An 83,508-nucleotide genomic window follows, 5' to 3' on the forward strand; every position below is an offset into this window, starting at 1 on the left:
GCCAGACCACCATCCACAGCCACACCCGCCGAAACACCCGCCGACACCTGACCCCCCGCAAGCGCACGCAAAGCATCAACCGCCTCGGCAGTGGTGCCTGCCACGGCGCTCGCCCGGTGTTCGAGGTGGGCGCGGTGGTGTGCGGCGGTGTAGGCGATGTCGAGGAGTTCCGATTCGGGGCGGCTTTCGAGGTGGTCGGCGAGCCGGGCGGCGTTGTCGGCCAGCGCCTCCTCCGTCTTGCCCGACACGGTGAGGACGACGGACGCTGTGAGCGCGGGCCGGTCGGGGCGGCCGTGAACGGCCGTCCAGTCGATGTCGTGGCCCTCGCACCAGAGCCGGGCGGCCACGTCCTCAAGGCTCTGGCGGGCGGGCCGGTCGCGCCGGCAGGACGCGAGGGCGGCGGAGCGGGTGTCGTCGAGGGCGGCGAGTGTCCGCTCGAAGGAGTGCTGGGCGATGGGGTGCGGGGCGATCTCGACGATGCGCAGTCCGCGGGCGGCGGCCGGTTCGCTCTGCGCGAGCGCGGTGACCGCCTCGGTCAGCAGCATGGGTTGGCACATGTTGCGTGCCCAGTAGTCGGCGTCGAGGGCGGTGCCGTCGATGAAGTCGTCGATGACGGTCGACCGGAAGGGAATGGACGCGACGCTCGTGCGCAGTGTGCCGAGGCGGCGTACGAGTTCGGGTGCGAGGTCTTCGAGTTGTGTGCTGTGGGACGCGTAGTCGATGTTGACGCGCGCGGTGCGGACGCCGCTTTCGGACAGTTCCCGTTCCAGGGCGGCGATGGCGTCGGTCGTGCCGGAAAGGCAGACCTGGTCCGGTGCGAGGTGTCCGGCGACGGAGAGCCCGCGGTCGTCCCGGGTGGCGAGCCGGGTGGCCTCGTCGGCCGTGAGGTCGCAGACGATGAGGGTGCCGCGTCCCGAGGCGCGTTCGGCGATCAGGCCCGACCAGGTGGTGATGAGCCGGGCGCCTTCGTCCAGGGGGAGAGCCCCCGCGACGACGGCCGCGGCGACTTCTCCGATGCTCTGGCCGAAGACGGTGTCGGGCTCCATGCCCCAGGCTGCGAGGGTACGGGCGAGAGCGACCTGAACGGAGAAGAGCACGGGCTGGACGATGTCGGTGCGCTCGAGCCGTGAGCGGCTTGCGTCGGCCACGAGTTCGCGGGTCACCGACCAGCCGGTGAACTGGCCGACCGCTCGGTCGCAGGCGTCGAGGGCGGCGCGGAAGGTGGGTTCGGCGAGCAGGTCGCGGCCCATGCCGATCCACTGTGCGCCGTGGCCGGAGAAGAAGAAGGCGAGCGGGGGGCGCTGCGCGGACCGTCCCGGGCGGGCGACGAGTTCGGCACGGCCGGCGGGAGTCAGGGTGGCGACGGCACGGTGGGTTCCGGCGTCGTGGGCCGGGATCTGTGCGGGTACGGTGCCTTCCTGTGCGCCGAGCGCGGTGATGACGTCGTGCAGCGCTTCCTCGCTCCGCGCGGCGAGGGGGAGGAGGTCACGGCGGCGGTAGGGAGCCTCTTCGAGGGCGACATGGGCGTTGGTGCCGCCGAAGCCGAATCCGCTGACGCCCGCGTAGCGGCGGCGGACGGCGGGCCAGGGCTGGCGTTCGGTGACGACCTGGAGTTTGTTGCCGTCGAAGTCGATGTGCGGGTTGGGTACTTCGAAGTGCAGGCTGGCGGGCAGTTCGCCGTGGTAAAGGGACAGGGCGGTCTTGAGCAGTCCGGTGACGCCGGCCGCGGGCTCCAGGTGGCCGAAGTTCGTCTTGGCCGAGCCCAGGCGCAGCGGTTGTTCCCGGCCTTCGGCGAATACGGTGCCGAGCGCCTCGGCCTCGATGGGGTCGCCGAGGAGGGTGCCGGTACCGTGTGCCTCCACGTAGGAGACGTCCTTGGGGTCGATGTCCGCGTCCTGCCAGGCTGTGCGTACCACGTCGACCTGGGCCTGCGGGTTGGGGGCGGTGAGTCCGTTGGAGGCGCCGTCGTTGTTGACGGCGGTGCCGCGGATCACCGCGTACACGCGGTCGCCGGCGGCCAGGGCGTCGGAGAGCCTGCGCAGGACGACGACGCCGCATCCCTCGCCTCGTACGTAGCCGTTGGCGCCCGCGTCGAAGGCGCGGCACTGGCCGTCCGGGTTCATGCCGCCGAACTTGGTCATGGCGACGGTGGTGTTGGGGTGCAGCATGACGTTGACGCCGCCGGCCAGGGCGAGGTCGGTCTCGCCACGGCGCAGGCTCTGCACGGCGAGGTGGGTGGCGGTGAGGGAGGAGCTGCAGGCGGTCGCGACGGCCATGGCGGGGCCGTGGAGGCCGAGGGTGTAGGCGATGCGTGCCGGGATGATGGAGTTGTCCCAGCCGGCGGCGGAGTGTGTCTCGATGGCGTCGGCGTCGGCGCCGGTGGCCAGGTGGTATTCCTGCGCCATCGTGCCGAAGTAGATGCCCGTGCGCGTACCGGAGAGGTCCGAGGGGGCGATGCGGGCGTCTTCGAAGGCGGCCCATGCGACTTCGAGGGCCATGCGCTGCTGGGGGTCCATGTGCTTGGCCTCGGCGGGCGAGATCCGGAACAGTTCGGCGTCGAACTCGGCGATGTCGTCGAGGAAGCCTCCCCAGCGGGTGTTCATCGTGCCGGGTGCGCGGGGGTCGGGGTCGAGCCAGTCGTGGGCGTTCCAGCGGTCGGCCGGGACCTCGCGGATCGCGTCGGTCCCCGCGCACAGGCTCTCCCACAGCGCCTCGGGGGTCTCGATGCCGCCGGGCAGGCGGCAGCCGAGGCCGACGATGGCGATGGCCTCGTCCGCGGCCGTGTGTCCCCGGCCGGCCAGGGGTGCGGCGACGGCGGGGGGCGTGCCGTGACCCGTCAGGTGGGCGGAGAGTTGGGCGATGGTGGGGTACTGCCACACCGTCCAGCTGGGTACGGGGCGTTCGAGGTGCTGGGAGAGCGTGGCCACGAGCGACGTGATCTGCGCGGAGGTCAGTCCGAGGTCGCGCAGCGGCCGGTCCTGGCCGACCGACTCCGGCCGCGTGTCCAGCAGTTCGGCGACGGCTGTCCGTATGAAGGCCGCGATGTTCTCGGCGCTCGCCGGGGTCCGGTCGCCGCCGCTGTTCACCTGGGCATAGCTCATCTGCTCATCCTCGAAGCTCGTTGAAGCGAACCACTGGCGCACGGCGGCGGGGCGGGCCGTTGTAGCAGGGGCCCGTCCGCGCTCACCGGCCGTCCTGGAGAGGTGCTGGAGCCTGGCTTCGTCGCCGGCCCGCTGCTCCGGTACGGGTCGGGTGGGGAATCGCTTCCCCTGGTTGTGCGGCAGGGCCGGTCCGGGCGGCGGACCGTCCCTGCCGCGGTGGGCCGCTCACGGCCGGCTGTCGTGTGTCCTTCTCGGCGTCACGGCTGTGGCGGGTGTCTGTGTGGGCGTGCCGCTGCCCGGTTCGGGGGTGAGCGGGCCGCTGCCGCCGTAGGTGGCGCGGACGGCGGGCGAGAGTGTGCGGGATCCGGCGATGGCCGAGTAGACCGTCGCGGCCTCCGTCGGGGTGCGTTTCATCGTGGTGCGGTCGACCGCGTACAGGCCGAAGCGGGCTCCGTAGCCTTGCAGCCACTCGAAGTTGTCCATCAGGCTCCAGTGGTAGTAGCCGCGGACGTCCACGCCCTGGCTGCGCACTCGGTCGATCTGCTCCAGTGCCCGTACCGTGAACTCGGTGCGGCGTTTTCCGGAAGTGGTGGCGATGCCGGACTCGCTGACGATCAGGGGCAGATGGCGGTAGCGGGCGCCGAAGTCCTTGAGTACGGGGTAGAGGCCTGCGGGGTCCGACTCGTATCCCATCGCCGGGATGAAGTAGGTGGAGTCGAGGAGCGGCAGGCACGGCGGGGCACCGCACACGTCGACGTTGATGGCGGGCAGGGTGTTGGGGCCGGGCGTGGGGCCGGGGTCGGAGACCCCGGTGCGGTCGTAGAGCTGGATGCCGAGCCAGTCGAGTGTGCCCTTCCACTCCGGGTGGGTCTCATCCGCGGTGCCGTCGAAGTCGGTGTCGAAGCTGCCCTTCCACAGCGAGTCGAGGATGTTCAGCTCGAAGAAGCGGCGGAAGCGGTCGCGGGCGGCGATGTCGCGGGCCTCGGTGCTGATTTTCCCGTCGCGTACGGCGACGTACTGCTTGATGCTCGCGGTCAGGCCGACGGCGGAATTGAGGCCGTCGTGGTCGGCGTCGTGCTGGTCGTAGCGTTTGACGGCCTTGTACATGGCGGCGTGGACGTTGATGTACTGGCGGATGGCCGGCACGAATTTGGTGGAGAAGGCGGCGGACAGGTTCGCCTTGCCGGGCGGGCCGGCGCCGAAGGCGTGCGAGAACAGCATGTAGACCATCGGCTCGTTGAGCGTGGCCCATTCGTCGACGCGGTCGCCGAACCGCTCGGCCAGCAGCTTGGCGTGCTCGGCCATCTCCTTGACCACCAGGGGGCCGCCGGCCGGGTGGTCGAGCCCGCACAGGTTGGTGTCGGAGGGGCCGTTCGCGCAGCCGGTGTCCTCGGGGTTGTCCACCCAGACGGGATTGGTGAAGTGGTGGATGACGATCATCGGGCGGATGCCGCGGGCGATGAGTGCGTCGATCTGCTTGCTGTAGTGGTCGAGTGCCTTCTCGTCGATCTGGTTGCGGCGTGGCTCGACGCGGGCCCATTCAATGCTGAACCGGTAGGAGTCGACGTTCAGGTCCTCGAGCAGCCCGATGTCTTCGATGGCCTTGGAGTAGCCCTGGACGCCCTCGCCGACGAAGGGGCTCCTGCCCAGGCCCTCGGGGGCGGGCTGGCTCCACTTGTACCAGTCGGTGGTGGTGTTCTGGTCCTCGATCTGGGTGGCGGAGCTGGACACGCCGAAGCGGAAACTGCCCTTGCCCGAGGGGGCGGCCGGGGATCCGATCGTGGAAAAGGAAGCGGTGTGGTGTGCTGCCGCGGTCCCGGTCTCCTCGTCGGCCGCGGCGACGGGTGCCACCAGGCCCAGGGCGAGGACAGCGGCCGCGATCTTGAGAAGTCGCTTCACGGTGCCTTCCAGTTGGTAGACGGTCGGGGACGGGTTGCACCGCATGAGGGCAGTCCCCCGCGTCCTCACGATGGGCGGCGCTGCTCGAAGTCGGCTTGAGTACGCGTGCACCTGGTCGGTGAGGCGGCGCTTGAGGAGTCCGCGAAGAGCGCTCGATCCACCGGGCGGACAGTGGTCCCCACCGAGGGGGCGCCGCCAACGGCGCGGAACGGTCGCAGGACCGGCCGGGCGCGCCGCGGGACGACCATGCCGATCCGGATGAGACGAGATGACGGAGTGTGCGATGAGCCCTGTGCAGAAGGCGGTAGTGATCACCGGAGGGGGTACGGGCATCGGGCGTGCCACCGCTCGCGCGTTCGCCGACGCAGGTGCTCATGTGCTGGTGGTCGGGCGTACCGAGGCCACGTTGGAGGAGGCGGTCGGGGGGCGGGACCGCATCACGGCTCTGGCGGTGGACATTGATGACGAGGATGCGCCGGATGCCGTGGTCTGCGCGGCGCTGAACGCGTTCGGACGTATCGATGTGCTGGTGAACAACGCCGCGCAGGCGGGGTTCGCCGCGCTGGGCACGCTCGATCGGGCGGTGGTGTCGGCTCAGCTGGGCACCAATCTCCTGGCCCCTGTCTTCCTGACTCAGCGGGCGCTCGACGCCTTGGAGGCGACCGGGGGAACGGTGGTCAATGTCAGTTCGTCCGGATCGCTGGGACGGCGGGCGTGGCCGCAGAATGCCGTCTATGGGCTGACGAAGGCGGCGCTGGACTTCCTCACCCGTACCTGGGCGGTGGAGCTGGCCCCACGCGGTATCCGCTGTGTAGGGATCGCTCCGGGGGTCGTCGACACCGGTTTCGCGGTCCGCTCGGGTATACCGGAGGACGGTTATGAGGAGTTCCTGGCGTCGGTGGCCGGGCATGTGCCGTCGGGGAGGGTGGGCCGTCCCGAGGACGTGGCGTGGTGGATCGTGCAGCTGTGCCGCCCGGAGGGGGCGTACGCGAACGGCACGGTGCTGGCGGTGGACGGTGCGCTGTCGGTGACCTGAGGGGCGATGCTCCGCGGGAGCGGCGTGAGGATGACGCCGTGGGGTGGTCCGGGCCCCGCTTCGCCCCGTCGAGTTGTCGCTCGGCGGGGCGAAAGCCGTACGGCGCGGGTGGTGCGGGTGCGGGTGTGCCGGCCTGCTCCGAGGCGGCCGGTGAGGTGGGGCTCCTCAGGCTTCGAAAAGCGCGCTGGCCCAGCTCATGCCGCGGCCCACGGCGGCGAGCGCGACGTGGTCGCCGCGCCGCAGCGAGCCGGCCTCGGTCTCACGGGCGAGGGCGAACAGCGGGTCGGCGGCGCCCAGATGCCCGAAGTCCTCGGCGAGGGCGAGGTTGGTGCGCTCGGGCGGAAAGTCCAGAGCGGTGATCAGGCCGCTCATGGCCGGCTGGTTGTCGAAGGGCAGAAGGAGCCGGGCCAGGTCGAAGAAGCCGATCCCGGCCCGTTTGCAGGCACGCTCCACCACCAGCCGGTACTGGTCCCTGGTGTGCGCGCCGAAGGCCGAGATCTTCGCGTGGTCGTTGGCGAAGTAGGCCTTGACGTCTTCGATGCCGCCCACCCGGGGCGGGGCGGCGGCGGCCTCGGGGGTGCCGAAGGGGGCCGCGGCTCCCCCGGCTTCCAGCCGGAAGAAGTCGACGTGGGTGCCGTCCGTGGTGATCTCACCGGCGCGCCAGCGCAGTTCGTCGTGGCCGCGCTGGAGGACCGCGGCCACGGCTCCGTCGGAGAAACAGCCGGCACCCGTCTCCAGCCGGTTCCAGTAGGGCTCGGCGACGCGGCTGGCTGCCACGACGACCGCGGTGCGGTACTCGGGGTGCGTGGCGAACTTTCCGGCCACCACATCGAACGCGGCGACTCCGGAGGAACACGCCTGGGTCAGCAGGACCGCCTCCGCGCCGTCGGCGCCCAGCCGGTGCAACAGGGCGGCCGCCGCGTCCCAGTACAGGTACTCGGTGAGGTCGGTGACCGCCAGGACGAGCAGGTCGATCCGCGGTGTCTCCAGCCCCGCCTTGTCCAGCGCCTTGCGGGCCGCCTCGAGTGACAGGTCCGTCAGGCCCACGCCGGGCGCGCTGCGGTGCATGTACCGGCTCGCGTACGTACGTACCCGGTCCATGTCGTCCGTGTACTGCGCGGCCACGTCCAGAACGGGGATCTCCTCGCCCAGTTCGTAGCCGAGCGCGCTCACTCCGAAACTCATGTGCTCTCCTCGCCGTGGGGAATCGGGGCCCGCCGTGGTGGCCGGTTCACCAGGTGACCGGCAGATGGTGTACGCCGTAGATCGCCATGTCGCTGCGCAGTGGTACGTCCTCGGGCGGTACGGCGAGCCGCAGTCCGGGAAAGCGGCGCAGGAGTGCCGAGTACGCGATCTTAAGTTCGACGCGCGCCAGTTGGTGCCCCAGACACTGGTGTACGCCGTGGCCGAAGGTCAGGTGGCCGGTGGACTTACGGCGCAGGTCGACACGGTCCGGGTCGCCGTCGAAGCGCAGGGGGTCGCGGTTGGCCGCCGACAGCTGGAGCACCAGGCAGTCGCCGGCCTTGATCTGCCGGCCCTCGAGTTCGACGTCCTCCAGCGCGGTGCGCATCAGGCCCGACCTGAACAGCGGCAGGTAGCGCAGCATCTCCTCGACCGCGTTCTCGGTCAGGGACGGGTCCTCGCGCAGTGCCGCCAGTTGCTCGGGGTTGCTCAGCAGGGCGAAGGCTCCGAGGCCGAGCATGTTGGCGGTGGTCTCGTGGCCGGCGATAAGGACCACGACAGAGGCGACGGTGATCTCCTCGTCGGAGAGTTCGTTGCTCTCGATGAGGGTGCTGAGCAGGCCATCACCGGGTTCGGCCCGCGTCCGCGGGATGAGGCCGGCCAGGTAGCTGAGCATGTTGGCGTAGGCGGCGTGGGCATCTTCCTGGGTGGAGTCGAGGCGGAAGAAGGTCGCCGCGTCGTGGCGGAACAGGTCGCGCTCTGCGTACGGGACGCCGAGCAGCTCGCAGATCATCAGGGTCGGAATCGGGACCGCGAATTCCTCCACGAGGTCGGCGCCGCGGCCCGCGGCCTCCAGCGCGTCGAGCCTGGCTTCGACGACGTTCTCGATCCGTGGGATCAGCTGCTTCACCCTGTGCCCGGTGAACTGCCGGGTGAGCAGTTTGCGGTAGCGCGTATGGTCCGGCGGGTCCATGCCGATGAAGAAGCCGGGTTCGGCGGGGGCGATCCGCTCCTGCCCGAAGGGGTGGTCGTAGGGCGCGTGGTGGTGCAGTTCCTGCCGGGCGCTGAAGCGGGAGTCGCCCAGGATCTGGCGGGACGTGGCGTAGTTGGTGACGAGCCAGCCGATGTGCCCGTCCGGGAATGCCAGGGGTGTGACGGGGGTGTCGCGGCGCAGTTGCCCGAGCTCGGCCGGAGGATCGAAGGTCGAGGGGCGTTGTGTGGGCAGTTTGATCGGGTCGGACAGTGCGTGGGGCACGACTTGCTCCGTCTCTCCTGGGCCGTGGCATGACTGGGGGAACTCCGCGTGTCCACTGTCGTGACGGGGTCTGGAGGGACGCTCGAGTGAACCTGATGCCCCGGACGCGCGAAGGGCCCGTGTCCTCGGCTGTGGCCGGGGAACACGGGCCTTTCCGGTGCGCACGGGGCAGGTCTTTGCCGGGTGCGGTGCCACCGCCCGTGGGCGGCGGTCTGCTCCTGCAGGATCACTGCGGGCAGGTTGTCGTGCGTGGCTCGGACAGGGGGAGCCACGGGCACGGACATACGGACGCTGATGCGGTGTGACCGCTCAGCTGAGGCTCTGGAGGTACGCGTCGACGGCACCGGCGGCCACGCGGGGGCCGTCGACGCCGCGGATGGAGTCCCGCATCCGCCCGACGTTCGCGGCCACCTCCTGGCTTCCGGCCAGGTCCGCGACGGTCCGGCGCAAGCTGTCGACGGTGGTGTCGGCAGGGGCGAGGTGGCGGCCGAGACCGAGCTCCTCGACCCGCATGCCGTTGGCCTTCTGCTCGTTCATCTGCGGGATCACCACCATGGGGACGCCGTAGTACAGCGACTCCATCGTGCTGTTCATGCCGCCGTGCGTGACGAAGAGCGCCGCGTGCTGGAGGACGTCGAGCTGGGGAACGTGCCGGTTCACGGAGAAGTTGGCGGGTACGGTGCCCAGTTCGGCGCTGTCGATGTGGTCGCCGACGGCCATGACCACGTCCCATTCGGAGTCGCCGAACGCGTCGATCGCGGTCTTGAAGAATTCGGGCCATCCGGTCGCGGCCGTGCCGAGCGAGATGAGCAGGACCGGGCGGTCCGGGGAGGCCGGCTGCCACGTTCCCTGGTAGGCACTGCGGTCCGCCAGGCAGGGGCCCGCGAACACGAACCGCTCGTCGAAGCTGTCGCCCTCGTAGTGGAAGTCGCGGGGAAGGAAGACGATGTTGTGCTGGGCGACGTCCTGGAAGAAGGCCATGGGGTCGGCCGGCAGACCGAAGGAGGGCAGAACCTCGGTGAGCTTGCCGAGCATTTCCACGACCTTTGCGTCCGTGAATCCTGCCAGCGGGAACCTCTCCTGGATGGAGAACTTCTCATGGACTCCGTATGTCGGGTAAAGACGAATGGTCGGGATGTTGTGCCGGCTCGCGTAGAACCGGGCTCCCCACGCCATGAAGTCATGAATGATGAGGTCGGGCTTTTCGTCCCGGTAGAAGGCGTCGATCTGGTCGACGAGCGACGTGGCCTCTTCGAGACACCGCAGCCCCTCCCCCTCGATCGCTTCGGCGGTGAAGGGGCTGCGGTAGAAATCCCCGAACACGGACTGATAGCGCACCGCTTCGGCTCCGGCGGCCTCGACCGCCGGCACGAAGTGGTCCGTCGCTGTACTGGTCACCCGGTGTCCCCGTCGGACCAGTTCCTCCAGCAGCCCGAGTGTCGGGTTGACGTGGCCGATCGCGGGGAAGTTGAAGAATGCGATGTGAGCCATGAACTCTCCTTGAAATAGGCCCTGTTTACGCAGATCGAGACGTTCCACATTATCTTGAATAGAACTTCCCCGTCCACTCGATCGATTCAGTCAGAGCATTTTCAGCCGCTATTCTGCGTCCTCTCCTTGATAGCTGTAGAAGCCCCTTCCGCTCTTTTTCCCGAAGAGTCCGCTGTCGACCATGCGGGACAGCAGCGCGGGGGCGGAGTACAGCGGTTCCTTTGTCTCCTCGTACAGCCCGGCCGCCACCGCGGCCAGCGTGTCGAGGCCGATCAGGTCCCCCAGCCGGAGCGGTCCCATCGGGTGGGCGCACCCCAGGGTCATTCCCTTGTCGATGTCCGCTGCCGTGGCATGGCCGGATTCCACCATCCTGATCGCGGTCAGCAGATAGGGCACGAGCAGGGCGTTGACCACGAACCCGGCCCGGTCCTTGGACCGTATGACGTCCTTGCCCAGCACGTCCCTGACGAAGAGTTCGGCCCGCGCCAGCGTCCGCTCCTCGCTGAGCAGTGAACCGGTGATCTCCACCAGCGGGAGGACCGGAACCGGGTTGAAGAAGTGCATTCCGATGACCTGGCCCGGCCGTTGGGTGGCCATGGCCAGCTTGGCGACGGGCAGCGACGAGGTGTTCGACGCCAGGACCACGTCGGGTTCCTGGAGGATCGCGTCGAGCTGGGAGAACAGCTTCAGCTTCGTCGGCTCGTCCTCGGAGACGGCCTCGATGACGAGCTGGCGGTCGGCGAGGTCCTTGACGTCCTGGGTGAAGGTGATGCGGCCGAGAATGGCTTCGCGCTGTCCCCCGGTGAGCTTCCCCTTGGCGACGGCCCGGTCCAGGGAACCGGTCAGCCGCGCCTGCCCCGCGGCCTGCGCCCGGTCCGAGGAGACGGCGACGAGGACGTCCCTGCCGGGCTTGGCACACACTTCCGCCAGGCCCGATCCCATCAGTCCGCAGCCCACCACGCCGACGCGGCTGACGGGCACCGGTTCGGCGCACACACTCATGAGCCGCCCTCCTCATACCAGCGCACCAGGCTGTTGCCCACCGCCATGCCACCGCCGAACCCGGACAGCAGCACCAGATCGCCGTCGCGCAGCTCACCCGCCCGGGCCGCGTGGTCAAGGGTCACCGGCAGGGACGCGGTCCCGGAGTTGCCGAACCGCTCCAAGGTGGTGTGGACGCGGGCGTTCTCCAGGCCCATGTCGTTCGCGAGCTTGCCGAGCAGGACACCGTTGGCCTGGTGGGGCACGAAGTGCGCGATGTCCTGCGGCCGTACGCCGGCCCGGCCGAGGAGTTCCTTGGCGGAGGCGGGGACCTGGCCGAGGACGAATTCGGTGACACCGCGGCCGTTCATGCGCAGATAGTGCTGACGGGCGTTCACGGTCTCGTGAGAGGCCGGGAGTGCGCTGCCGCCTGCCTCGATGACGAGCAGATCCGCCTTGTCCCCGTGACCGATCAGGTCGGATTCCAGGATTCCGTAGGGCTCGGGCACCGGTCCCAGCACGGCCGCGCCGGCGCCGTCGGCGAGCAGAACGGCTGTGCTGCGGTCCTGCGGGTCGGTGAAGCGTGACCACACCTCGGCCCCCACCACCAGGGCGTACGCCCGCGGGCGGGCGGACAGCAGGGCGTGGGCCACGGCGAGGCCGTGGACGAAACCGCTGCACCCTATGTTGATGTCGAAGCAGGCCGCCCTGCGGGCGCCCAGGCCGGCCTGGACCAGGCAGGAGACCGGGGGCAGGGGGCTGTCACCGGTGGTGGTGGTCACGATGAGGAAGTCGATCCGGTCGGCGGACACGCCGGCCCGCTCCAGGGCATGGGAGGCGGCCCGCAGCGCGAGAGCGGACGGTGTCTCGCCCTCGGCCGCGTAACGGCGCGACAGGATCCGGGTCTTGCGCTCGATCCATTCGGTCGTGACGCCGAACCGCTCGGCGAGTTCGGCGTTGGTCACCTCTGTCTCGGGCACCTGGGACCCGGTGCCAAGGAGCCCGACGGAGCCCATCAGGCCCCCCTCAGCGGGTTCAGCCGGTCCTCGCCGATCCGCGAGCGCTTCTCGTGGTCGGTGACACCGAGGCCGGGCCCGGGAGCCAGGCACAGCACGCCCACCTTGCCGACGTGCGCGTTCTCCTGCACCAGACGGGCCGCTTCGCCGATCTCCTCCAGCGGATAGGTGCGGGAGAGCATCGGCATGATGCGGCCCATGTCGATGAGCCGGTTGCTCTCCCACTGCTCCTGGAGATTGGCGGCGTGGCTGCCGATCACACGCTTGAGCTTCATCCACAGGTACCGGTTGTCGTACTGGTGGTGGTAGCCCGTGCTGGACCCGCAGGTGACGACGGCGCCGCCCCGGCGCAGGACGAACATCGAGATGCCGAAGGTGGCCTGGCCGACATAGTCGAAGACGATGTGCGGGTCCTCGCCCGTTTCCCGCCGGATGATCTTTCCGAGCCGTTTGCCCGCCTCGATGACCCTGGCGGGGTCGGTGCCGTCGTCGTCGCCGATACCGAGTTCGGAGCGGTTGATCACGACGTCGCAGCCGATGCCGCGAAGCAGTTCGGCCTTCTCCTCGGATCCCACCACACCGACCGCGATACCGCCGCCGTGCTTGACCAGTTGTACGGCGTAGACACCGAGCCCGCCGGCCGCGCCCCAGATGAGCACGACGTCGCCCTGCTTCATGCGGGCGCCCCGGTCACTGACGAGCATGCGGTACGCGGTGCCCGCGCACGCTGTCGTGGACGCCGCCTCCTCCCAGGTCAGATGAGCCGGCTTGGGTACGAGCTGGCTGGCTCGCACGACCGCGTAGTGCGCCAGTCCGCCGAAGTTGGTCTCGTACCCCCAGGCCTTCTGCCCCTCACCGAGCATGCCGTCGTCGTGGGTGGCCGGTTCCTGGTCATCGACCTGGATGGGGCTGACCCCGACGTGGTCGCCGACCTTCCAGCGGCGTACACCGTCACCGGTGCGGACGATGACGCCCGCGGCGTCGGAGCCGAGCACGTGGTACGGCTGGTCGTGCCGCGCCTCCCAGCGTCCGCGCCTGCCGTACGCCTTGAGGAAGTCGAACGTCGGCAGGGGCTCGAAGGTCCCGGACCACACGGTGTTGTAGTTGATGCTGCTGGCCATGACGGCGACCAGCACCTCGTCCGGGGCGAGTTCGGGCATCGGTACGTTGCCGACGTGCAGCGACTTGCGCACGTCCTTGTCCTCCACGTCGCGGAACATGCCGATGTCCTCAACGCGGGTGTGCGCCGCCAGGTAGTCCTGCGGGATCGGCAAACTCGCCAGTTCCCCGGCGGGGGCACCCCGTTGGACAGCCTCGGATAGAACGTCCATGACACCATCCTTCGTCAACGCTGTGGGCGGTCAGACCGGGGACTCCATGCCGAGCGCCAGCCGCAGGTGCGCCATCTGGCCGGCGTGGAAGGAGTCGTGCATCTGTGTGAGGGCGAGTGCTTTGCCCAGCTTCGCGAACTGCTCGGCGTACTCCCCCATGTTCTCGTCGGGGAACAGCTCGGAGCGGTGGACGAAGTCCTCCGGGGCGAGTGTGCCGACGAAGTCGCGTATCCGCCGGTGGGCGGACGTGTAGATGTCGATCATCTCCGTGAGCGGCGGCACGTAGGTGAAGTCCGTGTCGACGCCGTCGGCGAAGTTGTCGGAGAACTCCTCGGTGACGGCCTTCTCGGTGCCCTGGTGCAGGGTGGAGAAGTAGTCCTTGGCGCAGGCGAGGTGGCCCAGGAACCAGACAAGGGGCTTGTGCCCGTCCGGCGCCCTGAGCGCGGTTTCGTCGTCGAAGCCCTCGGTGAGGGCGAGGACCAGGTCGTAGCCCACGTCGAGAGCCTGGACGAGATGCTCGCCGACCGCCTGCGGAACGGGAGTGAGGGTGGTCTGCGTCATGGTGCTGCTGGTCCCTTCTTCGATGGTCGTGCCTGGTCGGCGGTGCGGGTCCCGCGAAAGATCGCGGAAGGAACGGGGGTCAGCCGGGCGAGTGGAAGGCGCTCAGCCCGGAGGCCCGCGCCGTGTCGAGCCGCGCGCGGGCCTCGGCGAAGGTCGGCAGCTCCGTGGTGGACGTGCCGGTCCAGTTCACGCCTTCCCAGTCGTACATGAGGCCCTTGGTGCGCCGGGCCGCGGCCAGATGGGCCTCCGAGTACAGGAAGCCGTCGAGGGACTCCTTGTCGCGCCACAGGACCAGGTTGCGGGCGGCGTTCCACGACTTCTCCGAGATGGCGAGCGTGGCCGCGAGGAGACCCTCGCGCTTCCAGAGCTCATCCAGAATGGCCGCGTTCAGCTGTCCGCCGATCTCTTCGTGCCCCGGCTTGGGCCATCCGACGGAGGTGGCCACCAAGTAGGACTCGGGAAGCGGCTCGCGCAGCTGTCCTGTCGCGGGGTCGATGGCGGGTCCTGTCCAGGGGACGACGACCTGAAGGTCGGACTCGTCGCCGGCGGCGAACTCATGCAGGGATACGGGTAGCTTTGACACTTCATCTCCGCTTTCGCAGCAGTCGTCGGATTCACTTCTTGCGTCGCACGACCAGTCGCTTGATTTCAGCAACCTGCAGATGAAGAACGCTTGAGTCCGGGTCGCGTACGAGTTCCAGTTCGCTCAGCAGGGGAAGAACCGCCCGCAGCACGGCCCGCAGTTCCAGGCGGGCGAGGTGAGAACCGAGGCAGACGTGCTCGCCGTGACCGCCGAAGGCGATCTGCGCGTTGTTCTCCCGGGTGATGTCGAACTGGTAGGGGTGGTCGAAGACGTCCTCGTCCCGGTTGCCCGAGGGGTACCACAGGGCGACCGTCTCGCCTTTACGGATGCGCCGGCCCCGGATCTCGGTGTCCTTGGTGCAGGTGCGGACGAAGTGCAGGGCGATGGTGGTCCAGCGCAGGATCTCCTCCACCGCGCGGTCCAGCAGCGACGGGTCGTCGACGAGCCTGCGCAGCTGCTCGGGGTGGTTCAGCAGTGCCTGGATACCGCCGGTGGTGGCGTTGCGTGTGGTGCCGATGCCGGCGACAAGCAGGTTGAAGATGGTGTAGAGGATCTCGTGGAAGGCCAGCGGCCGGCCGTCGATACGGCCTGCCGCCAGCCGGCTGAGCACATCGGTGCCGGTGCCGTCGGCCGCCGCCATGCGCTGCTGGACCAGGTTGGCGACGTAACCGTTGAGGGCGGTGATGTTGCGCCGGAAGGCGGCCTCGGCGTCCTCGCCCTCCAGCCGGTACTCGGGGTCGGCCGCGGCGGTCGTGCCCTCGGTCCAGTCGAAGATGGAGTCCCAGTCCTCGACCGGGGCCCCGACGAGTTCACAGATGGCGGCGACCGGCAGGCGCGCGGAGAGATGGCGCGCGACGTCGGCACTGCCGTCCCGGTCGAGGCGCTCGGTGAACTCCTTGACGTAGGAGGCCGCGAGGCTCGCGAAACGCTGTTCCAGGGCGCTGACGGCCTTGGGGGTGAAGCACGGTGCCATCAGCTGGCGGAGGTGACGGTGGTGGGGGGAGTCCATGTAGGAAAGGGCGGGCGGGTCGGTGGGGCTGTGGGCGAACATCTGGGCCCGCTGCTCCAGCTCCGCCTCCAGCATCTCCACGGCGTCCGCCGTGTCGACGGTGACCCGCTGGGCGCTGGAGAAGAGCTTGGTGTTGCGGGAGACCCAGGCGATGTCCTCGTGCTTGGTCAGTACCCAGAACGGCTCGAAGCCCGGCCGCTCGTACCAGAACACGGGTGCTTCACGGCGGAGCAGGTCCCACTCCTGGTAGGGGTACCCCTTGTCGGCGTAGGACTTTTCGTCGGTGATGTCGAGTGTGTCGAGCGAGAGCATGATCGGCGTCTCCGTCAGCGTGGCGTGTGGGTGGTCAGGAAGGAGACGATGGTGCCGACCGTCTCCGCGCGCTTGCCCGCCGAGGCGAAGTCCGCGTCCAGCAGGGTCGCCTCGGGTGCCTCGTCGGCGATCCGCTTGGCGAGCAGCTCGGGATGCGCGCTGTCACTGCCCGGAAGGAGCAGCAGTGGTGCCGGGCATCGGGTCATCCACTCCTCGGGTACGGAGAAGTAGGCCGAGCCGGCGGGCCACAGGCCGTCGCGGAATCGCACGACGCGGACGATGTAGCGTTCCCGGCGCAGGGCCAGGACCTGCTCGCGGAACTCGGGATCGCTGTGCAGCCTGCCGGCGAAGGGACCCGCGGCGGGGTTGGCGGCGAATCGGCTGTCCCGCTGGGCGGCCGCGATCACCGACGTGAGTCCCTCGGCGCGGGGGAAGCGCATGGCCTCGTCGAACTGCCGCAGGTAGGTGCTGAGGCTGTTGACGGCCGGATCGATACCGACGGGCGTCTGGGCGACGATCGAGGACACCCGCTGCGGGGCGTCGTGTGCCAGCCGCCAGGCCTGTGCCGTGCCGCCGCCGGCGCTGACGATGTGTGCCTGGTCGATGCCGAGTTCATCGAGGACCGCCAGCTGGTCGGCCGCCCCCTGCTCGTAGGAGAACGGCTCCGCCGGTGCGGTGCTGCGGCCGGCGTACCGCTGGTCCATCGCGATCACGCGGAAGTGCCGGGACAGTTCGGTCACCGGGTGGTAGAAGTTCGACTCCCACATGCCGATGCGGCTGTCCGCTCCGCCGGGGGCCAGCAGCAGGACGGGAAACCCGTCACCGCTCACCTCGTAGTGAAGGCGTGCGCCGTCGGGGCGCTCGATCTCAGGCATGGTTCTCCTCCGCGGTGGTGGCGATCTGTGAGATCGCGTACAAGAGTTCGCCGGCCATGGCTTCGGCGTTGACGATCGGTGCCGCGTGCGTGCCGTCGATGCGCGACGGTGTGAAGGGCCCTGTGGACAGCTCGCGCCACACCTTCATCGAGCCCTCGGGCAGGACCGGGTCGCGGGTTCCCTCGACGGCGAAGACCGGCAGGCCGAGCGCGGGGCGGCACACGCCGTTCAGCGCGGCCCGGTGGCTGTCGGCGAGGACGGTGTCGGCCCGCAGCCGCTCGACGTAGCCGGCGAGCAGTTCCTCGCTGCGGAGGATCTCCTCGGGCAGCAGGCCGTCGAAGATCTCGGCGAACTCCTGCGGCGCGGCCGCGTCGAAGTCGCCGGTCAGCTCGGCGAGTCTGGTCAGCCCCGCCGTGGGTTCGGCGAGGGGCGGCAGAGCGCAGGCCACGACGAGAGCCACGGGGGGCACCCCCGGCCGGTGGGCCAGCCGGTGGGCGATCTCCCAGCACAGCCAGGCCCCCTGGCTGTGCCCGTAGAGCACGAAGGGGATGTCCATTCGGCCCGACAGCGCGGCCACGGCATGGTCGGCGAGGGCCATCATGTCGTCCGCGGCGGGCTCACCGGCCCGTGCCTCCCGGCCCGGAAGCTGGATCCCGACGAGTTCGATGTCGTCCGGGAGATGGCGGATGAGCGGCACGTTTCCGCCTGTCGTGCCTCCCATTCCGGCCACGCAGAAGATGCGCGCCCGGGGATTCTCGGCCCGCTTGAGGACACGGAGCAAGGGATCCGGGTCCTTCTCGCGCGGCTGGGCCGCCGTCCGCTCCGGCTCTGGCAGCAGTTCGTCCAGCAGATGGGCACCGATCCCCGCGCAGCTGGCACGGCGCAGGATCACCTCGGTGGTCACGGGCAGGCCCGTACGGCGCACCAGCTCCTTGCGGATGGTGACGGACATGAGCGAGTCGAGTCCCAGCTCCTGCAGGGGTTGCTGGTCCGGCACGTCCGGCGGGGCCAGGCCGAGTACGGTTGCCGCTTCCGACTTCACCAGGTCGGTCACAGTGCGCAGCCGCTGTTCGGCGCTCTGCGCGGCGAGTGCGCCGCGCAGTTCCCGGCCCGCCGACGGGTCACCGGCCGCGAGGCCGGTCTCGGGTGCGGGCCTGGCCTCCTCGATCTCCTCGATCAGGGGGCGGGGCCGGGCCGCCCGGTAGGCGGGGGCGAAGCGTGGCCAGTCGATGTCGGCCACGCCGAGGACCACGGTGTCCGTCCGCAGGGCGAGTTCGAGGGCGTCCAGCGCCACCGCGGGTGTCATGGAGCGCAGGCCGCGGGAGCGTGCCTTCCTCTCCGTGTCGGCGTCGACCATGCCGCCCTCGGCCCAGCCGCCCCAGTGCACGACGGTCGCGGTGAGTCCGGCGGCGCGGCGGTGCCGGGCCAGCGCCTCCAGGGCCGTGTTGGCGGCGCCGTAGACGGCCTGGCCGGCGCCGCCCCACAAGGACGCGCCGCTGCCGTACAGCACGAAGGCGTCCAAGGGGTGCTGGGCCAGTGCCTCGTGCAGGTGCTGGGCTCCGAGGACCTTCGCGGCGGCCTCTTCCGCCATGGCCTGCGGGGTGAGGGCACCGATGGGCGCCATCCGGGAGATGCCCGCCAGGTGGGCGACGAATGTCAGGGGGCTGTCGTCGTCCCTGATCCTCGCGATGAGCTCTTCGACCTGGGAGCGGTCACTGATGTCGCACGCTTCGACCGACAACCGCACGCCCTGGCCGGCGAGTTCGGCGCGCAGCGACTCGGTCTCGGGTGTCATGGCGGTGCGGCGCGAGGCCAGCACGATCCGCTCCGCGCCGCGGGCGGCGAGCCGTCGGGCCAGGTGCCTGCCGAGGGCGCCCTGGCCGCCGGTGATGAGCGCCGTGCCACGGGCCTGCCATGGTGCCCGGCCGACGCCCAAAGTGGTGTTCCGCAGTCGCCGCACGAACCGTCCGGCGGGGCGCAGCGCGATCTGATCCTCGTGGTCCGGGGCGAGGAGGGCCGCCACGAGCTGGGTCGCCCAGTCGTCGTGGGGCTCGGGGGGCAGATCGACGGTACCGCCCCAGCGCAGCGGATCCTCCAGCGCGGCGACCCGTCCCAGGCCCGTCACCAGGGCTTGTGAGGGGTGCGGGACGCCCTCGGTGCCGTCGATGTCCACGCCACCGCGGGTGATTGCCCACAGGGCGGGGGCCAGGCCGGTGTCGGCCGCGCCCTGGAGCAGGGCGAGTGTGGTGCGCAGTCCTTCGGTGACGCCTCCTTCGCCCGGGGTGTCGTCGAGCGAGCCGAAGGTGAGTACGCCCGCCGGCTCCTGCGGCAGCGCGGACAGGGCCGCGCGGACGGCAGCCCGGTCGTCCGTGGCGCGCATGCGGTGCACATCGGCTCCTGCGGCGCGCAGGGCCTGCTCGGCGGCGTCGGCCTGCGTGGTGTCCCGGTCCGTGCCGGCCACGACCCACAGTCCGGTGGCCGCCGCGGGGCTCGGCGGGGCGAGACGCCAGGTCTCCTCGTACAGCCAGCTGGTGAGCTTGGCGTCGGCCTCCTGACGGTGCCACCAATCAGTGATCAGCGGAAAGACTTTCTCGATGTCGTGCCGGAGCGCGTCGGGTGCGTCGAGGAGTTCGGCGAGACGTGTGCTCTGCCCGCCGCCCACCGCGTCCCAGAAGGAGCCGTCGACGGCCGCCGTGCCGGAGCGCGTCGTGTGGCGCGGCGGGTCGATCCAGTAGCTGCGGCGCTGGAAGGCGTAGCCGGGCAGGTCCACGACGGCGGCGGTGCCGTGCGCGGCCAGTGCGGTCGTCCAGTCGGCGCGGTGGCCGTGTACGTGCAGCAGCCCCAGGTTGCGCAGCAGTTGGGAGCGCCCTCCGCAGCCGCGCCGGAGACTGCCGACGACCACGGCCCGCTCCGAGTTCTCGTTGAGGGGCATGGCCAGGACGGGGTGGGGGCCGACCTCGACGAAGATGTCGTGGCCGGTGTCGAGGAGTTGCCGCTGCGCCTGGTCGAGCCGGACGGGCTCGCGCAGGTTGCGGCACCAGTAGCCCGCGCCGAGTTCGCTGCCGTCCAGTACGTCACCGGTCACCGTGGAGTAGAAGGGGACGCGTGCCGGCCGGGGGGCGAGAGCGGCGAGTTCCGCTTCGATGACGGGCAGAAGGGCGTCCATGTGGTGGCTGTGGGAAGCCACGGGGGCCTCCAGTCTGCCGCACACCACATCGTCGTCGTCGAGGCTGTACAGCAGGTCCTCGATGGCGTCGGCGTCTCCGGAGACCGCCACCGACCGCGGGGTGTTGACCGCGGCCACCGAGATCCGGCCGCCGTAGGGCGCGATCCGCTCCTGGACGGCCGCGAGCGGCAACTCGGCCACGGCCATGGAACCCACGCCGGCGACATCGTGCAGGGCGTGGCTGCGTACGGCGATGATCCGCGCGCCCTCTTCGAGGGTCAGGGCGCCCGCGACCACGGCGGCGGCGACCTCTCCCTGGCTGTGTCCCACGACGGCGTCCGGGCGCACGCCGAGTTCGTGCCACGCCGCGGACAGGGCCACGTACATGGTGAACATCAGCGGCTGGAGCACATCCAGCCGCTGAAGCGTGGCGTCGTCAACGGCCTCGTCCTGAAGCAGCCGCGTCACGGAGTGGCCGATGAGCGGCGCGAACGCGGCGTCGCAGGCCTGGACCGTCTCGGCGAACGCCGGTGAATCGGTCATCAGGGCGCGTCCCATGCCGAGCCATTGCGCTCCCTGGCCCGGGAAGACGAAGACCGTCCGTCCCCTGGGGGCCGCGGCGGACCGGGCCAGATCGGCGTGCGGGCGGTCCTCGGAGAGTGCGCGCAGGGCCTGGGCCGCCTGCTGTGCCGTGCCGGCGTGCACCATGGCCCGCTCGGTGAAGTGGGTGCGCCGCTGGGCGGCGGTGCGGGCGGTGTCCAGGACCGGGGTCCGCGGCTGTCGCTCCAGCCAGTCGGCCCAGCGGGCCGCCTGGTCGCGCAGGCTCGCGTCGTTCTTGCCCGAGAGCAGGATGGGCACCGGTCCGCTCGCCGGGAGGCCGTGCGGCGCGGGCCGCGTGGACGGCTGGGGCGCCTGGTCGATGACGACATGCGCGTTGGTGCCACCGATACCGAACGAGGAGACCCCGGCCCGGCGCGGTGCGTCGCTCTTCCAGGGCCTGAGCGTGGTGTTGACGTAGAAGAGGTCCGGGTCGAGTCCCATTTCGGGGTTGGGGTGTTCGTAGTTGAGGCTCGGGACGAGTTGTCCGTGGTAGACGCACAGGGTGGCTTTGATCAGGCCGGCGAGTCCCGCGGTGGCGTCGGCGTGCCCGATGTTGGTCTTCACCGAGCCGAGTGCGCAGGGCTCGGTCCGGTCGGCGCCGCCGAAGACCTTCTGCAGTGCCTGCACTTCGATGGGGTCGCCCAGCGGCGTCGCGGTTCCGTGCGCTTCGACGTAGCCGATGGCCGAGGCCCCGAAGCCCGCCGCTGCCTGTGCCTGGGCGATGGCGTATGCCTGGCCGTCGACGCTCGGTGCGGTGAAACCCGCTTTGCCGGCGCCGTCGTTGTTGACGGCACTGCCGCGGAGCACGGCGTAGACGCGGTCGCCGGAGGCTTCGGCGTCGGAGAGTCTGCGCAGTACCAGCGCACCGACTCCGCTGCCGAAGACCGTGCCGCCGCCCTTCTCGTCGAAGGCGCGGCACTTGCCGTCCGGCGAGACGACCAGGCCTTCCTGGTGGACGAAGCCCTGGACGAGGGGGATGGTCAGGGACGAGGCACCGACGAGGGCCACATCCGACTCGCCGCGCCGCAGGCTCTCGCAGGCCAGATGCGTGGCGACCAGTCCGGTGGAGCACGCGGTCTGCACCGTGAGTGCGGGGCCGCGCAGATTGAACCGGTGGGCGATGCGGGTGGCGAGGTAGTCGTTCTTGTTCCCGATCATCGTGCGGTAGAAGGACGACAGATCAGTCGTCTCGCCCTGCTGGTAGCCGCCGTAGCCGGAGCCCGCGAAGACGGACACCTTGCCCTTGACGTCCTGCGGGACGATCCCCGCGTTCTCGAAGGCCTGCCAGGACGTTTCCAGCAGCAGCCGGTGCTGCGGGTCCATGGACTCGGCCTCGGCGGGCGAGTAGTCGAAGAACGCGGCGTCGAAGAGGTCGGCCCCTTCCGTGACGGCGCGGGCCCGGACGTAGTCGGGGTGGGTGAGGTCCTCCCGCGGTACTCCCGCGGCGATGAGTTCCTCGTCGGTGAAGTAGGTGATGGATTCGACGCCGTTGCGCAGGTTGTCCCAGAAGGTGTCGACGTCGGGTGCGCCGGGCAGCTTGCACGCCATGCCGACGATGGCGACGGCGTCGTCCTGCGGGCGCGGCGCGTGCTCAGTGATGAGCGGCTCTTCCGCGGGTGCGGGCGCGCCCCGGAGGTAGCCGGTCAGCCGGCGGGCCGTCGGATAGCGGAAGAGCGCGGACAGGGGGAACTCCCGGTCCAGGGCCGTGCACATCAGTTTGTGGGCCTTGAGGGCCGCCATGGAATCGGCGCCCAGGTCGAAGATGCCCTTGTCGGGATCGATCACCGGCCGGCCCAGCACCTGCGCCCAGGCCTCGTTGACGGCACGTTCGATCTCGTCGCCCGTTTCCGCCGCCGCGCGCGCGGGCAGCGCGCGGGGGGCGGGGAGGAGGGAGATGGCCCCCTTGTCGATTTTCTTGTTCGGGGTGTGCGGCAGCTCGTCCAGTACGACGAAGTAGGAGGGCACCATGTAGGCGGGGAGCCGCTGGGCGAGCAGAGCCGGCAGTTCCGGGGCGCTCGGTTCCCGGCCCGGAGGCGGGGCCCAGTACAGGTGAAGCCTCGGCTCGTCGGTGGCGTCGGGGCGTATCACCGCGGCGCATTCGGCCACGGCCGGGTGCTCGGCCGCCACGGACTCGATCTCGCCCAGCTCGATGCGGTGTCCGTGCAGTTTGACCTGTGAGTCGGTACGGCCGCAGAACTCCACGGTGCCGTCGCCGCGGTACCGTACGACGTCTCCGGTGCGGTACATCCGGGCGTTCGGCCCGCCGGCGAACGGGTCGGGCAGGAAGCGTTCGGCGGTGAGTTCGGGGCGTTTGAGGTAGCCGCGTGTGACCGCCCGTCCGCCGATGTGGAGTTCGCCCCTGAAGCCCCGGGGCACGCGCCGGCCGGCGCGGTCGAGAACGTAGAGCCGGTTGCCGTGCAGCGGTTCTCCGAGGCTGATCTCGCCCGGCTCGACGCTCCAGGCCGAGGACCAGACGGTGGTCTCGGTCGGTCCGTACATGTTGGTCAGCTCGCCGTCGAGGAGCTCGGTGAGCTTTCGGGCCAGTGCCCGGTCGAGCGGTTCGCCGCCGACCAGCATGCGGTCCAGGTTGCGCACCAGGGCCCTGCCGTCGGTGTCCGCCAGCAGCATGCGGGCCAGCGAGGGGGTGCACTGCAGGTGCGTCGGTGCCCAGTGGGCGTAGCCGGACCAGTCGGCCACCGTGCCCTGGGCGATGACGACGCGGTAGCCGCGGGTCAGGGTCCACAGGAGTTCGAGTGTCGAGATGTCGAAGGACAGGCTGGTCACCGCGAGCCAGGTGTGTCCCGGTCCCCCGCCGACCCGCTCGTCCATGGCGCGGCAGAAGGTGGCGAACTGGTCGTGTTCGACCATGACGCCCTTGGGGCTGCCCGTCGAGCCCGAGGTGTAGATGACGTACGCGAGGTCGTCGGGCGCGAGGCCGGCGGGCGGCTGCGGGAGAGCGGTGGCGGTGGGGGTCCGGCCGTCGGGTATCAGGACGTCGACGCCGTGGCCGGACACGTCGGCGGCGCCCTGCGCGGTGGAGATCACGACGGTCAGGCCGCTGTCCTGTGCCACATGGTCCAGTCGCGCCTTGGGGTAGGCGGGGTCCAGCGGAAGGTAGGCGGCTCCGGTGAGCCACGTGGCCAGGACGGCGACGACCATGTCCGCCGAGCGCGGCAGGTGGATGCCGACGAGTGAGCGGGGTGTGACGCCCCGCTCGCGCATACGGTCGCTGAGGGCGCCGGCGCGCAGCAGCGTCTCCCGGTAGGTGAGCTGCTGTCCGGCGTCGGCCAGGGCCACGGCGTCGGGGGTGGTGCGGGCCTGGGCGAGGATGAGGTGGAGGGCGCTGTCGTGGTGGCTGCCGGCGGCTCGCACCGCGCGGTCCGTCAGCTGTTCGAACCAGGTGCGTTCTTCGTCACCGAGCAGCTCGAAGTGGCTGAGCGGGCGGGCGGGGTCGCGGACCAGGTCGGCGAGCAGGGTGCGGAAGTTCTCCGTCATCCGCCGGGCCGTGTCCGGGTCGAGTATCCGGGTCCGGTATTCCAGCTCGCCCACCAGGCCGGTTGCGCCGGGCGCGAGGGTCAGTCCGAGTTCGGATTTGGCCACGCCGTGCGGGGATCCGGAGACACTCGTGTCGGGCGACGGCACCCAGGCGTCCGGTCCGTCGCCGAGGGCGGGCAGCGTGGTCGCCCGGTAGTTGAACAGCACACGGAAGAGCGGGTTCTCCTCACCGGTGCGGGAGCCGGCGGCCACGCGCACGACCTCGGTGAGCGGCACGTCCTGATGCCCGGACAGCCGCTCGATCCGCGCGGCCATGGACGCGAGGAGTTCCTCGAACGTCGGATCGCCGGTCAGGTCACAGCGCAGCGGCAGGGTGTTCACCAGGAACCCGATCAGGTCTTCGGTGCCGGCCAGGTGACGGTTGGCCCAGATGGTGCCCAGGCCGAAGTCATAGCTGTCGGTGCTGCGGGCCAGCAGCAGCGCGAAGGCGCCGGCGTAGACGGTGTACGGAGTCACACCGCTTCGCGCCGCGAGTTCCTCCAGTGCCCGGCGCAGTTCCTCGGGCACGGTGAAATCGACCGTGCCGCTCTCCGCGGTGGCGGTGTGCTGCTGCTGCTGGAGGTCGATGCGGCTCATGCCGTCGAGTTCCGCCGCGAAGTACTCGAGCCCGGTCGCGAAGTGGTTCTCCCCCACGGCGCGCTGCTGCCAGCGCGCGTAGTCGCCGAGGTGGTGGGGGGCGGGCGCGGCGGCGGGATCGGTGCCGCGTGCCAGTTCCTCGTACAGCGTGTGGAGCTGGTCGAGTATCAGGGTCAGTGACCATCCGTCGCTGATGGCGTGATGCATCGTCAGGCACAGCAGCTGTTCGCCACCGGGGACGTCGAGCAGGAGGAGACGCAGCAGGGACTGGCCGGACAGGGCGAAGGGGGCGCGTTCCTCGGCACGGACCCGCTCGCGCACCGCTGCTCCCGCGGGGTCGCTGGCCGAGAGGTCCTCGTGGGTGAAGGGGGGCACGACGTTCTCGTGCACGATCTGGACGAGTTCGCCGTCGCGTACCTCCAGGCCCGTGCGCAGGGCCTCGTGTCCGCGCATGAGGTGGGTGAGGGCGCGGGAGAGCAGGCCGGGGTCGAGGGGCCGGGCCATGCGCAGGGAAACAGGGGCGTTGTACTGGGCGCTGCCGGGCTCCATCTGCTCCAGGAACCACAGGCGGCGCTGTCCTTCGGTGGCCGGGTGGATGGCGCGTTGCGCGGCGCGTTCCAGGGGCAGTGTGTCGTCCGCCGGCTCCAGGTCGCCGTGGATGATGCCGAGCAGGTGGGCCGCGATCTCGCGGGCCGTGGGGTGGGCGAAGGCGACGTTGGTGGGGAGGGTGAGGCGGGCCAGCCGTCCGAGCCGGTTGCGCAGCTGGAGGCCCATGATGGAGTCCAGCCCGAGTTCCCGCAGGCGGCGGTCGGCGGGGACGGGCTCGGCGACGCCGAGCAGTGCGGCGGCTTCCTCGCGTACGAGGTCGGTGAGCTGTGTCAGTGCCGTCTGTGCGGGCAGTGCGGCAAGCCGCCCGCGCAGGTCGTCGGGTGCCGCGTCGGCCGCCGTGTCGTGGAATCCGGCGGTGGCCTCGCGTCCGGCCGTGCCGTCCGGGGTGGCCCGGCGGGGGGCGCCGAACCAGAAGCGGTGTCCCTGGAACGCGTAGGTGGGCAGCTGCGGCAGGTGGCGCCGTTCGCCGGATCCCAGGACGCGCTCCCAGTCCACTTCGTGTCCTTGGGCGTGGAGGGCTCCCAGGGAACGCATGAACTCGGCGGTTCCGCCCTGGTCGCGGCGCAGGGTGCCCACCACGATGCCGCCGGAGTCGGCTGTGGCGCCGGTCAGGGGCATGCCGAGCACGGGGTGCGCGCTGATCTCGACGAAGACGCCGAAACCGTCGGCGACGAGCTTTCCGAGCGCGCGGTCCATGCGAACGGTCTCGCGCAGGTTGCGGCACCAGTACGCGCCGTCCAGCGCGGTGCCTTCGAGAACCCCGCCGGTCACCGTGGAGTAGAACGGAATTGCCCATTCTGTGGGGTGTATGCCGGCGAAGTCCTCGGCCAGGCCGGGCAGGATGGGATCGACGTGGGCGCAGTGTCCGGCGGCGTCGGCGCTGAGCCGGCGGCAGAACACGTCCCGGCCCTCCAGCCCGGCGAGCAGGGCGTCCACCGCTTCCGGGTCGCCGGAGACAACGGTGGAACCCGGCGTGTTGACGAGGGCCACGGACAGGGCGTCGCCGTAGGGGGTGATCAGTTCCTCCACCTCGGCCGCGGGCAGTTCCACCAGCGCCATGGCGCCCCGGCCGCTGCACTCGCGCAGGAGCGCCTGGCTGCGCAGCGCGACAATCTTCGCGGCGTCGTCCAGGGAGAGGGCGCCGGCGACGACGGCGGCCGGCACCTCGCCCTGGCTGCTGCCCACCACGGCGGCCGGTTCGAGGCCGAGCGTGCGCCACACCGCCGTCAGGCCCATCGCCATCGTGAAGAGCGCCGGCTGGAGAACGTCCAGGCGGTCGAAGGGCAGATCCGGCTGTTCCTCCACGGCGAGCAGGTCGCGCACCGACCAGTCCATCCAGGGCCCGAAGGCCCGGTCGCAGGCGTCGACGGTCTGTGCGAACACCTCCGAGTCGGCCAGCAGGCGGCGGCCCATCTCACGCCACTGGCTGCCGTGGCCGGGGAAGACGAAGACGACCTTGCCGCGCTCTTCGGCCTCCGCGTCGACCAGGTTCTCGTGCGGCAGGCCGTCGGCGAGAGCGCGCAGTGCGCTGTGTGCCTCCTCGCTGTCGTGGGCGAGGACGGCGGCGCGTGCGGTGAAATGGGTACGGCCCAGGGCGGCGGCGCGCGCGGTCGCGGGCATCGGCTGGGAGGGGTGCTCCGCGAACCAGTCGGCCCATCGGCGTGCCTGGGCGCGCAGGGCCTGGGGGTCGGGTGCGGACACGACGATCGGATACGCCTGGGTGAGCGGCCGCACGGGCTCGGGCGCCGCGTCCTCGTCGGGTGAGGGCTGGGGGGCCTCCTCCAGGATCAGATGGGCATTGGTGCCGCTGATGCCGAAGGACGAGGCGCCCGCTCTGCGCGGCCGTGCGCCGCGTTTCCAGGGGTACGCCTCGTCGAGCAGCCGCAGTCCGCTGTCCTCCCAGGCGATGTGCGGGCTGGGCTGCTCGGTGTGCAGGGACTTGGGGAGTTGCCCGTTGTGGAGCGCGAGGACCATCTTGATGACGCCGGCGACGCCTGCCGCGGCCTGTGTGTGGCCGATGTTCGACTTGGACGATCCCAGCAGCAGGGGCCGGTCCGCGGCACGCCCCGGCCCGAACACCTCGGCCAGGGCGCCTGCTTCGATCGGGTCACCGAGCGGGGTGCCGGTGCCGTGGGCGTCGACGGCGTCGATGTCCGCGGAGGTGAGCCGGGCGGCGGCCAGGGCGGCGCGGATGACCCGCTGCTGCGCGGGGCCGTTGGGTGCGGTCAGACCCTGGCTGCGGCCGTCCTGGTTGACCGCGGATCCCCGGATCACGGCCCAGATCCGGTCGCCGTCGCGCTGCGCGGCCGACAGGCGCTTGAGGACGAGCATGCCGCAGCCTTCGGACCAGCCGCCTCCGTCGGCCTGCGCCGAGAAGCTCTTGCAGCGCCCGTCGGGTGCCATCGCGCCCAGCCGGCTGGACTCGACGAACAGCGCGGGCGAGCTCATCACCGTGACGCCTCCGGCGAGAGCGGTGTCGCATTCCCCGGCGCGCAGGGCCGCGCAGGCCATGTGGATGGCCACGAGGGACGACGAGCAGGCTGTGTCCACCGTGACCGCGGGGCCCTGCAGGCCGAGCTGGTAGGACAGACGGCCGGAGACGACACTGCCGGAGATACCGGTGCCCTGGTAGCCGTCCAGGGATTCCAGGTCGCTCTGGCCGGTTCCGTAGTCGGAGCGCATGGCGCCCAGGTACACGCCGGTGCGGCTGCCGCTGAGGGCACCGGGGGGTATCGCGCCGCGTTCCAGCGCCTCCCAGGCTGTCTCCAGTACCAGCCGCTGCTGCGGGTCCATGGAAAGGGCTTCTCGGGGGGTGATGCCGAAGAAGTCCGCGTCGAAACGCTCCAGGTCGGTGAGGAAGCCGCCCTCGCGGGCGTAGCTCTTCCCGGGGGCGCCGGGGTCGGCGTCGTACAGGTCGAGGTCGTCCCACCGCTGTGGGAAGGGACCGATGGCGTCCTCGCCGCGGGCCAGCAGGCTCCAGTACTTCTCCGGGGTGTCGATGCCGCCCGGAAGCCGGCAGGCCATCGAGACGATCGCGACGGGCTCGGTCTGCCGGTTCTCCAGCTCCGCGTTGCGCTGCTGAAGCTGAAGGACGGCGGCCATCGCGCGCCGCAGCCGCTCCTCGCCCGCCGCGGTGTTGTTCTCAGCCATCTGCCTCGTGTCTCCTCAGTCCTCGACCGTGACGTCCATGTACGCCGGGAAGCCCTGCAGCCCGGTGCCGTCGTGCTCGAGGACGGACACGTCGCCGTTCTTGCCGACCTCGCGGAAGCCGGAGAACTTGTAAGTGATGAACATGGTCCGGTTGCGGCTGGTGGGCACGAACTCGGCGCGCAGCCTCACGCCCGCGTCGCGGGCGCCGCGGATCAGATGGTTGAGCAGTACGGAGCCGACGCCCCGCGACATGACCCGGCAGGACATGAGCAGCAGCTTCACGGTCCATGCGTCGTCGCCGCGTTCGACGAGGGCGAGGCCGATCCTGCCGTACGTGCCGTATCTGTCCTCCAGGCCGGCCACGAGCAGTTCGTGCCGGGGTGAGCGGCGGAAGGCGTCCAGTTCCTCGTAGGAGTAGGTGTAGCCGGTGGCGTTGAGCTGGTTGGTGCGCACGGTGAGTTCTTCGGCGCGCTGCAGGTCGCGCTCCTGGGCGGGCGCGATGGTGAAGCGCATACGGAGGGAGGCGAGGAAGTCCTCGTCGGTGCCCTGGTGGGCGTCCTGGGCCTGCTTGCGCCGCGCGTCGGCGCGGTAGAGGTGGCGGCGTTCACGGGAGTCGGCGGTGACGAAGCGGGGCCGCATCTCGGGCAGGCCGGGGATGCGTTCGGCGTCGAGGGCGTCGATGCACAGGACCTGCGCGTGGGCGAAGGCGACCTCGTCGCGCTCGAAGGGCTGGTCGTCGACGAAGGCCAGGGTGTCGATACCGATGTTGATCGCCTCGGCGACGGCCTTGACGGAGTCGGACTTGTTGCCCCAGTTGATCTGCGGGTGGAGGAAGTACTCGGCGATGCCGAACTCCTCCAGCTTCGCGAGGGCCGCGTCGTGGTCGTTGCGGCTGGCGATCGAGTGCAGGATGCCGCGTTCGTCGAGTGTGCGGATCACCTCCACGACGGCGGGGCGCAGTGTGACGTCACCGTCCTCGAGCAGCACCCCGTCCCATACGGTGTTGTCGAGGTCCCACACCACGCATTTGACGGTCTTGACGGTCGTCGTCGTCATCGCTCACTCCTCGGTCCGCGTTCCTGGAACGCGTACTCGGCAAGGCCCACTTGGTGGAGCTGTGCGCTGCCCTCGATGATCTCCATGACCCTGGAGTCCCCGAGGTAGCGCTGGACGGGGTAGTCGGAGCTGCAGCCGTTGGCGCCGTGGATCTGGACGGCGTCGGCCGCGGCGCGGCCGGCGGCGGTGGCGGCGAAGTACTTGGCTGTCGAGGCCGCGGCGAGCGCGCCGGGGTCGCGCTGGTCGCGCAGCCGTCCGGCCTCCAGGCACAGCAGCCTGGCGGCGCGGGCGTCCGTGTACATGTTGCTGATCATGCGTCTGACGAGCTGGTGGTCCTTGATGGGAGAGCCGAACTGCTTCCGGGTCGAGGCGTAGTCGACACTCGCCTCCAGGCAGGCGTCGAGAATGCCGACGCAGCCCCAGGCGACGGTGTAGCGGCCGAGGTCGAGGGCGGCGCCGGTCACATGGGACACCCCGAGACCGGGCCGGGCCAGTAGGTTGGCGGCCGGTACGCGGCAGTTGTCGAAGTACACGTGGGCCGTCATGGAGGCCCGGATGCCGATCATGTCCTCGATCAGTTCGGTCCGCAGGCCGGGGGTGTCCCGTTCCACGAGCAGAGCCGTGGGTCCTTCCTCGGAGCGGCCGACGACCAGGAACAGGCCGGCGGTCTCCCCGTATGTCGTCCATGTCTTGTGGCCGTCGACCACCCAGTGGTCGCCGTCGCGGACGAGCCGGGTGGTCACGGCGGAGGCGTCGCTGCCGGCGCCCGGCTCCGACACGGCGAGTGCGCCGGTCCGCTCGCCGCGGGCCAGCCGGGGCAGCCAGTTCTCTTTCTGGGTGCGGCTGCCCCAGCGGTTGACGGCGTGCGCCACCATGGTGTGGACGGTCAGCAGGCTGCGCAGCGAGGAGCAGGCCCGGCCGAGTTCGCCGGCGAGCAGGCCGAGGGTGACCGCGTCGCTGCCGCCGCCGCCGTACGCCTCGGGAAGGGGCAGCCCGAGCAGGCCCTCGTCGGCGAGGAGCCGGATGAACCGCGGCGGGGTGCGCTGGGTCCGGTGGTGTTCGTCGGCGTGGGGGGCGATGTGGCGGTCGGTGAAGGCCCGGAATTCTTTGTGGGCCTGCGCCTGCTGGGCGGTGAGCGCTCCGGTCATCGTCGTCGTGTCCGCTCGTGTCCTACTGCGGGACCGGGACGGCCAGCTTGCGTGCGACGAACGCGTCGAGGGCGCTGATGGAGCGGAAGTACTCCAGCTCCAGGTCCTCGTTGTCCACCGTGATGCCGAATTCGTGCTCGACGAAGGAGACGAGCTGCATGGCGAACATCGAGCTGACGAAGCCGAGGGCGAAGATGTCGTCGTCGTCCTTCAGGTCCTGAACCGGGAAGAAGCGGGAGAGGTAGTCCGCGATCCTTGCCCTGTTGTCCGTGCTCATCTTCTCTTCCGTCCTGTTGTCGTGTAGGTGCGGCGCCGGGTGTCTGTCCGGTCAGCGGTACTGGTGGAATCCCTCGCCGCTCTTGCGCCCGAGCAGGCCGGCGGCGACCATCTTCTTGAGCAGCGGGGCGGGCCGGTACTTGCTGTCGTTGAAGCTCTCGTAGAGCACCTCGACCGATTTCAGAATGGTGTCGAGGCCGATCAGGTCGGCCGTCTCCAGCGGGCCCATCTTGTGGTCGAAGCAGGTCTTGAAGATCCGGTCGATGTCGGCCGCGGGTGCCACACCGTCCTGCACCAGGAAGGCAGCCTCGTTGATGGTGAGCATCAGGACGCGGTTGGAGACGAAGCCGGGCACGTCCTCGACGACGATGCAGCCCTTGCCCATCGCGGCGAGGAAGCGGCGGGCGGTGTCGATGGTCTCGGGTGTGGTGTGGTGGCCGCGGATGACCTCGACCATCGGTTTCATCGGCACCGGGTTCATGAAGTGCATGCCGACGACCCGCTCGGGGCGCGTGGTCACCGAGCCGACGCGGGTGATGGAGATCGCCGAGGTGTTGACGGCGAAGACCACGTCGGGGCGGACGATGCGGTCGATCCGCTCGTACACCTGCTGCTTGATGCCCCAGTCCTCGGTGACGTTCTCGACGACGAAGTCGGCCTTGGCCAGCAGTTCGTCGTCGGTGGTGAACTCGATCCTGTCGAAGATCTCCGCCGGGTCGACGGCGGAGCCCTTGTTGAACAGGGTGTAGGCGCGCAGGCCGTTGCGGAGCTCGCGGCGCGCGTTGTCGAGCACCTCGTCGGAGATGTCGACGAGTACCACCTGGTGGCCGGTCTGCGCGAGATTCTGTGCGACGCCGACGCCCATGACGCCCGCACCGACGACTCCTACCGTCGTGAATTCCATGATTCCTACGACTCCGTTACCGTTCGCCGCGAACGGCGTAGATGTTGTGGATGTCCGTGCCGACGTACAGCTCGTCCTGTTCCGCCCTGGCCGTGAAGCCGCGGCTCTCCAGCAGCGCGACGAGCCGGCCGACCTCACCGTCCGCGTCGTGCGCCTCCAGCACCATCTGCTGGATCTTCGGCCAGTCCTCGTCGGCGATGCCGTCGATGACCTGGCGCTCGCTCTTCTGCACGTCGATCTTGATCAGGTCGATGCGTTCGATGCCCTGCTCGCGGATGACGGCACTGAGCGGGCGCAGTGTGGCGGTGAAGTCGATCGCCTCGAAGCGGACGTCGATCAGTTCGTCGGACGAGATGAGCTCGGCGACTTCCTCGTCGGCACCGGCCTTCTGCTGGTTGGCGATGATCGTGCGCAGGTTGTGCTTCTCCTCCTCCTCGTCGGGGTGGAAGGAGGACATGCCGGAGCTGCGTGGGTAGAAGGTGAGGTTCGCCTCGGCCTCGGTGTCGGAGAGGCCGATGTTGAAGAGCGTGGCGTTGACTCCGTGCTCGGCGACGTTCCGGCTCAGCAGTTCGAACATCGGAGGTGCCGGCTCGAAGGTGAAGACCCGTACGTCCTTCGCCTCGTAGTGGGCGAAGAGGGTGAACAGGCCGATGTTGCCGCCGACATCGAGGACCGTGGCACCGTCCGGGAGGGAGATGCCGTTCTTGGCGTAGGTGCGGTGGTCGAAGATGTCCTCGTAGAAGTGGCGGGTCTCCGCCTCGTTCTGGTGGGAGACGGTCAGACCGTTGGGCAGGGTGAAGCGGGCCAGGGAATAACCCGTGTGGGAGGAGCCCTCCTGCGGCCGGGCCGGCTCGCCGCCCGCGCGCAGGACATCGATGGCGGCGGCCATCCGGGGCAGGGTGGCCCACTCGTAGACCTGGCGCAGCGACAGCTCGGTGCCGAAGGTCCGCTCGACGCGCAGGATCAGCCGGGTGGCGAGCAGCGAGTTGCCGCCGACCTCGAAGAAGCTGACGTCGCGGGGCAGGTGTTCGTTCTTCAGGAGCCTGGCCCACAGGCTGCGGAGTTCCTGTTCGGTGGGGGTCGGTGCGGGCTCCTCCGCGTCACGGGCGGCCGTCGCGGCGCCGTCGGCCACGATGTCCAGCTCGGAGGCGGGGAAGCCGACCCAGTCGATGTCGGCGCCGGCGAGCCACAGCCGGCCCAGCGCCTTGAGGGCGGTGGCCGAGTCGGACTGGCGCTCCAGCGGGTGGCGCATGGAGGCGACGATGGCGCCCCCTTCGCTGCCGCGGACCACGGTGGCCATGCTGCTCAGCGTCTGGCCGGGGCCGGTCTCCAGCAGGAGGTTCGCGGTGCCGAGGCTGCGCAGGCCCTCGGCGAAGAGGACCGGGCTGAGCAGGTGCCGGGCCCAGTACGCGGGGTCCGTGGCCTCCTCGTCCGTGATGATCCGGCCGGTGACGTTGGAGACGTAGGGGATGCGGGGCGGATGGAGCGTCAGGGTCTTTACCAGCTCGGTCAGCTGGTCGGCGATGGGCTCCATCATCGAGGAGTGGAAGGCGTGCGTGGACTGGACGCGGCGGTTGATGACGCTCTGCTCGGTGAGGGTGCGTTCCAGTGCCTCGATCGCGGCGACCGGTCCCGCGGCCACGCAGAAGTCCGGGCCGTTGACGGCGGACAGGGAGACGTCGGCGCCGAGCAGCGGGCGGACCCTGTCCTCGGGAAGCATCACGGCGAGCATGGCGCCGGGGGGCAGCGCATCGATGAGCGCGGCGCGGCGGGCCACGAGGGTGAGCGCGTCTTCGAGGGACAGCACTCCGGCGAGGGCCGCCGCGACGTACTCGCCGAGGCTGTAGCCGATCATGACGGAGGGCCGGGCGCCCCAGGAGTCCCAGAGCCGGGCCAGGGCGTACTCGATGGCGAAGAGGGCGGGCTGGGCCAGGCGGGTGGTGCCGAGCCTGCGTTCGTTCTCGCCGCGGGGGGCCGGGTCGCGGCCGAGCATACGGCGCAGATCCATGGCCGGTGCCGCGGTGGTGTGCTCCTCGGACGTCGGGGCGGGGAACACCACTTCCCGGATGTCCAGGCCCAGTTCGGGGGTGAGGACCTGGGCGCACGTGTCGAGGGCCTCACGGAATACCGGGAAGTCGCGGTACAGGTCGCGGCCCATGTCGAGGTAGTGGTCGCCGAGGCCGGGGAACATGAAGGCGACGGACGCGGTGGCCGGGGCAGGTGTCTTGGCGCCCAGTTCCGTCGCTCCGCCCTCACCGGCCAGCACGGCGCCGCGGTGGCCGCCCGGGGCGGTGCCGAGGGTCCGTATCCGGACGGGGACGTCCTCGTGGGCCGGGGAGGCGGTGAACCGGGCCTTGAGCCCGGCCAGTCCGGCGTCGAGGGAGGTACCGCTCGCGCCGCTGACCAGGGCGAGGTGCCACGGGACCGGTCCTTGGGACGGCGATGCCGTCCGGTCTCCGGTCTCCTCCGCTGTGATGGTGTTGGGGCTCATACCTCTCCTTGAGGGTTTCGGCCGGCCGGAAAGAGTCGAGCGCCCACTGGTGCCCCCGTTCCCCCCGCGGAAGTCCGTCGCAGCCAACTCTCACGGCGGCGGCTAGAGCGGGGCCGGAGCAGCGGTGGACACTCCACCATGCCGGGCATCAAGCACTTTTCTGGATGGGTGGGGCGGGTCACAGCATGCGGATCGCGGACTCCGCGTGGAGCTTGGCCAGGTTGAGGGTGGCCGTGGAGTCCCGGCCGAGCGCCTCGCGCACAAAGCGGCGGGCTCCAGTGAGGTCCGCGTCCTGGCCCAGTACGCGCTCGATCGCCTCCTCGCGCAGCACCACACTGTGCTGGGAGATGACGGTCACCCCGGTCTCGTCCGGCAGCAGGGACCATTCGCCGGTGTGCGCGTCCATCAGGGCGGGGGGGAGGGTCTGCTTGTAGACGATGCGGCCCGCGTGGGGGAAGCAGACGCGTACGGACTCGGTGGTGTGCGTCGCTCCGTCCGCGGTGCGGGTGTCCATGGCCATGACCTGGACACCGGGGGTGTCCTCGGTCAGATCGAGCCGGGCGACGTGCGGGACGAGTTCGGGCCAGTCGCCGGCCCGGTAGAGGAAGTCGTAGACCAGTTCGGCCGGTCCCTTGACCCGTACGGTGTCCTCGAAGGACAGGACGAGTTGGTCGAGCCGCATCCAGCGCTCGGCCAGCCGTCGCAGACTGTCCAGCTCCGCGCCCGAGTTGTTGTCGACCGCCTGCCGCACCCAGGCCACGTCCTGGGCATGGTCGCCGATCACCGTGAAGTCGTGCAGGACGGTCAGCAGGCTGGTTCCGCCTGTCCGTTCCTCGACGATCCAGGTCCCGCTCATCGTCTCGACCGGGGCCTGCGGGTTGTGCTGACGGAAGTCGATACGCCGTTTCTGCGGGTCCTGGACGCGCTGTGAGAGCCACGACCGCACCTGGCCGTTGGCCGTCGCCCACATCCGCAGCCGCTCCCTCTCGCCGTCGAATTCCAGCCGTTCCACGTGCACGTTCGGTGGGAGGAACAGCGGCCATTGCACCGCGTTGGAGATCAGTCCGTAGACGACCCCCGCCGGTGCGGCGACCTCGACCGAATACGCCGTACGGTGCACACGCTCACCCGACACCACACACCACCTTTCTCACAGAATCAGGAATTGCCCGGTCCGCCGCAGACGTCGAGTGTCTGCGCGGTGATCGAGGCGGCGGGTTCGCAGGCCGGGCGGGCAACCTGCCCGGCGGCCTCTCGCGGGGCCGGGCAGCGGCCGAGCGGGATCTCCGCCTCGAGCCGCTCCCGCACGGCGTCCCCGGTAATCTCCCGGGCCGCCGCGTCCCCCTGGCGCACCCGCCGCGCCATCGGTGTCCCGACGTGGCCGGGACACACCGCGCTCACGGGGCCGGGCCGGTCGGCGATGCGCGGGTCCTCGCTGATGACCCGTTCGATCCGGCTCGGTGGGACGATCTCGTTGTCGCACGTGAAGACGTCGGTGAGGCGGTCCACCAGGCGCAGTGCTCCGTCGTCGTCGAGATAGCCGACGTCCCCGGTGGAGAACCAGCCGTTCTCGTCGATCCGGGACGGCGGCCGCTCGTCGCCGAGGTAGCCGGCCATCAGCTGTGGCCCTTTGACCTGTACCTCCCCGGTGGCCCAGACCTCGACCGGCGCCCGGGAGTCCAGCGCGACGAGACGGCACTCGGTGCCGGGGACCGGCCTGCCGACCGTGCCCGGCCGGTGGTCGCCGCTCTGCTGGCAGTGCGTGAGCGGGGACAGCTCCGTCATGCCGTAGCCCTGGATGACGGGGACGCCGAGCCGCTCCCGTACGGCGCGCACCGCCTCCGGCCGCAGCCTGGAGCCGCCGCAGAGCACGGCGGTCAGCCGGGTACCGCCCGGTGCGGTGCGCGCGGTGCGGGCGAGACGCTCGTCGACGGCGAGTCGGTGCAGCCGGGCGGGCAGGCCGTAGTAGTGGGTCGCCCCCGCCTCGGCGGACGCCTGGAGGGAGGCGAAGGGGTCGGGGTCCGGGCACAGCACCTGGCGGGCGCCGGCGTACACCGCGGAGTTGAGGTGCATGGCGTGGTAGAGCGGCAGATGGTTGAGGGTGACCGAAGCGCGGTCCAGGCGGTGGGCGAGAGCGGTCTGCTTCGCGTTGGCGACCAGGTTGCGGTGGGTGAGCAGGACGCCCTTGGGGCGGCCGGTGGTGCCTCTGGTGAACTGGACACAGGCGATCGACGCCGGGTCGCACAGGCCCCTTCGGGGAGCGTGCGGTGCCGACTCGAGCACCGTGCGCAGCGCGAGGGCGGTGCCCGGGAGCGCCGCGTCTGGTGCGTCGGTCACCACGATCGTGCGGAGCTCGGGCAGCAGGCCGCGCATCCTGGTGAGGAGTTCGGCCGTGTGGGCCGGCACGAACGCCGCCTCCACCCCGGCGGTGGCCAAGACGTGCCGCAGCCCCTCTTCCCCGGCCAGCGGGTTGACCAGGACCGCGGTGGCGCCGCTGCGGACCGTGCCGTAGTACGTGGCGGCGAAGAGCGGGTGGAGGACGCCGGCGACACCGATCCGCGCGCCGGGCCGGCCCCCGTTCTCCCGCTCCAGCCAGGCGGCGACGCGATCGGACAGAGCGTCCAGCTCGCCGAAGCCGAGAGCCGTGTCCGCGCTCCGCACGGCGATGCCGTCGGGGTCCCGCAGGGCCGCCGCGCGCAGCAGGCCGTCCAGCGGAAGGTCCGGACAGGTGAAGTTCGGCACGGCTCGTTCTCCTCCGGCTGGTCGTGCGCGGCTGCGGTTCACCACGCGGCGGGTTACACGCTCGGCCAGGCCGCTTGAGGAATCTTCGAAGAGCACTCGATCTGCGCCACAGACAGTGTCCGTATCCGATGGAACGGAGGGCCGGTCCCATGACCACCGAGATACTCAGCCTCGCCGAGTCCGCCTTCGAGGTGCCCGCCGCGGTGCCCGCGCAGGTGCCCGGCTTCAGTGCCCTGTACGCGCAGGTCCAGCAGTTCTACGCGCACCAGATGCAGCTCTTCGACTCGCACGAGGCCGAACGCTGGGCCGGAACCTTCACCGAGGACGCCGTCTTCGATGTCCCGACGCTGGAGGAACCGGTACGCGGACGCGCCGCACTGGCCTCGAACGTGCGCCGCAACAAGGCTCAGCAGGAGCGCAGCGGGGAACGGCTGCGGCACTGGATCGGGATGCTCGACCTGCGGCCGCGGGCCGACGGGACGCTCCACACACGCTGCTACACGCTGGTGTATGTGACGCCGGGCAACGGCGCGTCGAAGGTGCACCGGGTGTGTGTCATGGAGGACGTGCTCGTCCGCTCGCGCGGCAAGTGGCGCACCCGTTCCCGCGTCGTGAGCCGCGATGACCTCGCCTGAACGGCCGCCGGGGCCAGGAGAGGCGGGCATGAGGGCATACGTGGCCGGGCCGCGCCCGGCGGGAAGTGTCCAGCGGTTGCGCGCCCGGCGGGTCCGCCTGCCGGGCGCCGGGCGGGCGCCGGGGTGCGACCGGGGCGGCGTGCGGGGCGTGCTCGTGGGCGAGGAGAGGGGAAGGGGGGCGCGCGTGAGTGCCGCCTCGTCAGCGGCGTGGCGCCCGGCGCGCGGCCCGAACGCACCGGAGTCCCCCCCCCGGGTAGCGCCGTCGGCCTCGGCCGGCGGTGACCACAACGCCTTGGTGCCCGCGCCGTCGGGCGCGATCGCCCCTGGTCAGCCGCGGGCGGTGGCCGCGAAGCGGGCCGGCGCGGTCCGCCGTACGACACGGCAGGCGCGTCCCAGCAGCCGCGGCAGCTCATGGCCGCGTACGAAGAAGTGGTCCCCGGGGACGGTCCGGACGGCCGTCGGCCCCGTGCTCCAGCGGCGCCAGCCCTCCATCACGGCGGGCTGTGCCACGGGGTCGTCCGCGCCCGCGACGATCAGCAGCGGCACGGACAGCGGCCCGGCCGCGGCCGGTTCACGGGCGGTGGTCCGCAAGTCGTCGGCGAGGGCCAGGTCGTCGCGCAGCACCGGCAGCACGGCCCGGTGCCAGAGTCCTCCGGGCGCCGCCCCCTCGGGCAGGGCGCCGATCTCGTCGAGCAGTCGCAGCAGCCGCTCGTCGGGGGCATCGTGGGCCTCCGAGAGCGGGGAGGGGGCGTCGGGCGGCGGACAGGCGCCGACGGCGAGGAGCGCGGGTCCGGGCAGCCCGGCCCCGTGCAGGGCACGGGTGATGGTGTGGGCGACCAGCGCGCCGAGGCTGTGTCCGTACAGCACGTACGGTCCGGACGGTGCCCGCGTGAATGTGCCCATCGCCTCGGCCAGCAGTGCCTCGCGCCGCACGACCCGGGGCTCGCGGCGCCTGCTTTCACGGCCCGGCAGCGTATGGGGCACCGGCTCCACCGCGCGCCCCAGATCGGCGGGCCAGCCGTGGAAAGATGAGACACCGGCTCCGGCGTGCGCGAAACAGTGGAGTCGTACCGGCTGTTCGTCGGGCATCTGCCGTCCTCCCTCGGTGGGTTCACCGGTGCCGACGCTCGCCGGGCCTCCTCGAGGACCGCTCAAGCTCGGCTCGGCCGGTGTCCTCGGCGGGCCTGCCCGGCGGGGCGCCGGCCCCAGGGCGCGGCGGCGGACCCGGCTTCCCGGTCCGGCCTGATCCGGACGGAAGAAGCCTGAGGGCTGTCCCGTAATCCCTGGCGGACCACGGGAGAGCCGTGAGGGATCGCAGAAGAACAGCATGCGGTCGAACGGCTCGCCGGCCTGCGAGGTCCACTCCGAGAACCCGCATGCAGTTCTTCCGCGCGGCTCAGGGGCCCCTCCGGCGGATCTTCGCGGGTCTGCGAAGATCCGCCGGAGGGGGCCCTAAGCCGCGTAGAGGTCGAAGGTCGAGCTGTGACGCGGTCCGCAGGCCACGTCCAGTGCCGGGTCGACGGTGAGCATCGCCTGGTGCAGGCGCTGCAGCTGGGGCGAGGGTTCCACGCCCAGGTCCTCGATCAGCCGCCTGCGCAGCTTGCGGTAGACGTCCAGCGCGGTGGCCTGCCGCCCCGAGCGGTACAGGGCCACCATCGCCTGTGAGTGCAGCCCCTCGTGCTGGGGGTGGCGGGCTATCAGGTCGGTGAGCTCGGCGAGGAGTTCGCTGTGCCGGCCGAGCCGCAGGTCGGCGTCGATACGGCGCTCCACGGTGACCAGCCGGCTCTCCTCCAGCCGCAGTACCTCGATCTCCAGGATCGGGCCGACGCGTACGTCCACGAGCGCCGGCCCGTTCCACATCGCCAGCGCCTCACGGAACAGGCTCGCCGCCCGCTCGTCCTCGCCCTCCTCGAAGGCGCCCTGGCCCGACGACACGAGCTGCTCGTAGCCGTGTGCGTCGACGCTCTGCGGCGGGATCTGCAGCAGGTAGCCGCCGTGCCGGGTCGCCAGCACCTCCTTGGCGGTGCCGGGCGCGTCGGGTCCCATCGCGGTGCCCAGTCTGCGGCGCAGCTGGAGTATGTATGTCTGCAGGGTGGTCATCGCGCTCTGGGGCAGGTTGGTGCCCCAGAGCTCCTCCATGAGCGTGGGCACGGGCATGACCCGGCCCGGGTAGAAGGCCAGCAGGGCCAGGATCTGGCGCGGCTTGCCGGCGGTCGGAACGATCGACTCTCCGTTGACGTCTGCGTTCAGAGGGCCCAAAACCTGAATCTCCACAGTTTCCTCCCCGTTGCCCGGCCGAGTTCCCCTCGAGCTCGAAGCCGTCGGCGCCCTGCACGCTAACCCCGTTCGCCCCGCGTGCGCCGGGACCTCGACCCGCGCTCGAGCCGCCTTCCAACCAGCAGGCCCTGCCCTGCGGTCACGGCACTCGAGAAGGTCCGCACGCGTACTCGAACCGGGCTCGATGACCGGCCGCCGCCCCCGCACAGCGGCTATCGTCCGGATCTCCCGGCCTGAGACCGTCGACGGAGTCAGCATGGAACTGCGCCTGTTCGTGTTCCACCACGCGGGTGGTTCGCATCTGCCCTACCGGGACTGGCCCGGCCGCTTTCCGGCCGGCTGGGAGGTGCGCCCGGTGGACGCCCCCGGCCGCGGTCTGCTCGCGGAGCGCCCCAGCATCGGCGACGCCGACCGGCTCGTCGACCATTTCCGCCGGGAGCTGGACGCCGGGCTCGAGGGGCGGTACGCCCTGTTCGGCCACAGCATGGGTGGTCTCGTCGCCTACGAGCTCACCCGCCGGCTCCTCGCCGAGGGCCGGACCCCGCCCGTCTGGCTGGGGCTGTCGGCCCGCGGAACCCCCCGCCCCGGCGGCGACGGCACCCGCCGGCATCTGCTCCGCGACACCGAACTGCGGCGCGAGCTCGCCGCGATGGGCGGCACGCCCGCCGCCGCCCTGGAGGACCCGGAGCTGTGGAGGCTGTTCGGGCCCGCCATCCGTGCTGATCTGCGGCTGGTGGAGACCTGGCGCCCCGCGCCCGACCCGGTGCCCCTGCCCGTGCCGCTGTCGGTGTTCGGCGGCACCGGCGACACGGTGGCCCCGCCCGCACGGCTCGCCGGATGGGCCGACCGGGCGGAGCACTTCCTCGGCATGCACCTGTTCGAGGGCGGGCACTTCTACTTCCAGCCCGACCCCACCGCGCTCACCGGGCGGATCACCGAGGACATCCGCCGTGCGCTCGCCCTCGCCGCATCCGCCCGCGCGGTGCCGCGGTGAGCGCGGGCGCCCTGGGCCGGCCCTCTCCGGCGGACAGGGCCCGGTGCCCGGGACGCCGGCGGGGGGGGGGGGGGGGGGGGGGGGGGGCCGGGGGCCCCCCCCCCCCCCCCCCCCCCCCCCCCGCCGATGCCGGGGCCAGGCGGTCCAGGACCGTACGGAGCACCTCGTCCTGTGCGTCGACGAGGAAGAAGTGGCCGCCGGGCAGCACGTGGAGGCCGAAGCCGCCCAGGGTGAGGTCCGCCCATGCCTCGACCGCCTCCACCGGGGCCTTGCGGTCGGTGTCGCCGGTGAACGCGGTGACGGGGCAGGTGAGCGGTGCGCCCGGCCGGTAGCGGTAGCGGCGCACCGCCGCGTAGTCCGCGCGCAGCGCCGGCAGGATCATGTCCCGCATCTCCGCGTCGTCGAGGAGGGCGCCGTGGGTGCCGTCCAGCGAGCGGATCTCGGTGATGACTTCGTCGTCGGTGGCGGGCTGCCACTCGTCGCCGCGGTCGAGCAGGGGCGAGCGGCGGCCGGACACGAAGAGCCGGGTGGGTCCGTTGCCCTCGGCCTCCAGCCGGCGGGCGACCTCGAATCCGACGATGGCTCCCATGCTGTGCCCGAACAGGGCGTACGGCCGGTCCGTGACGGTGCGCAGTTCCTCGGCGATCCGGTCGGCGATCAGGCCGATGTCGGCGACGGGCGCTTCGTTGCGCCGGTCCTGCCGGCCGGGGTACTGCACCGCCATCACCTCGACCTTCGGCGACAGGGCCCTGGCCACGGGGAGGTAGAAGCTGGCGGAGCCGCCCGCGTGCGGCAGGCAGACCAGCCGCACCGGCGCCTCGGGGGCCGGCTGGAAGCTTCTGAACCACAGGCCGGCGCCGGGCTTTCCCGTCATGACGTCTCCTAGCTGTTTTCGAGGGGAACCGCGGGCCCTTGCCGTGCGGATGCGGTCCGTTTCACGAGCAGAGGCCCCGCCAGGACGGTCCGCCGCACACCCCCGGCACACCCCTGTGGGGGGGCTCTCCGGGCCCACCGCGCGTACTGCGGCCGCCCGGGGGAATCGCGACGGTCGTGTCGTTCGTGCGGGACGGCGCGGGCGAGGGGTACGTGTCCGGTACCGGAGGCCGTGTCTGCCGCGTCGACCCGCCGCAACCGCTCCTGGACACACCCTTCACCCCCGCGCTCGAATCCCGCTCGAGGAATTGCGGGGGCCGCGTCGACATCAATTGACTTCGGCTTGCTCAGGCGTTCGAATCGCGGTGCGACGCAAGGGCCCATGAAGGGGGAACGCACGTGTCCACCGTGCTCAGCAAAACGGTCCGCGGCAGCGGGGCCGGCTCACTCAAGGAAATACCCGCCCTTGGTTCCGGGAGGGGACTCGGCAGCATCCGTGCTTTCCGGCGCGACCAGATCGGTTTCCTGCGGGGCGGCCTCGAACAGCACGGGGACATTTACCGTTTCCGTCTTTTCAATATGCGTATGGTGATGCTCAATCACCCGGATTACATTCGGCATGTGCTGGTCGACAAGAGCGAGCAGTACGACAAGAACGCGGCCGTCTTCAAGATCGCCCGCCCGGTGCTGCGCGACGGTCTGATCGCCACGCCCGACATGGAACTGTGGCGTCGCCAGCGGCGCATGATGGCGCCGTACTTCACGCCGCGCACCGTGAGCAATTTCGCCCGCAACATGACGGACGAGACGACGAGCATGCTGGGGCGCTGGGAGGAGCGTTCCGATCCGGCCGCCGCGCTGGACGTGACCGACGAGTTCGGCCAGCTCGCCCTGCGCATCGTCAGCAAGTCGCTGTTCAACGCCGAAGTCGGGGACGCGGCCCAGGCGTTCGAGCGGGCCTTCCAGCTCGCCAACACGGTTCTGGGGGACTTCTTCAGCTTCCCGTTCCCGCCGCTGGGCTTCCCCACCCCCAGCCATGTGCGGCTGCGCCGGGCGATCGACCGCATGGACCAGTTCGTCTCCGGGTTCATCAACAAGCGGCTCACGCAGGGCGTCGAGGCCGGTGAAGAGCCGGATCTGCTGTCGCTGTTCCTCAACGCCGTGGACGAGAGGGACGGCAAGGGCATGGACCTGGAGCAGCTGCACCACGAGGTGCTCAACATCTGCGTCGGCGCGTACGAGACGACCACGAACACCCTCGCGTGGGCCTTCTATCTGCTGGCGCGGCACCCGGAGGTGGAGCGGAAGCTGCACGCGGAGGTCGACGGGGTGCTCGGCGAGCGTACGGCGCCGGCGTTCGAGGACCTGCCGGAGCTGACGTACACCCGGATGATCGTCGACGAGGTGCTGCGCATCTACTCCCCCGCCTACCAGTTGATGCGGCGCGCCCGCGAGGACGACGTCATCGACGGCTACCGGGTGCCGGCCGGCACCCAGGTGCTCGTCAACAGCTATCTGCTGCACCGCCATCCGGACTTCTGGCAGGACCCGGAGCGGTTCGACCCGGAGCGGTTCAGCGCCGAGGAGATCGCCAAGCGCCCCCGGCACGCCTATGTCCCGTTCGGCAGCGGCCCCCGGGTGTGCCTGGGCAAGCACTTCGCGCTGACCGAGATCTGCCTCGCCATGGCGACCATCGCTCGCCGTTACCGGCTGGTGTCGCCCCCGGGGGCGCCCGAGGTGCTTCCCGACGCCCTGATCACCCTGCATCCCAAGGGCGGCGTCCACCTGCGGCTGGAGCGCCGCTGATGGGTACGCGGACCGCGCACACGCCGGGCGGTGCCGATCCGCTGCCCGTGCCGGAGATCTTCTGTCCCTTCCCGTACCGGGTGAATCCCCACGCGGACCGGGCGCGGGCGCAGCTCGCCCAGTGGGTGCGCCGCACGGGTCTGGTGCACCGGGAGTTGGCGGCGAGGCGTTTCGACCGGGCGGACTTCGGCTGGTTCGTCTCGGTCGTCCATCCGGGCGCGGAGGGGCGCCGGCTGGAGCTGATGGCCGACTGGTTCGCCTGGCTGTTCCTCGTCGACGACCAGTTGGACGACGGCGGCGCCGGGCGTGACCAGGAGGGACTGGGGCACCTGGTCGACGGCGTGCGGGGCGTGCTGGAGGCGGCGGACTTCGGTGCGGGCGTCCGGCACGACCGGGGCGTGCCGCTGGTGGTGTCGTCGCTGGCCGACCTGTGGTGCAGGACCGCCCCGCAGGCGTCCGTGCGGTGGCGGCGCAGGTTCGTGCGGCACCTGTGGGACTGCCTGGTCGCGGCGACGGTGTGGGAGGCCGGCAACCGGGTCCGGGGCGTCGTCCCGGACGAGGCGGCATACATCGAGCAGCGGCGGCACACCGGCGCCATCTACGTGTGCATGGACCTGATCGAGATCGTCGAGGGCATCGACGTTCCCGGGGACCTCTACGGCAGCGCGGAGTTCACGGCCGCTCTGGACGCCGCCTGCGATGTGGTGTGCTGGACCAACGACGTCTACTCGCTGGACAAGGAACGCGCACTGGGCGAGGTGCACAATCTCGCCTATCTCGTGCAGTACCACCGGGGGCTGGACCGGGAGCGGGCGCTGGAGGAGGTGTGCGCCGCGATCTCGGCGCGGACCGAGCGCTTCCTGGCCGCCGAGAAGGAGCTGCTGGCCGCCCGTCCCGGTGACGCGGCGTCGCTGGTGCCCTATGCCGCGGGCATGCGGACCTGGATCCGCGGCAACCTCGACTGGTCGCGGCGGACCAAGCGCTACCAGGACCCGGCGGCAGGCGCCGCGGACCGTCCCGTCGAGTATGTGGAGCCGTGCCTGATGGGGGTGGCGCGATGACCCTGGCGCTGGCTCCCGACACGAGGGAGGCGTGGGATCTGCTGCGCCGGTACCGGCAGCTCACCGGGCCGCGGGTCCGGCTCGCCGTGGAGAGGCTGGCCGAGCCCGTGCGGACGGCCGCCCTCTTCCACTTCGGCTGGTGCGACGAGAACGGCCGCCCCGCGGACGACGGTTGGGGCAAGGGCGTGCGCGGTGCGCTGGTGCTGGCCGCCGCGCAGGCCGTGGGCGGTCCGGCCGATCAGGCACTGAGCGGCGCCGCGGCGGTGGAGCTGGTGCACAACTTCTCGTTGCTGCACGACGACGTGATGGACGGTGACCGCATGCGCCGCGGACGGCGCACCGCCTGGAGTGTGTTCGGCCAGGCGCAGGCCGTGCTCGCCGGGGACGCGCTGCTGGCGCTCGCGCTCGACACGCTGGCCACCGCACCGGCGCCGCCCGTGAACCCCGCCGCGACGCAGGAACTGTGCCGGGTGCTGCTGGAGCTGGTCGCGGGCCAGGGCCACGACCTTGCGTTCGAGCAGCGCGGGCGGGTGAGCCTGGAGGAGTGCCTGGCCATGGCGGCCGGCAAGACGGCATCACTGCTCGCCGGGGCCTGCGCGCTGGGCGCGCTGTCGGCGGGGGCGGCGCCGCACCAGGTCGCCGGAGTACGCGGGTTCGGGCACCACCTGGGACTGGTGTTCCAGCTCGTCGACGACCTGCTGGGGATCTGGGGGGACAGCCGGAGCACCGGCAAGGTGACGGGCGGGGACCTGCGGCGGCGCAAGAAGTCCCTGCCGGTGGTGGCCGCGCTGAACAGCGGGAGCGAGGCGGGACGGCGCCTCGCGGACCTGTACGGCGGTGCCGGGCCGCTGGACGACGACCAGGTGGCCCGAGCGGCCCTGCTGGTCGAGGAGGCCGGGGGCCGGGACTGGGCCGAGAGGGAGGCGGCACGTCGCTGGGAGCAAGCGGTGGAGCAGCTGTCGCACGCCGGACTGGGACCGGAGGCGGCCCGCGGGCTGCTCGCGCTGGCCGGGCTCGTCACCCGCCGCGATCGCTGACGCGCGCGGGCCCGGCGGCCGAGGCGCGCCGGGCCCTCGTGCGGGCACATCGTGTGGAGCGTGCCGCGGCACGCTCACGAAAAGAGCGCAGGAGAGGGCGAGGACAAGCACATGAGTCGTATCGCGGTGAACAACGACGAAGGGCGCTCCGGGGCCGCGGCTGCCGGGGAAGTCACCGGCGTCGTGCGGGAGTTGGCCGCCGGTGTGCTGGGCGTGGCGCCGGAGTCGGTGGATGTGCGGCGGCCGTTGCGGGAGCTGGGGATGGACTCCACGCGGATCATGGATCTGGCGGCGGAGCTGTCCCGGCGGCTGACGCGGGCCGTTCCGGCCCGGGTGGGGTGTCAGCATCCCTCGGTCGCGGCGCTCTCCGCCTTCCTGACGGACGGGGACTCCTCCGCGCCCACAGGCGAGGGCTCCGCCCCGGCGGACGGTGCCGCATCGCGCGGGGGCGCGGAGCCGGTCGCCGTCGTCGGCATGGGGTGCCGTCTTCCCGATGGCGCCGACGTCTTCGAGGTACTGGGGGAAGGGCTGTCGGGCCGCGCCGACGACGTCGGCGGACCGTTCTGGAACGGTCCGGGCGCCGGCTCGCCGGGCGGGCCCGTCGTGGAATCGGCGCGGAGCGCCCTGGCGCACGCGCGCGTCACCGTCGCGGACCTCGCGGACGCGCGCGTCGGAGTCTTCGTCGGCGCCCGGCCGACCACGGCTTCGCCCGTGCCGGGCGCGGCGGGAGAGGCCGCGCCGCACCGCGATTCGCCCGACGCACCAAACGCCCCGGAGTCACCGGATGGTTCCGTGGGGGCCGTGCGGCTCGCGGACGCGCTCGGGATCCCCCGTCCGGCGCTGTCCATGGCCGCGGGGGGCGACTCCTCGCTCGCCGCCGTCGATCTGGCCGTTCAAAGCCTGCGCGACGGTTCGTGCGGCATCGCGCTGGCCGGTGGTACGGCCGGCCTGCCGCCGGGCGGCCCGATGCGGAACGGCGGCCACGAACGGGCGGCCGGCGGGGTGGTCGTGCTGCGCCGGATCTCCGACGCGCTCGCCGACGGCGACCGTGTCCACGCCGTGATCCACGCAAGTGCCGTCGACGGCCGCACCGCGCGCCTGCGGGGACGGCCGGATCCGGCGCGGGCCGCACGGCACACCGCCGGCGTCGCACTCCCCGAGGTCCCCTGCCCCGACGTGCCCGACACCGGCTGCCCGCCGGACGGGGCGAAGCGCGGCGGGCCCGCCCCGGCGGAGCGGGCGCCCGGCGTCATCGGGCTGCTGCGGGCCGTCGTCGACCTGTGCCTCGGCGGGCCCGCGGCGGGCCGGAGTCCGGCACTCCCCCCTCTCCCCGCCGGCACCGGGGCGGCAGACGCGTCCGCCGCCCCGGGAGGCCACTGGCCGGGCGGGCGCCTGTACCTGGGCGTGCGCGGCCACGGCAACACCCTCAGCCATGTCTCGCTGGAGTCGGCCGCGCCCCGGCAGCGGCTCGTCGTGCCCGTCGCCGCCGCGAACGACGCCGCGCTGCGGCGGTCCGTGCGCGAGGCCGTCGCGCGGCTGGACGCCGGACACATGCCGGACGGGGCGCTTGCCATGCCCGGCGCGGGAGCCCACCGGGTGGTCGCCGCCGGGGACCGGCCGGGCCGGGTACGGGACGAACTGCTCGTACGCCTGAACGACCGGACACCGCCCCCGGCCGGGGGACGTCCCGCGTTGGCCTTCCTGTTCTCGGGCGGGGGGCCGCAGTGGATCGGCACGGGCCGCGCGCTGCTCGCCGAGCCCGCCTTCCGCGCCACGCTGGCCGAGTGCGACCGCGCCGTACGGGCCGTCACCGGCTGGTCGGTGATCGAGGAACTCCTCGCCGACGACGGGCAGAGCCTCGTGCGCACCGACGTCCTGCAGCCCGTCCTGTTCTCTGTGCAGACCGCCCTGGCCCGCACGCTGCGCGCCTGGGGCGTGGAGAGCGACATCGTGCTCGGAGCGAGCATCGGGGAGGCCGCCGCGGCGGTCGCCGCGGGGGCGCTGTCCCTGGAGGAGGGCGCGCGGCTCATCGCCACCTGGTCCGCCCTCGTCGCCGAACGGGCCTCGGGGCACGGCACGCTGACGGTGTGCGACCTGCCGCTGGCGGAGGCCGAACGGTTCAGCGCCCGCAGCGGCGGGCGGGTGTTCGTCGCCAGTCACCTGGCCCCCGGCCAGGTGTGTCTGTCCGGGACGGTGGACGACATGGCCGAGGCCGAGCGCGAGCTGGCCGGCCGGGGCGTCGCCACCCTGCGCACTCCCGTCGACTACGCGGGCCACAGCACACTGCTGGCGGACATGGCCCCCGAGCTGGTCCGCCGTCTCGGCACGCTGGACACCCGGCGCACCCGCGTGCCGTACTGGTCGACGGTGACCCACGGGTTCGCCGACGGCAGGGCACTCGACGCGTCGTACTGGGTGCGCAACATGTGCGAGCCGACCCTGATGGAGGAAGCGGTGCACCGGCTCGCCGAGGAGCAGGCGGTGCGGATCGTCGAGATCTCCCCGCACCCGGTCGCGCTGTTCTCCGTCCGGCAGACACTCGCCGCGCGTGGCGACACCCGGTCCGCCGCGCTGGCGACGGGGCATCGGGACGTGCCCCCGCGGCAGGGCCTCGAGGACCTCGTGGCACAGCTGTGGTGCGACGGCATCGACGTGGACTGGCCCGCAGTCCGCGCGGCGGCACCCGACACGCCCGACACGCCCGACACGCCCGACGCGCCCGACGCGCCCGAGGCGTGCGGGGCGCCCGAGGCGTGCGGGGCCGGTGCGGCGCTCCCGCGTCCGCGTGCCGCGGCCCTCGGGTCAAGGTGAGCGCCCTCCCCCGGGGCGGGGGCCCGGATCGTCGCGTCCGCCGGCGCCGCGGCGGGCGGCGAGTCGGTGGCGGTGATCCCGCACCCCGCGCGGAGTGTGCCGGGGGCCCGCCCCAACCCGGCCCGGCCCAACCCGGCCCGGCAGGACTTCACCCGCCCGGGTGACATGCGTGCCGCTGAACCACCGCGTCCGCCGCACTACCCCGTGATCACTACGAGGTAAGTACTTCACCAGGAGTGATCTGGATGCGCAAACTCGTCCACTGCATCGGAGCCTTTGTCGACGGCTGCATCGCCGGTCCGCGCGGAGAGTCCGATTTCTACCCCGTGGGCGACCAGACACAGGCCGACGCCTACGCGGCCCGGGTCAACGCCTGTTATCCCGAGACCGTCCCCACCTGACTGCGGCCCCGCGTCGGCCTCACCGACACTCCCGGCCGGCGGTTCGACACCGTGGTGATGGGGCACGGCACGTACCGCCCCGCCCTCGACGAGGGCAGCCCGAGCCCGTACGCGCACCTGCGGCAGTACGTGGTGTCCAGCACGATCAGGGACGCCGGTCCCGCGGTGACCGTCGTCGGCGACGACCCGTGCGCGTGGATGCGCGACCTCAAGCGCCAAGAGGACAAGGACATCTGGCTCTGCGGCGGCGGCAGGCCGGCGGGCACGCTCCTGCCCGAACTCGACGAGCTGATCCTCAAGACCTGTCCGGTCACCGCCAAAACCGGGGCGCCGATATTCCACGGCGACTTCAACCCGACCCGGCCGGCCGTCACCGACCGCAAGCCGTTCCCCAACAACGTCACCATCACCTGGCTCACGGCACAGCACCGACCGGGCCCGCCGCGGCGGGGCGGGGCGGGGCCTCGGGGATCCCCCGCGCCCCGCCGCGGGCGGCGAAAGGGCTTCCCGGGGAACGGCACGGGAATGGGCGGGGGCGACACAAGCGCCCCGGCCCGATCGGGTCTCGATCGGGCCGGGGCGGCCCGGTGGGGGGGAACAGGGCGGGTACGGGCCCTTCAGCCGGTCTTGCGGCGGAAGAACCGCTTCTGGCCGGCCGGGCCGCTCATGTTCTTCACCTTCACACGGCCCTTCTCGTGGGCCTCCTGCGCCCTCGACGCCCGGCTATTGCGCTCAAGCGCCTCCTTGAAACGGCGCCTGGCGTCGTCCACTGCGGCATTTCGCTCCGGCGTATCGGACATGCATGCCTCCTGAGCAATCGGCAACAGACCCGCAGTGGCACAAGAACCCGCACACCAGGACGTCCACCCGGGTGCCGGTCCAGGCTCCGACCGGCCTACCGATCACACCGGCTTCCGCTTGAGGGGCGGTCGACTTCCGCTGCAGCTCCGCCCTTCGCTGCGCCGCGTCATCCGCGAGCACATCTGGGCGAGCCGGCTCGCCGGTGCGTACGCCATGGTGGGACCCAACGCCCTCGCCCTGTACGAAGCCCTCATCACCCTGGCCGAACAGGGCGGGTTCAAAGCGCCGCAGGCCTATCGCGCGGTGGGGACGCTGGTGAACCACGCCCTCGGTTCCGCCGCCGACGAGGTGAAATGGCTGACACGGATGCGTGAGGAGGAACTGGGTTACGACGACGTCAAGTCGCTGTGGCTGCCACCGATGCTGGACGCCCTCGGCGACCGGTATCCGCGCATGCGCGCGAACCTCGAAGCCGGTGAGTCCCGGGACTGGGACGACCATTTCTCCTTCGGCCTCAGCTGCCTGGTGAGCGGCATGCGCGCGAAGAGCGGGCAGCCGGCCGTGAACGGCTGACCCGGGCGCGGACGGAACACCCGCGGAGAAACCAGGAGAACCGCCCCCCAAAGCCCCATCACGTCACGCGATGCGGCTCCGTCGCATTCACGGAGAACAAGTGAGGGAGCCGAGCCGGACAACGGATGACGGATGTGAACAGGCCCGGCAACGAAGACCGCTCGCGCCGGGCGACGGCAGCCGTGCCGCAACCCGGCGGCGCAACGCCAAACGTGAGCGGGCAGCAGACCGAGCCGACCACGATCGAGCCATGGCCTGCCCTTTCCCCGGCAGCGTCTCCAGCCCGCAGAAGTACCGGCAGCTCCCAAACGAGGGCAGGGACACCATCGGCGAGCTCCCCCGCCCACCGGGACGACCCCGGCCTCTCCCGGCCCGGCCCCGCGAACGCCCGGCACGAGCTACACACACGAAGGCGGGTTCGCCGACGGAACCAAGACCTTCGGCTCCGAGTTCTCCGGAATACCGCCGCGCGAAGCCCAGCCGATGGACCCGTAGCAGCACCCGGTCCCGGAAACCCCGCGGGAGGCGCTGAAGCGGGCCGGGACACTCCCCGACGTCCCGGCCGGGAGCCGTACCGGTATCCACCCCGGCGCCATGCGCTCCGACGACACCGACGACCAGAGGGACTTCACCCACCCGGACGGCTACCAGGGCACCGGCGTCCCCAGCAGCGTCATCTCCCGTCGCGTCTCCTGCGCGCCGGCCCCCAGGCCCGCCGTCACCATCGACACCACCGGCTCCCCCTCTCTCCCCTCCTCACCCTGCATCACGCCGTCGCCGCGCCGCGCGCCGGGGAGCACGAAACGGCCCTGCCGGGCGGCATCACCGTCATGTCCCCACACCCGCACCGATCGTGGAATCCAGCCGGCTCAAGAACAAGGCGGCAGACGGGAGTAGCAACAACCCCTCCGACGACGCGGAAGGCGCCGGGCTCGTCCGAGAACACAGGCATCCTCATCCTGAAACGCCTGCCGGCCACCCGGCGCAACGGAGACGAGATCCTCACCGTCATCAAGGACTCCACCATCAACCAGGACAGCCGCAACCAGGGCCTCACCACACCCAACAGCCCCTCCCGGACAGGCAGAACCACCGAGGGCCAGACCAGGCCAGGCACGGCGCAGAGCGCAGAGCGCAGAGCGCAGGGCCCGCCGGCCCGGAGCCGTCCCCGGGAAGGGACAGGCGAGGACCGCGTGTTCAGGCCGCACGCGGGCCAATGTCCGGACACGCGGCACACCCCACCAGCCACCCCGGCACGGCCCGTTCAACGGACGGGGACACGGTCCGCGTCACCGATGGCGGGGGCACGGTCCGCGTCACCGATGGCGGGGGCACGGTCCGCGTCACCGATGGCGGGGGCGTCCTCGGGCGGGCCGGTACGGTACCGGGCGAGGTCCGTGGCGGGCACGAGGACCGGCAGCAGCTGGTCCCACACTCCCGCGGTACCGCGGCCGGGATCAAGGTGCGGTGATCCGGTCACGGCAAGGACCGCGATGCCGCAGACCGCGGCGCAGACCAGCGTCTGAAGACCCTCCCGCGGCTGCCCCTCGCGCAGCAGACCCTGGGTGCGGGCCCGTGCGAGCAGGTCCAGCGCCTCCGCGGTCCACGACTGGTGGAAGTCCCCGGCGGAGGGACGGCCTCCGGCACACTCGACGGCGATCCGGAAACTGGCGCGCAGCACCGGGTCCTGCCGCAGCGCGCGGGCCAGCAGATGGGTCAGATCGATCAGGGACTGCACCGGCGGGGCGTTCTGCCGCCGCTGGGCCCCGGCGAAGTCGCGCAGGAGCGCCTGGGCGCATTCCTCGACGGCGTCGAGGAGACCGTCCTTGGAGGCGAAGTGGAAGTACAGCGCCCCCTTGGTCACCCCCGCCGAGGCCGCGATCTGCTCCAGCGTCGCTTCGGCGTAGCCCTTGCGGTCGAACATTTCCGCGCCCGCGCGGACAAGGCCGCGGCGGGTCCGTACCGACCTGGTCTGCATAACAGCTGCCTCCCCCTCCCCCTCCGGTTCCAGGGCGATATGACACCCGGTCAGCCGACGCGGCTGAGGCGCTCTCCCCCGGCCCGCGCGGGTTCCGGCGCCAGTTCCGGCCCGGACGTCAGGACCGAGCGCTGCAGCCGGCGCAGCCCCGCGGAGGGCTCCAGGCCCAGCTCCCGGACGAGGGCCGTACGCAGCCGCTGATAGACACCGAGTGCCTCGCTGCGGCGGCCGGAACGGTGCAGGGCGACCATGAGCTGGCCGTGCAGCGTCTCGTGGGTACGGTGACGCTGCACAAGCACAGTGAGCTCACCGAGGAGTTCACGGTGCCGCCCAAGGCGCAGATCGGCCTCGATACGCTGATCCAGAGCACAAAGACGGGACTCCTCCAGACGGCGGACCTCCATCTGCACCTGCACTCCGGCCTGGACATCGGCCAGGGCACTGCCGCGCCACAGCCCAAGAGCCTCACGGAGCCGGCGCGCGGCGCCCGGAAAGTCACCGGCGTCCATGGCACGGTATCCGCTACCGGCCAGCCGCTCGAACTCACGGGCGTCACGGACACCGCCACAGGTATGCAGGATGTAGCCGCCCGGCGAGGTAGCCAGAACATCCTTGGCGGTACGCCCCGCGGCACCCTCCGGATCACCACGCAGAGCAACCGATATCAGCTCACGCAACTGCAGCACATAGGTCTGCAGAGTGGTACGCGCACTGCGCGGCGGACACTCCCCCCACAACTCCTCGATGAGCACCCCCACCGGCACGACCTGATCGGCCCGCAAAGACAGCACAGCCAGCACCTGACGCGGCTTCGGCGCCGTCGGCGTGATGGATGCCCCGTTCTCCCGGACAGCCAGCGCCCCCAGTACATCGATATCCATACGATCTCCCCTGTTGATACGCGGTCGCCCGATCGTGGCCCTCAGCAGGAACAGCAACTCGACGCCACCATGAAAAAACAGGCCGGACGGTTTGTCAATACCAAACCAGTCATGCGGTTTTAAACGCCTACCCCCCACCCCACATCCAGGACAACACCCCACAAAACAGGGATACAACAGAGAACGACACCCTCCGGACCACCAGACCGGGAGGACACCGCACACCCTAAACAGGGAAACAAAGAGACCCTACGGTCTGTTTACGGGGTGGAGATACGCCACCCCCCACCCTCCCAACCCCCATGAAACCGGCCCCACGCGACCAGGAGGACGGAGAAAGACCCCGTGCACCGGGACCCAGAAGGCCGGGACCGGCGGGTTTTTCCCGCGCCCCGCCGGCCGGGACGGCAGGAGCCCCCAAAAGCGGCCGGGCAGCCACCCGGGGCCGGGGACACGGGATACGGGATACGGGATACGCCGCACCAGGCCGAGCGGGACCGACGGACAGGGAGATGCCCACGGCCGCGCCCGCACTGCCGCAGCGGCGACGGCAGGCCTCGAGACGCCCGGCGCCGGCGCCCGGGAACGGCCACAAACACCGCGCGGCCGCGGGAAACGGCGGCCGATATCACCAAAGAGAGGGCGACCCTACCGACCGGGATCAGTAAGACACCACCACCCACCCCCCTGGACACGCCCCACCCACATACCGGAACCCGACACCCCCACCCGGCATCCAGGTCTCCCGGAGCCGACGACGAACACGGCAGCAATCCGGCACTTCCCACACGCCTCGACCACTGCCCGGCACCACACAGCCCACCCCCACCCCCTCACGGCCGCCGCCGCACAGCGCGAAACCCGCCCCCACACGACACCCCCGGCAACGCAGCTCATCAAAACGATGCCTTCGTAACGTGGATGCCGGCATCTGGTGCCGTAGGTGAGGCCGGGAACAGGAGCTCGTTAGCGGAGGCCGTTGGTGATCGAGATCAGCAAGGTGGCCGCCTTCCTCCGCCAGGACATCGGCAAGGACGAACACCACGGGCGGGGCCTGACCCCGGCCGGCAAGACCGTCTTCGACAAGCGGCTGCCCAACAGCGAGCCCAAGCTGCGGGCACTGTTCGACAAGCTGAGCGCGAAGTACGGCACCGTGCTGGTGATCGTCGACCAGCCCGCCAACATCGGCGCTCTGCCGCTGGCCGTCGCCCCCGACGCGGGCTGCCTGGTCGCCTACCTGCCCGCCTGACCATGCGCCGCATCGCCGACCTTTACCCCGGCGAGGCCAAGACCGACGCCCGTGACGCGTTCATCATCGCCGCCCCCCCCCGCAGACCGGACAGCTCTCCACCGAACCCAGCAAAAAACAGCACAGACGGTTTGTCAACGAGACGCCACCCACACCACCCCAAACCACCCCCCACCGAGCCTCCAGAACCCCACCAGACCTTCAACAAACCCCACAGAAGCACAACCCGCACGGGCGGAGAGGGCCGCGGCCGCGGCCGACGACGGGCTGTTCGTGGCCGTCGACGAGACCGGCTCCCTGGGCCGGTACCGCCGGGACCGCACCCCTGGACGGCATCCCCGACACCGCACACGTGCACGCCGTCTATGTCGCCCCGGCGCACCGCGGTCCGGACGGTCCGGCACAGACGCTGATGGAAGCGGCAGTCGACTTCGCACGCGAGCACACCGATTGCGCCTGGCTCACCCTGGGGGTGCGCGCGAGGACAATCACCGCGCCATGGCCTTTTACCGACGCATCGGGTTCCACGACCTCGGGAAGACCGTCCCGTACCCGCTGGACTCCACCAAGGTCTTGCGCATTCTGGGCTGCCCCGACTTCCGTGTCTCCCGGGTTCCTGACATAGCGCCGACTTCTGACATCAACACCGGTTTCCCGGTCCGTTCCTACTCGGACCCCCGCGACGGCCGAGGGATGGAAAATCCTGCTCCGGTACGCGACTTGGCACCTCCTGCGCCAACTACGCCGTCGTAGCCGCGGCAAGGACATCACGCACTACCAGCTCACGGTCGCGCGACAACATCTGCGGGCGGCGGTCTATCTCCTGAACTGGCTCGAGGGTCAGAACCTGACCCTCGCCTCCTGCCGACAGACCGACCTCGAACGCTGGATGACCAGCGACGACGTCCGGCTTCGCCAGGAGGCGGGCACTTCGTGCGCTGGACCCTCGGCCAAAAGATCACCCGTGATCTCAGCTTCCCAGCCGTCAGATGGAACGGCCCCTCGCAGCCGATGGACGACGAAGCCCCCTGGGCCACCGCCCGCCGCCTGCCGCCTGCCGCCTGCCGCCTGCCGCCTGCCGCACGACAACACCCTCACGCCTCGCCGGACTGCTGTTGCTCCTCATCTATGCCCAGTGGCCCGCAGCGATCTCCCGGCTGTCCGTCGACCATATCGAGGAGGCGGACGGAGCGGTCCGCATTCGCCTCGGCACCGTCCCAGTCGAGCTTCCCGTACTCGTCGCTGAACTGGCGCTCCAACAGGCCAAGGTTCGCCGCAGCCATGCCGTCCTCGGCCGCACAGACTCACCCTGGCTCTTCCCCCGCGGCCAGCCCGGCCGCCCGATCAGCGCTTGGAAGCCGAAGGCCGCTTGCACGTCCGGTGAACTGCGAAAACCCTCACCAAGTTCGATCCGCGTTCGACCTCGGACCATAAACGACAAGCTGACCGGGACCGACGCCCCCGACCGCAGCCGCCGTCCGACCGTCCGTGTGTCCCGGTGCTGTGGCTACGCTTCCGTGTGTCCGCGTGGCTGCTGCTCGTCGACAGAGGTCTTCTGCTCCCGGTAGTCGCGCGGCGGCAGGCCGTACGCTGTGCGGAAGGCGCGTGTGAACGCCGCATGGTGGGTGAAGCCCCAGCGTGTGCCGATCCGATGGACAGGTACGGCGCGCATCGCGGGGTCGGCCAGATCACGGCGGGCGCCCTCCAGACGACGCCGGCGGACCCAGTCGGCGACGGTCGTCTCCTGCGTCTGGAACAGCCGGTGGAGATGGCCGACCGACACCTGATGCGCCTCGGCGATCTTCCTCGGTGTGAGATCCGGATCGTGCAAGTGCCGCTGTGCGTATGCCTGGACACGCAGGACCAGGGTGCGTTGACGCGACTCGGACGGCACACGGTCGTCGGCGTCGAGATGGTGGGCCAGTGTCGCGTTGAAGAGGTCGGTCAGGACTGTTTCCAGCCGGGGCCCGTCGGTGGGCCGGAAGGAGGCGGTCTCACGCACCACCCGGGTGAGAAAGCCCGCCAGCAGGGCCCCGATCCCTCCTGCCCCGGCAGCCGCCGGGTCAACAGACGAGCGGTCCGGTCCACGGGCAGCGGCACCAGCGCCTTGGGAACCTCAAGCCCCACCGCGTACATCGCGCCGTCCGGCTCACGTCCGGCAGTGCTCGGCCTGCCGTCGGCGATCGGACGCGCCGGGGCCGGGGTGAGCCGGTGTTCAGGGGGCGCGGAGGCCCGAAAGTCGTAAGGGCGCGAGGTGTCGATCACATACATGTCGTACGCCCCATGCGCGGCTTCCTGGTCCCCCTGGGCGATCTCCAGCGTTCCACGGAGCGGGAGCGAGAGGTGGTAGAACTCCGGGTCGAACTCCCGGATCATCCTCATGCTCCGCCGCAGACGCAACGGCGCCGACACGGTGACCGGCCACACGACCGCGGCGCCAAGCCTGATGACCCGTATTTCCGCCCGTAACTCAGCGTCGGAATCACAGCTTAGTTCGTGCGGGCACACCGTCTTCGCCAGGCACTCCCGCAGATAGTCGAACCGCTCCGCCGCAGGCACGTCCTCAGTACGAAGAGTTGACTCGATCATCCATTCCCCCGGTGCATGGTGCGGATCAAGGCCCGGAGAGAGAACTCCCGGCACGCCACCATCATTCCGGCAGCAGCATGACCACGACAGGCGAACCGTGGGCCAGGATCCGTCGCGCGCGGCGTGAAGTCCGCCGAGTGTGGTCCTTGGGGTCTTGGAAGTACATGAGGTGACCCCCCAGCGTTATCGAGGGTTCAGTTCGAGAATCGGTATGTTGTCGCTGGTTGGGACCTTCATGAGATCGATGTGACGTGGCTGCGGTGTCAGTGCAGCCTCGTATGTTGGCCCGATGATTCAGAAGGTGGTCGACAAGCGGGCCGTCGAAGCGGCAGTGAACGATGCCGAACAGGCGATAGCCGAGTTCGATGGGACCTGCCGGTGGCTGGCTGCTGCCCGGCAGGGACCGATGGAGCCTCTTGCGACCGAGGTCTGGGTGTTCGACAAGGATCTTGCCCAGGTGGTGTTGGTGAAGCACCGTTGGCGGGGTTGGGTTCCTCCGGGTGGGAAGGTCGAGGCCGGAGAGACACCGCGGGAGGGTGCGACCCGAGAGCTTTTCGAGGAGACGGGTCTTCGAGTGGAACTGCTGCCCGAGCCGGCAGCCGTTGCGATTCGCTCCTATCACCCGGACTGGCCGGTCACTCTCGGGCTGTCGTATGCCGCTGTCGTTGATGCCTCAGCCTCGTTTTCCCCGGAGGCCGGACAGCCGGTTGCCTGGAAGAGGTTGGACGAGGGCCGGGAAAGCTACTTTCCCGACGATCTCTCCCGGATTCGGCAGCATGCCGCATGGCTGACTGATCGAGCGGGCCGTCACTGAGGGGCTGCTGCGGTTCCTCCGCGGCGGGCGAGTTCGCGGCGGAGGTCAAGGTTCTCGCCGTGGGCTTGCTCCAGCGCATCCCGCAGAGCCTGTACTTCTTTCCGGTGCTGCTTCTTCACGCGGGTGATCTGGCTGGTCAGTGCGGGCACGAGGGTGCTCTGCTCGTCGGCCGCAGGGGCCGGTGCGGGAATCGGACGGGCCTGAGCCCGGAGACGTTCGATACGTCCACGCAGGTCGGGGTGCCCGTAGAGGAAGGCGTGGGAGACGCCGGCCTCGCGCTGGACGGCCTGGAAGGTGATCGGCTCGCCGCGCTTGATGAGAGCACGGATCGCCTGTTCTGCGGCCTTCGTTTTGGCCTGCGACTTCGCTTTGGCAGCGGCGGCGAGGGTCTGCATGCGCCTGGCGCGGGCGTCGGTCATGGCCGGGTCCTTCGGTGACGGTCGAGATCGAGGGCGAGGGGAACCGGGCCGGTAGGGGCGGATCCACAGCCGGCACCTTGGACCGCGCGGCCGGCCTTTTCGCCGATGGTGGCCAAGAGCCGGGTCAGGGCTGCGTGAGGAGGGCCTGGCGGCCGGTGCTCAGCCGCCGCCAACGGGAGCCGATCGCACGTCGGTTCCGCCGTAGCTGCTGAGCCAAAAAGCGGAGAGTCGAACTGGACACGTCGACGCCGTACGGGTAGACAAGCACGCAGAAGCTCCTGGTGAGTCGGGCGATCGCCCCGAGCCAGCACCCCCAATGCCGCCGCCGCCGACGACGGGTCCTTAAATGGACGTAGTCGCGTGATAGCCGCAGGAGTTGAGGCCGGCACGCGCGGCGGGCGCAGCAGAAACTGCGGCAGTCACCGGCATCGCAGTCACGGGCAGGACGGCGGCCGCCGCCAGGACCACCGTAGAGATCATTTTCGCATGCTCGACCAACGACCCCAGCCCCGTACGCGCACGGCCGTGCGAGGGGAATCACCCAGCGTGCGGCGCGCATCCCACGTGTCCGGGGCGAACGGCGTGCGAAGCAGTGCGCTCCCGTTGTCGGTGCTCCCCGCTACCCGCCCATGGCCGTGAGGGCCCTGATCGCTCGATCGGGTCCCTCGTTCCGCGTCAGCGGGTGACCGATGCAGGTGGGATGTTGTGGTTCATCCGGAACAGATTCTGCGGGTCATACTTCCGCTTGATCTCCGCGAGGCGGTCGTAACGGTCGGAGCCGTACACGGCGCGGACTTCGGCCGGAGTGATGCCCTGGGCGGCGGTCAGCGGGTTGGTGTTCAGTTCGTCCTGCGACCACGGGGCCAGCGACTCCACGAGAGAGGCCAGCTGCGCGTGGAACTCCGGCACGCGATCCGGGCTGCCGGCGCCCGAGCCGGCGACGGACCACTGCGCGCTGCGGCCCGACACGGCGTTGGGTACGGCCGGCTCCGCCGCCAGCGCACCGCCCAGGGCGCGCACTTCCGCGAAGCCCAGCGCGGTGCCCGAGTCCGGGCCCAAAGCGGCCAGCAGCGCGTCGGCGGCTTCAGCGGGGAACGCGTGCAGCGCGGTGCTGCGCTCGACCCATGGGAGGGGCGCCGGCGGGTCCAGGTGGACGCGTGCGGCTTCGCTGTACGGGTTTTCGTCGATCGTGTCGAGCACGGTCGGCGCCAGGGCGCGCAGCGGTGCGAGCGCGGCTTCCGCGTCGGCAGCGGAACCAACCGACGAGAAGCGCACGTGAACAACGAAGTTCCCGCGCAGGGGTTCCGGCAGGGACGGCAACGGCGGGTGGCGCAGGAACGCGACGGACGACGTCATCGCGGCCGGCAGCAACGTGACCCACTCGCGCCACGCGTGCAGCACCTTCTCGGCATGAGCGCCCGCGAAGAAGATGCCGCCGCCGTAGAACGTCTCCACTGGGAACAGCGAGAACTCCATGGAGGTGACCACGCCGAAATTGCCCATGCCGCCGCGCAGGGCCCAGAACAGGTCCGGCTCCGAGGTCTCCGAGACCTCGCGCAGGCTGCCGTCGGCGGTGACGAGGCGGAACGAGCGCACGTGGTCGGCAGCGTACCCGTACCGGCGGCCGAGGATGGGGCTCTGGCCGCCGCCCAGGTGGTAGCCGACGACACCGACGGTGCTCGTCGATCCGCTAATCCCTGCGAGCCCGAACTCTCCTGCCTCCTGCAGCACGCGGCCCCAGCGCGCCCCGCCCTCGACCCGGGCCATCTGGGCGGCCGGGTCGACCTCGACGGCGTCCATCCTGGACAGCGTAAGCAGCACCGCGCCGCGTGCAGGCTGTACGACCAGGTGCCCGGTCGCGAGAACGGCGATCGGCAGCGAAGCGGACGACCTCCTGCACGTCCGCCGCGCTCGTCACGCCGACGGCGACTGCGGGCCGCAGCGGCGTCATCGAGTTGAACGTCGCGCACTCGTCTTCAAAGCCTGCATCGCCTGGCAGTAGCACGGGTCCGGTGACCCGGCGCGCGAGCCCCTCCACCTCCGCAGGGCTCAGCGACTGCGACGCTGCCGTGCCGTATGCATTCATAAGTATTCACCTTTCCAGCACGATGGTTATCGACGCCCAGTCTTCCTGATGCCGGCAGGTCGATGTCAGAGGTAGCGACGCAGGTCACTGTCCCGACAGGACGCCAGAGCACCAGGTCGGGCAGGCCCCCCGCGGCAGCGGCACGGCCCGGGCGTCGCCGGATCCAGACTCGGCTCGGCCGCACCTCTATCCGCCTCACCCCGGACCAGGCTAGGACTAGATGCATACCGGTGATTAGTGCTTTTCCCGGCGGGTGGGGCTTGTCCTGGTCGGTCTGACGAGCTTCACGGTGGGGGTATTGGGCCGTGACGGGTGCTGGTGTTCGGCCCGTTTGAGTTTCCAGTTGCCCATCTTGCGTTTGATCACGCGGCGGTTGGACGCAGTCGCCGGGGCGGCAGGAGCCGTTCGCCGATCTCACGCAGAGCCTGGGCCACGGCCCGGGCGAGTCGGGAGGGGGGAGAGCGCCGCCTGGCCGATGACGTGGCGGCGGACGATGCGCAGGGTGCGGGTGAAGGAGATCCGGTCCGGATCCCGTCCTGCCTGGTGGACTGCCTGGTGCATCAGCTCCCGAAGGGCGTGGTGGACCAGCAGGAACAGGAAGGCGAAGATACGACGCCTTCGAGCGGGATGGTCTCGCCGACGAGAAGGTAGGCGGTGGAAGAGTCCTTGTCCCGCTCGATCAGCTTCAACGCGTCCATGACGGGCTCGTGCTGGTCGTTGGAGGAACGGAAGCCGAGCACACCGAGGAGCTTCATCAGCCCGCTGCGGTAGTCGTTGGAGCAGGAGGACTTGAATACCTCCCGCTTGGAGCGGGCGAACTCGGCGTTCCTCGCCTTCATCTCCGCAACCAGGTCCTTCAGCGTCTTCTCTCCGCCGGCCTCCCGGAAGACCACGGAGCGAACCGAGCCGTCGGGGGCGCCCAGCGAGACGGCAGCGATCTTTCCGAGCAGTCCGGACTTGCCACGGACCTTGGTGAACCCGGCGACGAACGCCTCGGTCACCTTCCCCTCCGCCCGCGCGTTGATGCGGCGCACGGTGGAATTCAGCAGCTCCACGAGGGTATCGGTGATCTCCCGCTGACGCTCGAACAGCAGCGCGACGAGCAGGACGTGCCGCACCCCGAGGGAGAAGCGGCGCAGGCGGCTCGGGGCGGCGGCCGAGGCTCTGGCCCGCCAGGCGTTGATGACCTGGACGCCGATGCCGGTGAACGCCTTGGCCGGGATGCTGACGGCGCGGACCTGCTTGAGTTTGGAGATCTCGTCCAGCAGTGAGTTTAGGCTGACGTTGCCCGGATGGGACTTGATGTCGGAGAGCACCGACTCCACGTCTTCGTCTTCGTCCGCACCGTCGCCGTCCACGGACTCGGTGTCGTCATCCTGCTCGCTGTCGCCGGTCGGATCCGTGAAGACCAGCGCGTCCAGCCGGCGGGGGCAGTCTTCTTCCCGCGCGAGGCGTGCGGCGACCTCGGCGACGGCCCGGTCGTCGGACTGGTGCAGCGCGGACCGGATGATCGTTGCAATCTGGGCCGCGGTCGGCGGCTCGATCAGGTCCACCCGCATCTGCCGCAGCGGCTCGGCCCGCACCTGTTCCTCCCGGCGTTCGTTGTGCCAGATCACGTCCACCAGGTGCGAGACGAGCTTGACCAGGTCGGTCTTCGAGCATTCGTGCCACCCGGTCAGATCCCGCAGCTCGCTGCGGTGCCGCTTCGCGACGCGGGAGGTGAAGTCATAGAACCCCAGCTCGGACGCGGCGACGCCCACCTGCTTGGCGACATGCTCGACCGCATCGGGCGGCAGCTCCAGACGCATCTTGGGAAACTGACCGTGCCAGGTCAGAAACTTCAGCTGGACGGCGAAGCCCAGCCTCGTGGCGCCGGTCTTGTTCCGTAACCAGCCCGCCTCGTCGCCGGACAGGGTGAAGTGGTCCACCACCCCGTCCAGACCCAGATCCCGCCCCACACCAGCCCCTTCCGCCACCCCCGTGATCAGCATTCGGGCTGGACGGTAGAGGCGCCGGTGTACAGCGCAGGCAGATATCTGCGAAACAGTCCGGCCGGGCGGCGGACCTGGTAGTGACGCCCGGACGAAGGCCGTCACTCTCCCCGTCCGGACGCCTGGAGCGTATGGCCCCGTCAGGGCCTCGCGGTGACCTGCTCCGGTGACCAGCCGCTCTCGGTGGCGTCGATCACCAGCCCGGTCTGCACCAAGTTGGCCAGCTCGATCGCCGCCTCGTAGCGAGCTACGAACGCTGCTTCGTCGCCGTTCTCGTTGCTGGGAAGTTCGTCGTAGCCGGGGATCACTGCGGACAGCAGTTCGGACACCGTGTCGGCGTACATGGCCAGCTCCCCGCCCCCATAGGTGAGCACGTATCGCCATCCGTCGTCGCCGCCAGGGCGGGCCGGGCCGTCCGCAGGCAGCTGACCTCGGCGGGAGAGCGCTGAGTTCGGGACAGTTACCGCTCCCGGACGGCGTAGGTCAAATGCGTCACCCTCGGGGAGGGCTCCGCGCGGACCTGCTCCAGGGCCACGCGGCCGGCTTCCACGCCCTCGAACAGGCGGATTCCGGAGCCGAACAGCACGGGTGACAGCGCGATCGAGAACTCGTCGATCAGGCCCGCGTTCACGTACTCCAAGATCGTCGCGCCGCCGCCCGCGATGCGGACGTCGCGATCACCGGCGGCCACGCGGGCCTGGTCGAGCGCGGACTCGATGCCGTCGTTGACGAAATGGAAGGTGGTCCCACCCGGCCGCTCCCAGGGGTCACGCCTCTCGTGCGTCACGACGAACACCGGCGTGTGGAACGGCGCCTCCTCCGGCCACATCTTCTCGCCGGCGTCGAACATGCGCTTGCCCATCACGCTCGCGCCGGTGCGCTCGAACGTCTCCCCCACGATGTCGTTGTCGCGCCCTTCCTCGCCGCCCTCGCCAAGCTTCAGGTTCTCCCGGAAGAACCGCAGCGGGAATATCCACTGCTGCAGTTCCATCCACTGCTGCCCCATCAAGTCCTCGGAGGACTCGGGCGCGATGAACCCGTCCAGCGACATCGACACGCTGAAGAACACCTTCCCGGCCATCAGCCCTCCGCTCCCTTCCGAACGATCTCGGTGACGTACGTAGCCAGGTTGCTCAGGGTCTGCCGGCCGCCCTCAATAGCGTGGTACTTCTCGACCGCCTCGTCGCGCTGCTCCTTGGTGGGGAACAGCGTGTGCATCTCGATCCGGGTCGCCGTGCCGTCGGGCTCGAACGTCAGGACCGACTCGAAGGCGTTCGGGTCGTCGCGGGTCTCACCGTGCAGCATCGCGATCCGTTCCGGCGGGGCGAGCTCGGTCCAGGTGATCCACTCTTGGTAGTCCGTCCCGTCCGGTCCGTGCATCACGAAGTCCCACTCTCCGCCGACGCGGAACTCGAACACCCGCGTGGTGGTGGTGAACCCTTCCGGTCCCCACCATCGCGAAAGGTGTCGGACGTCGGTGAACGCCTCGAACACCAGCTCCCGTGGGGCGACGATGATCCGGGAGATGACGATCTCGCGGTCGGCTGTCGCCGACTGCGCCGGCGTTCCTTGTTTTGTCGTCCTCATCAGCTACTCCGCTTTCCTTATCTGCTTCAGGTCCTGCACGTAGGCGTCCAGTCGGTCGAAGCTCTCGTTCCAGAACTGCTCGAAACCGCCGGTCCACTCGTGGACGGGCCTCAGCCCGCTGGCGTCAAGGCCGTACAGGCGCTGCTTGCCTGCCTTGCGGTCGCACACCAGCCCGACCTCCCGGAGTACCCGCAGGTGTTTGGACGCCCCCGGCTGGGTCATCCCCAACTCTTGGGCCAACTCGGTCACCGACCGCTCACCCGCCCGCAGCAGTACCAGGATCTCCCGGCGCTGCGGCTCGGCGATCGCGTTGAAGACGTCCGACGTCGTCGCTGCTCGTGCCATGGGGCAATCATATGCCGATATCGGCATACGTCAAGTTGAAAGGAATCAGGCGGGTCATGTCAGATGACGATCGTGACCCTTGTCAGCGGCTCCGGAAACTGAGCGATGGCAGAGGCCCGACACCTTCGGACCTATCTCTGCGAGCCGCCCCTGCACCGGGGGCACCCCCGGTGGGAGCGATTGGCCGCAGTGACCGGCCGCGAGCCTCAGGTTCTGCGGAAGATCCTGGAGAACACCCGGTGCACGGAGTGCGGCAGCCTGCTGCCCACCACGCCAGCTGGCAGCAGGCGGCGGCAGCGCTGCTCGCACGCCTGCCGACAGAAGAGCTACCGCAAACGCCACCCGAAACCGCGACGACAACGAGCGGTCGCTTGCGCGGACTGCGGGCAAAAACTGACCATCGCGATCGGCGGAGAAACACGGCGCTGGTGTTCAGCGAGTCGCCGGCAGAAGGCCTTCCGCCAACGTCAGCGCGAGGAAGCCCAGGCCCTCGCAGCTCCCGACCCGAGCGCACGCTCCACCACCGAGAAATGAAGAGGAACCCGAATCGGTAGACGGCGATAATGGAACCGTGCTGATCATGGACGCCATCGTGGAAACCTATGATGCCGCGGACTTCACTCTGTGGCCCATCGCTGCTCCGACCGCCGACCGCCTACTGGTCCTCTCCGGACAGATGTCACAGCTGGAAGTCGGAACAGCGATGGCGGTCCTGACCAGCTACAACCACGACGGCTCCGACGACCCCGCCCCGGACACCAAGGCCGGCATCCGGCGCATCCAGAACCTGCTGGACGTCGATCTCGTCATCGCGCCGGGCGGCATCCTCCTGCAGGACACCACGACTGGCGTCGTGATCGCTCCGGGGTGCTGCTTCTGCCTGGAAAGCTGGCGCGACTGGTTCGGCCTCATGCACGGCGAAGAGGTCTGGCTCGGTCACGGCACCGCCGCGCAGGTCGAACACCGGGGAACGCTCGTCAGGATATGGCCTGACACAGACCCACCAGCAAAGATCCCCATCGAGCTTCCCCTGGCCGAGCTGCCGGATCTCCTGCAAACCGTGCACGACAAGCTCAACGGTTTCCTCGCCCTCGCCGAACCGTGGGCTTCCCGTTACGCGCCGGCACTGGCCCCCGCTCTGATCGCCAAACTCGACGAAGATCTGAACATCGGCACCCCGCTGGAGGATCCCCGGATCAGAAACCCTGCATAAGCAGCGGAACCGTCGCCTGGTGACTGCTGACCAGAGGCCGGTGGTTCCTGAGCACGGACACAGAGTGAGTTCCTCGACGAGTCGGCGGGGGCAGGTCATGGAGATCACCGTCCAGTGGATACGGACGTTCTGGACGAAGCAATCTCGGGGAGGGCAGGCTGCCTCGCGCAGGAACGCGGCCCCGATCGGCTTCACGTTGCCGGATGCCACGGCCACTTCCGCACACGTGATTCGCATGCACGAGCGAGATGACTTCGAGCCTTACGACACCCAGGAAGACCGCGGAAACGTCGATGTCCAGCTCCGCGAAGCCGACGGACGGCTGCGGGTCTTGCCCCGAGTGGAACCCCTGTTTGGCCTGCCGCCCCGGCCGCGACGGCCTCCGGCAGTGCGACTCGCCCCCGGCCAGTGGGTGCGCTGGCAGCTCAACTATCGCTTCAGCAGTGCGGCAGGGATGCAGGACTGGTCGTACTGGCTGGACACGTTCAACATCGCCTACGGCCCGAAAAACGCCGATGTCTTCCTCTCCACACCCACCATGTTCGTCGACGAGCAAGGGCCACTGCGATAGCCGTCCTGAACGTCGACCACAGCCACGCCGAACCCGCTGATCGTCCTCACAGAAAACGCGGCTGAGCCCGGCTGTCATCAAGGGCGGCGATCTGGACGTCAAGTCAGGCGGTCTTGACGGATCCACCGTCGATCAGCAGGTCCGTGCCGGACATGCTGGCCGCCAGCCCTGAGGCGAGGTAGGCGACGGCCGTAGCGACCTCGGACGGTTCCAGTAGGCGGCCGGTGGTCATGCCCATCGCGGCCGGGATTTGAACCAGCAACTGCTCCTGGGTGACTCCCATGGAGCGGGCCAGCTCCGCACCGTAGCCATCCGGGCTTTCCCACATCGCGGTACGCACCGCGCCCGGCGAGATGGTGTTGATGCGCACGCCCTGCGGTCCGAACTCCTCCGCCAGTGCCTTGCCGAAGGCGGTCAGCGCGGCCTTCGCGGTGGTGTAGAGGACGGGCCCGGCATGCGGCATCCGGGCGCTGTTGGAGGAGATGTTGATCAGCGCCCCGCGGCGGCGCAGCAGGCTGGGCAGCGCCGCCCGGCTGGTCCGCACGGCGGCCAGGAAGTTCAGGTCGAGGGTCTGCTGCCACTGCTGGTCGGTGAAGGAGAGGAAGCCGCCGACTTGGCCCTCTCCGCTGTCGCCGCCGCCGACGTTGTTGACGAGTAGGTCGAGGTCGCCGAGTTCGGTGGTGGCACGGTCGATCAGCCGGGCGGGGGCGTCGGGGGCCAGCAGGTCCACCGATATGGCCAGGGCGCCGGTTTCCTTCAGCTCCGGGGTGATGGTGCGGGCGGCGGCTACCACGCGAACGCCTTCGGCGGTGAGCGCTTGGACGGTGGCCAGTCCGATGCCGCGGCTCGCGCCGGTGACCACGGCAGTGGTGTTCGTCAGCTGCAGATCCATGAATGCACTCCTGTCGTGGCAATGACATCAGTCGCGACTCCAGCGATGCCATAAAGCTAGTAGATGCAACATGATGATGCAAGTAATTGGCGATCAGCGTCGCTGATGTACTGTCTAGTCCATGGAGACGAGGGGGCGCGCGCTGCGCGCCGATGCGGAGCGGACGGTGCGGACAATCCTGGAGGCGGCCGAGCGCGTGCTGGCCGCCGACCCGGCGGCGACCATGGAGCAGATCGCAGCGGCGGCCGGGGTGGCCCGTACCACCGTGCACCGGCGCTTCGCCACCCGCGAGGCGTTGGTCGAGGCGCTGGCGACCTGGGCGACCGAGCGGTTCCACCAGGCGGTGGAGGCCGCCCGTCCGCTCAGCTCCCCGCCGCTGGTTGCTCTGCACCAGGTGACCGCCAACGTCCTTCAGGTGAAGATCGGCTGGAGCTTCGCGATGAGCCGGACCGCTCCGTCCGACCCCGAGGCGGCGCGAGTGCACGCCGACGCGCTGGCCCAGTGCGATCAGCTCTTCCGCCGCGCGCAGGAGGCCGGCCTGCTGTCTGCGGACACCGACCTGGCATGGGCCCGCCGGGTCTACTACGCCCTGATCCACGAGGCGGCCGAAGAAGGGCGGGAAGTCGTCGACATTGGCGCCGTCGACCAGCTGGCAGCACGTGTGGTGGACACCTTGCTGCACGGAGTCGGGGCACCGGTGTAGACCTTGCCGCCAGGGCCGGGCCGCGGAGCGGGTCCGTGAAGCCGTCACGCCTGAAGTCGGTGTGACGGCTCCCGTACCCCTCTGCGGGGCTCTGGCCCGTGCGGACGCCTTGGTCCAGGTGGTGGCGACCACGACGAGCCGTTGGCCACCGGCTACTCGTCGTCAACGGCATCCGGGTCGCGCAGCGGCCGAAGCCCGCCGGGCAGCTCGGGAAGCTGGAACGAGTACCGGCCGAGCATGTTGATGTGCTGCCGCACGAACGGGGAGAGGCGGGCGACGTCCTCGTCGCGGACATCGAAGCCGTCGGCGCGCAGCTGGTTCACCGCGGCGTCCATATACCGCGTGTTGAACAGCACGACAGCGTTGAGCACGAGTCCGAGCGCGCCGATCTGGTCCTCCATGCCGTCCTGGTAGCGCTGGTAGAGCTGCCCGGAACGGCCGTGAAAGATCTTCCGGGCGAGCGCGTGGCGGCCCTCCTAGAGGTTGGCCTGCGCCTTGATCTGGCGCCGGTAGCCGGGTTCGTCGGCCAGACGCAGGATATGCAGGGACTTGGCGATCCGCCCGTAGTGCGCGATCGCGTCGCCGAGAGGGGTGGGCCGCCCGAGGTCGACACGGCCGCGGGCGGCGTCGGTGAAGGCGCCGTAGTCGGCGGTGCGGTCGATGCGCCACATCTTCTGGTCCGGCAGGTCGGCCGGCTGGGGCGCGTACGCGAACCCGGCGAGCGTGAGCAGCCCGAACACGATGTCGCTGTTTATGTGGACAGTTCAAGTTGATCACCTCTGGCGCGTCGTTCGGTTTCTGCGACTGAGCGCCTCACGAGGCCAGTCCTTCTTGGAGTAACACAGGGCGACATCCGGCCTCGGCAAGGACGCCGAGCTGCGCGTCGAGGGTCCGAACCTTGGCGCTGCACAGCAAGTACCAGACTTTGATCTGTATGTCAGCGCTCGGCGCCGCCGGGGATTCGGTTCAGCCAGACCGCGTGCGCTGCCTGCGCTACACCGAGGAGCCGGTCACGTAGCGCTTCCCGTGTCGTCCCGTACGTCTTCACCGCATGGCAGTTCGGACACAGGGCGATCATCTGCTCGGGGGCGTCCCGGCCGCCCTTGGCGATGTCGTGGATGTGGTCAACCTCCAGGATCGGCCGCCCGGAGTCCTTCACGTCGCTTGGCGCGCCCTCGCATTCCGGGTTCTCACAGGCGCCGTCACAGCGCGTCAGCACTGCGTCCCGCGCCTTGGCGCGGCGGACCGGAGAGGTGATTGTAAGTGCCGTCCGTACCCCATGTGTGTCGTGTTCGGTCGCCCCGAGCTCGGCGCACAGCCGCGCGTAGCGGGACGCAGGGTCGGTGGCGGCGAGGGCCGCCCGGCCGCTTGATGGGGAGGACGACGATGAGCGACCATCCCGCGCGCCGAACGCGCCGAAGTACTTCGCCGCTTCGTTGTCCAACTTGGTCAGCGTCGCCTGGCCAGCCATCAGCTTCACGCGCACGCCCTCGGGCAAAGAGTCGAGCTCTGGGGGCGCGGCGGTGGTGAGCCAGCGGACGTTGTGACGCCGGGCAAGACGCTTCTCGCCATCGGCGTCGTAATAGTGCGGGCCCTCCACGATACCGACATGTACGGGCTGCCCCCGCTTCGCAGTCACCACTAAATCCCCGATATCCATGACGGAGACGAACCGATAGAGGGCACCGGCTACATGGTCAATGCGTTCCTTTGGCCTCCCGGGCATCGCTGCGGTGACGATCTCCCGTGCCTCCGTCCGTGAGGCATCGGTCGGCACCTCGGGGACCTCCCCCCATGACACGGAACAGAATCCGCCCTTCAACCAGTACGGCACCAGGCTCTCGTTCAGATCATGGTCGTAGCTGCGGATCAGCCAGCAGCGGCGGGTAGTGTGAGTTGCCGTCACAAGAGTCATGCAGGCCACGCTAAGGCTTCCTCAACCGGGTCAGGCTGCGGATGTCATTTGTGAACGGGCCTCGCAACTCTGCTGTCCGGTCTGCCGTATTGGTGCTGAGGAACGCATCGGTGGAGAACTTGACCGACAACTCTCCACCGACCAGTGGTAAACACCCACTTACCAGCTGAAGCGCGAGGTTAAAGTTCCTCGACGGGTTCGTTGAGGTCGGCCAGCAGCTTCTCGATGCGCTGGCTGGTGCAGCGGTGTCGTTCGACCTCACGGTCCCAGCCGCGCTCGGCCGCATCCAGGGCAAGGGTCTGCTCAACCCGGCGGCGCGTCCGTAGCCATGGTGCGTACTCGGGTGTGGTGACGAACTTGGCGCAGGTCAGGTAGAGGTCGCACTCGCACGGGCCCTCGGCGGGCAGGCGCAAGCACCGGCCGAGTTCGAGTTCGGTCTTGAAGAAGTTCGTCTTCAGCCAGTCGACCGAGGCGTTCGGCAGCGCGCCGTTTCTGAGTTCCTCGGCGGCCGGGCCGGCGATCGTTGCTCCGGGTCCGAGGACGGCGCGGTAGTCGCGCAGTACTTCCTGGTCGCTGACCTGCGCGTAGACGAGTGCCATGCTCACGGAGGTGTGCCCGAGCACCTTCATGATGGTGTGCAGTTTCGCGCCGCGCTCGGCGAGCTGGGTGCCGACGGTGTGGCGGAACCGGTGGGCCGAGACGGTGCCGCGGCCGGTGCCGTCTCGGCCGCCTGGGCGGACCAGGCCGACGGCCTTGCAGGCGTCCTGGATCGGGGTCTCGAAGAGGTAGAAGGTCGACAGGAGCTTACCGTGGCTCATGAACAGGTAGCGGATCTCCTCGCCGGTGCGCTCGTCGGTGAACGGCCGCTCGGGTGCGTTCCGGCGCAGGTCTATGACGTTCTGCAGGGCCGTCGCGGCGTCCTCGTGCAGGGGGACGACGCGTTCCTTATAGGTCTTGCGGCCGGACAGACGCAGTCGTGCGGTGCCGTCGGGGTAGCGGTCCAAACAGTCCATGGGCAGACGCTGGATCTCGGTGCGGCGGGCGCCGGACCAGCGGGCCACCAGCAGCGCGGCGCGTTGGAACGGGCAGGCGATCGCGTCGATGGCCGGCATCAACTGGTCGAGTTCGTGGTCGGGGATGAAGCGGGGCACCTTCTGCGGGAACTTGGGCGCGTCACCGGCTCCGATGAGGGTGTGCCCGGGCACGTCGGGGTACTGCCAGAGCGCGGTGTCCCGGAAGAACTGCGACAGCCCGGAGATCCGCTGGATCCGTGACATGACACCGAGCGGCTTGCCGGTCTTTTCGGTCGGTGCTTCGGCGATGTGCCCGATCCAGCCCAGACAGTGGTCGCGTGTGACGTCGGCGAACGTGGTGATGGCGGGATGGTTGGCCTCCAGCCACCGGCAGAACGTGCGCACCGCGAGTTCCAGCTTGTCCACCGTCGAGGGAGCGTCGGTCAGTTTGCGGGCCGCCAGCCATTTCTGCGCGACGGCCAGCATCCGGGGAGGCAGCGTCAGCGGTGGCTTCCACGACGGCATGAGCTTGCGTGGCTGCGTGGCGACCTGGCCACGGTGGAAGAGCACCACCTCAAGTTGGTGCAGGTGCGTGATCCAGCTCTTCGCCGGGCCCTCGTAGAACTGTTGCGCCGACGGGTAGAAGGACGCGAACTCCGGATCCTCGGGGAACAGACGGATGGCTTCCAGGACCTCCGCGACGTGGTCGCCGGTGATGTCGGCGACGTCGGTCAGGCCGTTGTGCAATGCGATCCTAGCCACCGACCAGTGCATCGCCTGCTTCGCCGACGGCCGGTTGTAGCCGAGTGCGACGGCCTCCTCGACCAGCATCTGGGTGCCCGGATCGATCCCCAGCAGGGCGGCCTGGTCGTGAACGCGTAGCTGGCCGACGGCGAACATCCACCGGTAGTCAAATGTCGCGTACCCGCGCAAGCCCAGATAGGTCCGAGCCCGGTGCGAGGTGGAGAACGACGGTCTGTGGAAGGACTCTCCGGGCAGCCGGCCCGTCCGCTCCGCCAGCGATTCGGTGAACCATGCTTCCAGGTCGGGCCAGCGGGTCCGGAAGGCGCGGTAGTAGCGCAGTTTGGCGTTGAGGTAGTGGTGATTGAAGCTGTTCTGGCCGCGGACGAACGTCACGTACTGGCCGTCTGGGCAGTGGCGGGGGCGCTGACGGTGGACCGGATCCGGGGCGGCGACCAGCGCGGCGGTCGAAGCCGTGACGCCCCTCATGAATGTCCCTCTGCCGGCTTGCCCAGTACGTCCAGGGCCCGGTGGTAGTCGGCGACGACGGCCGGATCGGAGACTCGGGTGTAAAGGCGAGTGGACTCGGGCGAGGCGTGACCGAGCCGCTTTTGCAACGTCAGTTCGCGCATGCCGCCCTCCCACATCGCGGTCGCGTGCGTGTGACGCAGAGCGTGGGGTGTCACCCAGGGCTCGCGGATGCCGGCCCGGGTGCAGGCCCTGGAGAACATCCGCACCAGACCGTCGTAGCCCAGCGCCTCCAGGCGTCTGGTTCCGCGGCCACCGATCAGGAACACCAGCCGACTGTCGGTGTCGTCGGGGCGTTCGTTCGTCACGTAGGCGCTGACCGCCGCCAGGGTCGCGGCCTCGTGCAGGTCGACGACCCGCTCGACCCGGGACTTCGACCGGACGCCCTTGGGGTGATTGTCGCGATGCCGGACCACGACGCGCCGCCGTCCGTAGGCCAGGTCGTCCAGGTGCAGGCCGAGCACTTCGCCGGGCCGCAAGCCGCCGTGGAGCATCAGCAACACGATCGCCCGGTCCCGCAACCCGCGCAGCTGACCGAGCAGCAGCTCGACCTGGCCGTCGTCCAGCGGCCGCGGCACCCGCTGGACGGTCTTGACGCGCACGGCCCGGCGGACCGGCCGTTGGCGGCTGGCCCGTCCCATGAAGGGGCGATGCCGGTCGGAGACGTGCAGAAGCGCAGGGTCCAGACGCTTCTCGATGGGGTTGGCCCGCTCCAGGAGCCCGGACAGAATCGCATACTCGTAGAACGAGGACACCGCGGCCAGAATCCGGTTCACCGTGCTGCCCGCGAGCTTGGTCGCCGGACCGTCGGTGGCCATCGTCACCACCGACAGCGTCATCCGCCGACGCGGGCGGCGGGACGGCAACGACCGCAGGTACTCCAGCAGCGCGATCGAGTCCGGTGGTCCGAACCGCTCCCAGCTCAGATCCCTGCTCTCGAAGAAACGCCACAGGTGCCGAAGGTCGTAGGCGTACGCGATCAAGGTGTTCGGCGAGCAGTCCCGGGCGCCGAGGAACCGCAGGAATCCGGCAACGACTTCGACCGGCGTACCGTCCTCGTCGAGCAGCTCGACCAGTGTCGAGCCGTCTTCCTGCCGCCGCTGCTGTACCCGCACAGACACTCCCGGAACCGTCGCACCCGACGGCCCGGCCGGCCGCCCCTGCCCCTCAACGAGAGGCAAGGTGTCCATGTAACTAAATACGAGGCGGTGTCGGTGACGATCGTCTCCGGGCGCTTGCCGCCGTCCCGGTCGTAGAGGACGTCCAGCACGTCCAGGGAGTCGCGCGGGGTGCCGGCCACCACCTTCCCGCCCAGTCCCGCCGCCTGGTCGTTGATCATGTTCAGCCACGTCGCGCCGCCCCGGCGCCCGAAGTACTTGGGGTTGGGGCGGGCGTAGACCGACGGGACGGGACCACGAACCGCATCCCGTCGACCGAGGCGACCAGCCCGCCGCCCCACGCCTGCGCGAGGCCGATGGCCGCCTGGTGCTCGATGAGCGTGGCGTTCGCGGCCCGGTAGGTGGCCAGCCGCAGATACGTCTGGTCGACGTGGGACAACGTGCGGTACTTCAGCGCGTCGATCCCGCCGATGACCGGCGTGTAGCCGACGTTGCAGCCGTGCGCGACCAGCAGCCCGGTGACCGTCACGTGCAGGTCCTTCAGCCGCGCCTCGCCGCCGGTGATCGAGGTGAACGCCTGGTCTGCGCCGGTCCACGAGAACACCTCCAGCAGCAACTCCGGCAGGTCGACCCGGGGCAGCATCGCCTCCACCGCCTTCCGCAGGTCCTGGAGGGAGGCGGGTTCGGGCTCCGGCTCCAGGGCGGCGAAGTGCAGCCGTCCGTCGCCGTCGAACTCGATCTGGGAGTTCGCCGGCACCCGCGCGGCGACCTCCCGGTAGGTGCCGTCCAGCAGCGCGGCCCGCGCCTCCAGATGCTCACCCGCCTCGCCGGGCAGGTTCAGGGAGGCCAGCACGGTCGGGCAGACCTGCTCCCATGCCTCGCCGTCGAGCAACTTCGCCCGCGGGTCGCCCCACCTGCAGGAGTTCTTCGCGAACACCTCCCGCCGGCGCAGCATGCGGTGGAAGGACTCCAGCACGCAGAACACGTACGCCTTCCAGTCCACCGTGCCCGGCTCCAGGTGCGGCGCCGACAGCACGAGGCGCCGCCACGACCCGGCCAGCAGCGACGTGTCGATCTCGTCGGGCCCCACCTTCTTGCGCCCCATTAGGTCGGGCAGCGACTTCAGCGCCTTCAGCACCGGCAGGCCCTCGGGGGTGGCGCCGAAGTCGACGACCTGGACCAGGAGCTTGAGGAACGGCTGTACGGTGATGAACCGGGTGACCAGCATCGACCGCCACGCCTCGTCCGCGTCGGAATCCAGCGGCGCGGTCAGCTCGAACAGCGCGGCGATCGCGGCCGTCAGCTCCTACCGGGGCACCACCTGCTCGATCTCCGCCCACATCGCCTCCAGCGTCTCGACCTTCGGCGCCGCGATCTCCCCGGTGTCGGTGTCGACCTGCTCGGAGGTGGTGTCGAACACGACCCGGAACGCGGTCGCCAGCCGCATCCCGGCCCGCTCCACCTCGGCAGCGTCTTCAGCTTCTGCTTCGCCGTCTCCCGCTCCGCCCTCGCCAGCAGCTTCGTCGCGATCAGCACCTCCAGCAGATCAAGCGCGTCGTCGACCGCCCTGGTCGTCAGGTAGACCGCTGTGGCCAACAGGGTGGCCAGGCGCCGTGAAGCTTCCCCTTGATCTTGGACACCTGGAAACTGGGACGTGAGAGCCCAGAGGAAGCAGTGCCAGGTGGGAAGCAAGTACACGAAGCGGTACTCGGACGAGTACAAGCGGGACGCGATCGAGCTCGTGCGGTCGTCGGGCCGGACGGTGACCGAGGTCGCCCGGGAGCTTGGAGTCAGCTCGGAGTCCCTGCGGGGCTGGGTGAAGAAGGCCCGCGCCGCTCAGGACACCGGATCCGGTCCCGTGGCCGGGCGGGCCGGGCAGAGCGCCGACGACCGGGACGAGGAACTGAAGCGGCTGCGGAAGCTGACCGCCGAGCAGGCGAAAACGATCGAGATCTTGAAAAAAGCGACGGCCTTCGTGTGTCCTGAACGGGTGGTGACTGCCGGATAGGTCGGTAGGCATCAGATGGTGCTGCACAGATGATGAGGGTTTTGGCCCCTCGGAGTCGCTCTGCGGAGAGAGGCTCCAAACCGCCTCCCGCTGCGTTGGCTGAAGACCGTCGTGGTGAGCGAGGGAGGAAAAGGCGCCCGGTGAGGCGTCAGGTGGGGATCGGAAAGGCGAGCGCAAGCGAACCACTGCTGATGCGTCGAAATGCTTGGATGACATCAAAACCGGGGCTTGAAGGCGCTCTGGGATGAGCCTGGCGGGCGATCCGCTTACTGGCCAGGTGGTGTCCGGCGTGAAGGTGGCGCGAGTCCGATCTGCGGGATCTGTGCGGAACAGGAGAAAGCGCGCGTGACCCGTTGTCAGGCGCGCTGGCGGACCAGCTCGTAGTAGTGAGGAAGTCCCTGTAATGGGGGCGGAGCGAAGGGGCTGGGTTATCCGCGACTTGTTCATTCGATCAACCGGAAGTGCTCCGGGAGGAATGGTTTGGATGAGTTGAAAGCATCAGGCAAGCCGTTTGATATCTCAAAGTGGCAAGTGATGGAGGCTTGGGAGAAGGTCAGGGCGAACAAAGGCGCGCCGGGCGTGGATGCGGTCTCCATTGCGGAGTTCGAGAAGGATCTTCAGGGGAACCTGTACAAGATCTGGAATCGAATGTCCTCTGGATGCTATTTTCCACCGCCGGTGCGTCTGGTGGAGATCCCGAAAGCGCAGGGCGGTGTCAGGACGCTCGGAGTACCCACTGTTGGTGATCGTGTGGCGCAGACGGTGGTGGCATTGGTGCTGGAGCGGAAGGTCGAGCCGATCTTCCACTCCGACTCCTACGGCTACCGCCCGGGGCGTGGGGCGATTGACGCGGTGGGGACGTGCCGGGTGCGGTGCTGGAAGTACGACTGGGTGATCGATCTGGACATCAAGGTGTTCTTCGACTCGGTCCCGTGGAACCTGATGCTCCGGGCGGTGGGCTCGGTGTGTGATCTTCCGTGGGTGTTGCTGTACGTCAAGCGGTGGCTTTCGGCCCCGCTGCAAGAGGCGGATGACACTCTGCGGGAGCGCACCATGGGCACGCCGCAGGGCTCCGCGGTTTCCCCGGTCCTGGCGAATCTGTTCATGCACTTTGCGTTCGATATGTGGCTGACGCGGAGTTTTCCGCACGTCTCGTTCGAGCGCTATGCCGATGATGCGGTCATTCACTGCCGAAGCCTCACAGAGGCAAGAGTGATGCTGTCCGCATTGGAGGAACGCATGAGTGGAGTCGGCCTTCAGTTGCACCCTGACAAGACGCGGATTGTTTACTGCAAGGACGGGAATCGCAAAGGCTCGTTCGAGCAAGAGGGATTCACCTTCCTGGGGTTTGACTTCCGTGAGCGCACCGTAGATGGCAGAACCGGCCTGTTTCGGAGTTTCTCTCCGGCGGCCTCGGTCGCAGCTCTCAAGCGGATGGGCAAGGTGGTGCGATCCTGGCGATTGCACCGCTGGGTTCAGGGTGAGGCGCGAGACCTCGCAGACTGGATTAATCCGGTCGTGCGGGGATGGATGCAGTACTACGGGGCCTACAACAAGTCGGCCTTGTTTCCTCTCCTAAAACGGATCAATGCCTATATGGTCCGGTGGTTGCGCGGAAAATATCGACGGTTGAGGCGGAGTTGGTCGGCAACCATGCGTGCATGGTGGGACGCGGTGGAACGTGCACCTCGGTTCTTTTCCCACTGGGCATGGGTGGACGAACCCGCCCGAGTTTGGTGACCAGGATGACAAGAGCCGTATGACGGGAGACTGTCACGTACGGATCTGTGGGAGCCGGAGGGCGAAATCCCCTCCGGCCACCCGACTTCGCGAAGGAGAGCGACCGGTGAGCGCGATATGCCGGTTCATCCACGCGGAGAAGGCGAACTACCCGGTCACGCTGCTGTGCAAGGTGATGAAGACCGCGCGGTCCATGTACTACGCGTGGGTGGCCGGACGGGAAGCCCGCGAAGCGCGGCGGCGGGCCGATGCGGCCCTGGCGCACGAGATCACGGTGATCCACCTCGCTTCCCGGCGGAACTACGGCGTCCCGCGCGTCACCGCCGAACTGCGCCGGCAGGACCGGCTGGTCAATCGCAAGCGAGTGGCACGGGGCATGCGGGAGCACGGCATCGCCGGGAACAGCCGGCGCACCGGCCGCCGCAGCCTGACCAAGGCCGACACCAAAGCCGCCCCGTCGCCGGACCTGATCGGCCGGGACTTCACCGCCACCCGCCCCGGCACGAAGATCGTCGGGGACATCACCTACATCCCCACCGCCGAGGGCTGGCTCTACCTTGCCTCGTGGCTGGACCTGGCCACGCGCGAGGTCATCGGCTACTCGATGGCCGACCATCACCGCGCCGAACTCGTCGTCGACGCGCTCGACATGGCCGCCGCGCTGGGCCGCCTGGAGCCCGGCTGCGTGATCCACAGCGACCGCGGATCGGAATACACCTCCCGCCAACTGCGCGACAGAATAGGCATGTTGAGGCACAGGCAAAGCATGGGCCGGACCGGGAGCTGCTTCGACAACGCCGCCGCGGAGAGCTTCTGGGCTGTACTCAAAGAGGAGATCGGCACCCGCTTCTGGCCCGACCGCGCGACCGCCCGCGCCGACATCTTCGATTTCATCGAGACCTTCTACAACAGACGCCGCCTGCGCAAGCACGTGCACTGGGGCTACCTCACACCCCACGAGACACGCCTGCGCTACCAGCAGGACCAGGCCCTCGCGGCGTAACGACGACGTGTCCAAGATCACGGGGAAACTTCAAAGCGATCTACCTCTCGCTCTACGATCCTCGTCGGCACCAGGCGATCGACCGCAGCCTCACTCAGCGGCTGCGGTCGGCCAGGCCCATACGCCGCCCGAAGATCGCCCGTCGGCCCACCGGGCGGGGCATCATCCGCGGCATGGTGTCCATCACTGCTCGCCCCGCCGAGGTCGAGGACCGCAAGGTCCCCGGACATTGGGAGGGCGACCTCGTGATGGGCACCCGGCCCTCGGCGGTCGCCACGCTCGTCGAGCGCACCAGCCGCTACACGGCCATCGTCTCGCTGCCGGACGGCATCAAGGCCGAGCAGGTCACTCCGCACCTCACCAGGACTCTCCTCGCTGTCCCGTCCCAGCTGCGGCGGACGCTCACCTGGGACCGGGGCCGGGAGGTGGCCGAGCACCAGGCCATCACCACCGAGACCGGCATGCCGATCTACCTCTGCAAACCGCGCAGACCGTGGCAGCGCGGCACCAACGAGGACACCAACCGGCTGCTTCGGCAGTACCTCCCCAAGAGCGCGGACCTCCGCACGTTCAGCCAGGCCGACCTGGACGCCATCGCCCACGAGCTCAACCACCGTCCGCGCAAGACCCATGGCTACCGCACTCCGGCAGAGGTCTACGCTGGCCTCCTGAACAGCGGTGATGCGCTGACCGCTTGAGCTCGCCATCGGCGTTTGAGCAGCACGGAGCGTCGCCTTAAGTTGGGCGCCCCGTCTGTGCCAGCGCGATGGCACGCTCGGTGTTCTCCTCTTACTTCCACCACGGGACCACGGGCTCGGGTGCTTCTCGTAAGGCAACAGACCGATCTCGCGAGCCTGCGCGAGCAGGGCGCGCGCTGTGCTTTCGCCGGTCCTGAGGAAGGCGCAGGCGGCCAGCACCCTCGTTGTCACGGTGTCACCACGGTTCTCAGCCTCCTTGACGTACCGCGCCACTACCTCGATGCGCGGAAGGAAATAGCTGTTCCAGCGGTTACTCATGCGCTGCCGTAGCCGGTTGTCGAGCTGCATCTCCGTGTAGACCCAGGGGGCGGCCTCTTTCTGGAGCCTCACTTGCCGGGCCCAGCGCTCGTAGGCATCCGCGTCCGGTGGTGTCGGCGGCGCTGGCTGCCATCCCATAGGTTGCCACTTCCACTTGCCGTCGGCCGTGATCTTGATCAAGTTCGGCATCATCGCCAGTGCTCGCGTGAGAGGGCCGACCAGATCGTCCAGCGCGCGGCCGTGGTCTGCAGCGCACGGCACACCCGACAACGGCATGCCGTTGGGCGACGCGAAAGTGCCGTTCGCGACCTGAAAGACCGCGCAGACGTCGACGTCCGAGCCGTACCAGGAAGCCAAGTTGAGCCGGAACCGGGGTGGGAAGTACGCCCCGGCGAGGGGCACGAGCTTGTCCTCGCACCACTCCTCTTCGGTGTCGTCATGGAACGTGGGAGTGACGTAAAGCCCTGACCAGAGGCCCTCCAAATAGTTGGGCCGCGTTCTCAGGGAGACATTCATGGCGTCAGGCTATGCGAGCCCGGCAGCCTGGTACCGCGAGACGGCCCTGTCCCCCGGCCGGCGCTCACTGTGACCTTGGGGGAGGAAGCTGCTGGAGGACCAGTGACGGATCTGCCGACCGCCGCCGAGGGATGGACCGCACGGGAAGCGGTTGCATTCACGCTGCTCGTGGAGTTCTACATGCTGATGGTCGGCATCGGCATCTACGCGGTGCACGTGGTTAGCGCAGTTTGGGCGGCGGCCACGGCCGTCGCGGGTCTGGGCGCCACGGTTTGCCTCACAGCGTGGCTCGCCTTCCGCGGGGAGCGTCTCCGTACGCGCACATGACATCCACCGCGTAGGCCCGCCGCGAGTACGAGAACCGCGTCAATGCCCTGGAGGCCAGGGCCTAGCACTGAAGAGCCGTCAGGGCCGCAGCCCGAACGTTACTCAGTGCTACACGCCACCTGGCCGTAGCTATTACGAGAACAGGGCCGTCACAGATCGCGTCGGACCCGCCCGGCAGTACGGCCAGTTCCTCGTCCAGCCGTTCACACAGCCGGGACACGTCGGCCGGGGTGACGCGTCCGGCGACCACGAGAACGATCGGCTTCGTGACATCCACACGGAGAAGACCGACCAGGTCGCCGGAACTCATCGCAGCCGCCCCGGCACAGTCCGTACGCCGCCTGGGCCGTCCGACGCCGCGTCGGTCAGCAGAACGCGGGCGGGATGCTCTGTTCGTACTGGAACACGTTACGGGGGTCGTAGTTCGCCTTGATCTTGCGCAGCCGGTCGAAGTTCTCCTCTCCCCAGTAGGCGGTCTCCCACTCCTGCATCCCGACGTTCGGAACGTTGACGTAGGCACCGTTCCCGAAGGGCCGCAGCGCCTTGCTGAACTCGGCGATCCAGGCCTGGGCCTGCGAGGTCAGCTCGTCGCCGCTGCCCGGTACTCCGCGCTGCCCCCAGCCGGCACCGGGCTCGGAGTAGAAGAGCGCATCGCGGTGCGGGAACGACGTACCACCGCGAGGGGCCTTCCTGACCGCCCCGCCGAAGGCCTGGGTGAAGAAGTTGCTGTCATCCGTGGGTGCGTCACGCATGAACGAAGCGACCACGTCGATCGCTTTCCTCGGGAACGGCTTGTAGTTGAACTGTGAGGCGAACTTCCAGTTCGCGGGTTCGTCCTGGGTCGGGATCTGGAACCCCGCGTAGATGTCGCCCCAGTTGCCGACCTGCACCGTGACGTTGGGGCTGCCGACCGACAGGATCGGGGCCAGCAGCTTCTTCGCCTCCGCCGGCGTTCCCTCCGCGAGGACGGCGAACAGCAGGATCTGATTCCGGTGGATTTCGAGTTGGGTGCCGAGGCGGTCGTCGGCGACCGGCGCCGTGTGCTGCCACGCGTCGAAGACGGCTTGCAGGTCCCCGATACCGTCCCACGTCGCTGTCAGGTAGGTGACGCTCTTCAGTGGAGCCACCTTGTAGGTGAGGGATGTGACGATCCCGAAGTTTCCGTTGCCCGCCCCGCGCAGGGCCCAGAGCAGGTCGGAGTGGTTCTTCGGGTCGACGTTGATCACCTTGGCACAGTCTGCGCCTTCCACAACGACGATCTCGGCACCGATCAGGCTGTCGCAGGCCATGCCGAGATAGCGGGTGAGGAAGCCGAAGCCGCCGCCGAGCGTCGCGCCGGACAGGCCTACGCTGCCCTCCGTTCCGGTCGTCACCGCGAGGTTCTTCTCCGCGAGCGTGGTCACCGCTTCCAGCTGGTTGAGCCCGGCGCCGACGGTCGCGATACGGGCTTCGGTGTCGATGTGCGCCCCCTTCAGTTCGCTGACATCGATCACGAGGCCGTTGTCCACGTTCGACCAGCCCTCGAGGGCGTGGCCGCCGCTGCGCACCCGCAGCGCGACGTCGTGCTGCCGTGCCCACGTGAGGGCGTTGACCACGTCCTCGGTCTTCTGGGCGTAGACGATGACCAGGGGATAGTGGACGAACAGTTCGTCCCAGCCCATACTCGCCTCGGCGTAGTCGGGGTCGTTGGGGCGAACGATGCGACCGGTCAGCCCCGCCGGCGGGCACTTCACGGGGGTCTCGGTTGCTTTGCTCACGGCGCTCGCGCCCGGGGCAGCCGCAGCCGCGACGCCCGGGACGCCTGGGACGACGACCGCGCCGGCTCCGACAACCGCCGTTGCCTTGAGCAGTCCGCGACGAGAAAAGTCGTTCATGGTCTGTCTCTGTCCTCTCGACCATCAACCGACGCGAATCGGTATTTCATGGGTGATTTCGGCGAGGCGGACGGTAGCAGGGAGGAACAGGGCAGAGTATCCCGACGCGCCCGCGACCAGCGGAATCCCCGCAGCGGGGAACCACGGTGCAGAGAGAAGCGGGTGTCACGGGCTCGGATCCTGGCGGGGACACAGTCGAATGCCCCGGACCGATCACCGTCCGGAGCATTTCGACGGGACCGGCGGCGGTCCACCGATCCCGTTCGCCCAAAGCGGGTAATCGCGAAGAGAGTGCAGGTCAGGCGATACGTTCCAGCACCACGGGGGTGGCCTCGTACGCCGTACCGGCCGGTGCGATGTCGTACGCGTCCGCCAGCGCGGCCAGTGCGTAGTCGAACTTCTCCGGGGTGTCCGTGTGCAGGGTCAGCAGGGGGCGGCCCGCCGTGACCGGGTCGCCGGGCTTGGCGTGGAGTTCGACGCCCGCGCCTGCCTGGACCGGGTCCTCCTTGCGGGCGCGGCCCGCGCCCAGCCGCCAGGCGGCGACGCCGACCGCGTAGGCGTCGAGGCGGGTGAGGACACCGGAGGACGGGGCGGTGACGACATGCTGTTCGCAGGCCACCGGGAGCTTCGCGTCCGGGTCGCCGCCCTGGGCCGCGATCATGCGGCGCCAGACATCCATCGTCCTGCCGTCGGCCAGTGCCTTCGCCGGGTCCGCGGCCGACAGGCCCGCCGCGTCGAGCATCTCGCGGGCCAGGGCCAGGGTCAGTTCGACGACATCGGCCGGGCCGCCGCCCGCCAGGACCTCGACGACTCGCGGACCTCCAGGGCGTTGCCCGCCGTGCGGCCGAGCGGCGTGGACATGTCCATGAGCAGGGCGGCGGTCCGCACGCCGTGGTCCGTGCCCAGGCCCACCATGGTGGCGGCGAGTTCGCGGGCGTCGTCCAGGGTCTTCATGAAGGCTCCCGAGCCAACCTTCACGTCCAGGACCAGCGAACCCGTGCCCTCGGCGATCTTAGTGCGTTGTGGCAAAGGGAGTCCCTGTTCGGTGAGCAGGGGCTTCTTCGTGCTCGGAGCATGATTGCGGAGGGGTAGGGGCAGGCAGCGGACGGCTTGTTGTTGGTCGAGGAGGGTGCGATGCCGTCGGTGCTTGGGTTGATGGAACAGCGTGAGGTGCGGGCGAGGCAGGAGCTGGAGTCCTGGACGGAGGTCCTGGAGCAGGCTCAGGCGGAGGTGAATGCCGCGCAGGAGCGAGTTGATCGGGCCCGGGTGGGGCGAGAGGAACTTGTTCAGGTCCTCGCCGAGGAGAGCGCGGTGAATACGCCGGCTTCCGTGCCGCCTGGTGGTGAGGTGGCTGCCGCTGCGGGATCGAGTGGCTTCGGTGCGAGGTATGACGAGCGGCCGCCGGTGTGGCAGTCGGGTGTGGGTGAGGAGGTGCTCAGTGGCCTGTATCGGGAGGTGTTCGCCGCGGTGATGGCCGCGTCGGGTCCGGTGAGCGGGGTGGAGCTGGCCCGGGCGGTGGGCCGGGAAGCGGACAGTAAGAACGAGGTGGAGAAGATCCGTCACCGTGCCTACGCGCTGGAGAGGCGGGGCTGGCTGGTGCGGGAGAAGAGCGGCCGGTTCACGCCCGCGCAGGGGCCGGGGTCTGTCGGCCGGGGCGTTTCTCCGGCCAGCGTGGGGCGTCCCCGGCCAGGCGCCGTGACAGCCTGATCACGGCGGCCCACCACACCATCTGGGTGTGGTGATCGGCGCGGCGTTCGTGGTCACGGGTGAGGCGACGTGAGCGAGAAAGCCAGCTCAGCGTGCGTTCCACGACCCAGCGGCGGGCCAGGACGGCGAAACCCTGCCGCCCGTCACTGCGGCGTACGACCTCGATGCGCACCCCGTGACGGGCGAACGCTGTGGCCAGTGCGGGGCCCTGGTAGGCGCTGTCGGCCCAGACCAGTTTCAACAGCCGTCCCGGCTGGTCCATGAACGTCTCCAGCAGCGCGGGAGCGGCCTTGGAGTCGTGGACGTCCGCGGTGGTCACGGTCACCTCCAGGAGCAGGCCCTCGGTGTCGGTCAGGACGTGGCGCTTGCGCCCGTCGCGTGATTTACCGCCGTCGTATCCGCGACTATCCTCGCCGACGGTCTCGGAGGCGTCCACCGACTGGCTGTCGATGATCCCGGCACTGGGCTCGGCCCTGCGGCCCGTGCGCTCCCTCGCCGTCCGGCGCAGGC

Annotated in this window: 64 protein-coding genes and 7 pseudogenes; 22 read left to right on the forward strand and 49 right to left on the reverse strand. The window is 70.0% G+C overall.

The features are described 5' to 3' along the window. On the reverse strand, positions 1-3,101 hold a 3,101-nt coding region (locus tag ACIRQP_RS34100), incomplete at its 3' end, for a beta-ketoacyl synthase N-terminal-like domain-containing protein (RefSeq protein ID WP_403897266.1). A gap of 225 nt (positions 3,102-3,326) precedes the next feature. Further along, complete coding sequence (locus ACIRQP_RS34105) at positions 3,327-5,000, reverse strand: glycoside hydrolase family 1 protein (protein ID WP_403897269.1); 1,674 nt, start codon at positions 4,998-5,000, stop codon at positions 3,327-3,329. 283 nt (positions 5,001-5,283) lie between these two features. Between ACIRQP_RS34105 and ACIRQP_RS34110 the strand changes: the two genes are divergently transcribed. Next, on the forward strand, positions 5,284-6,036 hold the full coding sequence (locus tag ACIRQP_RS34110; RefSeq protein ID WP_403897272.1) for an SDR family NAD(P)-dependent oxidoreductase: 753 nt from the start codon (positions 5,284-5,286) through the stop codon (positions 6,034-6,036). 165 nt (positions 6,037-6,201) lie between these two features. Here the strand turns inward: ACIRQP_RS34110 and ACIRQP_RS34115 are convergent, their stop codons facing one another. The 19 genes and pseudogenes from ACIRQP_RS34115 to ACIRQP_RS34205 all read right to left on the reverse strand — a co-directional run bounded on the left by ACIRQP_RS34115 (position 6,202) and on the right by ACIRQP_RS34205 (position 36,905). Beyond that, positions 6,202-7,221, reverse strand: coding sequence for a 3-oxoacyl-ACP synthase III family protein (locus ACIRQP_RS34115; protein WP_403897275.1), 1,020 nt, complete (start codon positions 7,219-7,221; stop codon positions 6,202-6,204). A gap of 46 nt (positions 7,222-7,267) precedes the next feature. After that, on the reverse strand, positions 7,268-8,473 hold the full coding sequence (locus ACIRQP_RS34120) for a cytochrome P450 (RefSeq protein ID WP_403897278.1): 1,206 nt from the start codon (positions 8,471-8,473) through the stop codon (positions 7,268-7,270). Positions 8,474-8,782: 309 nt separating this feature from the next. Continuing rightward, a complete protein-coding gene (locus ACIRQP_RS34125) occupies positions 8,783-9,964 on the reverse strand; it encodes a macrolide family glycosyltransferase (protein WP_403897281.1) in 1,182 nt (393 codons plus the stop codon). A 108-nt stretch (positions 9,965-10,072) separates the two neighbouring features. Beyond that, entirely contained in the window at positions 10,073-10,966 is an 894-nt protein-coding gene (locus tag ACIRQP_RS34130) for a 3-hydroxybutyryl-CoA dehydrogenase (protein ID WP_403897283.1), read from the reverse strand. Beyond that, entirely contained in the window at positions 10,963-11,961 is a 999-nt protein-coding gene (locus ACIRQP_RS34135) for a 3-oxoacyl-ACP synthase III family protein (protein ID WP_403897286.1), read from the reverse strand. Before ACIRQP_RS34135 ends, ACIRQP_RS34130 begins: the two co-directional genes overlap by 4 nt. Next, entirely contained in the window at positions 11,961-13,292 is a 1,332-nt protein-coding gene (ccrA, locus tag ACIRQP_RS34140) for a crotonyl-CoA carboxylase/reductase (protein ID WP_403897287.1), read from the reverse strand. The genes ACIRQP_RS34135 and ccrA overlap by 1 nt, the downstream gene beginning before the upstream one ends. A gap of 30 nt (positions 13,293-13,322) precedes the next feature. Then, positions 13,323-13,853 (reverse strand): DinB family protein, encoded by a 531-nt coding sequence (locus tag ACIRQP_RS34145; RefSeq protein WP_403897290.1) that lies wholly within the window; start codon positions 13,851-13,853, stop codon positions 13,323-13,325. Between the two features lie 79 nt (positions 13,854-13,932). Further along, positions 13,933-14,436: a DUF3291 domain-containing protein gene (locus tag ACIRQP_RS34150; RefSeq protein WP_403897292.1), complete on the reverse strand. Its 504-nt coding sequence runs from the start codon at positions 14,434-14,436 to the stop codon at positions 13,933-13,935. Positions 14,437-14,467: 31 nt separating this feature from the next. Further along, positions 14,468-15,757 (reverse strand): cytochrome P450, encoded by a 1,290-nt coding sequence (locus tag ACIRQP_RS34155; RefSeq protein ID WP_403897295.1) that lies wholly within the window; start codon positions 15,755-15,757, stop codon positions 14,468-14,470. Positions 15,758-15,771: 14 nt separating this feature from the next. Further along, entirely contained in the window at positions 15,772-16,632 is an 861-nt protein-coding gene (locus ACIRQP_RS34160) for an alpha/beta fold hydrolase (protein ID WP_403897298.1), read from the reverse strand. Beyond that, positions 16,625-28,288 carry an amino acid adenylation domain-containing protein gene (locus ACIRQP_RS34165; protein ID WP_403897301.1) on the reverse strand — a complete coding sequence of 3,888 codons (11,664 nt, stop codon included), beginning with the start codon at positions 28,286-28,288 and terminating at the stop codon, positions 16,625-16,627. The genes ACIRQP_RS34160 and ACIRQP_RS34165 overlap by 8 nt, the downstream gene beginning before the upstream one ends. 15 nt (positions 28,289-28,303) lie before the next feature. Beyond that, positions 28,304-29,344, reverse strand: a complete 1,041-nt coding sequence (locus ACIRQP_RS34170) for an HAD-IIIC family phosphatase (RefSeq protein WP_403897304.1) — start codon at positions 29,342-29,344, stop codon at positions 28,304-28,306. After that, positions 29,341-30,492 (reverse strand): acyl-CoA dehydrogenase family protein, encoded by a 1,152-nt coding sequence (locus ACIRQP_RS34175; RefSeq protein ID WP_403897307.1) that lies wholly within the window; start codon positions 30,490-30,492, stop codon positions 29,341-29,343. Before ACIRQP_RS34175 ends, ACIRQP_RS34170 begins: the two co-directional genes overlap by 4 nt. A 22-nt stretch (positions 30,493-30,514) precedes the next feature. Beyond that, a complete protein-coding gene (locus ACIRQP_RS34180) occupies positions 30,515-30,769 on the reverse strand; it encodes an acyl carrier protein (protein WP_403897309.1) in 255 nt (84 codons plus the stop codon). Positions 30,770-30,820: 51 nt separating this feature from the next. Beyond that, positions 30,821-31,153, reverse strand: a complete 333-nt coding sequence (locus ACIRQP_RS34185) for a 3-hydroxyacyl-CoA dehydrogenase family protein (protein WP_403897417.1) — start codon at positions 31,151-31,153, stop codon at positions 30,821-30,823. Further along, positions 31,136-31,702 (reverse strand): annotated as a pseudogene (locus ACIRQP_RS34190) (3-hydroxyacyl-CoA dehydrogenase family protein); the annotation flags it as partial. The gene ACIRQP_RS34185 and the pseudogene ACIRQP_RS34190, both read right to left, overlap by 18 nt. After that, positions 31,689-34,163, reverse strand: coding sequence for an FkbM family methyltransferase (locus tag ACIRQP_RS34195; RefSeq protein WP_403897312.1), 2,475 nt, complete (start codon positions 34,161-34,163; stop codon positions 31,689-31,691). The pseudogene ACIRQP_RS34190 and the gene ACIRQP_RS34195, both read right to left, overlap by 14 nt. A gap of 178 nt (positions 34,164-34,341) precedes the next feature. Next, on the reverse strand, positions 34,342-35,298 hold the full coding sequence (locus tag ACIRQP_RS34200) for an aromatase/cyclase (protein ID WP_403897315.1): 957 nt from the start codon (positions 35,296-35,298) through the stop codon (positions 34,342-34,344). 23 nt (positions 35,299-35,321) lie between these two features. Next, positions 35,322-36,905 (reverse strand): class I adenylate-forming enzyme family protein, encoded by a 1,584-nt coding sequence (locus tag ACIRQP_RS34205; RefSeq protein WP_403897317.1) that lies wholly within the window; start codon positions 36,903-36,905, stop codon positions 35,322-35,324. Between the two features lie 149 nt (positions 36,906-37,054). On the opposite strand from ACIRQP_RS34205, the gene ACIRQP_RS34210 reads away from it, so the two are divergent. Continuing rightward, positions 37,055-37,540, forward strand: a complete 486-nt coding sequence (locus ACIRQP_RS34210; protein WP_403897321.1) for a nuclear transport factor 2 family protein — start codon at positions 37,055-37,057, stop codon at positions 37,538-37,540. 327 nt (positions 37,541-37,867) lie between these two features. Here ACIRQP_RS34210 and ACIRQP_RS34215 read toward each other — a convergent pair whose 3' ends face one another. Together ACIRQP_RS34215 and ACIRQP_RS34220 are read right to left on the reverse strand one after the other, a co-directional pair. Further along, a complete protein-coding gene (locus tag ACIRQP_RS34215) occupies positions 37,868-38,629 on the reverse strand; it encodes a thioesterase II family protein (RefSeq protein WP_403897323.1) in 762 nt (253 codons plus the stop codon). Positions 38,630-38,992: 363 nt separating this feature from the next. Next, positions 38,993-39,814, reverse strand: coding sequence for a BTAD domain-containing putative transcriptional regulator (locus tag ACIRQP_RS34220; RefSeq protein WP_403897326.1), 822 nt, complete (start codon positions 39,812-39,814; stop codon positions 38,993-38,995). A gap of 259 nt (positions 39,815-40,073) precedes the next feature. Between ACIRQP_RS34220 and ACIRQP_RS34225 the strand changes: the two genes are divergently transcribed. After that, a complete protein-coding gene (locus tag ACIRQP_RS34225; protein WP_403897329.1) occupies positions 40,074-40,811 on the forward strand; it encodes a thioesterase II family protein in 738 nt (245 codons plus the stop codon). On the opposite strand, the gene ACIRQP_RS34230 is transcribed toward ACIRQP_RS34225, so the two are convergent. Then, a complete protein-coding gene (locus tag ACIRQP_RS34230; protein ID WP_403897332.1) occupies positions 40,750-41,685 on the reverse strand; it encodes a thioesterase II family protein in 936 nt (311 codons plus the stop codon). The genes ACIRQP_RS34225 and ACIRQP_RS34230 overlap by 62 nt on opposite strands. Before the next feature lie 443 nt (positions 41,686-42,128). Then, positions 42,129-42,305: a hypothetical protein gene (locus ACIRQP_RS34235; RefSeq protein WP_403897430.1), complete on the reverse strand. Its 177-nt coding sequence runs from the start codon at positions 42,303-42,305 to the stop codon at positions 42,129-42,131. On the opposite strand from ACIRQP_RS34235, the gene ACIRQP_RS34240 reads away from it, so the two are divergent. The 5 genes from ACIRQP_RS34240 (at position 42,276) to ACIRQP_RS34260 (ending at position 48,800) form a co-directional block, all read left to right on the forward strand. Then, entirely contained in the window at positions 42,276-43,490 is a 1,215-nt protein-coding gene (locus tag ACIRQP_RS34240) for a cytochrome P450 (RefSeq protein WP_403897419.1), read from the forward strand. The genes ACIRQP_RS34235 and ACIRQP_RS34240 overlap by 30 nt on opposite strands. After that, the gene (locus ACIRQP_RS34245; RefSeq protein WP_403897335.1) at positions 43,490-44,551 is read left to right on the forward strand and encodes a terpene cyclase; all 1,062 of its coding nucleotides are present in this window, start codon (positions 43,490-43,492) and stop codon (positions 44,549-44,551) included. Before ACIRQP_RS34240 ends, ACIRQP_RS34245 begins: the two co-directional genes overlap by 1 nt. Then, entirely contained in the window at positions 44,548-45,588 is a 1,041-nt protein-coding gene (locus tag ACIRQP_RS34250; RefSeq protein ID WP_403897338.1) for a polyprenyl synthetase family protein, read from the forward strand. The genes ACIRQP_RS34245 and ACIRQP_RS34250 overlap by 4 nt, the downstream gene beginning before the upstream one ends. Before the next feature lie 111 nt (positions 45,589-45,699). Further along, positions 45,700-48,399 (forward strand): acyltransferase domain-containing protein, encoded by a 2,700-nt coding sequence (locus tag ACIRQP_RS34255; protein WP_403897340.1) that lies wholly within the window; start codon positions 45,700-45,702, stop codon positions 48,397-48,399. A 245-nt stretch (positions 48,400-48,644) separates the two neighbouring features. Continuing rightward, positions 48,645-48,800 (forward strand): hypothetical protein, encoded by a 156-nt coding sequence (locus ACIRQP_RS34260; RefSeq protein WP_403897342.1) that lies wholly within the window; start codon positions 48,645-48,647, stop codon positions 48,798-48,800. A gap of 617 nt (positions 48,801-49,417) precedes the next feature. Here ACIRQP_RS34260 and ACIRQP_RS34265 read toward each other — a convergent pair. Further along, positions 49,418-49,600 carry a DUF5302 domain-containing protein gene (locus tag ACIRQP_RS34265; RefSeq protein WP_403897345.1) on the reverse strand — a complete coding sequence of 61 codons (183 nt, stop codon included), beginning with the start codon at positions 49,598-49,600 and terminating at the stop codon, positions 49,418-49,420. A gap of 118 nt (positions 49,601-49,718) precedes the next feature. Between ACIRQP_RS34265 and ACIRQP_RS34270 the strand changes: the two genes are divergently transcribed. Both ACIRQP_RS34270 and ACIRQP_RS34275 read left to right on the forward strand, forming a co-directional pair. After that, a complete protein-coding gene (locus tag ACIRQP_RS34270; RefSeq protein ID WP_403897348.1) occupies positions 49,719-50,174 on the forward strand; it encodes a TetR/AcrR family transcriptional regulator C-terminal domain-containing protein in 456 nt (151 codons plus the stop codon). 255 nt (positions 50,175-50,429) lie between these two features. Continuing rightward, positions 50,430-50,669: a beta-ketoacyl synthase N-terminal-like domain-containing protein gene (locus tag ACIRQP_RS34275; protein WP_403897422.1), complete on the forward strand. Its 240-nt coding sequence runs from the start codon at positions 50,430-50,432 to the stop codon at positions 50,667-50,669. A gap of 149 nt (positions 50,670-50,818) precedes the next feature. Here ACIRQP_RS34275 and ACIRQP_RS34280 read toward each other — a convergent pair whose 3' ends face one another. The 3 genes from ACIRQP_RS34280 to ACIRQP_RS34290 form a co-directional block, all read right to left on the reverse strand. Next, positions 50,819-51,016 carry a hypothetical protein gene (locus ACIRQP_RS34280; RefSeq protein ID WP_403897350.1) on the reverse strand — a complete coding sequence of 66 codons (198 nt, stop codon included), beginning with the start codon at positions 51,014-51,016 and terminating at the stop codon, positions 50,819-50,821. A gap of 422 nt (positions 51,017-51,438) precedes the next feature. Beyond that, the gene (locus tag ACIRQP_RS34285) at positions 51,439-52,152 is read right to left on the reverse strand and encodes a ScbR family autoregulator-binding transcription factor (RefSeq protein WP_403897353.1); all 714 of its coding nucleotides are present in this window, start codon (positions 52,150-52,152) and stop codon (positions 51,439-51,441) included. Between the two features lie 50 nt (positions 52,153-52,202). Further along, on the reverse strand, positions 52,203-53,033 hold the full coding sequence (locus ACIRQP_RS34290) for a BTAD domain-containing putative transcriptional regulator (protein ID WP_403897356.1): 831 nt from the start codon (positions 53,031-53,033) through the stop codon (positions 52,203-52,205). 982 nt (positions 53,034-54,015) lie between these two features. Between ACIRQP_RS34290 and ACIRQP_RS34295 the strand changes: the two are divergent. Next, positions 54,016-54,365 (forward strand): annotated as a pseudogene (locus ACIRQP_RS34295) (IS110 family transposase); the annotation flags it as partial. 230 nt (positions 54,366-54,595) lie between these two features. Then, positions 54,596-54,907 (forward strand): annotated as a pseudogene (locus ACIRQP_RS34300) (GNAT family N-acetyltransferase); the annotation flags it as partial. A 469-nt stretch (positions 54,908-55,376) separates the two neighbouring features. Here ACIRQP_RS34300 and ACIRQP_RS34305 read toward each other — a convergent pair. The 3 genes from ACIRQP_RS34305 to ACIRQP_RS34315 all read right to left on the reverse strand — a co-directional run bounded on the left by ACIRQP_RS34305 (position 55,377) and on the right by ACIRQP_RS34315 (position 56,871). Continuing rightward, complete coding sequence (locus tag ACIRQP_RS34305; RefSeq protein ID WP_403897358.1) at positions 55,377-55,565, reverse strand: hypothetical protein; 189 nt, start codon at positions 55,563-55,565, stop codon at positions 55,377-55,379. 224 nt (positions 55,566-55,789) lie between these two features. After that, positions 55,790-56,284 (reverse strand): helix-turn-helix domain-containing protein, encoded by a 495-nt coding sequence (locus tag ACIRQP_RS34310; RefSeq protein ID WP_403897361.1) that lies wholly within the window; start codon positions 56,282-56,284, stop codon positions 55,790-55,792. Further along, positions 56,227-56,871, reverse strand: coding sequence for a hypothetical protein (locus tag ACIRQP_RS34315; protein WP_403897364.1), 645 nt, complete (start codon positions 56,869-56,871; stop codon positions 56,227-56,229). The genes ACIRQP_RS34310 and ACIRQP_RS34315 overlap by 58 nt, the downstream gene beginning before the upstream one ends. A 289-nt stretch (positions 56,872-57,160) precedes the next feature. Here ACIRQP_RS34315 and ACIRQP_RS34320 point away from each other — a divergent pair, with 289 nt between their 5' ends. Continuing rightward, a complete protein-coding gene (locus ACIRQP_RS34320) occupies positions 57,161-57,685 on the forward strand; it encodes an NUDIX domain-containing protein (RefSeq protein ID WP_403897367.1) in 525 nt (174 codons plus the stop codon). On the opposite strand, the gene ACIRQP_RS34325 is transcribed toward ACIRQP_RS34320, so the two are convergent. From ACIRQP_RS34325 to ACIRQP_RS34360, 8 genes and pseudogenes are all read right to left on the reverse strand, one after another. Further along, positions 57,679-58,104 (reverse strand): DUF6262 family protein, encoded by a 426-nt coding sequence (locus ACIRQP_RS34325; protein WP_403897369.1) that lies wholly within the window; start codon positions 58,102-58,104, stop codon positions 57,679-57,681. The two genes, ACIRQP_RS34320 and ACIRQP_RS34325, sit on opposite strands and share 7 nt — an antisense overlap. A 136-nt stretch (positions 58,105-58,240) precedes the next feature. Next, positions 58,241-58,372, reverse strand: a pseudogene (locus ACIRQP_RS34330) (IS5/IS1182 family transposase); the annotation flags it as partial. A 407-nt stretch (positions 58,373-58,779) separates the two neighbouring features. After that, positions 58,780-59,982, reverse strand: coding sequence for an FAD-binding oxidoreductase (locus ACIRQP_RS34335; protein ID WP_403897425.1), 1,203 nt, complete (start codon positions 59,980-59,982; stop codon positions 58,780-58,782). 768 nt (positions 59,983-60,750) lie between these two features. Beyond that, positions 60,751-62,181 (reverse strand): DUF4158 domain-containing protein, encoded by a 1,431-nt coding sequence (locus tag ACIRQP_RS34340; protein ID WP_403897372.1) that lies wholly within the window; start codon positions 62,179-62,181, stop codon positions 60,751-60,753. Between the two features lie 140 nt (positions 62,182-62,321). Further along, entirely contained in the window at positions 62,322-62,555 is a 234-nt protein-coding gene (locus tag ACIRQP_RS34345) for a hypothetical protein (RefSeq protein WP_403897374.1), read from the reverse strand. 86 nt (positions 62,556-62,641) lie between these two features. Next, the gene (locus ACIRQP_RS34350) at positions 62,642-63,262 is read right to left on the reverse strand and encodes a dihydrofolate reductase family protein (RefSeq protein WP_403897375.1); all 621 of its coding nucleotides are present in this window, start codon (positions 63,260-63,262) and stop codon (positions 62,642-62,644) included. After that, positions 63,262-63,768 carry an SRPBCC family protein gene (locus tag ACIRQP_RS34355; protein WP_403897377.1) on the reverse strand — a complete coding sequence of 169 codons (507 nt, stop codon included), beginning with the start codon at positions 63,766-63,768 and terminating at the stop codon, positions 63,262-63,264. Before ACIRQP_RS34355 ends, ACIRQP_RS34350 begins: the two co-directional genes overlap by 1 nt. A gap of 3 nt (positions 63,769-63,771) precedes the next feature. Then, on the reverse strand, positions 63,772-64,113 hold the full coding sequence (locus tag ACIRQP_RS34360) for an ArsR/SmtB family transcription factor (RefSeq protein ID WP_403897380.1): 342 nt from the start codon (positions 64,111-64,113) through the stop codon (positions 63,772-63,774). 571 nt (positions 64,114-64,684) lie between these two features. On the opposite strand from ACIRQP_RS34360, the gene ACIRQP_RS34365 reads away from it, so the two are divergent. Then, complete coding sequence (locus tag ACIRQP_RS34365) at positions 64,685-65,326, forward strand: hypothetical protein (RefSeq protein WP_403897382.1); 642 nt, start codon at positions 64,685-64,687, stop codon at positions 65,324-65,326. A gap of 97 nt (positions 65,327-65,423) precedes the next feature. Further along, a complete protein-coding gene (locus tag ACIRQP_RS34370; RefSeq protein WP_403897385.1) occupies positions 65,424-65,897 on the forward strand; it encodes a hypothetical protein in 474 nt (157 codons plus the stop codon). Positions 65,898-66,000: 103 nt separating this feature from the next. On the opposite strand, the gene ACIRQP_RS34375 is transcribed toward ACIRQP_RS34370, so the two are convergent. Continuing rightward, positions 66,001-66,789 (reverse strand): SDR family oxidoreductase, encoded by a 789-nt coding sequence (locus ACIRQP_RS34375; protein ID WP_403897389.1) that lies wholly within the window; start codon positions 66,787-66,789, stop codon positions 66,001-66,003. Positions 66,790-66,910: 121 nt separating this feature from the next. Here ACIRQP_RS34375 and ACIRQP_RS34380 point away from each other — a divergent pair, with 121 nt between their 5' ends. Continuing rightward, on the forward strand, positions 66,911-67,492 hold the full coding sequence (locus ACIRQP_RS34380; protein WP_403897391.1) for a TetR/AcrR family transcriptional regulator: 582 nt from the start codon (positions 66,911-66,913) through the stop codon (positions 67,490-67,492). 152 nt (positions 67,493-67,644) lie between these two features. On the opposite strand, the pseudogene ACIRQP_RS34385 reads toward ACIRQP_RS34380, so the two are convergent. From ACIRQP_RS34385 to ACIRQP_RS34405, 5 genes and pseudogenes are all read right to left on the reverse strand, one after another. After that, a pseudogene (locus ACIRQP_RS34385) lies at positions 67,645-68,241 on the reverse strand (Tn3 family transposase); the annotation flags it as partial. A gap of 188 nt (positions 68,242-68,429) precedes the next feature. Beyond that, complete coding sequence (locus tag ACIRQP_RS34390) at positions 68,430-69,407, reverse strand: HNH endonuclease (protein WP_403897393.1); 978 nt, start codon at positions 69,405-69,407, stop codon at positions 68,430-68,432. Between the two features lie 179 nt (positions 69,408-69,586). Next, positions 69,587-71,650 carry a tyrosine-type recombinase/integrase gene (locus ACIRQP_RS34395; protein WP_403897395.1) on the reverse strand — a complete coding sequence of 688 codons (2,064 nt, stop codon included), beginning with the start codon at positions 71,648-71,650 and terminating at the stop codon, positions 69,587-69,589. Beyond that, positions 71,647-72,810: a tyrosine-type recombinase/integrase gene (locus ACIRQP_RS34400; RefSeq protein ID WP_403897397.1), complete on the reverse strand. Its 1,164-nt coding sequence runs from the start codon at positions 72,808-72,810 to the stop codon at positions 71,647-71,649. Before ACIRQP_RS34400 ends, ACIRQP_RS34395 begins: the two co-directional genes overlap by 4 nt. Before the next feature lie 77 nt (positions 72,811-72,887). Beyond that, a pseudogene (locus ACIRQP_RS34405) lies at positions 72,888-74,424 on the reverse strand (Tn3 family transposase); the annotation flags it as partial. 64 nt (positions 74,425-74,488) lie between these two features. On the opposite strand from ACIRQP_RS34405, the gene ACIRQP_RS34410 reads away from it, so the two are divergent. The 5 genes from ACIRQP_RS34410 (at position 74,489) to ACIRQP_RS34430 (ending at position 79,417) form a co-directional block, all read left to right on the forward strand. Then, entirely contained in the window at positions 74,489-74,815 is a 327-nt protein-coding gene (locus ACIRQP_RS34410) for a transposase (RefSeq protein ID WP_403897399.1), read from the forward strand. A 480-nt stretch (positions 74,816-75,295) separates the two neighbouring features. Next, positions 75,296-76,555 carry a group II intron reverse transcriptase/maturase gene (gene ltrA, locus ACIRQP_RS34415; protein ID WP_403897402.1) on the forward strand — a complete coding sequence of 420 codons (1,260 nt, stop codon included), beginning with the start codon at positions 75,296-75,298 and terminating at the stop codon, positions 76,553-76,555. 106 nt (positions 76,556-76,661) lie between these two features. Further along, positions 76,662-77,558, forward strand: a complete 897-nt coding sequence (locus ACIRQP_RS34420; RefSeq protein WP_403897405.1) for an IS3 family transposase — start codon at positions 76,662-76,664, stop codon at positions 77,556-77,558. 77 nt (positions 77,559-77,635) lie between these two features. Beyond that, positions 77,636-78,256 (forward strand): IS30 family transposase, encoded by a 621-nt coding sequence (locus ACIRQP_RS34425; RefSeq protein ID WP_403897428.1) that lies wholly within the window; start codon positions 77,636-77,638, stop codon positions 78,254-78,256. Between the two features lie 936 nt (positions 78,257-79,192). Continuing rightward, the gene (locus tag ACIRQP_RS34430; protein ID WP_403897408.1) at positions 79,193-79,417 is read left to right on the forward strand and encodes a hypothetical protein; all 225 of its coding nucleotides are present in this window, start codon (positions 79,193-79,195) and stop codon (positions 79,415-79,417) included. Positions 79,418-79,782: 365 nt separating this feature from the next. Here the strand turns inward: ACIRQP_RS34430 and ACIRQP_RS34435 are convergent, their stop codons facing one another. Continuing rightward, positions 79,783-81,174 carry an FAD-binding oxidoreductase gene (locus ACIRQP_RS34435; protein WP_403897411.1) on the reverse strand — a complete coding sequence of 464 codons (1,392 nt, stop codon included), beginning with the start codon at positions 81,172-81,174 and terminating at the stop codon, positions 79,783-79,785. Positions 81,175-81,589: 415 nt separating this feature from the next. Continuing rightward, a pseudogene (locus tag ACIRQP_RS34440) lies at positions 81,590-82,305 on the reverse strand (thymidine phosphorylase); the annotation flags it as partial. A 120-nt stretch (positions 82,306-82,425) separates the two neighbouring features. Here ACIRQP_RS34440 and ACIRQP_RS34445 point away from each other — a divergent pair. Beyond that, positions 82,426-82,998, forward strand: coding sequence for a hypothetical protein (locus ACIRQP_RS34445; RefSeq protein ID WP_403897413.1), 573 nt, complete (start codon positions 82,426-82,428; stop codon positions 82,996-82,998). Here ACIRQP_RS34445 and ACIRQP_RS34450 read toward each other — a convergent pair. Beyond that, positions 82,910-83,508, reverse strand: a 599-nt coding sequence (locus ACIRQP_RS34450; RefSeq protein WP_403897415.1) for an IS5 family transposase, incomplete at its 5' end; no start/stop codon positions are given. The genes ACIRQP_RS34445 and ACIRQP_RS34450 overlap by 89 nt on opposite strands.

It is taken from the genome of Streptomyces sp. NPDC102274, from assembly GCF_044766385.1.
In the GTDB taxonomy this organism is placed as follows: Bacteria; Actinomycetota; Actinomycetes; order Streptomycetales; family Streptomycetaceae; genus Streptomyces.

Coding starts and splice junctions, on each gene's coding strand:
- ACIRQP_RS34110 (WP_403897272.1), top strand. CDS start 5,284: ATGAGCCCTGTGCAGAAGGCGGTAGTGATCACCGGAGGGGGTACGGGC.
- ACIRQP_RS34115 (WP_403897275.1), bottom strand. CDS start 7,221: ATGAGTTTCGGAGTGAGCGCGCTCGGCTACGAACTGGGCGAGGAGATC.
- ACIRQP_RS34125 (WP_403897281.1), bottom strand. CDS start 9,964: ATGGCTCACATCGCATTCTTCAACTTCCCCGCGATCGGCCACGTCAAC.
- ACIRQP_RS34130 (WP_403897283.1), bottom strand. CDS start 10,966: ATGAGTGTGTGCGCCGAACCGGTGCCCGTCAGCCGCGTCGGCGTGGTG.
- ACIRQP_RS34135 (WP_403897286.1), bottom strand. CDS start 11,961: ATGGGCTCCGTCGGGCTCCTTGGCACCGGGTCCCAGGTGCCCGAGACA.
- ccrA (WP_403897287.1), bottom strand. CDS start 13,292: ATGGACGTTCTATCCGAGGCTGTCCAACGGGGTGCCCCCGCCGGGGAA.
- ACIRQP_RS34145 (WP_403897290.1), bottom strand. CDS start 13,853: ATGACGCAGACCACCCTCACTCCCGTTCCGCAGGCGGTCGGCGAGCAT.
- ACIRQP_RS34155 (WP_403897295.1), bottom strand. CDS start 15,757: ATGCTCTCGCTCGACACACTCGACATCACCGACGAAAAGTCCTACGCC.
- ACIRQP_RS34160 (WP_403897298.1), bottom strand. CDS start 16,632: ATGCCTGAGATCGAGCGCCCCGACGGCGCACGCCTTCACTACGAGGTG.
- ACIRQP_RS34165 (WP_403897301.1), bottom strand. CDS start 28,288: ATGGCTGAGAACAACACCGCGGCGGGCGAGGAGCGGCTGCGGCGCGCG.
- ACIRQP_RS34170 (WP_403897304.1), bottom strand. CDS start 29,344: ATGACGACGACGACCGTCAAGACCGTCAAATGCGTGGTGTGGGACCTC.
- ACIRQP_RS34175 (WP_403897307.1), bottom strand. CDS start 30,492: ATGACCGGAGCGCTCACCGCCCAGCAGGCGCAGGCCCACAAAGAATTC.
- ACIRQP_RS34180 (WP_403897309.1), bottom strand. CDS start 30,769: ATGAGCACGGACAACAGGGCAAGGATCGCGGACTACCTCTCCCGCTTC.
- ACIRQP_RS34185 (WP_403897417.1), bottom strand. CDS start 31,153: ATGGGCAAGGGCTGCATCGTCGTCGAGGACGTGCCCGGCTTCGTCTCC.
- ACIRQP_RS34195 (WP_403897312.1), bottom strand. CDS start 34,163: ATGAGCCCCAACACCATCACAGCGGAGGAGACCGGAGACCGGACGGCA.
- ACIRQP_RS34210 (WP_403897321.1), top strand. CDS start 37,055: ATGACCACCGAGATACTCAGCCTCGCCGAGTCCGCCTTCGAGGTGCCC.
- ACIRQP_RS34215 (WP_403897323.1), bottom strand. CDS start 38,629: ATGCCCGACGAACAGCCGGTACGACTCCACTGTTTCGCGCACGCCGGA.
- ACIRQP_RS34225 (WP_403897329.1), top strand. CDS start 40,074: ATGGAACTGCGCCTGTTCGTGTTCCACCACGCGGGTGGTTCGCATCTG.
- ACIRQP_RS34230 (WP_403897332.1), bottom strand. CDS start 41,685: ATGACGGGAAAGCCCGGCGCCGGCCTGTGGTTCAGAAGCTTCCAGCCG.
- ACIRQP_RS34240 (WP_403897419.1), top strand. CDS start 42,276: ATGCTCAATCACCCGGATTACATTCGGCATGTGCTGGTCGACAAGAGC.
- ACIRQP_RS34235 (WP_403897430.1), bottom strand. CDS start 42,305: ATGCCGAATGTAATCCGGGTGATTGAGCATCACCATACGCATATTGAA.
- ACIRQP_RS34245 (WP_403897335.1), top strand. CDS start 43,490: ATGGGTACGCGGACCGCGCACACGCCGGGCGGTGCCGATCCGCTGCCC.
- ACIRQP_RS34250 (WP_403897338.1), top strand. CDS start 44,548: ATGACCCTGGCGCTGGCTCCCGACACGAGGGAGGCGTGGGATCTGCTG.
- ACIRQP_RS34255 (WP_403897340.1), top strand. CDS start 45,700: ATGAGTCGTATCGCGGTGAACAACGACGAAGGGCGCTCCGGGGCCGCG.
- ACIRQP_RS34260 (WP_403897342.1), top strand. CDS start 48,645: ATGCGCAAACTCGTCCACTGCATCGGAGCCTTTGTCGACGGCTGCATC.
- ACIRQP_RS34265 (WP_403897345.1), bottom strand. CDS start 49,600: ATGTCCGATACGCCGGAGCGAAATGCCGCAGTGGACGACGCCAGGCGC.
- ACIRQP_RS34285 (WP_403897353.1), bottom strand. CDS start 52,152: ATGCAGACCAGGTCGGTACGGACCCGCCGCGGCCTTGTCCGCGCGGGC.
- ACIRQP_RS34290 (WP_403897356.1), bottom strand. CDS start 53,033: ATGGATATCGATGTACTGGGGGCGCTGGCTGTCCGGGAGAACGGGGCA.
- ACIRQP_RS34305 (WP_403897358.1), bottom strand. CDS start 55,565: ATGGCTGCGGCGAACCTTGGCCTGTTGGAGCGCCAGTTCAGCGACGAG.
- ACIRQP_RS34315 (WP_403897364.1), bottom strand. CDS start 56,871: ATGATCGAGTCAACTCTTCGTACTGAGGACGTGCCTGCGGCGGAGCGG.
- ACIRQP_RS34320 (WP_403897367.1), top strand. CDS start 57,161: ATGATTCAGAAGGTGGTCGACAAGCGGGCCGTCGAAGCGGCAGTGAAC.
- ACIRQP_RS34325 (WP_403897369.1), bottom strand. CDS start 58,104: ATGACCGACGCCCGCGCCAGGCGCATGCAGACCCTCGCCGCCGCTGCC.
- ACIRQP_RS34340 (WP_403897372.1), bottom strand. CDS start 62,181: ATGCTGATCACGGGGGTGGCGGAAGGGGCTGGTGTGGGGCGGGATCTG.
- ACIRQP_RS34350 (WP_403897375.1), bottom strand. CDS start 63,262: ATGGCCGGGAAGGTGTTCTTCAGCGTGTCGATGTCGCTGGACGGGTTC.
- ACIRQP_RS34355 (WP_403897377.1), bottom strand. CDS start 63,768: ATGAGGACGACAAAACAAGGAACGCCGGCGCAGTCGGCGACAGCCGAC.
- ACIRQP_RS34360 (WP_403897380.1), bottom strand. CDS start 64,113: ATGGCACGAGCAGCGACGACGTCGGACGTCTTCAACGCGATCGCCGAG.
- ACIRQP_RS34370 (WP_403897385.1), top strand. CDS start 65,424: ATGGAGATCACCGTCCAGTGGATACGGACGTTCTGGACGAAGCAATCT.
- ACIRQP_RS34375 (WP_403897389.1), bottom strand. CDS start 66,789: ATGGATCTGCAGCTGACGAACACCACTGCCGTGGTCACCGGCGCGAGC.
- ACIRQP_RS34380 (WP_403897391.1), top strand. CDS start 66,911: ATGGAGACGAGGGGGCGCGCGCTGCGCGCCGATGCGGAGCGGACGGTG.
- ACIRQP_RS34390 (WP_403897393.1), bottom strand. CDS start 69,407: ATGACTCTTGTGACGGCAACTCACACTACCCGCCGCTGCTGGCTGATC.
- ACIRQP_RS34395 (WP_403897395.1), bottom strand. CDS start 71,650: ATGAGGGGCGTCACGGCTTCGACCGCCGCGCTGGTCGCCGCCCCGGAT.
- ACIRQP_RS34445 (WP_403897413.1), top strand. CDS start 82,426: ATGCCGTCGGTGCTTGGGTTGATGGAACAGCGTGAGGTGCGGGCGAGG.